The organism is Ferrovibrio sp. (assembly GCF_046297895.1).
GTDB lineage: Bacteria > Pseudomonadota > Alphaproteobacteria > Ferrovibrionales > Ferrovibrionaceae > Ferrovibrio.
In genome coordinates, this window is sequence record NZ_JBKBHC010000009.1 from 1 (window position 1) to 112,084 (window position 112,084).

Below are 112,084 nucleotides of genomic sequence, written 5' to 3' on the forward strand. Positions count from 1 at the left end.
CGCACCTGATACAGGAGCCGGCCTTCCGGTGCAAGGGCTTTCGCCCCGGCGCCGCCCCGGCCGGCCAGCGCGGCGCCGGAAATCCTGCTGCCGGCACAGGGATTTGGCCCCCTCGGCGGGCTAAGCGAAAGCCGGGCTTTTTGTTTTACGAGACGCTTGCATCGGATTCATGGCTGGGTATAGTGCGCGCCTGCAACCGGCACCCCGCCGGTTGATCGACGGGTTTATCGCCCGCCGATGCCGGGTTTCCCCCGGCCTTTTCCGGTTCACCCGGCGCCGAGCGGGCGTAGCTCAGGGGTAGAGCACAACCTTGCCAAGGTTGGGGTCGAGGGTTCGAATCCCTTCGCCCGCTCCATCTTCCTTCTCTTTTTATTTTCCTTCCTTGCCCATCCCGGCCAAACATCGTGGACAGGCCATGCTGAAGCTCGACCATCTCACCGTCATCGCACCCACGCTGGCCGAGGGCGCGGCGCATCTGCGCGCCTGCCTCGACCTCGATATTCCCTTCGGCCAGCGGCATCATTACATGGGCACGCATAACCACCTGCTGCAGCTCGGCGGCCAGGTCTATCTGGAGGTGGTGGCGCTCGATCCCGACGGCGCCGCCCCGCCCTGCCCGCGCTGGTTCGGCCTGGACGACCAGGCATCCGTGCGGGCCGCGTGGGAATCCGGCCGCCGCCTGCGCGGCTGGGTGGCGCGCAGCGACGACATCCATGCCGCGCTGGCCGGCCGCGAAGACATCTTCGGCCGGGCCGTTGCGCTGCCCCCTGCTGCGCCGGCCTTCGATTTCAGCCTGCGCGCGGATGGCGCGCTGCCGCTGGATGGCGCCGCACCCTGCCTGATCGACCGGCGCGGCAAAGCGCGCAACATGGCGACGATTTCCGACCTGGGCGCGCGGCTGGTGGACTTCGCGCTTGAACATCCCGATCCCGCCGCCATCGCCGCGCTGTATGAAAGCCTGCGGATCGACCACCCGCCCGCCATCGTGAAGGGCGATGCCATGCGCTGGCGCGCGCAGATCGAGACGCCGGGTGGGGTGCGGGAGTTGTTTTGAGTGGGGGGGCATGGTGGCCTCGCCGCCACCTAAAAAACGTCATGGCGGGGCATGACGGTGGTTGTTTGACGATGCCTACCCCTTAATCGTCATGCCCGGGCTTGACCCGGGCATCCACGTTTTTCGGGGTGGTGACAAAGACGTGGATGGCCGGAACAAGTCCGGCCATGACAAATGAGGTAATATTGTCGGGTGAACCAGCGGCCCGGCCGGGTCGTATATGAGGCATGACAATGCGCACCGCGCCGGCCGGCCCCTCCTCTCCCGTTCCGCCACCCGCCTTCTCCGCGCCCAGCCTGCTGGTGCTGCTGCTGAGCCTGGCGCTGTGTTTCGGCATTTCGGCCCTGGGCCGCCTGGCCACCGCCGATGCGGTGCGCACCTGGTACCCCACCCTGGCCAAGCCGGCCTTCACGCCGCCCGACATCGCCTTTCCCATCGTGTGGACGATCCTGTTCGTGCTGATGGCCGTGGCGCTGTGGCTGATGTGGCGCGCGGCAGCCGCTTCTGCCGGCGGCTGGCGCGCCGGCCTGATCGCCGCCTGGCCGGCCTTTGCCCTGTTCGGCCTGCAACTGGCGCTCAATCTGGGCTGGTCGGTGCTGTTCTTCGGGATGCAGATGATCGGTGCGGCGCTGATCGAGATAGTCGTGCTGCTGGCCGTGCTGGCCGCCACCGCACTCGCCTTCGCGCGCCATTCGCGGCTGGCCGCCCTGCTGCTGGTGCCGTACATGGCCTGGGGGGCCTTTGCCACGGTTCTCACCTTTACGATCTGGCGGATGAACTAGCGGGATTGCCCGACTTAGCAGGATTGACGGGGGCCGCGCGGCTTCTTAATTCTGGAGGCATGGGCGCGATGATCCAGGAGATGAGCCAGCGCAGCCGCGAAATCCTGCGGCTGGTGGTGGAGACCTACATGACCACCGGCGAGCCGGTCGGTTCGCGCTTCATCTCCAAACGGCTGGAACACCGCCTCTCGCCCGCCAGCATCCGCAACACCATGGCCGACCTGGAAGAGGCCGGCCTGCTCTATGCCCCGCATACCTCGGCCGGCCGCCTGCCGACCGAAAGCGGCCTGCGGCTGTTCGTCGACGGCCTGCTGCAGGTGGGCGACCTGACCCAGGACGAGCGCAGCTCGATCGAGGGCAGCTGCGCCGGTTCGGGCCGCGGCTTCCAGGAGGTGCTGACCGAGGCGACCACGGTGCTGTCGGGCCTCTCTGGCCATGCCGGCCTCGTCGTGGCGCCCAAGATCGACGCGCCGCTGCGCCATGTGGAATTCGTGCCGCTGGGGCCGGGCAAGGCGCTGGTGGTGATGGTGTCGGAATCGGGCCAGGTGGAAAACCGCATGCTCGACATGCCGATGGGCCTGACCACGGCAGCGCTGGCCGAGGCCGGCGAGTTCCTGTCGCGCCGGCTGAAGGGCCGCACCATGGGCGAGGCGCGCAGCGAAATCCTGACCGAACTGGCCGTGCGCCGCGCCGAGCTGGACCAGCTTGCCGCCCGCGTGGTGGAGGCGGGCCTTGCGGTGTGGAGCGGCGAGGCCGAGCGCGGCACGCTGATCGTGCGCGGCAGCGCCAACCTGCTGGACGACGTGGCCGCCATCGCGGATCTGGAGCGCATCCGCAACCTGATGGAAGAGCTGGAGAATACCGAGGAGATGCTGCGCCTGATCGAACTCGCCCAGGGCGGCGAGGGCGTGCGCATCTTCATCGGTTCGGAAAACACCCTGTTCCGCCGCGCCGGCTGCTCGCTGATCGTGGCGCCGCTGCAGAACCAGCAGCAGCGCATCGTCGGCGCCATCGGGGTGATCGGCCCAACCCGGATGAATTACGCCCGGGTGGTGCCGATGGTGGATTTCACCGCCCAGGTGGTGGGCCGCCTGCTCGGCTGACCGGCCGCTTCTCCCCTGCCCCCGCTGCGCCCCGGCGGCGATCCTGCGTCGAAAAGCCCCGTTTTCCGCCTCCCCCCTTTCAATTCCGGCCAGCCATCCGTATATGCAGGGCCTCGACGAGGACAACGATGACCCAGACCGACAACCAGACCCCTGAACAGACGACCGAACAGCAGACCGCGGCCGCGCAGGCCGATGTCGGGACGGATGCCCTGACGAAGGCGCAGGCCGAGATCGCCGAGTTGAAGGACCGCCTGCTGCGCACTGCCGCCGAGGGCGAGAACCTGCGCAAGCGGCTGGAGCGCGAGAAGGAAGACGCGGCCAAATACGCCGCCGGCAAATTCGCGAAAGACATCCTGAGCGTGGCCGACAACCTGCGCCGCGCGCTGGAGACGGCACCGAAGGATGCGGCGGAAGCCGATCCCGTGCATGGTCTGATCGCCGGCGTGGAAGCCACCGAGCGCGAACTGATCGGCGTGTTCGAGCGTCACGGCATCCAGCGCATCGACCCCAAGGGCCAGCGCTTCGATCCCAACCTGCACCAGGCGATGTTCGAGATCGAGGATCCGACCCAGCCCAGCGGCACCGTGCTGCAGGTGGTGGCGGCCGGCTATGTGCAGCATGGCCGCCTGCTGCGCGCCGCCATGGTGGGCGTGTCGAAGGGCGGGCCGCAGCCGGAAATCCAGCCGGGCAACACGGTGAATACGCAGGCCTGATTCTCCCCGAGGGAGAATTGTGAGCGGCATCACTCGCCCCGACAATTCGGCGAAACATCCGGCTTTGTCAAAAATCGGCAACACGCGCCGCCGATAGTCGCCCCGCAAAGTGGCGGGGAAGACCGGTGGACATGATCAGTGGCGAGGCGCTCGAGACCATCGGCACCGTGGCGGTACCGCTGCCGCCGGTGCCGGTGACGATGCGCTGCGAGGAGGTCGACCTCAAATTCCAGGCCGATCCCGATCTCGGCGCCCTGGCCGTGGTGGACGGCGACCGGCCGGTGGGCCTGGTCAACCGCTACGACCTGATCACCCAGCTCTCGCGCGATTACGGCCGCGCGCTGTGGGCCAAGAAGCCGGTGCACAGCCTGATGGACGAGGCGCCGCTGATCGTGGATGCCAGCATCAGCGTCGACACGCTGGAAAGCCTGATCGCCGACGAGCACCAGAGCGCGCTGCTGCGCGGCTTCATCGTCACCCGCAACGACCGCTATTACGGCGTGGGCACCGCCCTGTCGCTGCTGCAGCTTGGCATGGCGCGCAGCGAGCGGCGCAACCGCGCGCTGGAGCGCGCGCGCCAGCAGGCCGAGGAAGCCAGTCTCAGCAAGTCGCGTTTCCTGGCCAACATGAGCCACGAACTGCGCACGCCGCTAAACGCCATCATCGGCTTCGCCGAGATCATCCACAAGGAGATGATGGGGCCGCTGGGCAATCCGCGCTATGGCGAATACGTCACCGACATCCTCTCCAGCGGCCAGCATCTGCTCAGCCTGATCAACAACATCCTCGACATGTCGAAGATCGAGAGCGGCAGTTGGCGCATCCAGCCGGAGATGACCGATCCGGTGGAGATCATGGAGGCCAGCATCCGCACCTTCCGCGAACGCGCCGAAGGCCGCGGCGTGTTCATGACCATGGCAGTGGATGCGCGGCTGTTCGAGGGTTACGTCGACCGCCAGGCGCTGCGGCAGATCCTGTTGAACCTGATTTCCAACGCGGTGAAATTCACCCCGCCGCGCGGCCGCATCGAGGTTGGCGCCAAGCCGACCGAGGATGGCGGCTTCCGCATCTGGGTCAGCGATACCGGCATCGGCATCGCGCCCGAGCATATCCCGGTGGTGCTGGCGCCGTTCGGCCAGGTGGAAAACGACCTGACCCGGCAATACGAGGGCACCGGCCTGGGCCTGCCGCTGGTGAAATCGCTGGTCGAGATGCATGGCGGCCAGTTCGAGATCGACAGCACGCCCGGCGAGGGCACCACCATGCGCGCCAGCTTTCCGCCGCCGCCGCATGGCATCACGCCGGGCAGCGCGGTCGCGCTCAGGGACGCGTCACCCGCCGCAGTGTCAGATTGATCCGGCCGCCGCCGGGGATCAGCCGGCTGGTGCCCGGCAGCACCCGGTCGATGCCGTGATAGGCCAGCCGCGCCGCACCGCCCAGCACCAGCACATCGCCGGAAGCCAGCTTGAACGAGCGCGTCGGATCGCGCCGCGCCGTGCCGCCCAGACGGAACAGCGCGTCGTCGCCCAGCGAGATGGAGACGACGGGGGCGGAAAAATCCGCCTCGTCGCGATCCTGATGCAGGCCCATCTTCGCCCCGTCGCGATACAGGTTGATCAGGCAGCATTCCGGTAAATGGTCGTAGCCCGCCACGCTCCACCAGACCGACAGCACCGAATCCGGAATGGCCGGCCAGGGCCGGTCGGTGACGGGATGGCGCTCGATGTAGCGATAGCCCTGCTCCCGGTCGGAATACCAGCCGAAGCGGCCGGCATTGCTCATGGCCACGCTCATCGGCCGGCCGGTCTTGGGCATGGCGGCGTGATAGTCCGGCGCTGCCTCCAGCACGGCCAGGATGTCGGCGGCAATACGGCGCTGCCGCGCGGCATCGAGCAGGCCGGGAAACAGCCGGAATCCGTCGAGGGAGGAATAGGCGTCCATATCTTCGATCTGGTTCCGCGCCGCGTTTCGTCCAGCCCCCGATCCGGCCCCTCAGGCGCCGCGCCGCGCCGCCAGCCAGGAATTCCAGCTATAGACGATCAGCGCGCCCCAGATGCAGGCAAAGGCGAAGGCATGCAGGCCGGTGAAGGCCTCGTTCCACAGCAGCACGGCGAGCAGGAACTGCAGGCTGGGCGAGAGATACTGCAGCAGGCTCATGGTCGCCATGCGCAGACGGCGCCAGCCGGCGGCGAACAGCACCAGCGGCGCCGCCGTCACCGGCCCCGCCAGCAGCAGCAGGACATGCGTCGATTCGCCAGCCACGCCAAAGGCGCCCACACCAGCCATGCCGAGCCAGACCAGATAGCCCAGCGCGACGGGCAGCAGAACCATGGTCTCGACGGTGAGGCCGACCAGGCTGTCGACCGGGTGGCGCTTGCGCAGCAGGCCATAGAAGCCCCAGGTGACGGCGATGATCAGCGACAGGTAGATGCCCGACTCGGCCTGCAGCAGCAGCGCGGCCACGCCGATCCCGGCCAGGGCGAAGGCCGCCCACTGCACCGGGCTGACGCGTTCCTTCTGCACCAGCCAGCCCAGAAACACGGCAAACAGCGGGTTGATGTAATAGCCCAGGCTGCAGGCCATCACCTGATTGCGGTCTATGGCCCAGACGAAGGTGAGCCAGTTGATGAGCAGGAAAACCGCCGTGCCGGCCAGCACCCGGCGCAGGCCGCGGTCGGCCAGCACGCGGCGCCACTCGGCCCATTTGCCCAGCATGAGCACCAGGCCCAGGCAGAGCAGGCAGGACCACAGGATGCGATGGGCGGTCAATTCCAGGGTCGGCACCCCGGCCTGACCCACCGCCTTGAAATAGATCGGGGAAATTCCCCAAAGAAAATAACCCCCTAGCCCGAAGGCGATGCCGCCCCAGGGCGTTCGGGGCGAAGGGGCCGGGGCGGCCGGCTCGGACATGGTTTCCTCGTTGCATGGCGGTCGCCGGGGTCGGGCCGGGCAAACCGGGCCGCAACCGGGGAGCGGACGCCGCCATGTCGGTAATCGGACATTTTTTCCACCCACCCGTTGCGGGACGGGGGACGCCCTCTTACATACCCGCCGAGACCTCGAACCGGAAGGGGTCCGCGGCGGCGCTTCCCCGCAAGGCTGCCCCGGATTGCCGCAAAAAGGAGTGAAATCATGGCCAAAGTCATTGGCATCGACCTGGGTACCACCAATTCCTGCATCGCCATCATGGATGGCAAGAATCCGAAGGTTGTCGAGAATGCCGAAGGCGCGCGCACCACGCCCTCGATGGTCGCCTTCACCAAGGACGGCGAACGCCTGATCGGCCAGCCGGCCAAGCGCCAGGCCGTCACCAATCCCGAAAACACGCTCTTCGCCGTCAAGCGCCTGATCGGCCGCCAGTACAGCGACGACGCGACCCGCCGCTTCACCGAGATGGTCCCCTACAAGGTGGCCAAGGGCGACAACGGCGATGCCTGGGTGGAAGTCCAGGACAAGAAATACAGCCCGAGCCAGGTTTCGGCCTTCATCCTGCAGAAGATGAAGGAAACCGCCGAGAGCTTCCTCGGCGAGAAGGTGACGCAGGCCGTCATCACCGTGCCGGCCTATTTCAACGACGCCCAGCGCCAGGCCACCAAGGATGCCGGCCGGATCGCCGGCCTTGAGGTGCTGCGCATCATCAACGAGCCGACCGCCGCGGCGCTGGCCTATGGCCTCGACAAGCAGGGCGACGGCAAGAAGATCGCCGTGTACGACCTTGGCGGCGGCACCTTCGACGTCTCGATCCTGGAGATCGGCGACGGCGTGTTCGAAGTGCGCTCAACCAACGGCGACACCTTCCTGGGCGGCGAAGACTTCGACCTGCGCATCGTCGATTACCTCGCCACCGAGTTCAAAAAGGAGCAGGGCATCGACCTGCGCAGCGACCGCCTGGCGCTGCAGCGCCTGAAGGAAGCCGCCGAAAAGGCCAAGATCGAGTTGTCGTCCTCGACGCAGACCGAGATCAACCTGCCCTTCATCACTGCCGATGCCTCGGGCCCGAAGCATCTGGTGATGAAGCTGACCCGCGCCAAGCTTGAGGCGCTGGTCGACGACCTGATCCAGCGCACCATCGAGCCCTGCAAGAAGGCGCTCAAGGATGCGGACCTGTCGGCCGGCGACATCGACGAGGTGGTGCTGGTGGGTGGCATGACCCGCATGCCCAAGGTGATCGAGACGGTGAAGACCTTGTTCGGCCGCGAGCCGCACAAGGGCGTGAACCCGGACGAGGTGGTCGCCATCGGCGCCGCCATCCAGGCCGGCGTGCTGCAGGGCGACGTCAAGGACGTGCTGCTGCTCGACGTGACCCCGCTGAGCCTCGGTATCGAGACGCTGGGCGGCGTGTTCACCAAGCTGATCGAGCGCAACACCACCATCCCGACCAAGAAGAGCCAGGTCTTCTCCACCGCCGAGGACAACCAGGGCGCGGTGACGATCCGGGTGTTCCAGGGCGAACGCGAAATGGCGGCCGACAACAAGCTGCTGGGCCAGTTCGACCTGGTCGGCATCCCGGCCGCGCCGCGCGGCGTGCCGCAGATCGAGGTGACCTTCGACATCGACGCCAACGGCATCGTGCATGTCTCGGCCAAGGACAAGGGCACCGGCAAGGAGCAGCAGATCCGCATCCAGGCCTCGGGCGGCCTCTCGGAAGACGACATCAAGAAGATGGTCAAGGACGCCGAGGAGCATGCCGCCGAGGACAAGAAGCGCCGCGAGGCGGCCGAGGCGAAGAACCAGGCCGAAGCCCTGATCCACGCCACCGAGAAGACCATCGCCGATCTGGGCGACAAGGCTCCGGCGGCCGAGAAGGCCGAAGCCGAGGCGGCGATCGCCGACCTGAAGAAGGCGATCGAGACCAACGAACCGGAAGCGATCAAGGCCAAGGCGCAGTCCTTAAGCCAGATCGCCATGAAGCTGGGCGAGGCGCTGTACAAGGCGCAGGGCGATGCCGGCGCAGCCGGCGCCGAGCAGCCGGGCGCCGAGGCGGCGGCTGGTGCCTCCAAACCCGATGACGGCATCGTCGATGCCGACTTCGAGGAAGTCAAAGACGACAAGAAGAAGAAGTAAGTCGGAAAAGCCGACGGACCGGGCGCCAGCGGCGCCCGGTTTCGCGTCTGCCCCGGCATGGGGCGGATGCTGGAAACCAGGAAGCTTTTTGCGATGGCTGCCAAACGCGACTTTTACGAAATTCTCGGCGTCTCCCGCAGCGCCACGCCGGAAGAGCTGAAGAAGGCCTTCCGCAAGCTGGCGATGCAGCATCATCCGGACCGCAATCCGGACGACAAGGACGCGGAGCAGAAGTTCAAGGAGATCAACGAGGCCTATGACGTCCTGAAGGACGAGCAGAAGCGCGCGGCCTACGACCAGTATGGCCACGCCGCCTTCGATGGCGGCATGGGCGGCCGCGGCGGCCCGGGCGGCCAGGGTTTCGACTTCACCTCGTTTTCCGACATCTTCGACGACCTGTTCGGCGAGTTCATGGGCGGCACGCGCGGCGGCGCGCGCGGCAGCGCCAACCGCGGTTCGGACCTGCGCTACAATCTCGAGATCACGCTGGAGGACTGCTATCGCGGCAAGACCGCGACGATCCGCGTGCCCACGTCGATCGCCTGCGAGGCCTGCGACGGATCGGGCGCCGAGGCCGGCGCGCAGCCGATCGCCTGCCCCACCTGCAAGGGCCATCGCAAGGTGCGCGCACAGCAGGGCTTCTTCACCATCGAGCGCACCTGCCCCACCTGCGGCGGTGCCGGCCGTGTGATCGAGAAGCCCTGCAAGGTTTGCGGCGGCGCCGGTCGCGTGCACAAGGAAAAGACCCTGCAGGTGGACATCCCGCCCGGCGTGGACGAGGGCAATCGCATCCGCCTGGCCGGCGAGGGCGAGGCCGGCCTGCGCGGTGGCGGCGCCGGCGACCTTTACGTGTTCCTGAGCGTGAAGCCGCACCGCCTGTTCCGCCGCGAGGGACAGAACCTGCATTGCCGCGTGCCGGTCTCGATGACCACGGCGGCGCTGGGCGGCAGCGTGGAGGTGCCGACGCTGGATGGCGGCAAGGCACGCATCGCCATCCCCGAAGGCACCCAGACCGGCAAGCAGTTCCGCCTGCGCGGCAAGGGCATGCCCTCGCTGCAGCAGTCGGGCTTCGGGTCCGGCCATGGCGATCTCTACATCCAGGTGATGGTGGAGACGCCGGTGAAGCTCTCCAAGAAGCAGCGCGAACTGCTGGAGGAATTCGCCGAACTGGGCGGCGAGGAAACCAGCCCGGAAAGCTCGGGCTTCTTTGCCAAGGTGAAGGAAATCCTCGGCGGCAAGGCCGAGTAAGAAAAAGGCGCAGGCATTGCCTGCGCCTTTGGTTTTCCGATCTCAGAACGACAGCCGATTCAGAACGACAGCGTCGCGGCGCCGGCCTTGATCTCGGCATGCATGGCGGAAGCGCCCTGGATGATCACGCCATCCAGCAGGTCCTTCTGCTCATAGCCGCGCGACTTGACGCAAGGCGGGCAGGCCCAGATCACGCCGCCGCGCTTCTGGAAATCGGCGATCATCGCCGCCAGCGGCTCCAGCGGCTGCACATGCGTCATGGTCTGGCCGTTTTTGCGCACCAGGTCGATGGCCGTGCTGGTCAGGAACATGGAAACCTTCAGGCCCGCGGTCAAACCACCGTTGGCGATTGTGAAAGCGACGGAAGAAAGCTCCGAATCAATACCCCTGGTCACCAGGATCACAAGCTTGTCAGTACCGGCTGCCATTGTAGTATTCTCCCTCTGTGGCTAGCGTTTGCGCCGCCCCCATTACAGGGCAGCCGGAGACACGTCTTTGGCCGGATCACCGGAAGATTTGACCGAAAATCCGAATCGCACGACCACGCAGGATGCAGCGGCGCATGACGCGGCCATGCGCGACGTGCTGTCGGACGTGCTGCGTTGCATCCGCCTGTCGGGGTCGCTGCAATTCTGCTTCATGCCGGCCGGCGACTGGGAAACCGACGATACCCCGGCGCTCAGCCGCTGCCTGGCGCTGATCCATGAAGACCCGCAGCGCGACTGGAACGTGCAGGCGCTGTCCGGCGCCTGCGGCCTGTCGCGCAGCAGCCTGGCCGAACGCTTCGAGGCGATGCTGCAGACCTCGCCGATGCGCTATGTGCGCGACTGGCGGCTGTGCCAGGCCAGCGTGGCGCTCAGCACCACCAGCAAGCCGGTGGCCGCCGTGGCCTTCGATGCCGGCTATGGCACGGAAGCGGCCTTCAGCCGCGCCTTCGCGCGCGCCTATGGCCTGCCGCCGGCGGCCTGGCGGCAGCATGCGCGGCGTGGCCTGAGCGCCTGATCCCAGAGCTTCCCCTGGCCCGCCGCGTGGCGCGACAGCGGCCCGCCTGCTAGACTGCCCGCCGGTTTCGATCAGCAGTCCGCGAGGAAAAACATGTCTGCCATCCGCATCGGTATCGTCGGCATCGCCGGCCGCATGGGCCAGACGCTGGTGCGCGAGGTGGCGCAGACCAAGGGCTGCGTGCTGGCCGGCGGCACCGAGCTGCCCGGCTCGCCCGTTCTGGGCAGGGATCCCGGCGAAATGGCGGGTATCGGGCCGACCGGCGTGAAGATCATCGACGATGCCGCGCAGATGTTCGGCAATGTCGACGTGGTGCTGGATTTCACCGTGCCGGCCGCCCTGCCCCGGCATGCGGCGCTGGCCGCCCAGGGCAAGACCGCCTACGTGGTCGGCACCACCGGGCTGGAGCCGCAGCATTTCGAGGCGCTGGACAAGGCCGCCCATCACTGCGCCATCGTGCAGGGCTACAACATGAGCCTGGGCGTGAACCTGCTGGCCGGGCTGACCCGCCAGCTCGCGGCATCTTTGGGCGACGACTGGGATATCGAGATCGTGGAGATGCATCACCGCATGAAGGTGGATGCACCGAGCGGCACCGCCATCCTGCTGGGCGAGATGGCGGCTTTGGGCCGCGGCATTCCGCTGGACAAGAATGCCGAACGCGGCCGCGACGGCATCACCGGCGCACGCAGGAAGGGCGCCATCGGCTTCGCGGCCCTGCGCGGCGGCAACGTGGCCGGCGAGCATACCGTGATCTTCGCCGCCGACAACGAGCGCATCGAACTGAGCCACAAGGCCACCGACCGCGGCATCTTCACCCGCGGCGCCCTGCGCGCCGCCCAGTGGGTGCATGGCAAGCCGCCGGGACTGTATCGCATGGCCGACGTGCTCGGCATGGCCGGTTGATCGGGGCCGGCTGATCGGGGCCGGCTGATCGGGGCCGGCTGAACGCTTCGGCCGCCGGCGAAGCTTTTCCGCAAGACATTCCGGACACGGCGCGGCATCTTCCGCCTGAGAGGAGACGCCCCATGATCGCCGTGATTTTCGAAGTCTGGCCCGATGGCGAGGACGGCCGGACGGAATACCTGGATATCGCCGCCGGCCTGCGGCCCGAACTGGCCAAGGTGGACGGCTTCATCAGCGTAGAGCGGTTCAGCTCGCTGACCGAGCCGGGCAAGATGCTTTCGCTGTCGTTCTGGCGCGACGAGGATGCGGTGAAGGCCTGGCGCAGCCAGGAGAACCACCGCATCGCGCAGACCAGGGGACGCGGCGGCGTGTTCCGCACCTATCGCCTGCGCGTGGCCCATGTGCTGCGCGATTACGGGCTGGACGAACGCCGCGACCAGGCGCCGGAGGAATTCCGCAACCGGTAAGCAAGATGGCGCTAGGTCAGATGCTGTCGAGCGGACGCAGGCCGGCGCCGGGCGGAATGCGCCAGCGCACCAGCGCCTCGCGCAGGGCATCGGCCAGCACGCGGCGCTCGTCGGGACTTAAGAAAGCCCCCAGGGTGAGCGCACGGCCATGGCTCCAGACGCGCAGCGGCGCGGCATCGTCCTCGGCATCGCATTCTACCCGCAGCCAGTAGGGCTGCAGCCGCCAGGCCTTTTCGTTGCCCCTGGCATCGATGCGGCGCACCTCAAGGGCGTCCTGGTCGAGCCGGATGATCTCGCGCGCCCGCGCCTGGGCGTAGCTGAAGCGGAAGGCGAGCCAGACCAGCAGCACATCCAGGCCGAAGAAGCCGAAGACCGGCCAGGCCCCCAGCATCCAGAAGGCGATGCCGGCGGCAAAATTCACCAGGCCGAATAGGATCATCAGGATGGCGAAGCCGCGCGGGCCCAGCGAGCGGTAGGGTTTCAGCTCGATCTCGAAAACCGGCGGGAGAGCGTTGGCGGCCATGCGCCTAAGCTAGACCGGACGGCCGGGTCCGCCAAGGCCGGCTGCGCCATGGCCAGGCCCTCAGGCCGTGACCCCGGCGGCGGGGTCGATTATAGTCCTGTTATCAATCTGTTGTGCCGGATGGAGCCTATGACCTCGCTTGCCCCGATGATCGGCCTGGCCGATGTGCGCGCCGCCGCCGACCGCATCCGCGGCGCCGTGGCCGAGACGCCCTGCCTGCATTCGCGCACGCTGTCCAGCCTGACCGGCGCCGAGGTGTGGCTGAAATTCGAGAACCACCAGTTCACCGCCAGCTTCAAGGAGCGCGGCGCGCTCAACAAGCTGCTGCAGCTCTCGGATGCGGAGCGCAAGCGCGGCGTGATTGCCATGTCAGCCGGCAACCATGCGCAGGGTGTGGCCTATCATGCCGGGCGTCTGGGCATTCCCGCCACCATCGTGATGCCGACCATCACGCCGTTCGTGAAGGTGCGCCATGTGCGCGCGTTCGGCGCCCGCGTGGTGATCGAGGGCGATACGTTGGTGGAGGCCGCCGCCAAGGCCCGCGCGCTGGCCGAAGCCGAGGGCCTGGTCTTCGTGCATCCCTATGACGATCCCGCCATCATGGCCGGCCAGGGCACGCTGGGGCTGGAGATGCTGGCGCAGGCGCCGGCCCTGCAGGACCTGATCGTGCCGGTGGGCGGCGGCGGCCTGATCGCCGGCATGGCGGTGGCGGCCAGGGCGCTGAAACCCGACCTGCGCGTCTTCGGCGTGGAATCCGAGCTCTACACCGCGATGTATCAGGAGATGCATGGCCTGCCGGTGAGCGTGGGCGGCGTGTCGATCGCGGAAGGCATTTCCGTGCGCGATATCGGCCGCGCGCCCATCGAGGTGGCGCGCAAGCTGGTGGAGGACGTGCTGATCGCCCGCGAGGCCGATATCGAACGCGCCATCGTGGCGCTGGTGGAAATCGAGAAGACCGTGACCGAAGGCGCCGGCGCGGCCGGGCTGGCCGCCCTGCTCGCCCATCCCGAACGCTTCCGGGGCCGCCATGTGGGCATCGTGCTCTCGGGCGGCAATATCGATACCCGCCTGCTCGCCTCCGTGCTGATGCGCGGACTGGTGCGTGACGGCCGGCTGGCCCGCATCATCGTGATGAGCGACGACGCGCCGGGCCGGCTGGCCAAGGCGGCCGGCGTGATCGGCGCGGCCGGCGTGAACATCGTGGAGGTGGCGCACCAGCGCCTGTTCACCCTGGCCTCGGCCAAAGCCACCGAAATCGAATTCGTGGTGGAGGCGCGCGACCGCGCTCATCTGGAAGAGCTGCTGCTGGCCCTGGCCGCCGCCGGCCTGCCGGCCAAGATCGAAGAACCGGATTAACGTAGCGTCATGGCCGCGTCATGTTTGCCGCGCCCCTGAAAAGCCGGCTATCCTTCCCCCATAATCACGGGAGGACATCATGGGCCGCGTTGCCAACAAAGTCGCGCTGATCACCGGCGGAGCCTCAGGCTTAGGCCGCGCCACCGCCATCATGATGGCGAAAGAAGGCGCCAAGGTCGCCATCGCCGACCGCAACCTGGACGGCGCGCGCGCCGTGGCCGACGAGATCGGCAAGGCCGCCATTGCCATCAACCTGGACGTGACCAGCGAGCAGCAGTGGATCGCAGCGCTGGACGTGGTGGATGCCGCCTTCGGCAGGCTGAACGTGATGGTGCATTCCGCCGGCGTGGGCGTGCTGAAAAGCGTGGAGGATATCAGCGTCGAGGAATGGCATTTCGTGCATAACGTGAACCTGCACGGCCCTTTCCTGGGCATCAAGCACGGCCTGCCGCGCATGAAGGCGCATGCGCCGGGCTCGATCGTGATCATCTCGTCGGTGTCGGGCATCATCGCCGGCCACAACATGTCGGCCTACAACACCTCGAAGGCCGGGGCGCGCATGCTGGCCAAGACCACGGCCCTGCATTGCGCCAAGCGCAAATACGACATCCGCTGCAACTCGGTGCATCCCACCTTCATCGACACCCCGATGGTGCAGAGCATGATCTATGGCGGCGGCGATCCCGCCGTGGTGCGCCAGAAGCTGGAATCGCAGGTGCCGCTGGGCAAGCTGGGCGAACCCGACGACGTGGCGAGCTGCATCCTCTATCTCGCCTCGGATGAATCGAAATTCGTCACCGGCGCCGAATTCGTGATCGACGGCGGCATCACTGCGCAATAGGGAGCAGGCCATGCCCGAGATCGACGTCAACGGCACGCGGCTTTATTACGAGGATACCGGCCAGGGCGGTAATGGCGGGGGTTCGACCGGCCAGACCATCGTGTTCAGCCATGGCCTGTTGTGGGATGCCGAACTGTTCGCGCCGCAGCTGGCGCATCTGAAAAGCCGCTACCGCGTGATCGCCTACGATCATCGCGGCCAGGGCCGCAGCGCCGACGACACGGCCAGCAGCATCGGCATGGAAACCGTGTACCAGGATGCCGTGGCGCTGATCGAAAAGCTGGGCGTCGGCCCGGTGCATTTCGCCGGGCTGTCCATGGGCGGCTTTGTCGCCATGCGGCTGGGCGCGCGGCGGCCCGACCTGGTACGCTCGCTGATCCTGATGGAAACCTCGGCCGATCCCGAGCCGCCCGAGAATGTACCGAAATACCGCAAGCTGAATTTCATCGCGCGCTGGTTCGGCCTGGGGCTGGTGGCCGACAAGGTGATGCCGATCATGTTCAGCCAGGACTTCCTGACCGATCCGGCGCGGGCGGCGGAAAAGGCGCATTGGCGCGCCAGGCTGGTGGCCAACCGGCGCAGCATCTGGCGCGCGGTGAACGGCGTGATCGACCGCGCCGGCATTTACGACGAGCTGGGCCGCATCCGCTGCCCCGTGCTGGTGGTGGTGGGCGAACAGGATGTCGCCACCGTGCCGGCCAAGGCCGAGCGCATCCATGCCGCCATCCCGCATTCCCGGCTGGTCAGGATCGCCAAAGCCGGGCATAGTTCCTCGGTCGAACAGCCGGCCGCGGTGAATGCCGCGCTGGACGGTTTTCTGAAGGATCTCTGAAGCAAAGATGCACAACGGACCGGGACAGGACGACGGGACTCCCCAGCCCGCGATCCTGATGATCGTCCACCAGGAAAGTTCCGATCCGGGCCGGATCGGCACCCTGCTGCGCGAGCGCGGCTATCACCTGGATATCCGCCGCCCCTGCCTGGGGCAGGAGCTGCCGGCGACGATGGATCACCATGTCGGCTGCGTGGTGTTCGGCGGGCCGATGAGCGCCAATGACGACCATCTGGATTTCATCCGCAGCGAACTGGATTTCATCCCGCGCGCGGTGGCGAGCGGCAAACCCTATCTGGGCGTCTGCCTCGGCGCGCAGCTGCTGGCGCGGGCCGGCGGCGCGAAAGTCTCGCCCCATGCGCAAGGCTGGCACGAGATCGGCTATTACGCGGTGAAGGCCACGCCGCGCGGGCGCGCCTTCTTCCCCGAGCAGATCCACATGTTCCAGTGGCATGGCGAGGGTTTCGAGCTGCCGCGCGGCGCCGTGCGACTGGCTTCCACCAACTGGTTTCCCAACCAGGCGATGAAAATCGGCGAGACCGCTTTCGGCCTGCAATTCCACCCGGAAGTGACTGAAGCGGTGATGCAGCGCTGGACGCAGTTTGCCGGCCACCGGCTGGTGCTGCCCGGCGCGCAGGCGCGCGACCTGCAGCGCGCCTATTGCCAGCGCTACGATGCCGGCATCGCCACCTGGCTGGACGGTTTCCTGGATCGCTGGCTAACCCTTGCGGACCAGGATGGCGGCGAAGAAGCCGTCCGTGCCGTGGCGGGCGGGCGTCAGGTTTAAATACGGCCCCGGCACCGGGCAGGCGCCGCCCACCGTTTTCTCCCACACCTCCGTCACCGGCAGGACGCGGAAATCGGCATGCCGCTTGAGGAAAGCGGCGACCTGGTCCTCGTTTTCCTCTTTCAGCACCGAGCAGGTGACGTAGACCAGCCGGCCGCCGGGGCGCAGCAGTTTCGCCGCGCGGTCGAGAATCTCGGCCTGCCGTTCGGTCAGTTCGGCGATGTCCTGCGGCGTGAGGCGCCATTTCGCATCGGGCTTGCGCCGCCAGGTGCCGCTGCCGCTGCAGGGCGCATCGACCAGCACGCGCTCGGCCTTCTCGGCCTGCCGCTTGAGCCATTTCGCCTCCAGCGGCCGGCATTCGGCATTGTGCACGCCGGCGCGACGCAGCCGCAGCTTGGCCTGGGCCAGCCGGCCCGCACTGACATCCATCGCCACCAGCCGGCCGGCATTCTTCATCGCGGCGCCCAGCACCAGCGTCTTGCCGCCAGCACCGGCGCAGAAATCGGCAACGAACTTGCAGCCCGCGGCATCCACCAGCTGGGCCGCGATCTGCGAGCCCTCGTCCTGCGGCTCGATCAGGCCATCGGCATAGGCCTGCGTGTTGTTGACATAGGCCTGTGGCGACAGCCGCAGGCCGATCGGCGAAAACGGCGTGGGCTGGCAACGCAGATCTTCGGCGGCCAGCGCCGCCATGGCGGCATCGCGCGTGGTCTTCAGCGTGTTGAACCGCACATCCAGCGGCGCCGGACGCAGCATGGCGGCCAGCTCCATGTCGAAATCGCCGCCGAAGCGTTTCTTCAGGGCCGGCAGCAACCATTCGGGCACGCTGTGGCGCGCCGCGGCCGGCATGTCGGGATGGTCCAGCGTATGGCCTTCCAGCCGGCGCAGCAGCGCCTCGGCAGCTTTGTCCTCACCGAACAGCGGCAGCAGGCCGTTGGCCTTGGCGCCGGCATTGAGGATGCGGTAGGCGGCAACGCGCAGGCGGTTATCCGGCGGCAGGCCATCCCTGCCTTCCGAAATCCACCAGTCGAGCCGGCCGCGCAGGCGCATCACGTCGTCGCTGATCTGGATGATCGCCTCGCGCTCGGCGGCATCGTACTGACGGTGATGCTGCTTCATCCAGGCATGGCGCACGCGGTCGGCGGTGTCGCGGTTGGGAAACATGGCATCCAGCAGGGCGATGGCGGCCTCGGCCACCTTGCGGCTGCCGGCCGGGCGCAGGCCCTGCTTGTGGCCCTGCTTCTGATCCGGTTTCCGCTCCCGGTCGGGATCATTCCTGCGCCGCTGCTCGGGCCGGGGCCGGCGCGTCTGCTTCCATTCCTGGGGCTGTTCGTCGCGCCGGCTGCGACCGGCGCCGGGTTTGCCCCCCGCCGCCTTGCCGCCGGTCGCCTTGCCGGAATGGCGCGACGGGGAAGCGCCGGATTTCGCACGCTCGCCCGCGGGCCGGTCCGTCCGGGGGCGACCGGAAGATGGGCCTCGGGAAGACGGGCCATGGGAAGACGGGCGACCGGAGGGCGGCCGGCGGCCGGAGGGAGCTTTGGACACGGCGAAAACCGATCTGCGGGGTTGCGGGATTGGCCCACTCATAGGCCGCATGGGCCCTCGCCACAAGCATCTGCCGCCACTGAAGGCCCCATGCTAAGCTGTGCCGGTGACGACTCCCGCCCGGCCGCGCAGCGGCTTCCGACTGGCCGATCTGACCTGGATCGAGGCCGCCGACCTGATCGGCGACGGCCTGCCGGTGGTGCTGCCCATCGGGGCGGCGGCCCGCGCCCATGGCCCGCATCTGCCGTTGGGCACCGACCGCCTGGTGGTGGAGGCCGTGGCCGAGCGCCTGCTGGCCCAGATGCCCCTGCTGGTCGCGCCCAGCATCGGTGCCGGCTATCACCCGGCCTTCATGGATTACCCCGGCAGCCAGCATCTGGAGGCCGCCACCTTCGAGGCGATGGTGGTGGAACTGATCGAAGGCTACCTGCGCCACGGCGCCGAGCGCATCCTGCTGCTCAACAACGGCATCTCGACCGAGGCGCCGTTGCGGCTGGCCGCGCAGACCATCCTGCAGCGCCATGGCATCCGCATCGCCAGCGCCGACCTGCCGCGCCTGCATGACGATGCCGCGTCCGACGACGAGCGCGACACCTCGCTGCTGCTGGCCATCGCGCCGGCGCTGGTGCGGATGGACCGGCTGGGCGCAACCGGCGATGTTTCGACGGATGACGAGCCGGCCCTGCGGTTCCTGCGCCAGCCCCTGCGCCTGACGCCGGAGGAGCGGCCGGGCGGATCGCTGAACCGCAGCGGCGCCATGGCCGATGCCTCGGCCGCCACAGCCGAAAAAGGCGAGCGCCTGCTGGCCGACATGGTGGAGGCCATCGCCGCCGACCTGCGGCAGCTCTGGCCCGATCTGTAGACGATTTCAGACGATGCGCAGGTTGCGCGGATTGCTGCGCAGCTTGAGGTCGTTGACCGCCACTTCCATCACGTTGATGGCGCGCTTGGTCTCGTCGAGCTGCTGTTTCAGTTCGGCAAGCTCGTTCTTGAGGTCGGTCAGCTCGCTGTAGGTAAGCTGCGCGGCACGTTCGTTCTCTGCGAAGTACTTGTTATAGGCAGCGAACTGCTTCTCGATGCCGCCCATGCGGGTTTCCAGCGTGATGCGCATCTGGCTGATGCGCTGCTCGAAATTGCCGAGATGCAGCAGAAGCCATGCGCCCAGCCACAGCAGGACGATGGCACCACCCATGACATACAGCCAGTCGCTCATCCGTCACCCGGGGTCATGAGCCGCGCCGGAACGCGACTCGCGCATCTGCTTATAAACAGGATATAGCGCCCGCCGCCGGCGGCGCAATCGTGGCCTGTGGTTAACGCATGCAGGTTCAGCGCGGCAGGGGGCGGCCGGAAAACACCACCTGACGAACGGGATTCAGGCCGACCTGATAGGCCAGAGCCGCCGGCCGGTCGATATCCCAGACCACGAAATCGGCGGTTTTCCCGGCTTCCAGCGTGCCGGTTTCGGCCAGCAATCCCAGGGCACGGGCGGCCTGGCGGGTGATTCCGGCCAAGGCCTCGGCCGGGGTGAGCCGAAACAGGGTGCAGGCCATGTTCAGCATCAGCAGGAGGGAGGTGACCGGCGAGGTGCCGGGATTACAGTCGGTGGAGATCGCCATCGCCACGCCATGGCGGCGCAGCAGGTCGATGGGCGGCAGCTTCGTTTCGCGCAGGATGTAGAAGGCGCCGGGCAGCAGCACCGCCACCGTGCCGGCTTTTGCCATCGCCATCACACCGGCCTCGTCCAGATATTCCAGATGGTCGGCCGAGAGCGCGCCGAATTCGGCCGCCAGTGCCGCACCGCCCAGATTGCTGAGCTGTTCGGCATGCAGCTTGACCGGCAGGTTATGCCGGCGCGCCGCCTCGAACACACGGCGCGTCTGCGCCGGGCTGAAGCCGATGCCCTCGCAGAAGGCGTCCACCGCATCGGCGAGGCCGGCCTGCGCAGCGGCCGGAATGATGCGATCGCAGACCAGATCGATATAGCCATCGGCATCATTGGCATATTCCGGCGGCAGCGCATGGGCCGCCAGCAGCGTGCCGCGGATACGCACGGGATATGTATCGCCCAACCGGCGTGCCACGCGCAGGCATTTCAGTTCATTTTCGAGATCGAGGCCGTAACCCGACTTGATCTCCAGCGTGGTGACGCCTTCGGCCAGCAGGGCATGCAGGCGCAGCAAACTCTGGCGCAGCAGTTCTTCCTCATTGGCGGCGCGTGTAGCCGTCACGGTGGAGCGGATGCCACCGCCGGCGCGCGCGATCTCTTCATAGCTGGCGCCATTCAGCCGCAATTCGAATTCATGGGCCCGGTTGCCGCCATAGACCAGATGCGTGTGACAGTCGATCAGGCCCGGCGTGATCCAGCCGCCGCCCAGATCATGCACCGCGGTATGCGGCCCGATGCCGTCTTTCGGCAAGACAGCAGCCGGGCCGATCCAGGCGATGCGGCCATTTTGGATGGCAATGGCACCGTCGCGGATGGCACCGAAGCCGTCCTCGCCGCCATTCGCCATGGTGGCGATATCGGCATGGCGCCAGACGCTGTCCCAGAATTCAGTCATCTCAGATCCTGTCCGCCACCAGATGCACGGCCTGTGCGCCCGCCTCGTAGACTATCTGTTTGGGCAGCCGGAAGGGAGCGGCCGCGACCGGCGTGATGGGCAGCGGCAGGTCGGCATCGTCGATCTCGCCCCGCACATAGGAAGCCAGCACGCGGCCAAAAACCGTGCCCGGCGCGATGCCGCGCCCGTTATAGCCGCTGAATCCGATCATGCGCGGTCCATAGCGGTGGAACCGCGGCAGGTTGTCGGCCGTCATGCCGATGGTGCCATACCATTCGGCCTCGAAGTCCACGTCGTTGATCTCCGGGCCCAGACCGGGGAACAGCTTGCGCAGAGCGCGTTTTGCCCAGGCGCGATGCACAGCCGCGCCGCTGCCGCGCAGGGCGCCGATGCTGCCGAAAACCAGGCGGCCGGCCCGGTCCATGCGGAAGGAATTCATCACCATCTGTGTGTCCCAGGCGCCCTGTCCCTCGGGCAGGATCATGGCCCGCATCTCGGCCGATAACGGGCGCGTGGCGAAGTTGAAATAGGGCAGCGGGACCTGTTCCCGCCGCGCCGGATTGCCCGGGCCCGAGCCATAGGCATCGGTGGAGAGGATCACCCAGTCTGCCGTCACCCGGCCATGCGCCGTGCGGATCTGCCACTGATCGCCCTGGCGCTCGATCGCCGTGACGGGCGACTGCGTGAACAGTCGCGCGCCGGCCTTCTGCGCCGCCGTTGCCAGTCCGCGCACATAGGCCAGCGGCTGGATCGTGCCGGCGCGACGATCCAGCAGCGCGCCGGCATATCTGCGCGTGCCCAGCAGCCGGGCGGCCCTGTCGGCATCCAGCAGTTCCACATCGGCGCCGCGTGCCTGCCATTGCCTGGCACGCGCCGTAATCTCGGCAAACCCGGACTGGCCATGGGCACAATGCAGCGTGCCGGCATGGACGGCCTCGCACAGGATGCCGTGGTCCCGCACGATATCGAAGACCAGCTTAGGGCCATCGCCCAGCAGATTCAGCAGGCGCTCGCCATAGGGCGCGGGCAGCGTTCTGAGCAGGACCTCGGGCATCACCCACATGCCGGCATTGACCAGCCCGACATTGCGCCCGGCCCCGCCGAAGCCGATTTCGACCGCCTCGATCACCGCCACCCGCATGCCGGCCCGCGCCAGATGCAGGGCGGCCGACATGCCGGTGAAACCGCCGCCGATCACCGCGACCGCGACACTGTGATCTCCTGACAGCTTTTCGGTTGCCGGGGCGGCCGGCGCGGTCTGCTCCCACAGTCCGTGGGATCGCGGATCATTCAGCATGGTCTGTCTCTTCGGTCCTGATGAATCGCGGATCCGCAGCACTGAAACCCGATGGCCGGCCTTTCGGAACACGGCCGTTTCTGCCAACTTATATATACAAGTTGGGAGACCCCGTCATGCCTCGCTTCCTGCTGCGCCATGCCCTGCTGCCAGACGGCTGGCACGATGACGTGCTGGTGACGGTGGATGCGGCCGGCCGGATCGCCTCCGTCGCGCCAGACCAGAGCGCCGGCGATGCCATCCTGCTGGATGGTCCGGTGCTGCCGGGCCTGGCCAACCTGCACAGCCATGCCTTCCAGCGCGCCATGGCCGGTCTGGCCGAACGCTCGGGGCCGACAGCAGACAGCTTCTGGACCTGGCGCGAAACGATGTATCGCTTCGCAGCCCGGCTGGCGCCGGCCGATATCGAAGCCATCGCCAGCCAGCTTTATGCCGAGATGCTGGAGGCCGGCTTCACCGCCGTGGCCGAATTCCATTACGTGCATCACCAGGCCGATGGCACGCGCTATGATGACCCGGCCGAACTGAGCTGGCGCATCCTGGCCGCGGCCGAGGCCAGCGGCATCGGCCTGACCCATCTGCCGGTGCTGTACCGCTATGGCGGTTTCGGCCGGCGCGAACCGCAGCCGCGCCAGCGCCGCTTCCTGCATGACAGCGATGCCTTCGCCGCGCTGCTGCACAAGCTGGCCCCTGCTTTCCGCAATCGCCACGATCGCCGGCTGGGCATCGCGCCGCACAGCTTGCGCGCCGTCTCGCCCGAGATGCTGCAGGCGGCCATCGCCGCGCTGGACGGCATCGATGCCGCAGCGCCGGTTCATATCCATATCGCCGAACAGCTCGCCGAGGTGGATGAAAGCCTGGCCTGGAGCGGGCGGCGGCCGGTGGAGTGGCTGCTGGATCAGGGTGTGGTGAACGGACGCTGGTGCCTGGTGCATGCCACGCATCTCACATCAGGCGAGACGCTGCGGCTGGCGCAGAGCGGCGCGGTGGCCGGGCTGTGCCCCACCACCGAAGCCAATCTGGGCGACGGCCTGTTTCCGGCCATGGACTACATGGCGGCCGGCGGCGCCATCGGCATCGGCTCGGACAGCCACATCAGCGTGGATGCGGCGGAAGACCTGCGCCTGCTGGAATACGGCCAGCGCCTGTTCCAGCGCAGCCGCAACCTGCTGGCCGGCGGGCCGGACCGTTCGACCGGCCGGCGGCTGTTCGAAGCCGCAGCCGCAGGCGGTGCGCAGGCCGTGGGCCAGCCGATGGGCGCCATCGCGGCGGAACGGCGTGCCGATTTTGTGCTGCTGGACGGCGAGGCGCCGGCGCTGGCGGCGCGCCGTGGGGATGCCGTGCTGGATAGCTGGATCTTCTGCGGCCAGCGCCGGCCGATGATCCGCGAGGTGTGGGTCGGCGGCCAGCGCGTGGTGGAACAGGGCCGGCATCTGCGCGCCGGCGAATTCGCCGCGCGCTACCGCCAGACCTTACGCCGCCTGCTCGAGGAATGAGCGGCTGCCGCCATCGCGGCAGAAGGCGATCAGCCGGTGCAGGAACGCCTCGCCCTCGGCCACTTGGCTGAGTTCGATATATTCGTCGGGCTTGTGCGCCTCGCGGATATTGCCCGGGCCGCAGACCACGGCCGGAATGCCGCCGACATGGAAGATGCCGGCTTCCGTGCCGTAGGCCACCGCCTGGGTGCTGTTCTGGCCGGCCAGTTTGAGTGCCAGGCTCTCGGCCGGATTGTCGCCAACGGGCAGGAACGGCGGCACGTAAGCCACCATCTGCGTCTCGATGCCGGCCTGGGCATGGATGCGTTTCATGGCGGGTTCTAGCTGCTCGGCGCCGTAGCGCTTCACCGCCTCGAGAATCGCCTGATCATGCTCGGGCTTCACCGCACGCACATCCCAGACCAAGCGGCATTCGCGGGCCAGGATGTTGCGCGCCGTGCCGCCATGGATCTCGCCCACCGTGATGGTGGTATAGGGCGGCTCGAAGCGCGGGTCGCAATATTCGGGCTTCTGGTATTCGCGCTGGATGCGGTTCATCTCGGCGATCAGTTCGCCGGCCACCTGGATGGCATTGACGCCCTGGTGGGTGGCCGAGGAATGCGCCTCGAAGCCATGCACGGTGGTGTTGCAGGCGCAAACGCTTTTATGCGCGTTCACCACCTGCATCTCGGTCGGCTCGCCGATGATGGCCAGCCTGGGCGCCGGGCCGCCCTGCTTCACGAAATCGATGATGCCATGCACGCCCAGGCAGCCGACCTCCTCGTCATAGGAAAAGGCGAAATGCAGCGGCACGCTGAGCGGCTGCTTGAGCATTTCGGGCAGCAGCGCCAGGCAGAGCGCGATGAAGCTTTTCATGTCCGACGTACCGCGGCCATAGAGCCGGCCACCGCGCTGCACCACCTTGAAAGGATCGCTGGTCCAGGGCTGGCCGTCGACCGGCACCACGTCGGTATGGCCGGACAGCACGATGCCGCCCACGTCGCGCGGACCGATCGTGGCGTAGAGATTGGCCTTCTTGCCCGTTGGATCGTAGATCTTGTCGCTGGCGACGCCATGCTGCGCCAGATAGGCGGCGATGTCGTCGATCAGCGCGAGATTGGACAGCCGGCTGGTGGTATCGAAAGCGATCAGGCGTTCGATCCAGTCGAGGGCGGCTTGGCTGGGATTTTTCGTCTGGGCGGTTTTGGTCTGGATATCCGTCATCCAGCCGGTTTAGGGCCGGATGACGGTGCGGTCAATGGCGCGGCCGATGGCGCGATCAGTCGTCCCCGCCGCTACGGCGCTGGCCGGCGCCGCCGATCATGGCCAGGAATTCGGCCCGGGTGCGCGGGTCGTCGCGGAAGGCGCCCAGCATGCGGCTGGTGACCATGGTGACGCCCGGCTTGCGGATGCCGCGGGTGGTCATGCACTGGTGCGCGGCCTCGATCACCACGGCCACGCCGCGCGGCTGCAGCACGGTCTGCAGCGTGTTGGCGACCTGGGCGGTGAGCTTTTCCTGGATCTGCAGCCGCTTGGCATAGACCTCGATCACGCGGGCCAGCTTGGAGATGCCGACCACGCGCTTGCCCGGCAGATAGGCGACATGGGCCTTGCCGATGATCGGCACCATGTGGTGTTCGCAATGGCTTTCCAGCCGGATGTCGCGCAGCACCACCATTTCGTCGTAGCCGTCGGTTTCCTCAAAGGTCCGCTCCAGCATACCGACCGGATCCTCGTCGTAGCCGGCGAAGAATTCCTCGTAGGAGCGCACCACCCGGTCAGGCGTGCCGACCAGCCCCTCGCGTTCAGGGTCGTCGCCGGCCCAGCGGATCAGGGTGCGCACCGCGGCTTCCGCCTCTTCGCGGCTCGGGCGCTGGGTCTTGATCTCGTCATTCGCCTTCACGAAGGACGGCAGGCTTCCGGTCTTGGCCACACTGCTCACGGCGATGCTCCTGTTTGTGTCGTCTGCCGTCTTTTACGCATGTCGGGGTGCGGCGGACCAATCCGCGGCGCACTAAATTTCAGTTCACCCGCCGGGCCTCGTAGGGGCTGTCCAGCGAGAAGGCCGGGATCGCGACGTCGAACTGCTCGCCGGACTCGCTGACCATCTGATAGGTGCCAACCATGAAGCCGGACGACGTGGGCAGCGGCGTGCCGCTGGTATATTCGAAACTGTCGCCCGGCCCCAGCACCGGCTGCTCGCCCACCACGCCGGGCCCGCGCACCTCCTGCACCCGGCCACGCGCATCGGTGATCTTCCAGTAACGGCTGCGCAGTTGCACGGTATTGCTGCCGCCGTTCTCGATCTTCACGTTGTAGGCCCACACGAAATAGTTCTCTTCGGGCGAGGACTGCTCGTCCAGATAAATCGGCTGCACCGTGACCGAAATGTTATGCGTGGTCTTGTGATACATGATTGCACTCCGGGCCGGCCGGCACAAAACCCGGCAGGGCCGATTGCTAAAATATTAGGAGTGATAGCCGGAATGTCCAGCCGGGTGCGGCGGCGAGCCCGGAAAACCGGGATATCGCCGCCCCGCGACGACGCCTGAAACGGCAACGGCCGCCCCTTTCGGGGCGGCCGCCATATAGCCGTAAGCGCGGGAATTACTTGCGCAGGAAGATCTGCGCGTTGCGGTTCTCGTCGTTGCGCACGCCATCGGCGGTCGGCACACGCGGCTTATTCTCGCCGTTGGCCACCGTCTGGATCGCACCCTGCGCAATGCCCTTCGAGCGGAGATAGTTCGCCACGGCATCGGCACGGCGCTGCGACAGGCGCTGGTTGTAGGCATCCGAACCCGAGCGGTCGGCGTTGCCTTCGATGCGCACATTTGTCATGCCGGTCGCACGGTAGTCGGCGATGGCGCGATCAAGCACCTGCGTCGCCACGGGGCTGAGGTCCGACTTGTCGAAGGCGAAGAACACGATGTAGGTCTCCGGCAGGCGCGGCGCCGGGGCGGGAGCGGCGGCAGGCGCCGGGGCCGGCGGCGGGGGCGGCGGCGGAGCGGCGACGGCCGGCTGCGGCTTCGGAGCCGGAGCGCCGAAGCGATAGGTCACGCCCAGCATGATCGCATGGTTCGCCCAGTCGGCATCCACCGAGGTACCCGTGGTGGTGTTCAGGCTGAGATCGCCAAAGCTGGCGGTGTAGCGGTAATCGGCGCTCAGCAGCCAGTTCTCGGTGAGCGCGTAGGACGCGCCGACGATGCCCTGGTAGGCAAAGACATTGTCGCTGTCGTCGAGGACGCGGGTGGCGTTCACGCGGGCATCGTTGACGCTGACGCGGGCGCCGCCAAGACCGACGCCGATGAAGGGATTGAACTTCTCCTTCGGCATGAAGTCGTAATAGACGTTGGCGAACAACGACCAGGCCTTCACGTCGCCGGTGGCGGTGACGCCAGTGGCGTTCGTGCCGTCGACTTCGTTGCTGCGGTAGCCCAGCTCCAGTTCGGAGCGGAAATTGTTCATGAAGCTGAAGCCGGCCTTGCCGAGCAGGCCGTAGCCGAGGTCGAAATCGACGTCGTTGCTGGTCCCGCCGCCGGAGACCGAGCTTTCGGTCAGCCAGTTCGGGCCGGCCGACACGCCGAGATACCAGTTCTCCTGCGCGGATGCCGGAGCCGACGCCATGGCCGCAAGAGCGGCACCCGCCAGCAGAGCGACACGAATCTTCATGAGAATCTCCTCAAAAATTGGATAGGCGCCGCAACCGCGGCCCCTGACGTCTCAACCCCACGGCGACTATAGCAGCAGCTTTCGGGATTCGCATAACCCAGGGCCGCGAGTCTGCTGGAAAATAGCCCGCTGTGGCAGATCGGCAACAGATCAGGCCGCTTTTTCAAGGGCCTGCCGCAAATCCTCCAGCAGGTCCCGCCAGTCTTCCAGCCCCACCGAGAGCCGCAGCAGGTCCTCGCCGATGCCCAGACGGGCACGTTCCTCCGGACTCAACCTCTGGTGTGTGGTGGTGGCCGGGTGGGTGATCAGACTCTTGGAATCGCCCAAATTATTCGAGATATCCACCAATTCCAGGGCATTCAGCATACGGAAGGCTCCCGCCTTGCCGCCCCTGACGCGTAGGGCAAGCATGTTCCCGCCGGCACTCATCTGCCGCATGGCCAGGGCATGCTGCGGATGGTCGGCCCGGCCGGGATACAGCAGGGCCGGTGCATTGGCCGGCGCCGCCAGCCCCGGATGGCCGGCCAGGGCATCGGCCAGCCGGGACGCGTTTTCGACCTGGCGCGATACCCGCAGTTCCAGGGTTTCCAGGCCCTTGAGCATGACCCAGGCATTGAAGGGGCTGAGCGCGGGGCCGGTATGGCGCAGATAGGGGGTCAGTTCATTGGTGACGAAATCCTGGCTGCCCAGGACCACGCCGCCCAGGCAGCGCCCCTGCCCGTCGATATGCTTGGTGGCGGAATAAACCACGATGTCGGCGCCGAGTTGCAGCGGCTTTTGCAGCAGCGGCGTGGCGAAGACATTGTCGACCACCACGCGGGCGCCGACCCGATGCGCCAGTTCGGCCACCGCAGGCAGGTCGATCACCTCCAGCGTCGGATTGGATGGCGTCTCGAGGAAAACCGCGCGGGTGCGCGGGTTGATCGCCTGTTCCCAGGCCGAAAGATCGGTGCCGTCGATCAGGTGCGTCCTGATGCCGAAACGGGGCAGCAGTTCCTCGACGATGTAGCGGCAGGAGCCGAACACGGCGCGGGCCGATACGACCTCGTCGCCGGCCTTCAACTGGCACATCAGCGCGGCGTTCACCGCCGCCATGCCGCTGGCGGTGGCGCGCGCGGCCTGCGCCCCTTCCAGCAGGGCCATGCGCTGCTCGAACATTTCCACGGTGGGATTGCCGAAGCGGCTGTAGACGAAACCCGGCTGCTCGTTCCTGAAACGCGCCTCTGCCGACTCGGCGCTGTCGTAGCAGAAGCCCGAAGTCATGAAGATCGCTTCCGAGGTTTCGCCGAAGCCGCTGCGCACCGTGCCGCCGCGCACCAGCCGGGTCGCCGGCCGCCAGGTGGAACTCTTCTTGCTGTCGCTCATCGCGTGTCGTCCTCTGGTCCGATATCAACGAAACCGGGGGCGAAAAAACAAAAAACCCCGGCGCCGCAGGCCCGGGGTTTTGGGATAAAACCGCCCGACCTTTTAGCGGTTTGTTTTACGTGGTCCGCAAGCCGGTCGGCTCAAATCACCACGAATGGTCCAGCGTGATACGGCGCGGCGGGGAAGCCGTCAAGCCTGATTCGCGGCTGCCGCGCCTATCCCAGGCTCCGCAGCGCCTCGGTTGCCGCCATCCGGCCAGACAGCCAGGCCCCGGCGGCCGACCCCGCCCATTCGGGGGAAGCGAAGGCCTCGCCGGCAAACAAGACCCGGCTGCGTCCGGCCGCAGAGGCGAGCGGCCGGCCGGCGTTGCGGCGCGCCACGGCAAAGCCGGGCCGGGCCGCGGCGATAGCGCCGCGACTGTATGAATCCTGTCCCCAGGCCGAGGCAATGCCGCGCTGGAACCGCCGATCGACGGCATCGCCGAATATCAGCCTGATCTGCGCGCGGGCCGCGGCGATCATCGCCGCCTCGCCCTGCCGTTCCAATTCACGGGCATGCTCGCCGCCGACCGACGCGACCACCACGGGCGTGTTGTGGACATTCAGCCTGAAGCCAAACGCCCGGCTGCCGCCGCCATTGGCCCAGAGCTGGGTGTTCGGCGGCGCATTGAAACTGGCCGGTTCGTACAACAGGGCAATACGGTTGATCAGCCCCATATTCATGCGGCCCAGGGCCTCGCGCTGCGCCGCCGGCAGCTCAGGCTGGAACAGGATGCCGTCGCGCGCGGCCAGCACGCCCAGCGGCACGGTGACGATGCAGGCCTCGGCCTGCACCTGGCCTTCCGCGGTCACGAGCGTCACGCCGGAATTGCCCCAGTCGATGCGCACCACCGGCTTGCCGGTGAAGACCGGCAAGCCGGCGGCATATTCGGCCGCCCAGGCACCGAAGCCGCCCGGCAGCCACGCATCGTTGCCGGTGCCCGAGAGGCGCGGCGCGTCAAGCGCGGATACCTGACCATATTCGACGCCGACATGCAGCGGCCCGGCCATGGCGCGCGCCAGATCGGCCCAGCGCTGGCCGCCATTCACATCGAGTTTGGCGCGGCTGGCCAGGGTGGCATCGACGCGCAGGGTCTTGGCATCGAGCAACGCGTCGTCGAGGCGGTCGTACAGCAGGCCAAGCAGATCGTAGTCTTCCGTCGCCGCGTCGCGCAGGGCGCCGTCGCGGTCGCGGTCGAACAGCCAGAAATCGCCATCGTCGCTCTGCAGGTTGCCTTCGCGCCGACGCATCTCGCCAGCCAGCGGATTGATATCGGCCGATTTCAGAAAGGCGGCGCCGAGATCGACCGGATGCCCGAGGCGGGCCGTATCGGTGAAGGCCCGGCCGCCGATGCGATTGCGCGCCTCCACGACGGCGACCGTGCGGCCACGTTCCTGCAGCAGGCGCGCCGCCGACAGACCGGCAATGCCGGCGCCGACGACGGCCACATCGACCTCGCCTGGCAAGGCGGCCTGGGCAGGCGCGGCAGCCGGCAATCCCAGCAGCGGCAGCGCGGCCATGGTTGCCGCGCCCTGGATCGCTTCTCGACGGCTGACGCGCTTCATGCCGGCATTATGCCGCGAGAGCGGCGCAAAGATCAAAATTAAAGCCGGGCCGCAAGGCGGCCCGGCTTGGTCGTGTCCGTCGAGTGTCAGCGCCGAACGGAGTATGACACAGCGATTACTTCACCTGCAGCGCCCGACGCAGGGCGGCGTTCGCCTGCGCGATCGCGGCAACCGTGGCCGGGCTTTCGGCCAGACCGTTCAGCATGACGAAGTCGTGGATGGCGCCGTTATACCGCGTCGAGGTAACGCTGACTCCGGCTTCGATCAGTTTGCGGGCATAGGCCTCGCCCTCGTCACGCAGCAGATCGTTCTCGGCAACAATCACCGTCGCCTCGGGCAGGCCGCGCAACTGATCGACCGATGCCTTCAGCGGGAAGGCCAGAACCTCGTTGCGCGCCGTCTTGGGCAGGTAGGCGTCGAGGAAGAAGTGCATCGCGTTCGTCGTCAGCCAGGGACCGTTGCCGAAGGCGGCATAGGAAGCGTTCAGCGAGATGTCGTCGGTGACCGGATAGAACAGCACCTGATGGCTGATCTTGGGGCCGCCGCGCTGCTTGGCCAGCAGCGTCACCGCCGCCGCCATGTTGCCGCCCGCGGAGTCGCCGGCCACCGCCAGGCGGCTGGCATCGACATTGAGAACCCTGGCATTCTCGACGACGTATTTCGTCGCCGCGTAGGCCTCCTCGTTGGGCACCGGATACTGCACGTCCGGCGTGTTGCGGTAGTCGACGAAGATCACGGCGACGCGGGCGCCGACGGCGATCTCGCGGATCAGGCGGTCATGGGTATCCTTGCCGCCGAGCATCCAGCCGCCGCCGTGGAAATACATCACCACCGGCAAGGCCTCGGCGACGCCTTCGGGACGCACGATCCGCACATTGACGCTGCCCAGCGGGCCGGTCGGCAGGCTCAGATCCCGGATCTCGGCCGGCAGTCTGGCGACGGGGCCGGCCTGCGCGCCGGACAGGACCTGCCGGGCGGCCTGGGGCGACAGGGTATAGATCGGCGGGCCGCCAGCCGCCGTGACGGCATTCACGAAGCCTTGGGTGACGGCATCGAGATGGGCAGGCTGCGCCTGGGCCGGAAGCGGGGCGGCAAGAGCCAGAAGGCCGGCAGCGAGCGCGGTGGAGGCCAGGATACGGCGGGAATTCTGCAACAGAGACATTGTTTTAGCTCCTTCAAGTATGGCCGGGCGGCCATCTGGCGGCCCGGATCCGTGCTCCGGATGGCTAATATTTATCGTGATAAATTATAGTTTGATAATTGATTATTCGGCATGGCCGTTATGCATATATCGCATACGATAAATTATTATGCGATATATAATCGCAATCGAAGATCCCCGGAGCCACGCACCATGCCCGACACCGTCGCCTCGACCGGCAGCAGCGCCCTCGCCTTGGACAACCAGCTATGCTTCGCCATCTATTCCACTGGCCTGGCCTTCAACCGCCTGTACAAGCCCTTGCTCGACGCCATGGGCCTGACCTATCCGCAATACCTGGTCATGCTGGCTTTGTGGGAAACCGACGGCCTGATGGTGGGTGAGCTGGGCGAGCGGCTGTTCCTGGAATCCAGCACGCTGACGCCGCTGCTCAAGCGGCTGGAAAGCGCGGGCTTTGTCACGCGCCGGCGCAATCCCGCCGACGAACGCCAGGTGCATATCCATCTGACCGAGGCGGGCCGGGCATTGAAGCAGCAGGCCATGGTCTGTCCGGCCACGATCCTGAAGGCCTCGGGCCAGAGCATGGAGCAACTGATGCAGATGAAGGATGCGGCGGTGAAGCTGCGCGACGCCTTCAATGGCTTCAACGCGGCACGCTGAAGCCCCTGGCCGATTCAGCGGCCGGAGCGGAAGGGATGCGCGGCGAAGACGCCGATCACCTTCAGTGAGCGGCTGAAATATTCCAGCTCCTGCAGCGCCAGATCGACATTGCGCTGGGCCGGGTGGCCCTCGATCTCGGCATAAAACTCCGCCACCTGGAAACCATCCGAGAGATAGCTTTCCAGCTTCACCACGTTGACGCCGTTGGTGGCGAAGCCGCCCAGCGCCTTATACAAAGCCGCCGGCACGCTGCGCACGCGGAACATGATGGCGGTGAGGCTGTTGCCAAGCTGCGGATCGGGATCGCGGCGCTGGCGCTCAAGCTTGATGAAGCGCGTGGTGTTGGTGTGGTTGTCCTCGATATCGGCGCGCAGCACCTGCAGGCCGTAAAGCTCGCCGGCGATGGATGAGGCTATCGCCGCCTCCTCCGGATTGCCACGCTCGGCCACGTCCTTGGCCGAACCGGCGGTATCGGTGGAGACGATCGGCTCGAGTCCCAGATCCTTGATCACGCGCCGGCATTGCGACAGCGCCTGCACATGGCTGTAGACGCGCTTGATGCTTTTCAGGCTGGCCGATTTCGGGGCCAGAAGCTGATGCCGCACGCGCAGGAAATGCTCGGCGGTGATGTAGAGTCCGCCCTCGGGCAGAAGCTGATGGATATCGGCGACGCGACCGGCGGTGGAATTCTCGATCGGGATCAGGCCGCAGGCGGCGCGCCCCTCGCGCACGGCGGCAAAGGCATCCTCGAAGGTGGCGCAGGGCAGCGGCACCATGTCGGGCAGCGCCTCGCGGCAGGCCAGATGCGAATAGGCGCCGGGCGCGCCCTGGAAGGCGACGATGCGCGCAGGATCGGTGGCGGCGGTGGCGATCTGGGCAGGCATGGGGATCTCTTCAGCGGAAAGGGGCTTATCGCTGCGCGGCCATCACCTGGCGGATGCGCTCAAGGTCGGCGGGAGTATCGACACCGAGCGGCAGGGTGTCAACGACGGCTGCCGCGATGCGCATGCCGTTCTCCAGCGCGCGCAGCTGCTCCAGTTTCTCGCGCTGCTCCAGCGGCGACGGCGGCAGCGCCACGAAGCGCTGCAGGGCGGCACGGCGATAGGCATAGATGCCGATGTGATGCCACAGCGGCCCCTCGCCGCCCGGCACCGGCCGGCGGCTGAAATACAGCGCCGGGCCGATGCGCTCTCCCGGCCGCAGGCTGAGCACCGCCTTCACCACATTGGGATCGTCGATCTCGTGCCGATCGATGATCGGCGTCGCCAGCGTGGCAATGTCGATGCGCGGATCGGCGAGCGGCTTCAGCGCGGCGGCGACAACCGCCGGGTCGATGGCGGGCAGGTCGCCCTGCAGATTGATCACCGCATCATGCCGGCCCTCGGGGTCGAGTTTGACCAGCGCTTCATGGATGCGGTCGGAGCCCGAGGGATGGTTCGGATCGGTCATCACCGCCTCGCCGCCGGCGGCGCGCACCGCGCCGGCAATCGCCTCGTCGCCGCAGGCCACCGCCACGCGGGCAAAGCCGGCTTCCTGCGCGCGGCGCAGGCAATGCACGATCATCGGCTGGCCGTGGATGTCGGCCAGCGGCTTGTCGGGCAGCCGCGTCGAGGCCAGCCGCGAGGGAATCAGCACAATCGGATTGCTGGGTGGACTCGATTGGCTAAGTGTCTGGTCGACGGTCATTTGCGGTCCTGATCGCGAGGCGGCGAGGTGCGGCAATCCGCCGCAGCCCGGGCAGGCGGATGCCCTCTCCGGCGGGATATATACGGGTTGCGAACGGACCGGGGAAGCCGCTAATGTCACGGCGATTTTTGGGCCGTTTCGGCCCGTTTTAGACCGGTTTCGCTGCCGCCGCCCCAAGCACCGGCGCAGCGTCGATGGCAGGAGTGTCGCGAGATGGATAGTTTCGAACTGAACAAGATGATCGGCGCCGTGCTGTTCTGCCTGCTGATCATCATGGGCGTGAATCAGTTCGGCAACATCCTGGTTTCGCCCAAGAAGCTGGCCGAGCCGGCCTACAAGATCGAGGTGGCCGAGGAGGCCCCGAAGGGCGGCGCCGGCGCGGCCGCCAAGCAGGAAGAAGCCGATCCGCCGATCGCCACCCTGCTTGCATCGGCCAATGTCGATGCCGGCAAGAAGGCCTTCAGCAAGTGCGTCGCCTGCCATACCCCCGACAAGGGCGGTGCAGCCAAGGTGGGTCCGAATCTCTACGACATCGTCGGCGCCGCGAAGGGCCACATGGCCGGCTTCGCCTATTCCGACGGCCTGAAGAAGACCGGCGGCGAGTGGAGCTACGACAGCCTGAATGCCTTCCTGAAGAATCCGAAGGCCTATGCTCCGGGCACCAAGATGGCCTATGCCGGCTCGAAGAGCGCCAAGGAGCGCGCCGATCTCATCGCCTATCTGCGGTCGCTGTCGGACAACCCGAAGCCGCTGCCGTAAGCAGACCATCATTGCGCCAGACCACGGGCCGGGATCGTCATCATGCCTGACGCCCCGGCCCTTTTCTTGTCCAAAGCAGACGATCTGGTGGCTTTCGCCCACCGGCTCGCCGACCTGGCCCGCGCCGAGATCAGGCCGCATTTCCGCCAGCGCATCGACATCGTCAGCAAGGCCGACGACTCGCCGGTCACCGTCGCAGACCGCAATGCCGAGGCGGCCATGCGCAAGGCCATCGAGGCGACCTATCCCGATCACGGCATCTTCGGCGAGGAATACGGGCCCGTCCGCACCGATGCGGCCTGGCAGTGGATTCTGGATCCCATCGACGGCACCAAGAGCTTTGTCGCCGGCCTGCCGATCTTCGGCACGCTGATCGCACTGACCTTTGAAAACCAGCCGGTGCTGGGCGTGATCGACCAGCCGATCATGGCCGACCGCTGGCTCGGCGCCAGCGGCCGTCCCACCATGTTCAACGGCAAGCCGACCCGGACCAATGCCGAACGCGTATTGAAGGACGCGGTGGTGATGACCACCTATGTCGACAGCTTCACCGAGAGCGAACATGCCGCATTTGTGAAGCTGCGCAGGGACTGCCGCATCAATCGGATGTCCGGCGACTGCATCGCCTATGGTATGCTGGCCTCTGGATTTGCCGATCTGGCGCTGGATGGCCGGATGCAGCCATACGATTACGCCGCGCTCGGCCCGGTGGTGGCCGGGGCCGGCGGCGTGATCACCGACTGGGAGGGAAATCCGCTGGATCCCCGCGGCCGGTCCAGGGTGCTGGCGGCGGCCAATCCGGCCCTGCATGCCGCGGCTATGCAGTATCTGTCTGGAGCTTGATCTTCTTGGGAGCGACCCGAATGCGAACCGTCCTGTTGTCCGCCCTGCTCGCCCTCTCGTTGACCAATCCGACCCTCGCCCAGAGCGGCAAGACCAGCCATGCGCTGTCGCTGATTGGCGCGCCGAAATACGGCCCGGATTTCAAGCAGCTCGATTACGTCAATCCGAACGCGCCAAAAGGCGGCGAGGTCAAGCTGTTTGCCATCGGCGGTTTCGACAGCCTCAACCCCTTCATCCCGAAGGGCGACGAGGCGCCGGGCCTGGGGCTGATCTATGAGACCCTGATGGTCTCGCCGATGGACGACGACACCAGCGAATACGGCCTGATCGCCGAAAGCGTGGAGGTGCCCGAAGACCTGAGCTGGGTGGCGTTCAATCTGCGCGCGGAGGCGAAATGGGCCGACGGCAAGCCGATCACCGCCGAGGATGTGGCATGGAGCTTCGAGCAGATCCAGAAACATGGCGATCCGCAGATGCAGCTCTATTATGCCAATGTTCAAAAAGCGGAAGTTCTCTCGCCCCGAAAGGTGAAGTTCAGCTTCTCGGGGCCGAGGAACCGCGAACTGCCGCAGATCATGGGGCAGCTGCCGGTGGTGCAGAAGGCGCAATGGGAAAAGCGCGGCTTCGACAGGACCACCCTGGAACCCTGGACCGGCTCGGGCCCCTATCGCATCGCCGGCCTGGAGGCCAACCGCTTCATCGTCTATGAGCGCCGCAGCGACTGGTGGGCGAAAGACCTGCCGGTCAACAAGGGGCGCTACAATTTCGATCGCATCCGCTACGACCTCTACCGCGACACCACGGTGACTCTGGAAGCCTTCAAGTCCGGACAATACGATTTCCGGCGCGAGAATATCGCCCGCGTCTGGGCCACCGGCTACGACTTCCCCGCCGCGCAGCAGGGACTGGTCAGGAAGGAGGAGCTGGCGCACGAGCGGCCCTCGGGCCTGAGCGGCTTCGTGTTCAACATCCGGCGCGCCAAGTTCCAGGATGTGCGCGTGCGCCGCGCGCTGACGCTGGCCTTCGACTACGAATGGACCAACAAGACCTTCTTCTTCGGCGGCTACAGCCGATCGAACAGCTATTTCGAGAATTCCGATTTCGCCGCCCGCGGCGAGCCATCGGCGGCCGAACTGAAACTGCTGGAGCCCTTCCGCGACAGGTTGCCGAAGGAGGTTTTCGGGCCGGCCTATCAGGCGCCCGTGTCGGACGGCTCCGGGCAGGATCGCAGAAACCTGCGCGAGGCGGCGCGGCTGCTGAAGGAAGCCGGCTGGGACGTGAAGGACGGCAAGCTGCGCAACGCCAGGGGCGAGGCGCTGGATATCGAATTCCTGCTGTCCGACCCCACTTACGAGCGCATCGTGGCGCCCTGGGCGCAGAATCTGCAGCGGCTGGGCGTGACGCTCACCATGCGCACGGTGGATTCGGCGCAATACATCGCCCGCATCCGCAGCTTCGATTACGACATGATCTTCTCGGGCTGGGGGCAATCCAATTCGCCGGGCAACGAGCAGCGCAGCTTCTTTTCATCGGCCGCCGCGGACAACACCTCCAGCAGCAACTGGATCGGCCTGAAGGATCCGGTGGTCGACAAGCTGATCGACGCGGTGATCTACGCACCGGACCGCGACAGCCTGATCACCGCCACCCGCGCGCTCGACCGCGTGCTGACCTGGGGACAGTATCTGGTGCCGGGCTGGAGCCTGCGCGCCGACCGCATCGCCTATTGGGACAAGTTCGGCCGGCCCAACAAGACCCCGAAGAACGGCGTCGACTTCATGGCCTGGTGGGTCGATCCGGCCAAGGCGGCGAAACTGGCCGGCGCGAAGCCGTGATGCGGCGCGAGCTGCTGGCCTCGTTTTTCTGCCTTCTTGCCATCGCGGCGCAGGCCGAGCCGCGCCACGGCCTGTCGGCCTTCGGCGACCTGAAATACCCGGCGAACTTCCGGCATTTCGACTATGTCAATCCGGCCGCGCCCAAGGGCGGCGAATTGCGCGGCTGGCAGCTCGACAGTTTCGACAACCTGCATCCGCTGATCCTGAAAGGCGTGATGGCACGCAATCTGGGCCTGACCTTCCAGAGCCTGATGGTGCGCGCCACGGACGAACCCGATGCGGTCTACGCCGATCTGGCCGAAAGCGCGGATCTGGCATCCGACCGATCGTCGGTCAGCTTCCAGATCAATGCGCGCGCCCGCTGGCATGACGGCAGCCCGGTGACCGCCGAGGACGTGGTTTTCACCGTGGAGGCGGCAAAGCAGGACGGCCATCCGCTGTACCAGCTCATCCTGCGCGACGTGGAGAGCGTGACGGCCGAAGGGCCGCGCCGCGTGACCTTCCGCTTCGCTGAGACGGAAAGCCGCCGCGACCTGCCGCTGATCGTCGCCACGCTGCCGATCCTGCCCAAGGCCTGGTTCAGGGGGCGGGATTTCGCTGCGCCGACCATCGAGCCGATCACCGGTTCCGGCCCCTACCGCATCGCCCGCGTGGATGCCGGCCGCAGCATCGTGTTCCAGCGCGTGCCCGACTGGTGGGCGAAGGACCTGCCGGTGAACCGCGGGCGCCACAACTTCGCGCAGATCCGCGAGGATTATTACCGCGACCGCGACATCGCCGTCGAAGCCTTCTTCGCCGGCGAATACGATTACCGCGAGGAGGTGATCGCCCGCGTCTGGGCCACCGGCTATCGCGGCAAGCCGGCCTTCGACCAGGGCCGTATCAAGCGCGAGGTACTGAAGGATGAAACGCCATCGGGCGTGCAGGCCTGGTTCCTCAACAGCCGCAAGCCGCACCTGAGCGATCCCCGCGTGCGTCAGGCGCTGAACCTGGCCTATGATTACGAATGGGCCAACAAGACGCTGTTCTACGACCTGTACAAGCGCACGCGCTCGATGTTCGAGAATTCCGATCTGGCCGCCACCGGCCTGCCCTCTGCGGCCGAGCTGAAGCTGCTGGAGCCGTTCCGTACCCAGCTGCCGCCGCAGGTCTTCACCACCGAGTTCCAGCCGCCGCGCACCGACGGCTCGGGCAACAACCGCGCCAACCTGAAGCAGGCGCAGGACCTGCTGCTACAGGCCGGCTGGCGCATCGAAAACGGCAAGCTGGTCGATGCGAAAGGCCAGCCCTTCGTGCTGGAATTCATGCTGTTCGAACCCAGCTTCCAGCGCATCATCAATCCCTTCGCCCGCAACCTGGAGCGCATCGGGATCACCGTCTCGATACGGGTTGTCGATGTCTCGGCCTTTGAGAACCGCCTGCGCAGTTTCGATTTCGACGTGATGGGGCGGCGTTTCGCCCAGCCGCTGACCCCCGGCGTCGAACAGCGCAACTACTGGTCCTCGCGCGCCGCGGCGACGGTGGGCAGCTTCAACTTCTCGGGCGTGCGCGACCCGGCGGTGGACGACCTGGTGGAGCATATCGTCTCGGCCAGGAACCGCGACGAACTGCGCGCCGCCACCCGGGCGCTAGACCGCGTGCTGATGTGGGGCTGGTATGTGATCCCGCACTGGTACAGCGGCACGGTCAAGCTGGGCTACTGGGACCGGTTCAGCCGGCCGGCGACCAAACCCGCCTACGATGTCGGCCTGATCGACACCTGGTGGATCGATCCGGAAAAAGACAAGGCATTGAATTTGCCGCGGCAGAGATGAGAGAGTAGCGCCATGCTTGCCTATATCATCCGTCGCCTGGCCCTGATCGTGCCGACCCTGCTGGGCATCATGATCATCAATTTCGCCGTGGTGCAGTTTGCGCCCGGCGGCCCGGTCGAACAGGTGATCGCCCAAGTGACCGGCACGGCGGCCGATGTCACCGCCCGCGTTTCGGGCGCCACCGGCGGCGAAACCGGCCCGGGCGCGGGATCCTTCGCCCAGGCCGCCGAAGGCAGCGCCAAATACCGCGGCGCCCAGGGTCTGGACCCAGAATTCATCAAGCGGATCGAGAAGCAGTTCGGCTTCGACAAGCCGGCGCACGAACGTTTCCTGCTCATGCTGGGCCAGTATGTCCGTTTCGATTTCGGGGTCAGCTATTTCAAGGACCGCCCGGTGGTCGACCTGATCATCGAGAAGCTGCCGGTTTCGATCTCGCTGGGGCTGTGGACCACGCTGATCGTCTATCTGATTTCGATCCCGCTGGGCATCGCCAAGGCGGTGCGCGACGGCAGCCGCTTCGACATCTGGACCTCGGCCGCCATCGTGGTGGGCTATGCCATTCCCGGCTTCCTGTTCGCCGTGCTGCTGGTGGTTCTGTTCGCGGGTGGCAGCTTCGTGCAATGGTTTCCGCTGCGCGGCCTGACCTCGGACAACTGGGACCAGCTCAGCCTGCTGGGCAAGATCGCGGATTATTTCTGGCACCTGGCCCTGCCGGTGATCGCCATGGTGATCGGCGGCTTCGCCGGCCTGGTGATGCTGACCAAGAACTCCTTCCTGGAAGAGATCAACAAGCTGTATGTGCTGACCGCGCGGGCCAAGGGCCTGTCGGAACGACGCGTGCTCTATGGCCATGTTTTCCGCAACGCCATGCTGATCGTGATCGCCGGCTTCCCGTCTGCCTTCATCGGCATACTGTTCACCTCGTCGTTGCTGATCGAGGTGATCTTCTCGCTGGACGGCCTTGGTCTGCTCGGCTTCGAGGCGGCGCTGAAGCGCGACTATCCGATCATGTTCGGCTCGCTGTTCATCTTCACCCTGCTGGGCCTGGTGGTGAATCTGATTTCCGACCTGATGTATGTGGTGGTCGATCCGCGCATCGATTTCGAGAGCCGGGAGGCCTGAAGCGATGCAGCTTTCGCCCATCAATGCCCGACGCTGGCGCAATTTCCGCGCCAATGGCCGCGGCTACTGGTCGCTGTGGATTTTTGCGCTGCTGTTCGTGGTCAGCCTGTTCGCCGAACTGGTCGCCAACGATGCGCCGCTGATCGTGAAATACGACGGCAGCTATTATTTTCCCGTGCTCAAGGCTTATCCCGAGACCACCTTCGGCGGCGATTTCGAGACGGAGGCGAAATACCGCGATGCCTTCGTGCAGGAGCTGATCGCCGAAAAGGACGGCTGGATGATCTGGCCGCCGATCCGCTACAGCTATCGCACCATCAACTACGATCTCGGCCGGCCGGCGCCGGCGCCGCCTTCGCCAGAGAACTGGCTCGGCACCGACGACCAGGGCCGCGATGTGCTGGCACGGCTGATCTACGGCTTCCGCATCAGCGTGCTGTTCGGCCTGGTGCTCACCCTGCTCAGTTCGGTGATCGGCGTGATCGCCGGCGCGGTGCAGGGCTATTTCGGCGGCAAGACCGACCTGATCTTCCAGCGCTTCATCGAAATCTGGTCCGGCCTGCCGACCCTGTACCTGCTGATCATCCTGGCCAGCATCGTGCAGCCGAATTTCTGGTGGCTGCTGGGGATCATGCTGTTGTTCTCTTGGATGGCGCTGGTGGGCGTGGTGCGGGCAGAGTTCCTGCGCGCCCGCAATTTCGGCTATGTGCGCGCCGCCCGCGCACTGGGCGTTTCCGACAGCGCGATCATGCTGCGCCACCTGCTGCCCAACGCCATGGTGGCGACACTGACCTTCATGCCGTTCATCCTCAACGGCTCGATCACCACGCTGACGGCGCTGGACTTCCTCGGCTTCGGCCTGCCGCCCGGCTCGCCCTCGCTGGGCGAATTGCTCGGCCAGGGCAAGACCAACATCCAGGCGCCGTGGCTTGGCATCACCGCCTTTGCCGTTCTGGCCGTGATGCTCAGCCTGCTCATCTTCATCGGCGAAGCGGTGCGCGACGCCTTCGATCCGCGCAAGACCTTCCGGTGACCCGCATGAGCGAACAGCCCCTGCTGCGGGTGAAAGACCTGAGTGTGCGCTTCGGCGGCGATGCCGATGCGGTCAGACATGTGTCCTTCGACATCCATCGCGGCGAGACCATGGCCCTGGTGGGCGAGAGCGGTTCGGGCAAGTCCGTTACCGCATTGTCGGTGCTGCAGCTTCTGCCCTATCCGCTGGCCAGCCATCCATCCGGCTCGATCACCTATCGCGGCGGCGAGGAACTGGTCGGCGCGCCGGAACTGGTGCTGCGCAGCATCCGCGGCAACCGCATCGCCATGGTGTTCCAGGAACCCATGACCTCGCTCAATCCGCTGCATACCATCGAGCGGCAGATCAACGAGGTGCTGTTCCTGCACAAGGGCCTGGGCAAGGCCGCGGCGCGGGCCCGCACGCTGGAACTGCTGCGGCTGGTCGGCCTGCCCGAAGCCGAAAAGCGCCTGGACGCCTATCCGCACCAGCTTTCGGGCGGGCAGCGCCAGCGCGTGATGATCGCCATGGCGCTGGCCAACGAACCTGATCTGCTGATCGCCGACGAGCCGACCACAGCGCTGGACGTCACCATCCAGGCGCAGATCCTGAAACTGCTGAAGGATCTGCAGGCCCGGCTGGGCATGGCGATCCTGCTGATCACCCATGACCTGAATATTGTGCGCAAAGTGGCCGATACCGTCTGCGTGATGACGCAGGGCGAGATCGTCGAGGCCGGTCCGGTAGCCGAAATCTTTGCGGCCCCGAAGCATGCCTATACCAGGAAGCTGCTCGCCGCCGAACCCAAGGGCAAGCCGCATGCCGCCGTCGCCGGTGCCCCGGTGGTGACCGAGGCGAAAGACGTGAAGGTTTGGTTCCCGATCACCGCCGGTCTGCTGCGGCGTACCGTCGGCCATATCAAGGCGGTGGACGGCATCAGCTTAAGCATCCGCGCCGGCGAAACGCTGGGCGTGGTGGGCGAAAGCGGCTCGGGCAAGTCGACACTCGCCTATGCCCTGCTGCGGCTGCAGAAAAGCGAGGGCAGCATCCGCTTCGACGGGCAGGAGTTGCAGGGCCGCAGCTGGACCGAGATGCGGCCGCTGCGGCGCGCGATGCAGATCGTGTTCCAGGACCCGTTCGACTCCCTGTCGCCGCGCCTGAGCGTGTTCCACATCGTGGAAGAGGGCCTGCGCGTGCATGGCATCGGCCAGAGCGAGGCGGAACGCCGCGCGATGGTGGCGGAAGCCCTGACCGAAGTGGGCCTCGATCCCGCCACCATGGACCGCTATCCGCATGAATTCTCCGGCGGCCAGCGCCAGCGCATCGCGATTGCCCGCGCCATGGTACTGAAGCCGCGCTTCGTGGTACTGGACGAACCGACCTCGGCACTGGACATGAGCGTGCAGGCCCAGATCGTCGACCTGCTGCGCGACCTGCAGCAGAAGCACCGGTTGGCCTATCTGTTCATCAGCCACGATCTGCGGGTCGTGCGCGCGCTGGCCGACCGGGTGATGGTGATGAAGGACGGCCGCGTGGTGGAACAGGGCGATGCGACGCAGATATTCCAGGACCCGCAGACCGACTATACCCGCGCGCTGATCGCCGCCGCCTTCGACGTGGCGGTGAGCCACGGCCATGCCGTGCGCACCTGATCCGCCGCAGCCCCCATGGCCGTTCTGATCTATTCGAAAAACCATCCGGTGGACGACTGGGCCGCCGCCCTGAAGGCGGAAGCGCCGGATCTGGACATCCGGCTGCATCCGCAGACCGGCAACCCGAACGAGATCGACGTCGCTCTGGTGTGGAAGCCGCCGCCGGGCCTGCTGCAGAGCTTCCCCAATCTGCGGCTGATCCAGAGTTTCGGCGCCGGGGTGGACGGCATCCTGGCCGATCCGAATATCCCCAAACATGTGCCGCTGGCCCGCGTGGTGGATGGCCGCCTGACCCAGGGCATGAGCGAATACGTTCTGCTGCATGTGCTGCGCTTCCACCGACAGGCCGACACCATGGCTGCCAACCAGCGCAACCGCACCTGGCGCTGGCTGCCGCCCGTGGATGCCTCCGAGCGTGTGGTCGGGATCATGGGCATGGGCACGCTGGGCAGCCACGTCGCGAAGAAACTGGCCGATTTCGGCTTCCAGGTGGCAAGCTGGAGCCGCAGCCTGAAGGCCGTGGACGGCGTCACCAGTTTCCATGGCGACGATCACCTGGACGGCTTCCTGCGCATCTGCAACATACTGGTCTGCCTGCTGCCGCTCACGCCGCAGACAAGGGGCATCGTCAACCGCCGCACGCTGTCGCTGCTGCCGCGCGGCGCCTATGTGATCAATGCCGGCCGCGGCGGCCATGTGGTGGAGGCCGACCTGCTGCATGCGCTGGACAGCGAATGGCTGTCAGGCGCCACCCTGGATGTGTTCAACGAGGAGCCGCTGCGGCCCGATCATCCGTTCTGGACCCACCCGAAAGTGACGGTAACGCCGCATAACGCGGCCGACAGCATCCCGGCCCATGTGGCACCACAGATCGTCGACAACATCCGACGCCTGCACCAGGGCCTGCCCATCCTGCGGCTGGTGGATTACGCCCGCGGCTACTGAGCGCGGAATTCCGCCGAATCCGGCTGCGGCAATCTGCCCTGCGGCATTGCGTCCTGCGGCAATCTGACGGGTGGTTTTCCAATGCTGCGGCTGCCATTTTCCGCTTCGCCTCCCTGTCGAGACGATACAAAAAAGAGCCTGCCATGACCGATATTGCCGCCGACGACCTGCTGGTCGCCGCCCAGGAAGAAACCACAGCCGCACCTGAGGGTTTTGCCGCCCACGAGCGCCAGCCTCAGGCCATGAAAGCCACGCTGTTTTTCGTCAATATCCTGCTTCTGATCGGCGTGCTGGCCTTTGCCTGGACGCCGGCGGTGATCTTCTGGGTCGCGCTGGCGCTGGCCCCGATCGCGCTCGCGGCGATCCTCGCCATCACGCTTGGCTGGTGGATGTGAGCGGCGTGCCGCTCACTCCCACTTGCGGAAAACGTCGACGAATTTTTCCTCGCCGCAAGCGATGAAATAGCCGCGCAACATGCAGTTCTCGGTCTCGCCGAGCCGCTGGCGCACCGCCTTCAGCGCCGGCAGCATTTCCTTGGCCAGCTGCTTGTCGCGGAAGCGCATCACCTCGCCCTGGGTCCGCGCACCGTCATAGATCACGCCCAGGCTTTCCTCCGAATTGATCTCGGGACGGCGCTTCTGGAAGGTGTTCAGGCTCTTCAGGCCACCGGTCTTCTGGATGAACTGCTGGAAGTTGCTGAGAGAGGTATGGCGCTGATCCGGTGCGGTTTCCTTTTCCTGGCACCCGACCAGGGCAATGGCAACAACCGACACCGCAAGAATGGCTGACAGGCTTGCGCGGCGCATGGACTTCTTCCCCTCACATTTTCCGGGACCCCTTTGCAGGGTCCGGACCGACCTTGGCATTCCTTAAAAACCGGACTTCTAAAGAAAGCTATAAGGATCAACATCAACCGCACGTTTTACAGCCGATGGTAGTCTAAACTTCGAAAGCCATTCTCGTAGAACGGCTGGCACATCGACCTCCCGGGCTGCCTTGAGCAGCAGCCTCTCGCGGAACCGGCCGCGCAGGTAATGCAGAGGGGCAGGAGCGGGTCCCAGCACCGTCAGGCCCGGTGCGCGCGGCGCAACGCGGGCCAGATCGCGGGCCGCCTGCTGCACCTGGGCCTGGTCGGTGCCGCTGAGGATGATGGCCGCCAGCCGGCCAAAGGGCGGCATGCCGGCGCGCTGGCGTTCGGCCATCTCGGCGGCGATGAAACCGGCATTGTCGTGCCGGCTGAGCGCCGCGATCACCGGATGCTCCGGCAGGAAACTCTGCAGCAGCACCCGGCCAGGATGGTCGGCACGACCGGCGCGGCCGGAAACCTGGGTGAGCAGTTGATGCGTGCGCTCGGCGGCACGCGGGTCGCCGCCGGCCAGGCCAAGATCGGCGTCGATCACCCCCACCAGGGTGAGCAGCGGAAAATGGTGCCCCTTGGCCACGATCTGGGTACCCACCAGGATATCGATTTCGCGGTTTTCCATGCGCGTCAGCATCTCGCCGATCTGCTGCGGCGAGTTGGCGGTATCGGATGCCATCACGGCCAGCCGCGCCTCGGGGAACAGCATGGCCGCCTCCTCGGCCAGCCGCTCCACGCCCGGGCCACAGGCCTTGAAACGGTCCTCGGCGCCGCAGGACGGGCAGGCATCGGGCAGGCGCTGCTGGTGCCCGCAATGATGGCATTGTAAACGGCCATGGCGTTTGTGCTCCACCAGCCAGGCGGCGCAGTTCGGGCATTGCAGACGATGGCCGCAGGCGCCGCAGAGCGTGAGCGGCGCATAGCCGCGGCGATTGAGGAACAGCATAGCCTGCTCGCCATTCCCTACGGTTTCGCGGATCGCGGTCTGCAGCGGCGCGCTGATGAAGCGCTGGGCCGGCAGGCGTTCCTTGCGCAGATCGACGATATCGATGCGCGGCAGCGTGGCGGCGCCATGGCGCTCGGGCAAAACGGCATGGGCGTAGCGCCGACGCGAGACATTGTGCAGGCTTTCCAGCGACGGCGTCGCCGAGGCGAGGACAACGGCGATGCCTTCCTGCTTGGCGCGCACCACCGCCATGTCGCGCGCATTGTAGATCACGCCTTCCTCCTGCTTGTAGGAGGCATCGTGTTCCTCGTCGACGACGATCAGACCGAGATCGGCATAGGGCAGGAACAGGGCCGACCGCGCGCCGATCACCACTTTCGCCTCGCCATGGCCGATGGCGCGCAACGTTGCGGCACGCCGGCCTTCCGCCATTTCGGAATGCCAGGCCCAGGCCGGTGCGCCGAAACGCTGCTCGAAACGATCCAGCGATTGCTGCGTCAGCGCGATCTCGGGCAGCAGCACGAGAACCTGCCGGCCGGTTTTCAGGGCCTCGGCCACGGCCTCGTAATAAACCTCCGTCTTGCCGGCGCCGGTCACGCCTTCGAGCAGCGTGACCGAGAAATCCCGTGCTGCCACGGCCGCCCGCAGACCGGCCGCCGCCTCGGCCTGAGACGTATTCAGCGCACGACCCTGGCGGCGCCAGTCGGGCGGTGGTGGTGGGCGGAAGGCCGGCGTGCTGTCGGCCTGCAACGCGCCAAGCTCGATAAGCTTGCGCACCACCGCCACCGATACGGCGGCGGCCTCGGCCAGTTCGCCGGGACTCAAACCCGGCCGTTCGGCCGCGACCTGCAAGACGCGTTCGCGCTGGGCGCTGGCGCGCATCTCGATGGCCTCGCCCGGCCGCAGCACCTGCCGCATCGGCGGCGGCTCGACCAGGGCGCGCGGCTCGGGCAGGCACATCTTCAGCACCGCGCCCGAAGGATTGAGCGTGTAGCCCGCCACCCAGTCGACCAGCCTGCGCAGCGCGGACGATAGCGGCGGCGCATCGCAGCGGCGCAGCACGGCTTTCAGCTTGGCCGGCGGCAGCCCCTCCGGCGGACCATCCCAGACCACACCGAGCGAAACGCGGTTGCCGATCGGTACTTCCACAATGTCGCCCGGCGAAAGCGGCCCCACCTCGCCCGCACGATAGGTGAAAGGCTCGGCCAGCGGCAGCGGCAGCAGAACGCGGATCTGATCGGGCGTGAGCAAGCGGCGGGTTCCGGTAGACCGGCCCGGCCGGGCTGGAAGCACTTGGCCGGGTCGGGTATTGTTAACCAAACGACTTATACCATCGGTGCCGATTCGGGCAGGCCGGCGCCGCCCATGGAGTTTAGGACATGAAATTTTTCGTCGATACCGCCGACGTGGCCGAGATTGCCGACCTGAACGACAGCGGCCTTCTGGATGGCGTGACGACCAACCCCTCGCTGGTGGCCAAGACCGGCCGGGACTTCGTCGCCACGGTGAAGGAAATCTGCAAGATCGTGAAAGGCCCGGTTTCGGCCGAGGTGGCCGCCACCGATCACGCCACCATGCTGGCCGAGGGCCGCAAGCTGGCGGCGCTGGCTACCAACGTGGCCGTGAAGGTGCCCCTGACGCTGGACGGCCTGAAGACCTGCAAGGCGCTGTCGGACGATGGCATCATGGTCAATGTCACGCTGTGCTTTTCGCCGGCGCAGGCGATCCTGGCCGCCAAGGCGGGCGCGGCTTTCGTGTCGCCCTTCGTCGGCCGGCTGGACGATGTGGGCCACGACGGCATGGCGCTGATCGCCGACATCGTGCAGATCTACAACAACTACCCCGATTTCCAGACCGAGGTGCTGGTCGCCTCGATCCGGCACCCCATGCATGTGGTGGAGGCCGCCAAGCTGGGCGCCGATGTGTGCACCGTGCCGCCGGCCGTGCTGCGCTCGCTGGTCAAGCACCCGCTGACCGACAAGGGCCTGGATGCCTTCCTCGCCGACTGGAAGAAGACCGGCCAGTCGATCCTGGGCAACGAGAAGTAAGCGGAGAGGCAGCCGATGGCCGATGGCATCACCGCACCTGTTTCCGCTCCCATCGGCCTCGACGAGGCCGAGGTGATCGCGTGGCTGAAGCAGCACCCCGATCTGCTGACGCGTCACCCCGATCTGTGCGAAGTGCTGTTGCCCCCGGCGCAGCCGCATAGCGGCAACAATGTGGTCGATCTGCAGCGCTTCATGGTGCAGAAGCTGCAGGGCGAACTCACCCGCATGTCCCATGTCGGCACGGAATTGCTGGATGCCAGCCGGCAGAATCTCTCGGCCACCCAGCGCGTGCATGCCGCCGTGCTGATGCTGCTGGAGGCCGGCAGCTTCGAGCATATGGTGCATATGGCGACCCAGGACTGGACCGACCTGCTGGAGGTCGATGTGATCAGCCTCTGCGTCGAAGGCGATCCCGAACGCATGAAGGATATCGCCACCGGCGGCGTCTTCGTGCTGCCCAATGGCGCCATCGACGCCCTGCTGGGCGCCCTGCCCGCCGTCGCCCGCGACAAATGCGAGGCCGCCGACTGGATTTACGGGCCCGCCGCCAGCCTGGTGCGTTCGGATGCCCTGGCGCGGCTGGATTTCGGCCCCACCTCGCCGGCTGCCATGCTGGCCCTGGGCTCGCGCGAGGCCGACAAGTTCCAGCCCAGCCAGGGCACGGAACTGCTGCAATTCCTCGCCGGCGTGCTCGGCCGCTCGGTGCGCTCATGGCTCGACCTGCCGCAGCCGTAACCGACGACGACGAGCGGCTGCCGTTCTTTCTGGCGGCCGATGACGCCAAGGCCGCGGCCGAGGCCTGGTATCGCTGGCTGGCCAAGGAAAAACGCTTCTCTCGCCATACCCTGCGCGCCTACGGCCAGGATCTGGCCGGCTTCTTTGCATTCTTGAGCGAGCATCTGGGCGGCGCGGCTTCGCTGGACGACCTGCGTGGCCTGCGCCTGAGCGATTTCCGCGCCTATTCCAGCCATCGCCGCAAGGACGGGCTGGAAGCCACGTCGCTGGCCAGGAACCTGAGCGCCGTGCGCAGCTTCTTCCGCCGTCTGCAGCGCGACGGCCAGGTGGACACCGCTGCCATCAGTCTGCTGCGCAGCCCCAAGCGGCCGCACAGCGTGCCCAAGCCGTTGAGCGTGCCGGCGGCACAGGAGATGATCGACACGGCAGAGGATTTCGCCGCCGAGCCCTGGCTGCAGGCGCGCGACGCGGCGATCCTGACGCTGCTGTGGGGTGCCGGTCTGCGCCTGGGCGAGGCGCTGGGCCTGAACGGCGACCAGATTCCGAAAGGCGACAGCCTGACGGTGACCGGCAAGGGCAACAAGCAGCGCCTGGTGCCGATCCTGCCGGTGGTGCGACAGGCGATTGCCGAATACGCGAAACTCTGCCCCTGGCCGATTGCCTCCGGCACGCCACTGTTCTACGGCGCGCGCGGCAAACGGCTGGACCCGGCCATCGTGCAGAAGGCCATGCGCAACGCCCGCCGCGCTCTGAACCTGCCCGAAACCGCGACGCCCCATGCCCTGCGGCATTCGTTTGCCACGCATCTTCTGGCGGCCGGCGGCGACCTGCGCACCATCCAAGAACTGCTGGGCCATGCCTCGCTGGCCACCACCCAGCGCTATACCGAGGTCGACGCCGAGGCCCTGCTGCGGGTGTATGGCAGCGCCCATCCCCGGGCCAGGGCCGGGGCCTGATCGCCCGCCTCTCTCATCGCCCTGCCCCACTGCCCTGCCCCACTGCCCTGCCCCACTGCCCTGCCATTGCCACAATCGCCAGCCAGCCTATGCTTACTGGCAGGCAGACATGAAATCCCGACGCATATTCCGCTTCATCCTGGCCGGCTTCCTGGCCCTGATCGCAATGCCGCTGATGGCCAGCGGCGTCAGCGTCGCCACGGCCGAACGCAAGCACTGGTCCACCAGCCGCTGGGACTCCACCGGCCTGGCGCCCGATCCGGCCACCACGCCCGAGGCCGTGGTGCAGGTCTATGCCGCCCGGGTCTGGGGCTGGCGCGGAGCCTTCGCGGTCCACACCTGGCTGGTCATGAAGCCGGCCGACGCCCCGGCCTTCACGCGCTATGAGGTTGTGGGCTGGGGTGGTTCGGCGCTGCGGATCAGCCAGCGCACCCCTGACGGCTACTGGGCCGGCAACCCGCCCGAGCTGCTGCATGACCTGCGCGGACCCGAGGCGCAGGCGCTGATCCCGCAACTGATGGCGGCTGCCGAACGCTATCCCCACCGCGACGGCTATGTGATGTGGCCGGGCCCGAATTCGAACAGCTTCATCGCCTGGCTGGCCCGCGAGGTACCCGACCTGGGCCTGGAACTGCCGCCCACCGCCATCGGCAAGGACTGGATCGGCAGCGACCGGCTGGTGGCGCCTGCGCCCAGCGGCACCGGCTGGCAGGTGTCGCTGTTCGGCCTGGCCGGGATCACGGCAGCCGCCCGCGAAGGCCTGGAACTCAATCTGCTGGGCCTGACCATCGGCATCGATCTGCTGCGGCCGGCCCTCAAGCTGCCGGGCCTGGGCCGGATTGGTCTTCCCTCTGCCGAGACGCCGCCCGCGGAAGAAACCGCTGGTTGATCTGGCCTTCCGCTGATCTAAGGCGTTTTTTCCTCCGCCGGAATGATACACTTGCAGGACCGTGCCGGTGACCCGCTGGCAGCGGGCGGCTATTCTTGCGGAACCCTCTCGTGATCAGCATCGCGCCATGACCGATCTGAAGCCGATTGCCGAACGGAATCCGGCCTTTCAGGGGCCGGCCATCCTGGCGCCGGAACGAGCGGGCATTGGCCTGCGGCCGCCGCATCATCGCGATCTGCTGGAAACCCGCCCACCGGTCGGCTGGCTGGATATCCATGCCGAAACCTACATGGGCGGCGGCGCCGCCCGCCATTACCTAGAACAGGCGCGGGCCTTGTGGCCCGTGACGGTCCAGGGCACCGGGCTTGGGCTCGGCGGCAGCGAACTGCCCGACCAGGACCACCTGGAGCGACTGGCGCGCCTGGTGGCCTGGCTGGAACCGGCACAGGTTTCCGAGCATCTGGCCTGGACCGGGGTGGACGGCCGCTACTACAACGACCGCCTGCCCCTGCCCTACACGCTGGAAAGCCTGGAAACCTGCCGGCGCAATGTCGATATCGTGCAGAGCCGGCTGCAACGGCCGATCCTGATGGCCAATCCGGCCACCTATCTGCGGTTCCGCGACAACCAGATCGCCGAGGCCGATTTTCTCACCCGCCTGAGCCAGCAGAGCGGCTGCGGCATATTGTGCGACGTGAACAACCTCTATGTCTCCAGCGTCAATCATGTCGGGCGGGAAGCGGCGCCGGCTGTCGCAGAGGCCTATCTTGACAGCCTGCCGGCCACGGCCGTGCACCAGATCCGTCTGGCCGGCCACAGCGAAATGCAGGCCGACGACCGGCCGCTGCTGATCGACGATCACGGCGCGCTGGTGGCCGAGCCGGTCTGGCGCCTTTACGCCAGCGCCGTGCAGCGCTTTCCTCATGCCGCCACCCTGCTGGAATGGGACTGCAACCTGCCGCCGCTGGATCATCTGGTCGCCGAGGCCCGTCACGCCGAGCGGCAGCGGGCCGCGGCCTTGAGCCCGAGCAGCACACCCGACGCCGATCCCATCGAGACGGACGATGAGCGCGCAGCTTGACCTGCAGCGGGAATTCGCCGAGGCGCTGACCGGTTCACTCTACGGCATTGCCGAGAAGGTGATCGGGGATGCGATCCCCGCCGAAGGCCGCCTGCAGATTTATGCCGATCGCTTCCGCGCCGGATTGCTGGATGCCATTGCAGCCACCTTTCCGGTTACACGCGCCCTGGTGGGAGAGGCGTTTTTCGCCCAGACGGCGCGCGACTACCTGATCTACGACCCGCCGCGCTCGCCGATCCTGCATCTCTACGGTGCGGGCTTTCCCACTTTCCTCGCCGCCCTGCCCGATCTGGCAGGCCACCCCTATCTGCCCGACATCGCTGCTTTCGAATGGGCGCTCAATATCGCCGAGCATGCGGAAGACGCGCCGCTGCTGCGGCCGGAAGACCTGCCCGATACCGAAGCCTCGGCGCAACTGGTGCTGCCCCTGCATCCCTCGGCGCAGCGGCTGTCCACGCCGTTTCCGGTCAGCGAGATCTGGCAGGTGCACCAGCCGGAATCGCCCTTTGTGGACCGTATCCAGCTTATCGGCAGCGGCGAACGGCTGCTGGTCTGGCGCCAGGGCATCGCCGTGCGCTGGCATAAACTGGATCACGGCGAGGACCGCTTCCTGGCCGAGATCGCAGCGGGTGAATCGCTCGGCCTCGCCGCGCTGGCGGCCGCAAGCGGCAGCGACTTCAACTTCCCCGCCAGTTTCAGCTGGATGCTGGATGGTGGCGTGTTTGCGCGCCCCGAGAGTCTCTAGCTAATCCAGCCAGGTATAGGCCGCCGCCAGCATCGCCTCCACGCCGGTCCGCAGCGTGGGATGCAGCACCGGGGCATAGAAGGGCGAGTGGTTGACCGGCATGGCGCCGGGATCGTCGCCGTTCATGGCTTTCGCGAAAACATCCGGATCTGTGCCGCCGATCACCCAGAAGACCGACGGCACGTTCCAGGCCGTGCCGAACAGGCCGAAATCCTCGCTGCCCGAAGCGGGCTCCACCGCCATCACGCGGTCGGCGCCGAACCAGCCCTTCATGCCATCGACCGTGCGCGCCGTGGCGGCCTCGTCGTTGAAGGTGAGCGGGAACTGGCTGATCACCGAGAATTCCGGCGGCTTGGGCGCGCCGGAGGCCTCGGCCTCTGCCTCGATGATGCGCCTGACCGAAGCCAGCACGCGCTGACGCACATTCTCCTTGAAGGTGCGGATATTGAGGCGCAGCAGCGCCTCGTCAGGAATGACGTTCTCGTTGAAGCCGGACTGGATGGTGCCAACGGTGACCACCGCGCTGTCGGCCATCGCCACCTCGCGCGACACCACGGTCTGCAGGCGCATCACCGTGGCCGAGGCCATCACCACGGGATCGATGCTGTTCTGCGGCTTGGAGCCATGCGCGCCGCGGCCGAACAGCTTCACCTCCCAGCTATCGGCGGCCGACATCGCCACGCCTGCCTTGTAGCCGATGCGGCCAGCCGGCAGAGGAACCACATGCTGGCCCAGCGAAACCGTCGGCTTGGGGAAGCGCTTCACCATGCCGTCCTCCAGCATGGCGCGGGCGCCCTGGGCGGTTTCCTCCGCCGGCTGAAACACCGCCATCACCGTGCCCTTCCAGGTGTCGCGCGCTTCCGACAACAGCTTACATACCGCCATCAGCCAGGTGACGTGAAAGTCATGCCCGCAGGCATGCATGATCGACACCGACTGGCCGAAACGGTCGGTGCCGGTCTGCTCACTGGCGAAAGGCAGGCCGGTCTTTTCCTTCACCGGCAGGCCATCCATGTCGGCGCGCAGCAGGATCACCGGGCCATCGCCGTTCTTCAGCAGGCCGACCACGCCGGTCTTGCCCACGCCCGGATGCACCTCGAAGCCGTGCTTGTCCAGCCAGGCCGCAGCGATGCCGGCGGTGCGGATTTCCTGCATCGACAGCTCGGGATGCTTGTGCAGGTCGATGTAGATTTTCTCCAGTTCCGGCATCAGCGCGTCGATTCTGGCGAAGACGGCGGCTTTCTGGGGCGCGAGGCTGGTGCGGGCGGGAGCGTTCATGAATCAGGTCCGGTGTTGAGCAGGTGGGTTCAGTTGAATTCCCGGAAAGCCGGCGTGGCTCCGGCGCGCAGGCGCGGCAGGCCCGACAGCAATGCCTCGGCTTCGTCGCCGTCACCGATCTCGTCGAGCAGCACGAGAATTTCCTGGCCGATCCGCAGCGCATCGCCGCGCGGCAGGGCTTCTGGATGCTCGATCAGCGCGAGCAGATCGAGAATGCGCTGCTGCTTGATCTGCTGCCGCCAGTCCGGCGTGCCGATCTGACCCGACAGTTCCATCAGGTCGGCTGCAGACTGCATCTGGCAACGCTGGCACATGCCACGCTCGCGGTTGAACGACGATCAGCGGATTAGACCGGATCGTCCCGATACGGTCAATGCAGGTATTGGCGTTACACTATCCGCGAACTCAGACTGCGCGGCGGCCGGCCCAGTACAAAGCGAGCGGACCAATCAGCGCACCAATTCCCATCACAGCCAGGCCGATGCCCCAGCTTGCCACGCCCTGACCACCCAGCACACGCTCGGCCTGGTCGAGGGCAAAGCCGACGCAAAGCGGACCCAGCACCGAGATGCCGAAACCCAGCGCGGAATGCAGCGCCATGGTGGAACCGCGATGCTCGGGCTCGGCGGCCGCCATCATCCCTGAGGTGAGCGCGCCGGAATCGCCGCAGATGAAAACGAAATAGACCGCGCAGTAGAGCAGCGCGACCCAGGCCGGCAGCACCGCCGTGAAGCCCATCAGCACGCCCATGATGCCCGAGATGCCCATGATCAGGATCAGGGCGCGGCGGCGGCCGATCTTCAGCGCCAGTTCGTTGCCCAGCAGGCTGGCCGGCAGGCCGATCAGGGTGACGATGGCGGCCAGCACGGTGGGGCTGGGCAGGCTGGCTGCAAAGGCGGCATCGCGCGCCAGCACAAAAACGAAGAATGCCGTGACCCAGGCGCGCATGGCTGTGAGTTCAAAGCCATGGGCGGCATAGCCGATGATGTAGCCCATGGCATCGCGGTTGCGCAGCACCGGCCGCAGCGCGAAACCCGTGCTGGCCTTGGCGCCAGGAGGCGTCTGCGGCTTGAGCAGCGCCCAGGCCAGAATGGCGGCGATCAGGCTGCCCATACCGATGCCGGCAAAGCTCCAGCGCCAGCCATGCCATTCCGCCAGCAGGCCGGTGACGGTGAAGCTGAGCGAGATGGCGATGGAATAGCTGGCGGTATAGAAGGTGACGGCGCGACTCTGCTCGCCGCCCTTCAGCCGGTCGGTCAGCGCACGCAGGCCGGGCATGTAGACGGCCGCCTGCCCGGCGCCGCCGATGGCGCGCAGCAGCAGGCCGGACCAGAAACCGTCGGCAAAGGCGGCGAAGGCGAGCGTGCTGATGCCGGTCACCGCGCTGCCGACGATGAAAATCAGCCGGGCATCGATACGATCAGTCAGCATCACCGCCGGCGTCACCAGCAGCATATAGCCCAGGTAATACACGCCGGCGATCCAGCCGGCCTCGGTGTTGGTGAGGCCCCAGACGCCGATGAAGTCGGTGAGCAGGGCCGGGAAGCTGGCGATGGGCAGGATCGCCAGCACTTCCAGCGCCGAGAGCAGCAGGATCAGTTGACGCGAGGACATGACTGGCGGGCGGGGAGGAACATGATATCGTTGTCACACAGTATTCACCGATCTCGCCTAAACCGCCAGAGGCAACCGCTTGCCGGCCCAAGTCTCGGCACATGATCAGGGAAACGCCATGTCGATCCGCCAGCCCATCCTCACCCGCCGCCATTTCCTCGCCGGCTCTGCCGCCCTGGGACTCTCGACCGCCCTGCCCGGCTGTGCCACGCGCTACGACCAGGCAGCGCCCATCGTGTTCGTTCATGGCAACGGTGATACAGCCGCGCTCTGGCACACCACCTTCTGGCGCTGGGAAAGCAACGGCTTTGATACCGACCGCCTGTTCGCCATCGACTTCCCCTATCCGCTGGCGCGCAGCGTGGATGCCACCTACCAGGCCTATCGCTCGTCCTCGACGGACCAGCGCGAACAGCTCGCCGCCTTCGTTGCCGAAGCCAAACGGCGCACCGGCGCGCCGAAGGTGGTGCTGGTCGGCTCCTCACGCGGTGGCAACGCCATCCGCAACTACATCAAGAATGGCGGCGGCGCGGCCCATGTGAGCCATGCGATCCTGTGCGGCACGCCCAATCACGGCGTGCTGGTCTCCGACAAGGCGCTGGTGGGCAGCGAGTTCAACGGCGCCTCGCCTTTCCTGCGCCAGCTCAACGATGGCCCCACGGAAGTGGTGCCCGGCCTGGCCTGGATGACCACGCGCAGCGACAACGCCGACAAGTTCGCCCAGCCCGACGGCGCGGCCCTGGGCATGCCTGGGCAGCCGACCGGCGTGACGGCCGAGGGCCCGGCCCTGAAAGGCGCCAAGGACGTGGTGCTGGCGGGGCTTGACCATCGCGAGGTGGCCTTCCATCCGAAGGCTTTCGCCGCGATCTGGGAATTCGTGATGGGCAGCGCACCGGCCACCACCGGCATCAGCGCTGAAAGCAGCCCGCTGCTGAACGGCAAGGTAAACGACATCGTGCGCGGCGCGGGCACCAACATGCCGGTGGCGGGCGCCGTGGTGGAGGTATACGAAACCGACCCCAAGACCGGCGCGCGGCGCGTGATGGTGCATAAACAGACCACGGGCGAGGATGGCTACTGGGGCCCGTTCCGCGCTTCCAGTCGGGCCACCTACGAATTCGTGGTGATCACACCCGACCATCCGACCACGCATATCTATCGCTCGCCCTTTGCGCGCTCGTCGCAGATCCTACATCTGCGCCCGGGCGTGCTGACCGACAAGGACAAGGCGGCGGCCTCCAGCGTGACAATCAGCCGGCCGCGCGGCTATTTCGGCGCCGCCCGCGGCGACATCGTCACCTTCGATGGCCAGCCCGGCCCTGGCATCCCGCCGGGCATTCCGGTGAATTCCACCTCCACCCTGCTGCTGCCGGCCGGCACGGCCCAGCGCAGCGTTGTCTGCCGCTTCAACGACGAGGTGATCGCCGTGCAGTCCTGGCCGGTGGCCGACAACCGCGTGGTGATCGCGGAATTGCATTACTGACCTCGGTTCAACGCCGGATCAGCAGCAGGCCGCCGGCCACGATCAAGCCCGCGCCCAGCAGGGTGGCGAGCGTGGGCAGGTCGCCGAAGCCGATCCAGCCGATCAGCGCGGCGAAAACCAGCGAACTGTAGCCGAAGGGCGCCAGCCAGGCGGCATCGGCCAGGCGATAGGCCTGCACGTTGCACATCTGGCCGGCGATGGCCATCGGTCCGAGCAGGCAGAGTGCGGCCAGTTCCCAGGCCGGCGCCGGCTGCCACAGCGCCAGCATCGGCAGGACCAGCAGCAGGGCCGCGAAACCATTCACATGCAGCAGCATGGAGAGCGCGCTTTCATGGCGCGACAGCACCTTGATCAGGATCACCTCGCAGGCGGTGAGAAAGGCGCCGGCAATCATCGCCACTGGCGCGATGCCGATGGAAAACGAAAACCCCGCCGCCGCCTCTGGCGCATTGCCACGTACGATCACGAATGCACCGGCCAGACACAGCGCTGCGGCCAGCATCTGCATCAGGCTGACCCGCTCGCGCAGCAGCAGCACGGCCAGCGCCATGACGAATACACCCTGCAGCAAAGCCAGCGCCGAGGCATCGGCCAGCGGCATATGGGTGGCGCCATAGATCGAGCAGGCACCGCCGCCCACGCCGCAAAGCGCGCGAATGAAATGCAAATGGCGGCGGCCGGTATTGAGGATGCTGCGTGGCGGGATGCGACGGGCGGCCGCGATGCCGCCGACCGTGACGAACCCGCTGACATAGCGGATGAATACGATCTGGATCGCCGGCACCAGGCCGCCGGTCAGCTTGCCCGAAGCATAAAGCAGCGAAAAGGCCAGCGCCGCACCCAGAACCCAGAGGGCGGCGCGGATCTTTGCATCGAGGAGTGGCATGCGAGTCGGAGTCTAAAACGGAAAGGGCGGCTTTGCAGCCGCCCTTTGTCGATCCTTGTTACCGTCAATCAGATGTTGCCGATCAGATGTTGATCGTGCGGCCGTCCACGGCCAGGGCAGCTTCCTTCACCGCCTCGGTCAGCGCCGGATGGGCGTGCACGGTGCGGTAGACATCCTCGGCCGAGGCGCCGAATTCCAGCGCCATCACCAGTTCCTGGATCAGATGGCCGGCATCGGGGCCGATGATGTGGGCACCCAGCACCTTCTTGGTCTTTTCGTCTTCCAGGATCTTCACGAAACCATCGGTCATGGTCATGGCGCGCGCGCGCGCATTGGCCGTGAAGGGGAACTTGCCCGCCTTGTAGGCGATGCCGGCTGCCTTCAGTTCTTCCTCGGTCTTGCCCACGCTGGCCACTTCCGGCCAGGTGTAGACCACGCCCGGAATGGCGTCGTAGTTGATATGCGGCTTCTGGCCGGCCAGCAACTCGGCCAGCACCACGCCCTCTTCCTCGGCCTTGTGCGCCAGCATCGCGCCCTGGATGGCATCGCCGATGGCATAAACGCCCTTGGCCGTGGTCTGGAAATGATCGTCCACCTTCACGCGGCCGCGTTCGTCGAGCTGCACGCCGGCGGCTTCCAGGCCCAGGCCCTTAGTGTAGGGGCGACGGCCGATCGAGACCAGCACGATATCGGCCTTCACCTCTTCGGTGGCGCCGCCAGCTGCCGGTTCCATGGTCAGCGTCACGCCGCCCTTGCCGGCCTTGGCGGCGGTGACCTTGGTGCCGAGCTTGAACTTCATGCCCTGCTTGGCCAGCACGCGCTGCATCTGCTTCGACACTTCGCCATCGTTGGTCGGCAGGATGCGGTCGAGGAATTCCACCACGGTGACCTCGGCGCCGAGGCGGTTCCACACCGAACCCAGCTCCAGGCCGATCACGCCGCCGCCGATCACCACCATGGTCTTCGGCACGGCGCCGAGCTTGAGCGCGCCGGTGGAGGACACGACCTGCTTCTCGTCGATCTCAATGCCCTTGAGCGGCATGACCTCGGAGCCGGTGGCGATCACGATATGCTTGGCAGTGTATGTGCCGGCGCTTTCGCCCTTCACGGCGACCTTGCCGCCGCCCAGCAGGCTGCCCTCGCCCTTCAGCCAGGTGACCTTGTTCTTCTTGAACAGGAATTCGATGCCCTTGTTCGAGGAACTGACCACGCTCTGCTTCTGCGCCATCATCGCCGGCAGATCGACCTCGATCTTGCCGACCTTGATGCCGTGCTGGGCGAAGCCGTGGGTGGCCTCGTGATAGAGTTCGGAGGAATGCAGCAGCGCCTTGGACGGAATGCAGCCGACATTGGTGCAGGTACCGCCCAGGCCGGGATCCTTCTCGACGCAGGCGACACTCATGCCGAGTTGGGCGCAGCGGATCGCCATGGTGTAACCGCCGGGGCCGGCGCCGATGATGATGATGTCGAAAGCCTGTTCGCTCATTCGTGAATCTCCCAAACCCTAGAAAGCCAGCGGACCGAAAACACCGCCGCCAGCGGCTTTGAACACGCGTGTCGTCTGGCTGCCCTGCAGAATACCGCTGCCGACCAGATCGGCCAGCATGGCGCGATAATCGGCGGAGTCCTTCACCGCATCGACGGCGGCCTGGTCGCGCCACAGACTGATGGTGCGCCACTCGTCGGAATCATAGGTGAAAAAACAGCCTAGACAGCCATCCTGGTTGCGGAAAAACGGCTCCAGCCGGCTGCGGGCGAAAGCGACCAGATCGTCCAGGCGGGCGAGGGTAAACCCCGTGCTCCAGACCCGGACGATCATGATCCCCTACCTCAGACCTCAAACAGCAGGCGCTGCGGGTCCTCGATCGATTCCTTGACGCGCACCAGGAAGCTGACCGCCTCGCGGCCGTCGATGATGCGGTGGTCGTAGGACAGCGCCAGATACATCATCGGCCGGATCACGACCTGGCCGTTGATGGCCATCGGACGTTCCTGGATCTTGTGCATGCCCAGAATGGCCGATTGCGGCGGGTTGATGATCGGGGTCGACATCAGCGAACCGAACACGCCGCCGTTGGAGATGCTGAAGGTGCCGCCCTGCAGCTCGTCGATCCCGAGCTTGCCGTCGCGGGCGCGCTTGCCGAAATCGGCGATGGTCTTTTCGATGCCGGCGAACGACATCTGGTCGGCATCGCGGATCACCGGCACGACCAGGCCGGTCGGGGTCGACACGGCACAGCCGATGTTGAAGTAGTTCTTGAAGACGATGTCATCACCCTCGATCTCGGCGTTCACCGCCGGGAATTCCTTCAGGGCCTGCACGCAGGCCTTGACGAAGAACGACATGAAGCCCAGTCGCACGCCGTGCTTCTTCTCGAAGCCATCAACGTAGGTCTTGCGGGCGGCCATCAGGGCCGACATGTCCACCTCGTTGAAGGTGGTGAGCATGGCGGCGGTATTCTGCGCCTCCTTCAGGCGGCGGGCGATCACCTGCCGCAGCTTGGACATGCGCTGGCGTTCCTCGCGGTCGGCATTGGCGCGCGGGCCGGCCGGCACCGCGGGGCGGGCAGACGGAGCGGCAGCGCCGCCGGCGAGCAGGTCCATCACGTCGCCCTTGGTGACGCGGCCGCCCTTGCCCGAACCGGCAACGCCCGATACGTCGACATTCTTTTCAGCGGCGAGCTTGGCGGCGGCCGGCAGGGCCTGGCCGGCGGCCGGGGCGGCGGCAGGCGCCGCCGGGGCCTTCGGCGCAGCAGGCGCCGCGGCGGGTTTGGCGGCTTCGGCGGGCTTGGCGGCCGGCTTCGCGGCAGCACCCGCGCCGGCAGCCAGAGTGGCGAGCAGATCGCCAACCTGCACCGTCGCGCCTTCGGCGGCCAGAACTTCGCCCAGCGTGCCGGCTTCCGGCGCATTGACCTCCACGGTCACCTTGTCGGTCTCCAGTTCGACCAGCAGCTGGTCACGGGCCACTGCGTCGCCGGCCTTGACGGCCCAGCGGCCAACGGTGGCCTCAGAGATCGATTCCGCCAGCTGCGGGACGCGAATTTCGACTGCCATGTTTTACTTCCCTCTTTAAGAACGCCCCTCGGATGCCCCCGTCCCGGGTCACGCCGTCAGCGCGTCATCGACCAGTTTGGCCTGCTGCTGGTTATGCTTGCTCATCAGGCCGGTGGCCGGCGAGGCCGCCTCGACGCGGCCGGCATAAAGCGGCCGCTTCATCTTGATGTCGAGTTCGGCCAGCACGCCCTCGATATGGGGCTCGGCGAAGCTCCAGGCGCCCATGTTCTTCGGTTCTTCCTGGCACCACACCACCGTCTTGGCGTTCTTGTAACGCTTCATCTCGGTCAGCAGGGCCTTGTGCGGGAACGGATAGAGCTGTTCCACGCGCAGGATAACCGTGTCCTTCATCTCGCGCTTCTGGCGTTCCTCGAAAAGGTCGTAGTAGACCTTGCCCGTGCACAGGATGATGCGCTTGATCTTGGCATCGTCATGCGGGGCATCATCCCACAGTACGCGGTGGAAGGACGAACCCGGGCCCATGTCGGTGAGCTTGGAAACCGCCAGCTTGTGACGCAGCAGCGATTTCGGCGTCATCAGGATCAGCGGTTTGCGGAACTTGCGGTGCATCTGCCGGCGCAGGATGTGGAAGTAGTTCGCCGGCGTGGTGCAGTTCGCCACCTGCATGTTGTCTTCGGCGCAGAGCTGCAGATACCGCTCCAGGCGGGCCGAGCTGTGCTCGGGGCCCTGGCCTTCATAGCCATGGGGCAGCAGCACGGCGAGGCCGGACATGCGCATCCACTTCACCTCGCCCGAGGAGATGAACTGGTCGAACACCACCTGGGCGCCGTTGGCAAAGTCGCCGAACTGGCCTTCCCACATGACCAGCGCGTTCGGCTCGGCCAGACTGTAGCCGTATTCGTAGCCCAGCACGGCGGCTTCCGACAGCAGGCTGTCGATCACCTCGTAATGGGCGGCCTTGTCATCGATGTGATTGAGCGGCACGTAGCGCTCTTCGGTCTGCTGGTCGTGCCAGACGCTGTGCCGCTGGCTGAAGGTGCCGCGGCCGCAATCCTGGCCCGACAGGCGCACGCCGAACCCTTCGAGCTGCAGCGAGCCGAAGGCCAGCGCTTCGGCCGTTGCCCAGTCCAGGCCCTCGCCCGCCTCTATGGCGGCGCGGCGGTTCTGGGTATTGCGCGCCAGCGTCTTGTGGATGTTGAAGCCGTCCGGCACGGTCGTGATGGCGCGGCCGATCTTCTTCAGCGTCTCGATCTCGACGGCGGTTGTGCCGCGGCGGTCGTCGCCCGAAGCGATTTCCAGGCCGGTCCACTTGCCTTCTAGCCAGTCGGCCTTGTTCGGCTTGAACGACTTCGAGGCTTCCAGTTCCTCTTCCAGGCGGTTCTGGAAGGTGGTGACCATGCCCTCGGCATCAGCCTCGCTGATCACCCCTTCCTCGATCAGGCGCTTGGCGTAGATCTGGCGCGTGGTCGGATGCGTCGCGATCGCGCGGTACATGATCGGCTGGGTGAAGGAAGGATCGTCGGTCTCGTTATGGCCGTGACGGCGATAACAGAACAGGTCGATCACCACGTCCTTCTTGAACTGCTGGCGGAATTCGGTGGCGATCTTGGCCACATGCGTCACGGCTTCCGGATCGTCGCCGTTGACGTGGAAGATCGGCGCCTGCACCACCTTGGCCAGGTCGGACGGATACGGCGACGAGCGCGAATAGGACGGGTTCGTCGTGAAGCCGATCTGATTGTTGACGATGATGTGGATGGTGCCGCCGGTGCGATAGCCGCGCAGTTCCGAAAGCGCGAAGCATTCCGCCACCACGCCCTGGCCGGCAAAGGCCGCGTCGCCGTGCAGCAGCACGGTCATCACCTGGCCGCGCTCGGTGTCGCCCATCTGGGTCTGCTTGGCGCGCGACTTGCCCAGGCAGACCGGATTGATGATTTCCAGATGCGACGGATTCGCCGCCAGCGACAGATGCACCTTGTTGCCGTCGAACTCGCGGTCCGAAGAAACGCCAAGGTGATACTTCACGTCGCCCGAACCCTGGAAGTCGTCCGGGTGATAGGCCATGCCCTTGAATTCGGAAAAGATGGCGCGATAGGGCTTGGCCATCACATTGGCCAGGATGTTGAGGCGGCCGCGATGCGGCATGCCCAGTTCGATATCCTTCAGGCCAAGCTGGCCGCCGCGCTTGATGATGGCTTCCATCGCCGGGATCAGCGCCTCGCCGCCTTCCAGGCCGAAACGCTTGGTGCCGGTGAACTTCATGTGGCAGAAGCGCTCGAAAATCTCGCCTTCCACCAGCTTGTTGAGGATCGCCTTCTTGCCCTCGTTGGTGAAGTGGACGTCCTTGTCGCGGCCTTCGATGCGCTCCTGGATCCAGGCCTTCTGCTCCGGATGGTAGATGTGCATGAACTCGACGCCGATGGTCGAGCAGTAGGTGCGGCGCAGGATCTGCAGGATCTCGCGCAGGGTCGCCGTCTCCAGACCCAGCATGTTGTCGATGAAGATCGGCCGGTCCATGTCGGCTTCCGAGAAGCCGTAGGATTGCGGTTCCAGCTCAGGATGAGCGCCGGATGCCTGGATGCCGAGCGGATCCAGGTTGGCCATCAGATGGCCGCGGATGCGGTAGTTGCGGATCAGCATGGCCGCGCGGATCGTGTCCAGCGCTGCGGCGCGGGCATCGGCCGCCGAAGCACCGGCCTTGGCGGCGCGGTCGGCTGCCTTGGCCGCCTTGCCCTGGGCACCGAGCAGGCCCTCGTCCTCAAGCTGGATCAGCGCCGAGGCCGGCGCCCAGCTCGGACGGCTCAGGGCCTGTTTCGGCTGGCTGAAATCCTCGCCGAGGGCCTCGAAGAACTGCTTCCAGGACGGATCAACGCTGTCAGGATTGGCAACGTACTTGGCATACAGCTCCTCCACGAAGGTGCTGTTGCCACCATAGAGGAACTGCGTGCGTTCAAGCTGCGCCGTCATCGATGTCGTGGCGCCGCTTGTTGGCCGGCGCCGCCCTCTTGTGAGTCCTGTTACTTCCCGTTCAACAGATCAACCAGGGTGGTGCCGAGCGCGGCAGGGCTATCCGATACGCGGATGCCGGCCGATCGCATGGCCTCCAGCTTGGTGTTCGCGTCGCCCTTGCCGCCCGAGATGATCGCGCCGGCATGGCCCATGCGGCGGCCCGGAGGGGCAGTGCGCCCGGCGATGAAGCCAACGGTCGGCTTCTTCACCTTCGACTTCTTGAGGAACTCGGCGGCTTCTTCCTCTGCGCTGCCGCCGATCTCGCCGATCATGATGATGCACTCGGTTTCCTTGTCCCCGAGGAACAGGTCGAGCGCGTCGATGAAGTTGGTGCCGTTGACCGGATCGCCGCCGATGCCGATGCAGGTGGTCTGGCCCAGGCCGGCCGCCGTGGTCTGCGCCACCGCCTCATAGGTCAGCGTGCCGGAGCGCGACACGATGCCGACCTTGCCGCGGCGGTGGATATGGCCCGGCATGATGCCGATCTTGCATTCGCCCGGCGTGATGATGCCGGGGCAGTTCGGACCGATCAGGCGGGTCTTGGAACCGCCCAGGGCGCGCTTGACCTTCACCATGTCGAGCACCGGAATGCCTTCGGTGATGCAGACCACCAGAGGGATTTCGGCATCAATGGCTTCCAGGATCGAGTCGGCCGCGAACGGCGGCGGCACATAGATCACGCTGGCATTGGCGCCGGTCTTGGAAACGGCCTCGGCGACAGTGTTGAAGACCGGCAGGCCGATATGCTGCGTGCCGCCCTTGCCGGGGGTAACGCCACCGACCATCTTGGTGCCGTAGGCGATCGCCTGTTCGGTATGGAAAGTGCCCTGGCTGCCGGTAATGCCCTGGCAGATGACCTTGGTATCCTTGTTGACCAGAACAGCCATTTCACTTGGCTCCCTTCACGGCCTTGACCACCTTCTCGGCGGCATCGGCAAGATTGTCGGCAGAGATGATCGGCAGGCCGCTCTCGGCCATGATCTTCTTGCCCAGATCGACGTTGGTGCCTTCCAAGCGAACCACCAGCGGCACGGCCAGTTTCACCTCGCGGGCCGCCGCCACCACGCCCTCGGCGATGATGTCGCAGCGCATGATGCCGCCGAAGATATTGACCAGGATACCCTTCACGTTCTTGTCGCCAAGAATGATCTTGAACGCAGCCGTGACACGCTCCTTGGTGGCGCCGCCGCCGACATCGAGGAAGTTGGCCGGCTCGGAGCCGTACAGCTTGATGATGTCCATGGTCGCCATGGCCAGGCCGGCGCCGTTGACCATGCAGCCGATCTCGCCGTCCAGCTTGACGTAGTTGAGCGACCACTTCGCGGCTTCCAGTTCGGAGGCATCCTCCTCGTCCGGATCGCGCATGTCCTCGACATCCTTGTGCCGGTACAGCGCATTGTCGTCGAAATTCATCTTGGCATCGAGCGCGATCAGGTCGCCCGCGCCGGTCACGACCAGCGGATTGATCTCGACGATGGAGGCATCGAGGCCGACGAAGGCCTCGTACATCGCGGTCATGAACTTCACCGCCGACTGCACCTGCTTGCCTTCCAGGCCGAGGCCGAAGGCGATCTTGCGGGCATGGTAGGGCTGCAGGCCGGTGGCCGGGTCGATGGCGACCTTGAGAATCTTCTCGGGATGCTTGGCGGCAACCTCCTCGATCTCCATGCCGCCCTCGGTCGAGGCCATCACGGTGATGCGCGAGGTGGCGCGGTCGACCAGGAAGCTCAGGTAAAGCTCACGCTTGATGTCGCAGCCTTCCTCGACATAGAGGCGCTTGACCAGCTTGCCTTCCGGGCCGGTCTGGTGAGTCACCAGGGTCATGCCGAGCATGGCCTTGGACTTCTCGGCCACCTCATCGATGGATTTCACGACCTTGACGCCGCCGCCCTTGCCGCGGCCGCCGGCATGGATCTGGGCCTTCACCACCCAGACCGGACCGCCGAGCTGCTTGGCCACGGTAACGGCCTCGTCGGGCGAGAACGCCACACCGCCGCGCGGCACGGCGACACCGTATTTCGCGAGCAGGCTTTTCGCCTGGTATTCATGGATATTCATGCTGACCTACGGGTTTTCGGACCGGTAGCGGATGCCACGGTATTGGTGATTGCCGTTCGGGGCCGAGGTTATAGCAGCCTTCCGAAGGGCTGCAACCTTCGCCCCGCGCCTAATCCTGATTTTACGACGAAAGTTCACGGACTTGCGCGTTACGAGTCGATAATTACCGGTTAAAAATGTGATTTCCCGGACATCAGCCCGCTTTAGCGCCGCTGCTGCAGCACGCGCTCCGATGCCGGGCGGTCGCCGTAGGTGAACAGGCGGGTGCTGAGCTGGGGATTGAAATCGATCTGGCTGAGCGTGATGGACGTGACCTTGCCCTGGGCATCCGCGACCGTCCAGCCGGCGAATTCCAGCGGCTTGTCGCCAAAGACCAGGGTCAGCGAGCCCTCCTTCGGCCGGTCGGGTGCAAACAGCGTGACGCGCAGGATGGCGGCGCCGCGCTCGACCTTTGCAATGCCGACGCCATCGTCGAATTTCACCTGCTCGCGCAGCAGCAGGTCGAGCGGCGTGGCCCCGAGCGGGATGCGCTCCACCGATTTCAGCTCGCGATCTTCCATGATGATGTAGGCGCCGTCGGACACGATCAGCATGGGCACCGGCGGATCGAACTCGAAGCGGAAGCGGCCCGGCCGGCTGAGATAGATCTTGCCCTCGGCCGCATCGCCTTCCGGCCCGACCTGCAGGAAGCGGCCCTGCATGGTGCGCACCTGGTTGAAATAGCCGGCAACCCGCTCCAGATCGGCGCGATCCTGCTGCGTCAGGCGCGCATTCGTGGCCGGGGCCGCGGCATAGGCCGTGGCCAGCGGCACTTTCGCGGCAGCGGCGGCGACGGCCATGGCGAGCAGGAAGCGGCGGCGGCTGGTGGGTGTGGTATCCATGGCTGTCAGGCGTAGCCGCGGGCGATGGCGAAATCAAGGCAAGCCGCATAATCTTGCCGTGACCAATCAGGGAGCGAACCATGATCCTGACCAGCACCGACAGCGTGGACGGCAAAAAGATCACCGCCTATCTCGGCATTGTCGCGGGCGAGGCCGTGATGGGCACCAACGTGTTCCGCGATTTCTTCGCCGGCATCACCGACATCCTGGGCGGCCGCTCGGGTTCATACGAAAAGGAACTGCGCAAGGCCAAGGCGCTGGCCCTGGAAAGCCTGGTCGAGGAGGCCAAGGCGCTGGGGGCCGATGCCGTGGTGGGCATGGACCTGGATTACCAGCAGATCGGCGGCAACGACCGCCAGATGCTGATGGTGGCGGCCAGCGGCACGGCGGTGAAGCTGGGCTAGGCGCAAAAATCCACTTGAAAAAGAACGATCGTTCGATATTTTAGCTGGGCCTCCCGGAAAGGAAACGACATGGCTCAGAAGCAACCATCCAGATCCAAAAATAGCACGAACATTCGAACTATTGTTGGTTTTCTAACCGAACGTGCCTTGATCCGGGCCGGATTCGCCATCGCCCCGGGCTGGGCCGCCCGCCGCGCTGCCACCCTGTTCCTAGCTTCCCTGCGCCGCCCGGCCGGGCCCCGGTCCGTGCCGGCCAGCCATGGCACGCCCTTTGCCGTCGATGGCCCGGTCGGCCCGGTGGCGGCCTGGAGCCATGGCCGCCCCGGGGATCCCGCCATACTGCTGGTGCATGGCTGGGAGGACGACCATCTGAGCTGGGCCACGCTGGTCGACCGGCTGGTGGCCGACGGCTACCGCGTGCTGACGCTCGACCTGCCGGGTCACGGCCGCTCGCCGGCGCGCTCGCGCCATGGCCGCGCCACCCCGATCCCGGTGCTGGCGGCCGGCGTCGCCGCCGTCGCCCGCGAGGCGGTCGCCATCGGCGCTGTGCCCCGGGGCGGCAAATTCCAGGCGGTGATCGCCCATTCGCTGGGTGGCACCGCCACGCTGATTGCCGCCACCGAAATGGGCCTGATGGCCGAACGTTTCGCCATTCTGGCCGCACCCAACCACCCGCGCCTGTTCGCCGGAGCGATGATGCAGATGCTGAAGCTGAACCCGGCGCAGGTCGAACAGGCCTATGCCGCCATCGAGGCCATCGTCGGCCGCAGCATGGACTCGCTTTACCTGCCGCCAAAGCTGCGCGATCTGGATGCCGCCGGTCTGATCCTGCATAGCCGCGACGACCGCACCGTGCCGCTGAAGCACAGCCAGGAGAATGCCGCCGGCTGGCCCCGCGCGGAACTGCGAATCCTGGACGGCCTGGGCCATCGCAAACTGGTCAGCGATCCGGATGTGCAGGCCATGCTGTTGCATTTCGTGAAGTCCGAGGCCCCGGCCGATGCCTATGGCCTGCGGCCCGATGCGGCGTGAACGAAGACAACAGGCATGAAAAAGCCCGGCATCACTGCCGGGCTTTTTTTGCGACCGATGCCTTCGCGGCGATTATTCCGCCGCCTCGATGTTGCGGGCCAGTACTTCGCGCTTGCCGACATGGTTGGCGGGGCCGACCACGCCTTCCTTTTCCATGCGCTCCATGATGCGGGCGGCGCGGTTATAGCCGATCTGCAGATGGCGCTGGATGAAGGACGTGCTGGCCTTGCGCTCGCGGCAGACCAGGGCCACGGCCTGGTCATAGAGCGTGTCTTCCTCGCCGCCCTCGCCACCGCCCGAGCCGGGCATGCCGAACTTGCCGCCATCGAGATCGGCGGTCACCGCCTCGACATAGACCGGCTCGGCCTGGTCCTTCAGCATCTTCACCACGCGCTCGACCTCTTCATCCGATACGAACGGGCCGTGCACGCGGCTGATGCGGCCGGCACCCGGCATGAACAGCATGTCGCCCATGCCCAGCAGCTGCTCGGCGCCCTGCTCGCCCAAGATGGTGCGGCTGTCGATCTTCGACGTCACCTGGAAGGAGATGCGGGTCGGGAAATTGGCCTTGATCGTGCCGGTGATGACATCGACCGACGGGCGCTGCGTGGCCATGATCAGGTGGATGCCGGCAGCGCGCGCCATCTGGGCCAGGCGCTGGATCGCCGCCTCGATATCCTTGCCGGCCACCAGCATCAGGTCGGCCAGCTCGTCCACGATCACCACGATGAAGGGCAGCGGATTGAGGTCGATCGGCCGTTCCTCGTAGATCGGCTTGCCGGCCTCGTCGAAACCGGTCTGCACCGTGCGGCCCAGCTTCTCGTCCTTGGCGCGGGCCTGGGCGAGGCGTTCGTTGTAGCTGGCGATGTTGCGCACACCGAGTTCCGACATCTTGCGATAGCGGTCCTCCATCTCGCGCACGGTCCATTTCAGTGCCACTACCGCCTTGCCCGGCTCGGTCACCACCGGCGCCAGCAGATGCGGGATGCCGTCATAGACCGAAAGCTCCAGCATCTTGGGATCGACCATGATGAAGCGGCACTGGTCAGGCGTAAGCTTGTAGAGCAGCGACAGGATCATGGTGTTGATCGCCACCGACTTGCCCGAACCGGTGGTGCCGGCCACCAGCAGATGCGGCATCTTGGCCAGGTCGGCGATGATCGCCGCGCCACCGATATCCTTGCCCAGCGCCAGCGCCAGCTTGTTCGACGGCGCCTCGAATTCCGCCGAGGCCAGCAATTCGCGCAGGTAAACCGTCTCGCGCTTGGCGTTCGGCAGTTCGATGCCGATGGCGTTGCGGCCGGGAATGACGGCAACGCGGGCCGACAGCGCGCTCATCGAGCGGGCAATGTCGTCGGACAGGCCGATCACGCGGCTGGACTTGGTGCCGGGCGCGGGTTCGAGCTCGTACAGCGTCACCACCGGACCGGGGCGCACCTTGGTGATCTCGCCCTGCACGCCGAATTCGTTCAGCACCGATTCAAGCATGCGCGCGTTCTGCTCCAGCGCATCCTCGTTGATCTTCTCGCGCGCGCTGTCGGCCGGCGGCGGCTTCAGCAGCGACAGTTCCGGCAGTTCGAAATCACCGGCATCGCCGAGGTTGAGCGAAGTCTGCGCCTCGCGCGCCATGCGGCTGCCGGTTTTGGGCTTTTCGATGCGGCGCGTGACGCGGCCCTCGTCGACCTTCCTGGCCGCGGGCAGACGCGGCATGTCCTCGTCGTCATCGGCGTCGATATCGTCGTCCAGATCATCGGGGTCGATGTAATCGTCATCCTCGGCGGCGGCGCGCGCCTTGGCCTTGCCAAAGCTGGGCTCTGCCTTGCGCAGCATGGGCCTGTCGTCCTCGTCGCCGCGGCTGAAAAAACCCTTCAGGCGGCCGAAGACGCCGCCAACCACTTCCGGCGCTTCCTGGCCGGTGCGCATGGCGGCCTTGCCGCCGCGATAGAGACCCTGGGCTGCCAGGCCGGTGGCCGCGGCAGCGCCGAAGCCGAGGCCGGCACCCATGCGGCGCCATTCGCTGGAACTGAGGCCAGAGGCGAAATAGAAGCAGAGCACCGCGAAGGCAAAGCACAGGATCGCCGGCAGTACGGCCGAGATCGGCAGGCCGAAGGACACGCCCAGCGGCACGAGCTGGTGATACAGGATGTAATCGCCCACCACGCCGCCGAGGCCGGCGCGCAGGCTCCAGCTTGCCGGCACCGGCAGGGCCGCGGCGAAACAGGCGAACAGGACCAGCGTGAGCGGTACCAGGGCAACATTCAGCCACCAGCGCGGCAGGCCGCGATGCGACACCACGCGGAACCCCCAGGAGGCGAGCAGCAGCACGAACAGCCAGGCCGAAAGGCCCAGCGTCTGCAGCAGCACATCGGAGGCATAGGCGCCGGGCAGGCCGAGCCAGTTCCTGGGCGCCAGCGGGGTGGCATGGTTGAAATTCGGATCGGCCGGATCGAAGGTGGCCAGCGCCAGCGCCAGCAGGAAGCCGACGCCCAGGATCAGCACGCCGCCGCCTTCCCGCGCCCGCAGGCGCAGGAATTCATCGAAACCTTCCGGGAAGAAAGACCGCTTCTTCTTCGACCTGGCAGCCATACCGTTCCTCGCACTCTGTAATCAGACGGACCGATGCCTGTTAACCATACCGGCAGGAAAAACGTCGCCGGTCCGGGCCGATTCGCCCCAGCCTGGGGATTTAACCCCCCAGAACGTTACCGATTCGTTGAAGTGCGCTGCGGGTGGTCTCGAGGTCAGCCACCAGGGCGATCCTTAAATAGGATTTTCCGGCCTTTTCGCCGCCGTTCTCGGGGCGGGTCAGGTAATTGCCGGGCAGGGTGCGGATGCCGGCCTCGCGCCACAGCCTCAGCGCCATGGCCTCCGGGTCGCCCACATCGAGCCAGAGATAGAAGCCGCCCGCCGGACGGAAAAAACCGAAGCGGTTGCCCAGCACGTTCTGCGCCATGTCGAACTTCTGGCGGTAGAGCGCCCGGTTCTGCTCCACATGGGCCTCGTCGCGCCACAAAGCGGCGGAGGCGGCGGCCACCGGCATCATCATGCCGGTGCAGCCATAGTTGCGCAGCTTGATGAAGGCCTTGGTGATCTCGGGGTCGCCGGTGCAGAAGCCCGAGCGCAGGCCCGGCGCGCTGGAGCGTTTGGACAGCGAATGGAAGACGACCACGTTCTTCAGCGCGTCCGGACCGGCCTTGCCGCCGGCCAGGTGCATGGCGGCATCCAGGCCGCCGGGCGGCGGCACCTGATCGTAGATCTCGGCATAGCATTCATCGAAGGCAACGACGAAATCGTGCCGGCGCGACAACTCGATCAGGTTCGCCAGATACTCGACGCTGGCCACCGCGCCCTGCGGATTGGCCGGCGAGCAGATATAGACCAGGGCAGTGCGGTCCAGAATATCGGCATCGATCGTGTTGAAATCGGGCAGAAAGCCGTTCTCGGCCAGAGCCGGCATGAAATAAGGCTCGGCACCGGCCGCGACCGCCGCGCCGACATAGGTCTGGTAGAAGGGATTGGGCATCAGCACGACGGGCCGCTCGCCCTTCCTGCCCTTCTTCTCCGGCACCACCACGCCGGCAATCATGTACAGGCCCTCGCGCGTGCCGGTCAGCGCCACGATCTGCGTCTCGGGATCGATCAGGCCGGCCGGCAGGTTGTAGCGGCGCATGATCCAGTCGGCGCAGGCGGACCGGAATTCCGGCGTGCCGTTGATGGTGGGATAGCGGCTCAGCACGCTCAGATCCGCGGTCATGTGCTCGACCACCATGGCGGGCAGCGGATGCTGCGGCTCGCCGATCGACAGGTTGATCGGCGCAACGCCGGCCGGCAGCGGCTCGGAATCGAGCAGGTTGCGCAGGCGGGCAAAGGGATAGTCGCTGAGGGCGTCGATACGGGGATTGAGCATGCGGGTCACGAACCGGGACAGCCAGGCCCGACAACGGCGAATCGGGCGAAATGGGATATCCGGCAATCTACGGGGCCCGCTGCCGGGCGGCAAGGCCGCAGCCCGGAGCACAACCAAGTCCAGGTGGCCGGCAATGCCGGCCACCGGGCAGGCCGACTTACTTCGCGGCCAGGAATTCCGGCACGCGCAGGAGGATCAGCTCGTTGTCATCGTTCTTGCCGATGGTGCGGCCGGTCGAGAAAGGCAGGTTGTTGTCGTTCCCGACCACAATATGCTGGGCATCAACCACGTCGACATCCTCGATGGTGACGAAGGGGAAGCTGAACTTGCCGCTGGCATGGCCCTGCTTTGCCTTCTTGTCGGGATCGGCAATGTCCATCAGGTCGATATAGCCGACCTTCTTGACAAAGCCGCCCTCGTCGACCTGGCTCAGATCGATCTTGTAAATGCGCTTGAATTTGGCAGGCACATTGAAGCAATCCGTCCGCGCCGGGCCGTTGCAGGCCTGGGCCTCGACGCCCTCGCCGTTATCGCGCTCGATGATCAGGCCGGTATTGGCATCGATCATGTTGAAGTCGCCGATATTGTTGCCGTTGACCTCAAGGCGGTATTTCCACGACCGGCCGGTCCATTCGGCCTTCTGCACGTCGAATTCAAGTACGCGCAGATATTCCCTGCCACCGGCCGTTTCCCAGGCCTTGGCCTCGGCATCCCAGAGTGGGCCTTCCATCAGCGGGTAGAGGAACTTGCCGTCCTTGGCTGCGGCCATACCCTCGTAGCCGCGGCTGCGGCGGGCCTCGAAAACGACCGCGCCTGGCACGGCGGGCATGCGGACAGTGTGGTGGTCTGGCGAGCGCACAACCTTACCGCCCAGTTTGGTGTCATGCACGGCCTTGACCCGCCCCTGCAGGTCGGTGGCGATGAGATAGGGTCCGAATTCGTCCCCGAACCACAGCGTATCGCCGATTTGCTGGATTGACTCGATGTCGAAATCGGCGCCGGTGAGATAGCGCCTGTCGCTGCCTTCCAGTGCGATGGGAAACGGCACCTTGCGGTCAGGATCGCTGAGGAACACCGTCTGGCTGCGCTCGATCTTGCCGCCGGTCCAGTCCACCTTCAGGCGATGGAACTTCAGCAGCGCGTCGGAAGAATCAGCCTTGGAGCCGAAGCCATTGTCGGTCAGCACCAGAAACTCGCCGTTGCCCAGCGACTTGATGCCCGAGAAGCCCTGCACCGGCTGCCCCTCGAAAGGCAGGCTGATGCCGGTCTTGCGTGGAGCCGCCTTGTCGGAGATGAATGAGGTACCCTCAACGCTGCCGACCTTGTCGTTGCGGCCGGCGCCGGTGAACTTGCCCGAGATTTTCACCGCCGACGGCGCATCGCCAGGCGCGGGAACGAAGCTTGCTGCCGGCAGCAGGGCATGCCCGGCCAGCGTGGCCGGAAACTGTCTGGCATCCTGGGCCTGCGTGGCAGGCACCCATACCAGGCCAAGCATCAGGATAGCGGTGGATGTGACTGTGGATTTCATACCCGATTCCCCCTTCGCGGTTGCGGGACAGAGTCGGTAACCGGCTGTTGTGACAGGCCCATGCCAGCGCGATGACATGCCGGTGACGACAGGCCGCAACGCCTGCGCTAGACTGTCCGAATGGACAAGCCCCGCACTTCCGCATCTTCCGTCTGCAGCCTGGACGAGGCGCCGGACTGCTATCGCGGCTATCTCACGCCGGCCGAGATCGTGGCCGAGCTTGACCGATTGCTGCCGCGCATCCGTGACGACGGGCTTCATGCGGCGCTGAAGGCGATCCGCGACGGGCTGAAGGATACGAAGGCCTAAGCCTTCTGGGGCCTAAGCCTTCTGGCTGTCGGTTTCGCGCGCCAGACGCAAGGGCGGCGCCCTGCCCTGCTTGTCGGCGCCGAAATAGATCGTCTGGTGCGGGAAGGGGATTTCGATTCCCAGTTCGTCGAACCGCTGCTTGATGCGCTTGGTGAATTCGCGGCGCACGCTCCATTGTTGCGCCGGCAGCGTCTTGATGCGGAAGCGCAGCACCACGGCGGAATCGGCAAGCCGGTCCACGCCCCACATTTCCAGATCGTCGAGGATGCGGGCATTCCACTCCGGCTCGGCGCGGAACTCCGCCGCCAGGGCCTTGATCGCCTCGATCGCCTCGTCGACATTCTCACGATAGGAAATCCCCAGATCGAACAAGGCCTGGGCGTAGCCGCGCGTCATGTTCTTGATCTTGGTCACCTCGCTGAACGGGATCACATGCACGACCCCCTCGGTATCGCGCAGGCGGATGGTGCGGATCGAGATATCCTCCACCACGCCGCCATTGCCACCCAGATCGACGATATCGCCGACAGCGATGGTATCTTCAGTCAGGATGAAGATGCCGGTGATCACATCCTTCACCAGTGTCTGCGCGCCGAAGCCGATGGCGAGGCCGACCACGCCGGCGCCGGCCAGCAGCGGCGCGATGTTGATCCCGAGCTCGGACAGCACGATCAGCGCCGCGATCAGGCCCAGTACGATGGAAACCGTGCGGCGCAGCAGCGGCAGCAGGGTACGCGCCCGCGCCGAGCGCGCCGCCGGCTGGCCGGCCGCGCCACCGGTCAGGTAGTATTCGATGCCGGCCGCGACCGCTTCCCACAGCGCGATGGTGACCAGCACCACCAGCAGGATGGTGATGACCCGTGCAATGATGCCGCGTCCGCTTTCGCTGGCAATCCAGGCCAGGGAGTCGATGCCCCAAGCCTGCAGGATCATGATTGTCGCAACCGCATAGAGCAGGACACGGACAACACCAAGCAGCAGCGGCAGGTAGCGGTTGGCCCGATCCTCCAATCCCGGAAACCGCTGTCGCGTTTCCTGGCTGATCGCGAACAGGCGCGCGAAGCCCTTTTCGATCGCGAATTGCAGCAGCCGCCCCCCGGTCAGCACGGCGACAGTCAAGAGCGTGCCCCGCAGGATCAGGCGAAAGCCGCCATCGACCTCGAAAGCCCAGACGCCGTAGGTTGCCACGATATAAAGCAGCGCCAGCACGTGCCAGACATCGCCGATCCGCTGGCGCAGGATCCGCCAGGGCCGCCCGCCCGGCGTTGCCGGTGCGGTATCGGGCGAAGGCCGGCGTCCGCGAATCCATGTTGCCACGGGCTGCCGCAATTGCAGGACCAGCACTGCCAGCAGGGCCGCAAAGGCAAATGCCGCCAGTTTGGCGAGGGTATCGATGGCGTCAGGCGGAATCCGCACCCGCGCGGCCAACAGCACCGTCGCATATCCAATGGCCCCCAGGATCGCCAGCCGGCGCAGCCAGAGCTGGGCATAGGCAGCGCTTTCCTCATCCAGCCGCAGCGGCGCGGTTCCATGCGCCAGCAGCACGTCGCCGAGTATGCCCAGCGCATAAACCGCCACGAAAGCCAGCACCACGATCTGCGCCATGTCGCGCGCGAGGCTGTTGGGCGCCAGCAGGGCGAGGATGCCATAAGCCGCACCGGCGAATACCGCGATCGGAATCAGCGAGATCAATGCCCGCAGCAGAATGAAAAGGATTTGCAGCCACAATGCGGGGGGCGGGGCCTGCGCCGGGCCGTTGCCCGCGAGTTGCAGCGCCGCCAGCGGCCGCCGGATCAGCAGATGCGCCAGAGCCTGCAGCAGCAGCGCAGCAGCCAGGGTCGCGCCCAGCTTCAGCAGGACATCGCTCCACAACGCGCGCCGGCGCGGATCCTCCACCTGCAGCCGCGCCCAGTCTGCCAGGGCGGGCAGATCGGAGAACAGCGCGCCGAAAGCGGCAAAAGCGGAACCGGCGCGCCGCATCTGCGCCATTACGCCATCCACGATGGCCGCGCCGGGATCGTCGCCATCCGCAGACGTGCCGGCTGCATCCTGCACAGCCCCTTCCCGTGCCGCCGCAAGCGCGCGCAGGGCGGCAATCAGTTCCTTGCGTCTGGTTTCATCCTCAAGCTGGCGGGCCAGCACTTCGAAATCGGCCGCGTGCATTTGCCGCTCGGTCTGCCCCGCCGGCGGATCGACCAAGGGGATTCCTGCCTGCGCAAGGACCGGCCCGGACAAACCGGCGGTCAGCAAAAAGAGAAGCGTGAGGATCGTGCGGGCGCGGAGCCGCGATTGCAAAGCCGTCATCCGCCGGATTGTCGCCGGAAATGTGGCATCAGCATGTCGATAACGGCGGCAAATCGCGATAAACGCGCCGCATTTCCGGAACATGACTGGAATATGGGGGAAATGGTGCCCAGGGACGGAATTGAACCGCCGACACGGGGATTTTCAGTCCCCTGCTCTACCAACTGAGCTACCTGGGCCCATCGCGACCGTTGCGGCCCGTCTGGTGTAACAGGGTGGCAACGGCGCGCGGTTATAGACAAAATCCCCCGGCCTGTCCATATCAAGGCGGGACAAATTTGTCCTGTCCGGAAAACGCCTTAAGCCATGCATCCGCCCCCTGTCTCACCGCCTGCCATCCTCGTGGCCGGCCTGACCAAAACATATGGCCATGTCGAGGCCGTAGCCGGGATCGGATTCTCCGTGCCGCAGGGCAGCGTGACCGCGCTGCTGGGCGGCAACGGCGCCGGCAAGACCACCACGCTGGCCATGTTGCTGGGCCTGCTCAAGCCCAGCGCCGGCAGCATTACCGTGCTGGGCACCGACATGCTGCGCAACCGGCATGCCGTGTTGCCGCGGCTGAATTTCTCCTCGCCCTATGTCGACCTGCCGCATCGTCTGACCGTAAGACAGAACCTGCGCGTCTTCGCCCAGCTCTATGATGTGCCGGAGCCCAAGCACAGGATCGCGCAACTGGCCGAGGAACTGGATTTCGCCGCCCTGCTTGACCGTCCGGCCGGAGCGCTCTCGGCGGGGCAGAAGACCCGCGTGGCTCTGGCCAAGGCGCTGATCAACCGCCCCGAGCTGCTGCTGCTCGATGAACCGACCGCCTCGCTGGACCCCGATACCGCCGACTGGGTGCGCGGCCTGCTGGAACGCTATCGCGCCGAGCGCGGCGCCACCATCCTGCTGGCCTCGCACAACATGGCCGAGGTGGAACGGCTTTGCGATCAGGTGCTGATGATGAAGCAGGGCCGGATCGTCGATCGCGGCACGCCGGCCGAACTGGTGGAACGCTATGGCCGCGACAATCTGGAGGAAGTGTTCCTCGACATCGCCCGCGGCCGCGGCAAGGCCTGCGAACCGGTACAGGCGGAGACGGCGGCATGAGCGGCGAGATTTTCGGCTTCAGTCCCAACCGCATCGGCGCCATGCTGAGGCGCCATGCCTATCTGCTGAGCGGCTCGTGGATGCGGATCATCGACATCATCTACTGGCCTGCCGTGCAGATGATCATGTGGGGCTTCCTGACCCAGTTCCTGGCCGGCAAGACCTCCTACGTGGCACAGGCCATCGGCATCCTGCTTGCCGGCCTGATGCTCTGGGATTCGCTGTTCCGCGTGCAACTCAGCGTCGCCATATCCTTTCTGGAGGAAATGTGGTCACGCAATCTGGGCAACCTGTTCGTAAGCCCGCTGCGGCCCAGCGAATTTGCCGCCTCGGTGCTGCTGATGGGCGTGATCCGCACGCTGCTGGGCATGATCCCGGTCAGCCTGATGGCCTGGCTGTTCTTCGACTTTTCGATCTACTCGATGGGTTTCGCGCTGGCCGGCTTTTTCGCCAACCTCACGCTGTTTGGCTGGGCCATCGGCATCGCCGTCTGCGGCCTGGTGATGCGCTATGGGCTGGGCGCGGAGAACATCGCCTGGGCAGCCGCTTTCCTGTTCCTGCCGGTGGCCGCGGTTTATTATCCGGTGACGGTGCTGCCCGGCTGGCTGCAGGCAGTGGCCTGGTCACTGCCGCCGGCCTATGTGTTCGAGGGCATGCGCGCCGTGCTAATCGACGGCACCTTCCGCACCGATCTCATGCTTGGCGCACTGGCGCTCAACCTGGTTTATCTCGGTCTCGGCTTTGCCGCTTTCCTGGGCTGGTTCGAGGCCTCGCGCCGGCGCGGGCAACTGCTGGGACAGGGTGAATAGACGGCACCGGATCAGCTTTCAATTTCCGGTATATGCCCTTGCTGGAGCATGCCGTTGAGGCTGTCATTTCGGTTGATCTGAATCACAGCCTAAACAATTTGTAATGACTAGGAAAAAGCAGTTCTGCGGTATGTGTACCGCGCCCTTCGTCATTTCTCGTCATGCCCAGCCCCAGAAATCCTTCCCGTCAGACCATCAACTCGACCATCATTGGCCTCGTCATCACGGCAGCCTTGGTCGGGTTCATCCTGTTTGGCAGCAAAAGCAGCGCCAGTGCCTACTGGGACCCGGGGAGCCTCGCCATTGTGCTGGGCGGTACGGTAGCCGCGGCCTTCTTGTCCTTTCGTTCGGCGCAACTAGCCAGTATCGGGCGCTCCCTGCTCGCCATATTCCGCGAGGAGCCGCCGCTTGGCCGCGAAGTCGATATATTGGAACAGGTCGCGCTGGCGTTGCAGCGGCATCAGTTGCCCCAGGCTGAAAAAATCGCCAACAGCCTCAACAATCCCTTCCTGCGCCTGGGCCTGCAGCTGGTCATCGACCGGGTTTCCATCGAAGACGTGCATCACCTGCTGAGCTGGCGCATCCAGAAAATGGTCGAACGCGAAACCGCAGAAGCCAAGCTGTTCCGCACCATGGCCGAGTTTGCTCCCGCCTTTGGCATGCTTGGCACCCTGGTGGGATTGGTGGCGATGCTGGGAGAGCTTGGCGGTGGCAACCTGAATGCCATCGGCGAAGGCATGGCTTTGGCGCTGATCACCACGGTATACGGGGTGATACTCGCCAACCTGGTCTTCCGCCCGATCGCCATCAAGCTGGAGCAGCGCACCGCCCAACGCGTGGCGAAGCTGAACATGCTGCTTGAGGGCGTCTCGCTGCTTGCGCTGGGCCGCGGCCCAACCATGGTGCGTGAAGCCATGAACAGTTTCATGCGCGACTACCGGGACGAGATTCATGGCTGATCCCGCGCGCGATCCGGCCACGCCGGCCCGCCGACCGAACTGGCGCAGCATCCCCCATGCGCCGCCCGGCGATGCCGATGGCGGCCATTGGCTTGTCACCTACAGCGATACCGTGACCCTGCTGCTGACCATCTTCGTCGTACTGGTTTCCATGATGACCTTTGTGAAGGCCACTTCCGAGCCGTCGCAACCGGTCCTGCTGCGTCCGGTTTTCGTGCCGGTTCTGACCGCGGATGGAGAATTGCCGACCGATACGGACCCGGACCGCGGTTCCCCAGTTTCACGTCCAACGCTTGCGCCGCCACCGCCGCCCGATTCCGCCGTTGAATCCCGGCTGGTGCCGGGTATTGGCTCGGGTCACGGTGTATTGGAAGAGCCGGCTCTGCCAGAAACGCCGCAGACCTGGGCCAGCCGCACATCGCGTGAACTGGCTGCGCTGCTGGCGCGGGAGGGGCTGGGGCGCAATGCGGTGGTCGAACGCGTCGACCGTCATGTGGTGGTGCGGCTGGGCGACAATATCCTGTTCACCCTCGGCCAGGCGGATCTGCGGCCCGAGGGCGCGGCATTGATGACCCGTCTGGCGCCCAGTCTGGCCCGGCTGAACAGTTTCATCCGCGTCGAAGGCCATACCGATGACCTGCCGATCGCCAACCTCCGTTTTCCCAGCAACTGGGAATTGTCGGCCGGGCGCGCCGCCACCGTGGTGCGCCACCTGATCGCCAGCGGCATGCCGGCCGGACAGCTTGAAGCCGTCGGCTTTGCCGACACCCGGCCGGTGGTGCGCGGCCGCAGCGAAGCCGCGCGGGCCCGCAACCGCCGCGTCAGCCTCGTGATCCTGCCGCCCGACGGACTGCCCTGACGGCCGTCCCTACTGGCCGAATACCAAACCGCCCAGCAGCCTCGCCGGCAGCAGCGTAAACAGGCCCGGGATGATCAGCGCGCCTATAAACAGGCTGATCATCGCCTTGCGATGGGTCGCCACTTTGCCGCGGCGGATAGCGATGACGGCCGCGGGCACCAGGATCAGCACCAACAGGCTCAGGGCGTGTATCGGGCTGAAACTGCCCGATACACCGGTGATCCAGAAGGAACTCACGGCCGCCGTCAGCATCAGCAGAACCCAGAGCCATCCCAGCCGTTTATGCCAGGCCGTGCCCTTGCGGCGGACCAGCATGGCCATGCCCAGCGCCAGCGCCGCCAAGGTGGCGGCGAGGTGGACGTGAATGGCAGGCGGGGCTGCCAGCAAAGGGGCGAAATTCATGGCCCCGAGCATGGCCGCCCCCCTGCAAATCAGCCAGCGGCTTGCTATATAGGTGTGACTCCGATCACCGGATTTCCGGGACTTTTCAACCTTCTCTGAGGGATTCAGGACTTAACCGTGAGCGCCACGATCGCCCTGGTCGACGACGACCGCAATATCCTCACATCGGTTTCCATCGCCCTGGAGGCGGAAGGCTACAAGGTCCGCACCTATAATGACGGTGCCGAGGCCCTGCGCCACCTGACCCAGCAGATGCCCGATCTGGTCATCCTGGATATCAAGATGCCGCGACTGGACGGCATGGAAACCCTGAGCCGGCTGCGTCGCGTCAGTCAGGTGCCGGTGATCTTCCTTACCTCCAAGGATGAGGAGATCGACGAGGTGCTCGGCCTCAAGATGGGCGCCGACGATTACATCACCAAACCGTTCAGCCAGCGCCTGCTGATCGAGCGCATCAAGGCGGTGCTGCGCCGTGCCGAGGGCAGCAAGCCCGGTGCCGAGCAGACATCCGCCGACAAGATGATCGTGCGCGGGCCGCTGTCGCTCGACCCCGCCCGTCACCGCTGCACCTGGAAGGGCGAGGATGTCACGCTGACCGTCACCGAGTTCCTGTTGCTGGAGGCCCTGGCCCAGCGGCCCGGCCACGTGAAGAACCGGGACCAGTTGATGGATGCCGCTTACGACGACAATGTCTACGTGGATGACCGCACCATCGACAGCCACATCAAACGGCTGCGCAAGAAGTTCAAGTCGGTGGACGATAGCTTCGATGCCATCGAGACCCTGTATGGCGTGGGATACCGCTTCAAGGAACAGGCGGCCTGATGCGCGATTGCCGGCGGCGGGAGCGGGACCGTGAGTGAGACCCGCCCGAGGCGGCGGCTGATGTCGCCGCTCACCCGCCGCATTCTGCTGATCAATCTGGCGGCGCCGATCTCGCTGGTGCTCGCGTTTTTCTATCTGGACCAGTTTCGCCTCAGCCTGATCGACAGCCGGCTGACCGCCCTGCGCTACGAAGCCAGCCTGATCGCCGGCGCACTGGGCGAATCCGCCATCAGCCCGTCGGAACTCTCGCCGGCCCTCGAGCCGGAACTGGCGCGCCAGTTGCTGCGCCGCCTGTCGGCGCAATCCAGCGCCCGCGCCCGGTTGTTCGACGCCGAGGGCGAGATGATCGCCGACAGCCGCCTGCTGCTGGCGGCCGGCCGCGGCGTGGTGACGCGCCAATTGCCGCCGCCCAACATAGACACGCCATGGGAAAGGGCGCTGATCGGCATATACGACCAGGTCAACGCCCTGTTCATGACCGCGCTGCATCTGCCGAAATACGTTGAATTGCCTTTCACGCATGCCAACGACTACGGCGAGACGCGCAACGCCCTTGCCGGCGACCAGGACGAGCGGCTGCGCGACCTGGGCGACGGCCGCATCATGCTGTCCGTCGCAGTGCCGGTGCAGGGCCTGCGCAAGGTGGTCGGCGCCCTGATGATGAATGTGGACAGCGCCGAGATCGATGCCCGGGTACGCGAGGAGCGTCTTGGAGTGCTGAAGATTTTCGCCGCGGTGCTGGGGTTCACCGTGCTGGCTTCGCTGTACCTGGCCGGCGCCATCGTACGACCGATCCATCGCCTGGCGGAGGCAGCCGAACGCATCCGTGCCGCCAAGGGCCGCATCGCCCATCTATCGATCCCTGACTTCTCCCGCAGACAAGACGAAATCGGCGATCTGTCTGCGGTGCTGCGCGCCATGACCGCGGCCCTGTCGCAGCGGCTGGACGCCATCGAGCGCTTTGCCGCCGATGTCTCGCACGAGATCAAGAACCCCCTCACCTCGCTGCGCAGCGCAATGGAAACCTTCCGTCGCACCGAAAAGCCGGAGCTGCGCGAGCGCTTGCTGCAGGTGATGCAGGACGACGTGCGCCGCATGGACCGCTTGATCACCGACATTTCCGGTGCATCCAGGCTGGATGCAGAGCTGGCCCGCATCGAGGCCGCGCCGATCGACATCGCCCAGATGCTGCATTCGGTGGTCGAGACCTACGCCGACCGCGCCAAGGGGGATATGCCCAGGATCGATCTGAAGGTGATCGAGCCCGGCCCATACATGGCACCGGGCTTCGAGGGCCGCCTCGGCCAGGTGGCACGCAACCTGATCGACAATGCGATTTCCTTCAGCCCGCCCGGCGGCGTGATCACCGTTGCCGTGCGGCGCGAACCGCGCCATGTGGTGTTCAGCGTCACCGATCAGGGACCGGGCATTCCCGAAGAGAACAGGGAATCGATCTTCGAACGCTTTTACAGCGAACGGCCATCATCCGAGGCCTTCGGCCTGCATTCCGGGCTCGGCCTTTCGATCGCGCGGCAGATCGTGCAGTCGCTGGGCGGCGAGATCTATGCCGATAACCGCGACGACGGGCAGAGCGGCGCGCGCTTTACCGTACGGCTGCCCCTGTAGCCACTCCTGCAATAATCCGCATTAACCAACACCGGATTACCGCTACCCTGTATTGACTCTGCCCGGCGGCCGGCGGCAGTCTGCGCGGCGATGATCAGATTGCATGCAACCTGTGTGGCGATTGCAGGAGAAGCCGTGCTGCTGCGCGGCCCCTCCGGTGCCGGCAAATCGGATCTTGCCCTGCGCCTGATCGATGCCGGAGCGCGGCTGGTCGCCGATGACCAGACCGTGCTGGCCATGCAGGGGGGCCGCCTGATCGCCTCGGCGCCGCCAGCCATTCGCGGCCTGATCGAAATCCGGGGCCTTGGGCCGGTCGCCATGATTCCCGCACCACCCACGCCCGTCGCGCTGGTGGTCGAGCTGGTCGATCCGGCTGAGGTGCCGCGCCTGCCCGAACCGCGTTTCGAAACCCTGCTCGACATTGCCCTGCCGGTACTGGCGCTTGACGCCATCTCGGCCAGCGCGGCCATCAAGGTGAAATGGGCCTTGGCACGGGCCGCGGCCGGGCGACTATTCGAGCCGGCCGAGGCGGAGAATGCCGATCGCGCCAGGACGCGCTGCGAAGGATGAGCGACGCAGCCGTAGAGCCGATCCGCGTCGTCGTTGTCAGCGGATTGTCGGGTGCGGGCAAGACCACCGCACTCAAGCTGCTGGAGGATTTCGGCTACGAAGCGGTCGACAACCTGCCGATCTCGCTGCTGCGCCGGCTCGCCATGGCGGAAGAAAGCGAGGCCGGCGACGTACCGGCCCGCCGCGCCATCGCTGTCGGCGTCGACAGCCGCACGCGTGATTTCCAGCCCGACCGCCTGATCGCCCTGATCGGCGAACTCAAGCAGCGCGCCGATCTGGCCGTGCAGCTCGTGTATTTCGACTGCGAAGACGAAATCCTGCTCAAGCGCTTCACGGCGACGCGCCGGCGCCATCCTCTGGCCGCCGACCGGCCCGTGGCCGATGGCATTGCCGCAGAACGGCATCTGATGAAACCCCTGCAAGCGGAAGCCGATCAGGTGTTCGACACCTCGACTGTCACATTGCCCGAATTGCGACAGCTTCTGGCGGCGCAATTCGCGCTGGACGCCCTGCCCGGCCTCAGTATCATGGTGCTATCGTTCTCCTACAAACTTGGCCTGCCGCGCGAGGCGGATTTGGTGTTCGACGTGCGCTTCCTGCGCAACCCCCATTATGACGAGCAGCTTCGCCCCCAGACCGGGACCGACCCGGCCGTGGAGGCCTATGTCGCCGCCGATCCCGGCTACGTCGATTTTTTCACCAGACTGAACGGCATGATCTCCAGCCTGCTGCCGCGCTACGCTGCCGAGGGCAAGCGCTACCTGACCATTGCCATCGGTTGTACCGGCGGCCGTCACCGCTCGGTGGTGGTTGCAGAGGCGCTGGGCCGGCACTTGCGCGAGGCCGGACAACGTGTCGATATCCGGCACCGCGACCGCGATCTGGCGAACGCCTGAGCGGCATATACGAGGATCCCCAATGACCGGTATCGTCCCAGGATCGGCTGCATGATTGGCATCGTCGTCGTCACGCATGGCCGGCTGGCCGAGGAATTCATCCATGCCACGGAACACGTGGTTGGCCCGCAGAAGAACATGCGGGCCGTCTGCATCGGGCCGGATGACGACATGGAGCAACGCCGCAAGGATATCCTGGCCGCCGTGGCGGCCGTCGAAACCGGCCGCGGCGTGATCGTGCTGACCGACATGTTCGGCGGCACGCCTTCGAACCTTGCCATCTCGATCATGGATCAGGCCAAGGTCGAGGTAATCGCCGGCGTCAACCTGCCGATGCTGATCAAGCTGGCCAGCGTGCGCGCCAAGGCCGATCTGTCGACCGCGGTGAATGCCGGCCAGGAAGCCGGCCGCAAATACATCAACGTGGCTTCCAAGCTGCTCGCCGGGGAATCTGCCTGATGGATGGGGCGATCGCCACCGGAGCGCCGCTGCGGCAGAGCGTGGTGATCCCCAACCAGCGGGGGCTGCATGCCCGCGCAGCGGCCAAGTTCGTCCAGGTCGTCGCCCGTTTCCCCCAGGCCAGGATACAGGTTTCCAAGGATGGCCAGACGGTTAACGGGGAATCCATCATGGGCCTGATGATGCTGGCCGGGACGCAGGGCTCCAGCATCGAAATCACCGTCAGCGGCCCGGAGGCGCCCGCCGCCATGGCCGCCCTGGTCGAACTGGTGGAAGGCAAGTTCGGGGAGTCGGAATAACAGTCCCGTAATCCTATATTCCTATATAAAGATTTATTTATATAACGCTGGACAGGGCCTTCCCGGCCCTGCTATACCGCCGCGCAGTTGTGAAACCGACGTAAGCTGGAGCTGCGGAATGAGCGCGGATTACAAAATCAAGGATATCGGTCTCGCCGATTGGGGCCGCAAGGAACTGGACATGGCTGAGACCGAGATGCCCGGTCTGATGGCCATCCGCGAGGAATTCGGCCAGAAACAGCCGCTGAAGGGGGCCCGCATCGCCGGCTCTCTGCACATGACGATCCAGACCGCCGTGCTGATCGAAACCCTCAAGGCTCTCGGCGCCGACATCCGCTGGGCCTCGTGCAACATCTATTCGACCCAGGACCATGCCGCTGCCGCCATCGCCAAGGCCGGCATCCCGGTCTTCGCCGTGAAGGGCGAGACGCTGGAGGAATACTGGGACTACACCCACAGGATCTTCGAATGGGCCGATGGCGGCACGCCGAACATGATCCTGGACGACGGCGGCGACGCCACCCTGCTGATCCATCTGGGCATCCAGGCCGAGAAGGACGCCTCGGTCATCTCCAAGCCGACCAATGAGGAGGAAACCGTCCTCTTCGCCGCGATCGCCAAGAAGCTGAAGGAGGCGCCGGGCTGGTATTCCAAGATGGGCGCCGCCATCAAGGGCGTGACCGAGGAGACCACCACGGGCGTGCATCGCCTGTACGTGATGGCCAAGGAAGGCCGCCTGCTGTTCCCGGCGATCAACGTGAACGACAGCGTGACCAAGTCGAAATTCGACAACCTGTATGGCTGCCGCGAAAGCCTCGTCGACGGCATCCGCCGTGGCACCGACGTGATGATGGCCGGCAAGGTTGCCGTGGTGGCCGGCTTCGGCGACGTGGGCAAGGGCTCGGCCGCATCCCTGCGCAATGCCGGCTGCCGCGTCATGGTCACCGAGATCGACCCGATCTGCGCCCTGCAGGCGGCGATGGAAGGCTATGAAGTCGTCACCATGGAAGAGGCCGCCCCGAAAGGCGACATCTTCGTCACCGCAACCGGCAATGTTGACGTCATCACGCTGGATCACATGCGCCAGATGAAACACCGCGCGATCGTGTGCAACATCGGTCACTTCGACAGCGAGATCCAGATCGGCGCGCTGAAGAATTACAAATGGCACAACGTCAAGCCGCAGGTGGACGAGATCGAGTTCCCTGACGGCAAGCGCCTGATCGTGCTGTCGGAAGGCCGCCTGGTCAATCTGGGCAATGCGACGGGCCATCCCAGCTTCGTGATGAGCGCCTCCTTCTCCAACCAGGTGCTGGCGCAGATCGAACTGTGGACCAATCCGGGCAAATACCAGAAGCAGGTCTATACCCTGCCCAAGCACCTGGACGAAAAGGTCGCCAGCCTGCATCTGGAGAAGGTCGGCGCCAAACTGACCAAGCTGACCAACCAGCAGGCCAAGTATCTCGGCATCTCGGAAGCCGGCCCGTTCAAGCCGGATCACTACCGCTACTGACGCCCCGCACCCGCGGCGGCGCCTGGCCGTCTGTCGCACAAAGGCCGGATCGCAGCCCGATCCGGCCTTTGCCGTTTTTAACGCCTTGTCATCGGTGGCCGGCCTGCCGATAGTGGCCCGATGGAGGGGATGGCGGACCGATGCCGCTGAACGAATCAATCTGGCTTGGCGTCGTTGCCGGGGCTGCCATAGGCGTGGCCGGCTGGCAGATCCTGCGCGTCCGTCGCCTGTCGGAACAGTTGCAGGCAGCGCTGACGGCCTTCGATATCCGCACCTCCGAGCGCGACAAGGAACGCAAGGCCAGGGCTGCCCTGCAGGATCAGCTGGCCGCCCTGCAGGCCGAGCATGATCGCCAGGGCATCGAGACATCCACCCTGCGCCGCACCGAAGGCGAAGCCAAAGCCCTGCTCGATGCCGCCCCCTTCCCGATCTGGCGCCGAGACGCCAATGGCCGTCTGGTCTGGGTCAATGCCCGCTATGCCCAGTTGGCCGAAACCGACGCCGAAGACGCGGTGAAACGCGGCCTGGAACTGGCATCGGCGCATGACCTGGACCAGCCGCGGGAACTGGCAAAAGCCGCGCTGGCGGCCAACGCCCTGCAGATGCAGGAACGCCGTTTCGTGGCCGAGGGCGACCGGCGCAATTATCGGATCTTTGAACTGCCGGCCGGCCCCGGCACGCTGGGTTTCGGACAGGACATCACGCCCGAGGCCGATGCGCGCGGCCAGTTGCGCCGCCATATGGAAGCCCATATGGAGGTGCTGCGCACCATCTCCACTGCTACCGCGATCTACGGCCCCGACCGGAAGCTGCTGATCTGGAATCGCGCCTATGCCCGGCTGTGGCAGCTCGACGAGGCTTGGCTGGAAACCCGGCCGACCTTCGGCGAGGTGCTGGAGCAGTTGCGGGCCGAGCGCCGCCTGCCGGAGCAGATCGACTGGCAGGCCTACAAGCGCAACCAGCTTGCTCTGTTCACCACCGTGATCGAGCGCCAGGAGGAGCTGATCCACCTGCCGGACGGCTCCACGCTCAGGCTGGTGATCAGTGCCTATCCCTCCGGCGGCCTGCTGTTCGCCTATGACGACGTCACCCGGCAGCTCACGCTGGAACGCGCCACCAATACGATGATCGCGGTGCAGCGTGCCACGCTGGACAATCTCTACGAAGCCGTCGTGGTCTACGGCTCGGATGGCCGGCTGTCGCTCTACAACCGCGCCTTTGCCCAGCTCTGGCAGATCGACCCCGACCTGCTCAATCGCCAGCCGCACATCACCGAAGTGCTGGAAGCGGCCCGGCCGCTCATGCAGCGCGGGCCGGACTGGAACCAGATGCGCGAACGCCTGGTCGACAGCTTCGCCAGCCGCAAGGCCAGCCGCGGCCGGCTGGAACGCGGCGACGGCGCCGTGATCGACTATGCCTCGGTGCCGCTGCCCGACGGTGCGGTGCTTTACACCTACCTCGATGTCAGCGCCAGCATCCGCATCGAACGCGCCCTGCGAGAACGCAACGAGGCGCTGGAACGCACCGACCGCATGAATGCAGCCTTCATCAGCAACATCACGCACGACCTGCGCTCGCCGCTCGGCACGCTGATCAGCATGACGGAGGTTCTGGCGCAGGGCATCCTGGGTCCGATGAATGCGCGGCAGGAGGAGTATTGCAGCGACATCATGCGCACCTCGCGCGATCTGCTGCGCCTGCTGGATGACATCATCGCCATCGCGACAATCGAGGTCGGCCAGATGGCGCTGGAGCCGGCCGCGCTGAAACTGGACGTCCTGTGGCGAGAGGATGCCGCCCAGTGGCAGGAGCTGGCCGAGCGCCGCGCCATCGCCGTCGACCTACCCGATCTGGTGCCCGACAGCGTCGTAACCGGCGACAGCCAGCGCCTGCGCCAGGCGCTCGACAGCGTGATGGCGGCCGCGTTGGACGGCACGCCGCAAGGCGGGCGCGTCACGATCCAGGTGGCGCGCGATGGCGATGCCCTGCTGGGGCTGCGCATCGAATGCCATAGCGGCGGGCTCAGCCCGGTCCAGCCGCGCGAGGTCTTTGCCGATCTGGTCGATGCATCCGAACCGCGGCATGCCCGCGCCAATCTCTCGCTGGTAGTTGCCCGCGGCCTGTTCGACCTGCATGGCGCCAGACTCCGGCAGGATGTCGCCGGAGATGGCAGGCAGGCGGTGGAAATTCTGCTGCCCTGCCGGGCGCCAGAGGCCGAGCGCCAGATTGCGGCGCTGTCCGCCCGTCAGTAGAGTGCCGACATGCCCGTGATTCGCAGTCTGACGCTGCCTGACGAGGCGGCCACCGCCGCGTTGGCCGCAGGCCTGGCGCCGCTACTGCGCCCGGGCGACGCGCTGCTGCTAGAAGGGCCGCTGGGCGCAGGCAAGACCAGTTTCGCCCGCGCCCTGATCCGCAGCCTCTGCGGCCAGGGCATGGAAGTTCCAAGCCCAAGCTTCAACATCGTGCTGACCTATGACGCTCCGCAGGCGACCCTGTGGCATTTCGACCTTTACCGCATCGCCGATCCGCGCGAACTGGACGAGCTTGGCCTCGACGAGGCCCTGCAGGATGGCATCGTGCTGATCGAATGGCCCGAGCGGCTCGGCCAGCACCCGCCGGCCGGCGCCCTCACCCTGCGGCTCGCACCGCTCGATTCAACCCCGGCCGCCCGCCGCGCCGACCTGATCGGTGATGCGTCATGGACGGCCCGCCTTGCCCCGCTGCCGGTTTCCGCCCATGTCTGACTCTTCCGTGCCGACCCGCGATGTCCTGGCCCGTGATTTCTTGGCCCGTACCGGCTGGAGCGCGGCCAGCCGGGCGAAGCTGGCCGGCGACGCCTCCTTCCGCAAATACGAGCGCCTGCATCTGGATGGTCGCGCGGCCGTGCTTATGGACGCGCCGCCGCCGCAGGAAGATGTGCGCCCCTTCCTCAGGATCGCCCGACTGCTACTACAGCACGGCTACAGCGCGCCGCGCATCATGGCCGAAGATCCCGAGCATGGCTTTCTGCTACTGGAGGATCTGGGCGACGACCTCTATGCCAGCCTGATCCGTCAGGGCCACGCCGAATTGCCGCTGTATGAAGCTGCGATCGACTTCCTGCTCGACCTGCACCGCCATGCCGCGCCCGCCGATCTGGCACCCTACGATGAGGCGCGGCTGATCGACGAGCTTGGCCTGTTCACCGACTGGTACCTGCCGGCGCTGACCGGCGGCGAGACGCCCGAGGCGCTGCGGCGCGAGTTCCTGGCCCTGTGGCGGGCATTGGCCCCGGAGGTCTGCCTGCCGCCGCGCATTCTGGTGCTGCGCGATTTTCATGCCGAGAACCTGATCTGGCTGCCGCAGCGCGCCGGCGCCGCCTGCGTCGGCCTGCTCGATTTTCAGGATGCCGTGGCCGGCCACCCGGCCTACGATCTTGTCTCGCTGATCGAGGATGCCCGCCGCGATGTAGCTCCCAAACTGGCCGAGGCCATGCTGCGGCGCTATATAGCCGGCAGCGGCAGCGATGATGCCGGCTTCCGTCGCGCCTGCGCCATCCTGGGCGCACAACGCAACCTGCGCATCATCGGCATCTTCACGCGGCTGTGGAAACGCGATGGCAAGCCGCATTACCAGGCCTTCATGCCGCGGATGTGGCGCCTGGTCGAACGCGATCTGGCCCATCCCGCGCTTGGCGACCTGCGGCGATGGGTCGACGCGACCGTACCGGCCGCGCTGCGCGCCAGTCCCCTGCCCGGCCTACCGGCCCTCAGCCGCGCCTCATGATCGCCGTGCCGGAAACCGCGATGGTTCTGGCCGCCGGTTTCGGCACCCGGCTGCGGCCGCTGACCGATCGCATGCCCAAGCCCCTGATCCCGGTGGCAGGCCGCAGCCTGCTCGACCGCTGCCTCGACAGACTGGTCGAAGCCGGCGTACGGCGCGCCGTGGTCAACATCCACTGGCTGGGCGGACAGATCCGCGACCACCTGGCGCAGCGCCACGACATCGCCATCGCGATCTCGGATGAGAGCGATCTGCTGCTGGAAACCGGCGGTGGCATCGCCAAGGCCTTGCCCCTGCTGGATGGGAAACCGTTCTTCGCCGTCAATGCGGACCTGATCTGGCGGGACCAAGCCGAACCGGCCCTGCTGCGCCTGGCGCAGGCTTTCGATCCGGCACGGATGGATGCCCTGCTGCTGCTGCAGCCACGCGAGCAGGCCATCGGCCATGCCGGACCCGGCGATTTCGTGATGGGCGCCGATGGCCGGCTGGCACGCCGCCGTGAGCAGCCAACCGCGCCCTATGTTTTTACCGGCGTCCAGATTCTTCTGCCGCATCTGTTCCGCGACACGCCGGTCGGACCGTTTTCGCTCAACCTGATCTATGATCGTGCCATCGCCGCCGGCCGCCTCTACGGCCTGGCGCATCGCGGGCTGTGGTTGGATGTCGGCAACCATGAAGGTCTGGCGGCGGCCCAGGCTCAGCTTGACGGTCATGGCGACTGAGCCCGCCGTCTTCACCATCGCGCCAGGCCGGCCGTTTCTCGACCTGATCGCGGCCGGCGTGCTGCAGCGCTGGGGCAAAGAACCTGTCGCCCTCTCCCGCATCACCATCCTGCTGCCGACGCGGCGCGCCTGCCGTGCCTTGAGCGAGGCGTTTCTGCGCCTGGGCGACGGCGCCGCCCTGCTGCTGCCACGCATCCGGCCGCTCGGCGACATCGACGAGGATGAACTGGAACTGCGCGGCATTGGCGGCGACGGGGATGCCCTGCCTTTCTCGACGCTGGACCGCAATCTGCTGCTGGCCCGACTGGTGCTGGCCTCTCCGCTCGCCGGGAGCGACCCCGCCACCGCCCTGCGGCTGGCGCAGGAACTCGGACACCTGCTCGATGCGGTCGCCACCGAGGAAACCACCCTCGACAGACTGCCCGAACTGGTGCCGCTGGAACTCGCAGGCCACTGGCAGCAGACACTCGATTTCCTGCAGGTGATCCGGCATGCCTGGCCGGCCATCAAGGCCGAACAGGGCCGACTGGATGCGGCCGAATATCGTCAGCGGCTGACCCAGCGCTGGATCGAACATTGGCAGAGCGATCCGCCCGCCGATCCGGTTATCGCCGCCGGATCTACCGGCACCATCCCGGCTACCGCCCGGTTGCTGAAACTGGTGGCCAGACTGCCGCAGGGTGCCGTGGTGCTGCCCGGGCTGGATGCCGGCCTGGACGATGCGGCCTGGCAGGGCGCGCGCGACGAACCGACCCACCCCCAGCATGCCCTGGCGCATCTACTCGATGCCATGGGCGTGCTGCGCAGCGAGGTCAAACCATGGCCTGCGGATGATGGGGCCGCCGCCACGGAGAATGCGCGCGCCGCCCTGCTGTCTTGCGCCCTGCTGCCGCCGGGCGAAACCCATCGCTGGCGCGGCCTATCGGATGCGATACCCGAAGATGCCTTCCGCGATTTCCAGCGCATCGAGGCGCCTGGGCCGCGCGAGGAGGCCCAGGCCATCGCATTGGCGATGCGCGAGACCCTGGAGCAGCCCGGCCGCACTGCAGCCCTGATCACCCCAGATCGCATGCTGGCCCGCCGCGTGACGTCTGAACTGGCCCGCTATGGCATCGCGGTGGATGATTCCGCCGGCCGTCCCCTGGCCCAGACGCCAGCGGCCGTGTTCATGCGCCTGATCGCCGAGGCGGTGGCGCATGATTTCGACGACGTGGCCTTGCTCGCCCTGCTCAAGCATCCCTTCTGCCGCCTGGGACTGCCGCGCCAGAAGGTGCTGCGCTGGACACGAGGGATCGAGCGCAAGGTTCTCCGCCGCAGCCAGCCAAGGCAGGGGCTGGCCGGATTGGCCGCACTGCTGGCCGAACATGCCGAACTGCTAATGCCGCTGGCACGGCTGCAGGCGGCCGTCGCGCCGCTGGTTGCCGCGATGCAGCAGGATGAAGCCGCGCTGCGCGACCTGCTGGAGGCGCAGTTGAGTGCCGCCGAGGCGCTGGCGCAGGCAAGTGAGGATGAACCGCTGTCGCTGTGGCAGCACGAGGATGGCGAGTGCCTGCATAACCTGATCGACAGCCTGCTGAATGCCGCTTCGCTATTCGGCTCGCTGACGACGGCGGCATGGCCGCGGCTGCTTGAGGCGCTGCTGGAAGGCCAGATGGTGCGCCCGCGTTACGGACGGCACCCGCGCCTGTTCATCTGGGGCCTGCTGGAAGCACGGCTGCAGCATGCCGACCGCATCATCCTGGGTGGCCTGAACGAAGGCACCTGGCCGCCCCAGGCCAGGGAAGACCCCTGGCTAAGCCGCCCCATGCGGCAGCATCTGGGCCTCAGCGCGCCGGAACGCCGGCTGGGGCAGACCGCACAGGATTTCGTACAGGCCGCCTGCAACCGCGACGTGATCGTCACCCGTGCTGCCAAGGTGGATGGCACGCCCACCGTGCCGGCGCGCTGGCTGCTGCGGCTGGATGCCATGCTGAAGGACGACCCGCGCTGGCCGGCAACGCAGTCTCCGCAATATCTGTCCTGGGCCGAATGGCTCGACCGGCCGGCGGCCATGATCAGCATCGAACGGCCCAAGCCCGCTCCGCCGCTGGAGGCCCGGCCGCGCGAATTGTATGTCACGGCCATCGAAAAATGGGTCCGCGACCCCTACGCCGTCTATGCCCGCTATATCCTCGGCCTGCGTCGGCTTGATCCGCCAGGCCAGCCGCCCGATGCCAGGCTGCGCGGCGACGTCATCCACGCCGTGCTGGAAACATTCCTGGCCCGTCATGGCGAGACCCTGCCGGATGACGCGACGGCATTGCCGGAACTGCTCGAACTCGGTCGCACGAAATTCGGCGCATGGCTGGAACGCCCCGAAATCGCCGCGCTGTGGTGGCCCCGTTTCGAGCGCGCCATGCGCTGGTTCCTGACCAATGAGCGCGAGCGCCGCGCCGCCGGATTCCATCCCGCATTGCTGGAGCGCGAGGGCAGTTATGCTTTTGACGCACCCGGCGGCCCCTTCACGTTGAAGGCCAAGGCCGACCGCATCGACCGCAATGCGGCCGATGGCCGCCTGGCGATCCTGGATTACAAGACCGGCCGTCCGCCCTCGCCCAAACAGGTGCAGACCGGCCTGTCGCCGCAGCTCGCGCTGGAAGCGGCCATCGCCACACATGGCGGTTTCGAAGGGCTCGATCCGGCGGGGATTGCCGAACTGGTCTATATCCGGCTCGGCGGCGGCGATCCGCCGGGTGAGGCCAAACCCGTCGAAGGCGGCCGCCCGCCGGTTTCGCCGCCCGACGCCCTCGCGGATGAGGCCCTGGCCCGCCTGCAGGCCTGGGTGGCGGAATTCGACGACCCAACCAAGCCATACCTGTCGCGGCCGCGGCCGCAATTCGTCGATTATGCCGGCGACTACGACCACCTCGCCCGCACAGCCGAGCACGCCGAAGGCGGCGGAGAAGACGCATGAGCGAAAACTCCGAGAACGACCTGCTCGCACATGAAATGGGGCAGCGTGTCGCGGCCGACCCCTCTCTCTCTGCATGGGTTGCAGCAAATGCTGGGGCAGGAAAAACCACTGTCTTGGTCGATCGTGTCACTCGACTGCTGCTGATGGGCACACGGCCAAGCGGCATCCTCTGCCTCACCTTCACCAAGGCCGCCGCCGCCGAGATGCAGATTCGCCTGACAAAACGGTTAGGGAAATGGAGCACGCAAGACGATTTAACCTTGAAGACTGAGCTGTTTAAACTCTTGGGGCGACCAGTAGAAGATTCCGATATTGAAGCGGCGCGCAAGCTGTTTGCCCGCACGCTGGAATCGCCGGGCGGTCTACGGCTGCAGACCGTGCATGCCTTCTGCGAGGCTTTGCTGAAACGTTTCCCAGTCGAAGCCGGCGTGCCGCCGGGCTTCGCCGTCGCCGATGAGGCCGTGACCCGGGAACTCTTCGCGGTGGCGCGCGACCGCGTGCTGGCCGATGGCCTGAAGGATCCGGATTTCCAGGCGGTGATCCGCTTTTTCGCCGAGCGGGTGGACGACACTCGTTTCGGCAACCTGATCAGGGTGCTGCTCGGCAAACGACGCGACCTCGGCCTGCTGCTGCAGGCGCATGGCGGTTCCGCGGCGGCTTCCGGCGCGCTCTATGCCCAGCTTGGCCTGCCGCCTGATGCCACGCGTGAGGCCATGATCGTTGTCCATATCGCCGGCATGGCTATGGCCGATCTGCGCCGCGCGGCGGGCGCGCTGGTTCAGGGTGGCACGAATGACCGCAAACTGGGCGAACCGCTGGCCGGCTGGCTGGCCGCCGATACCCCCACCGAACGCTTCGAGGCGGAATGGCTGGCGCCCTTCTTCACCAAGGATGGCGGGCCGCGCAGCAACCTTGCCAGCAAGGCAGCGCTGAAAGCCGATCCCTCCTGCGCCGATACCCTGAAACAGGAACAGGATCGGCTGATCGCCCTGCAGCAGCAGCTCAACGCCGTGGCCATCGCCGAGGCCACATCGATGCTGCTGCGGCTGGGCGAACGGCTGCTGGAAGCCTATGGCGCGCTTAAAACCGCCCATGGCCTGCTGGATTACGATGACCTGATTCTGAAAAGCCGCGACCTGCTGGTGGAACCCAGCCAGGTGCCGTGGGTAATGTTCAAGCTGGATCAGGGCATCGACCATATCCTGGTCGACGAGGCCCAGGATACCAGCCCCGATCAATGGTCGGTGGTGGCGGCCCTGGCTGAGGAATTCTTCAGCGGTGCCGGCGCGCATGACGGCCCACGCCGCACCATCTTCGCCGTCGGCGACGTCAAGCAATCGATCTACAGCTTCCAGGGCGCACGGCCGCAGGCCTTTCTCGACATGCTGCAGGATTTCCGCCGTCGCGCCGAGGCCGCGAATGAGCAGTTGCGGCGGGTTGAACTGGAAATGTCGTTCCGCTCGACGCCTGCCGTGCTGCAACTCGTGGATGCGGTCTTCGCGCAGGACAAGGCAAAGCCCGGGGTCTTGGAAGACAATCGCCCGCTGCATCACAAGGCAAAACGCGCCGGCGAGGCCGGCCGCATCGAGATCTGGCCGCCGTTCAAACCGGATCCGAAGCCACAGAAAGAGCCCTGGGATGTACCGCTGGATTATGTCGGCCAGAAGGATCCGCGCGTCAGGCTGGCCGAGACCATCGCGGCGCAGATTCGAGGCTGGATCGACGATGAGGATCTGCCCGCCCTTGGCCGGCGCATCCAGCCCGGCGACGTGATGATCCTGGTGCGGCGCCGCGATGTGTTCTTCGAGGCCATGGTGCAGGCACTGAAGAACGTCAACGTACCGGTGGCCGGCGCCGATCGCATGATTCTGGCCGAGCAGGTAGCGGTGCAGGATCTACTGGCCCTGGGGGCATTCTGCCTGCTGCCCGAGGACGATCTCGCCCTGGCAACGGTGCTGAAGGGGCCGCTTTTCAATTTTACCGAGGACGATCTTTTCGCACTATGCTGGCGCCGCCAGCAGCAACGCCTGTGGCACGAATTGCAGCGCCGCGCCCATGAGCGGGTGCACTGGCAGGCCGCCTGCGACGAACTGCGGCAATGGCTCAACCGCGCCGACCTGACGCCGCCCTTCGCATTCTACGGTACTATACTGGGCGCCGATGGCGGGCGGCGCCGGCTGATCGCGCGGTTGGGCAGCCAGGCCAACGAACCCATCGACGAATTCCTCAGTGCCGCGCTGGCCTATGAACGCGAGGCAGCCCCCAGCCTGCAGGGTTTTCTGGACTGGTTCCCGCGCCATGCCGGCGAGATAAAGCGCGATCTCGACCAGGGCCGCAACGAGGTGCGTGTGCTGACCGTGCATGGCGCCAAAGGCCTGGAAGCGCCGGTGGTGATCCTGCCTGATTGCTGCGACCTACCGCAGGACAAGGAGGGCGAGGGCCTGCTCTGGGGCGAGGCGCCGCAGCCGCCTCGCCGGCCGGTGATGGGCGGCCCACGCGCTGCCCAGGCCGTGCCGCAGCTCTATTGGCCCATGCGCAAGGACAGCGACATCGCACTGACCGCCGCCCTGCGCGAGGCCCGCCGCGCCGAGCAGATGGAGGAATACCGCCGCCTGCTGTATGTGGCTCTGACGCGGGCCCGCGACCGGCTTTATGTCTGCGGCTACCTGAATGGCAATACCGTCGACAGCGGCCCACCCAAGGGAAGCTGGTACGATCTGATCGCGGCCGGTTTCGCCACACTGCAGCCGCAGCAATCCATTGCGCTGCCCTGGGGCGATGAAGGCCTGCGCTATGAGACCTTCCCCGACCAGCGGGCAGAGACGCCGCCGTCCCCTGCCGCTGCCGAGCGTTTCATACAGCCGGGCTGGCTGCATCGCCCGCCGCCGCCGGAACCGAGCCCGCCACGGCCGCTCAGCCCCTCGCGTCCGAGCAAGGCCGAACCGCCGCCGCTCAGTCCCGCCGCGCCGGATCGCCACGCCGGCCTGGCACGGGGCAGGCTGATCCATCGCCTGCTGCAGACCCTGCCCGATCTGCCCGAAACGCAGCGCGTGGAGTCCGCGGCGCGTTACCTTGCCCACCCCATGCATGACCTGTCTCGTCAGGCGCAGGCCGAGATCGCCCGTGAGGTTCTTGCCGTTCTGGCCGATCCGGCATTTGCCCCGGTCTTCGCACCCGGCGCACAGGTGGAAGCACCGCTGGTCGGCCGACTGGGCGAACATCTGGTGACGGGCCAGATCGACCGGCTGCTGGTGACCGATACGGCCGTGCTGGTGGTGGATTTCAAGACCAACCGGCCGCCCCCGAAGGATCCCGAGGCAGTCGATCCCGCCTATCTGGACCAGATGGCGCTGTATCGCGGTTTGCTGCAGGCGGTTTTCCCCGACCGTCCGGTGGACGCCGCCCTGCTATGGACCTATGCCCCGCGCCTGATGCCACTGCCCGCGGCCCTGCTGGACCGTCGGCTGGCGAATTTCACCGCAACGTGACTGGTCGGGGCGTGGCCGAATGCCTAGTTTGACCAGCATGATCTTTGGCCGAACCTATTGGCTGCCGGCCGTGCTGGCCGTGCTGCTTTCGTTTACTGCCGTGCCTGCGCGAGCGCAGACGCAGCTTGTGGTGCTCGAACTGTTCACCAGTCAGGGCTGCAACTCCTGTCCACCCGCTGATGCGCTGATGAGCGAATGGCTGAAGCAGCCTGGCGTGCTGCCGATTTCCCTACATGTCGATTACTGGGATTACCTGGGCTGGAAAGACACGCTGAGCCGTAAGGGGCATAATGTCCGGCAAAAGGATTATGCCCGCGGAATCGGCAATCGCCAGATCTATACCCCGCAGGTCGTGGTCGACGGCCAGTTCCAGGCCGTGGGTTCAAACCGCGAAGCCATCGAGATGGCCTTGGCCAAGGCCCGCAAGCAGCAGCATGTTCCGCTTCGCGTCGAACGCACAAAAAATAAGGGCTGGCAAGTCGTGGTGCCGGAGATGCCGAACTGGCAGGGCGAGGCCAAATTGCTGCTCTGCCGCTACGACCGCAAGCACGACGTGACCATCGAGCGCGGCGAGAATCACGGCCGCACCCTCAGCTATCTGAATGTGGCGCGTGCGTGGAACGATTTCGGCCGCTGGAAGGGCGAGGCCGGACGCTATGACGTGCCGGATCTGGAGGCCACCGACTGGAATCGGCAGGGCGCCGTTGTCATGCTGCAGATGCTCAAAGACAACTCCAACGGCCCCATCATCGGCGCCATCGACCTGAAGCCCTAGGCCGATCCGGCCTGCCGCGACGATCATTGACAGGATCGCCCCCTCGCCCGAAGCTTGGCCGCTGATGGAAGGGAGGGTTCGACTTGGCGGTGATCCAGCGGATCGAACATCGCATGCGGCTGGCCGATCGCAATGATCTGCCGCGGCTGCTTGAAATAGCGCAGGCCGCTTTGCCCGATGCGGCAAAGCTGGATTTTCTTGCCCTCCAGGTTGAACAATCCCTGTTCCTGGCGGAATGGCGCACCGCCATTGACGGATTTGCCGTGTTTCTGCCCCTGCAGGACAGCCTGCTGATCCATCGCCTCGCGGTGGCGGAGGAGGCCCGCGGGCGCGGCCTGGGCGGCTGGATGCTGGATGTCGCCGGCCATCATGCCCGCCAGCTTGGCTTGCAGGCTGTGGAGGTGCAGCGCGGCGCCGAGGATCATGACACCATCGCCTGGCTGCGACGGCGCGGTTTCAGTGCCCTGCCCCATGGCGGGAACCGACTCTATCTGCGCCGCCCCGCCTGAAGACCGGAAATGCGAAGGAATCCCCGATGACCGAAACGAAAACCGCCCTGCTGCCGTCCAGCACCATTCTGATGTTGCGCGATGGCGCGGCCGGCCTTGAGGTATTCATGGTCAAGCGTCATCACGCCATCGATTTCGCTTCTGGCGCCATGGTGTTCCCCGGCGGCAAGCTGGCGCGGGGCGACAGCGATCCGGTGCTGCAAGGCCGCCACGCCCGGCCGGGCGCTTTCGAGCCCGCGCTGACCCCGTTCGCCTTCGGCGCGATCCGCGAGGCCTTCGAGGAATCCGGCCTGCTGCTCGCCCGTCCCAAGGGGGATGGCCGGCTGCTATCGGCCGATCGCGCCGCCGCTCTGAAATCCTGGCGCGAACCGCTCAACCGCGGCGACAAGTCGCTGCGTGATCTGGCCGAGACGGAAAACCTGGATTATGCCCTCGACTGCATGGTGCCGTTCGCACACTGGATCACGCCCGAGGTGATGCCCAAGCGTTTCGACACCTGGTTCTTCCTGGCGCGCGCACCGGAAGGCCAGATCGGCGCCCATGACGGCAGCGAGTCGGTGGATTCGGAGTGGATCGCGCCGCAGGACGCGCTGGACGCCTGGGAGGCCAAGACCCGCACCATCGTTTTCGCCACTCGCATGCAGCTTGTTAAACTGGCCCGCGCCCGCAGCGTGGACGAAGCGTTGGCGCAGGCCGGGCAGACGCCGATCGTCGACGTCATGCCGGTGCTGGACAAGGAAAGCTTCTCCGAGCCGCATCTGCGCATTCCGGCCGAGGCCGGCTATGGCGTGACGGAAGTGCCGCTCAGCCGGGTTGGGATGTAGCCCCCAAGCCTACAGGGATTTTTCCAGCATTCGCGCCAGCCGCTGGGCGAAACCGACCGGATCGACAAGCGGTTCGCCTTCCGCCAGCCGTGCTTGGTCGAGCAGCAGCAGGGCCGCATCGGCCAGCGCATCCACCGCGCCTGGCTGCTGTGCGCGGGCCGCCAGCGCCCTGATCAGGGCATGGCCGGGGTTAATCTCGAGGATGCGCGGGCTGGCCCGGTCGAGTTTCTGATGCAGGCGCAGCAGGCGCTCCAGATGCATGTCCAGATCACCATCGGCTGCCACCAGGCAGACGGCGCTGTCGGTCAGGCGCCTGGATTCGCGCACATCCTTCACTGCATCGCCCAAAACCTGCTTCAGTGCCGCGATCAGCGTGCCCAGTGCGGCACCCTCGACCTTCTCGCCATCCTCCGGCTTCATCTCGCCGGCATGCTGCACGGTATCCAGGTCGGCGCCGGCACGAGTCGCCGATTTCACCGGCTTGCCGGCATAGTCCTGCACCACCGACAGCCAGAAATCGTCCACCGGGTCGGTCAGCAAGAGCACTTCCACACCCTTGGCACGAAAGCCTTCAAGCTGCGGGCTGCGCTTGAGCTGCTCGAGCTGGTCGCCGTTGATCACGTAAATTGCATTCTGGCCGTCTTTCATGGCCGCGACATAATCGTCCAGCGATACCCAGCCCTCGCGCGCCGACGAGCGGAATCGCGCCAGCTTGAGAAGCTGAGCGCGATGCTCGACATCCTCATAGATGCCTTCCTTCAGCACGGCGCCGAAATTCTCCCAGAAACCGGCATAGGCGGCCTCATCCGCTCCGGCCTTCTTCTCCAGCTCACTCAGGACCCGCCGGGTAATCGCCTGGCGGATCCTGGCCACCACCGGATTATGCTGCAGCATCTCGCGACTGACGTTCAGCGGCAGGTCGGCGGAGTCGACCACGCCGCGCAGAAAGCGCAGCCAGGCCGGCACCAGTTCGTCGCAGCGGTCGGTGATGAAGACGCGGCGGACATAGAGCTTCAGCGCCGACTTCCGCGCGGGATCGAATAAATCGTGCGGCCGCATGCCCGGCACGAACAGCAGCAGCGTGTAGTCCAGCTTGCCCTCGGCACGGGCATGCAGCGTCAGCCAGGGATCGTCGAAGGCATGCGCGACGTGGTGATAGAAATCCTTGTACTGCTGTTCGCTGATTTCCGATTTCTGGCGCGACCACAGTGCGCTGGCGGCATTCAGCGTCTCCGTCCCGTCACTGTCCTTCAGCAGCACCGGCAGCGCGATATGGTCGGAATAGGCCTTGACGACCTGACGCAGGCGAGCGGGATCGAGGAACTCGTCTTCTCCGTCGCGCAGATGCAGCACGATGGTGGTGCCACGGCCCTCGCGTTCAGCCTCGCCGATGCTGAATTCGCCCGAGCCGTCGGAGACCCAGCGCCACGCCTTCGTCTCGCCGGCCTTGCGCGAGATCACCTCCACCTTCGCCGCCACCATGAAGGCGGAATAGAAGCCGACGCCGAACTGACCGATCAGCGCCATATCCCTAGCCGCATCACCGCTGAGCGACGAGACGAATTCGCCGGTACCCGAGCGGGCGATGGTGCCTAGATTGGCGATCAGCTCGTCGCGGTCCATGCCGATGCCGTTATCGGCAACGCTCAAGCTACGACCGGCCTTGTCAGGGGCGATGACGACCTTCAGCTCGGCATCGCCTGCCCACAGATCCGCATCGGTCTGGGCGGCAAAGCGCAGCTTGTCGCAGGCATCGGATGCATTGGAGATCAGCTCGCGAAGGAATATCTCCTTCTGGCTGTATAGGGCATGGGTGACGATATGGAGAAGCCGCGTCACCTCGGCCTGGAAATGCATGGTCTGGTCGGTCATCGCTGCGCCTCCCGTCTGATGCGTTACCCCTTTTTTTCGTCCTTCTTTTCCGGCTCGATCAGGTCGGCCAGCTTGCGGGTCAGGTCGCGCGCCATTGACTCCGAAACCAGATAGGCCCAGCCGGTCACCCGGCGCATGGCGGCATTGACCTGCTTCTCCGCCTCTTCCGGCGCCAGCAGGTCCTTGCTGCCGGCATTTGGCTTGGCCAGGGCGGCATCGAAACTGGCCGCGATGGTGATCCAGGCCTTTTTGCCGTCTTCGGCCGGAGCGGCCCTCACCACCACCTTCACGCCATCCAGCGTAATGATCTCAGTAACTGTGGCCTTGGAGAAATCATGGTCACTTTCCTTGGCGACATCGTCGAAGGTCAGATAGGCCAGCGCGCCGGCGACGGCATTCACGTCGTAGGCCGAGGCGATCTTCATGCCCTTGGGGAGATCGGCCAGCAGGAAATCGACCGACGAACCGTCGGTCTTGTCCGGACCGCGCACCACCCGCAGCACGCTGCCATCGGGATGGGTGACGGTGGCCGAGGCGACACGGGCGCGGTCGATCTTGATCAGGTCCTTCACCAGCCATTGTACCGGATCGGCCGGCAGTTCAAGGATGCCCTGGGCCAGCCAAGCGCGCGCCTCCTCGGGCTTGCGCACATGCACCTGGCCGGGCTTGCCGCCCACCGGATAGCTCTTGGTCTTGCCGACGATCACGGCGGCGATGGATTTCGTGTCGGGATCGACCAACCGCACCAGGATCGGCCCGGGGTCCGACTTGGCGGCCTCATCGGCCGGCTGGTACTTGTCGGGCTCGGAGACCTGCAGCCGGTCGTAATGCGCGGGCTTGTCGGTCCGCGGCTCGATGGTTTCCAGGCCGGCAATACCCAGCACGTTCTTGCGCACCAGATCGGCCCGCACCGGATAATCGTTGCGGCTCGGCATGGTCCAATGCTCGGCATCGGCGCCGCGCTCGATGCGGAACAGCGCCTTGGGTGTCGCGATCTCGAGCGAGGCGACATCGTTTACCTTTGACATCAAGCCGGGAAACAGCGGCTTCGGCGTGAAATCGGCTTCAGTCGCATTGTCGCGCGAGCTGGCCAGCCACCAGCCGGCGCCGCCCAGCACCACGGCGGCGGCAACCAGGATCGCCCAGGTTTTGTTACGCATCTGCATCGCCATGCTCCCTGACTCTCATCAGCCTTCCAGGGCGCGCCGGATGCGCCGGCGGCGCCAGGCAATCGCCAGACCAACCGCCACCAGCGCAGCCAGCAGCGGCATCAGGCCGATATTGATGAACTTCACCAGCAATTGCAGGCTTTCGATGTCGCGGTTCAATTCACGCTGCACGCCGCGCAGCTCGCGCCGCGTATTCAGCAGATCGTCCCGGAACGCATCCATCGCCGCCTGCTGTTCGGCGCTCAGCAGGGCATTGGTCTGTTCCTGCGCCTTCGACTGCAGGTCGGCAAGCTGCTTCTGCGTCGCCTCAAGCTTCTGCTCCAGGGCGCGCTGCTGGGCAAGGAACTGCTGCTCGGCCTGACGGCGCATGTTGTCGATCAGCTCGAAGGGTCGCTGCGACCGGCCGCGGCTGCGCAGGCCGATCAGGTCCCCGGAGCCCGACATGTTGTCGATGGCATTGACCAGAAGATCGGCATTGGCGGCAATCGGCACATACAGGTTCTGGCCGAACATCTGCTGGCTGCGGACCCAGAAGCGGTCATCCAGCAGGTCGGCGTCGGTCACCAGCAGCACATTGATCGGCTGCGCGCTTTCCGTCACCTGCGCTGCCGCCGGTTTCTGCTCGGCCGGCTTGTCGCCCTGCCTGGCCTCCGCGGCCGGGGCGCCGTTCGGGAAGGCGGTTTTGGCCGGGCCGCTGATGCGCGCGGCCAGGATGTAGGTCTCGCCGGTCGGCTTGAATTTTTCGGCCAGCACCTGCGGGTTCGGATCGCCCTGCAGATCGGACGTATCCATCAGCATGGCCTGGTTCGACGAGGTGATCAGCGGCGCAAGCGTGGTGGTGGCACCGTCCAGCTTGCGGATCGCGCCCATCGAGGCGGCATTGATCTGCGTGAGATCGGCGGTGACGACATCATCCTGCTTCAGCCGCTCGCCCGGGATGGCCAGCCACGGGATGTAGTCGACCACGGCGGCCGGTCCGCTGCGCCCGGTCTGCACGCGCTGGGCCAGCGCCAGGTCGGCGACGAATTTGCCCGGAACCACCTCGACACCCCAGGCCTTGAACAGCTCGGGGAGCAGCGACGACTGGTCGCCGCCCGGCATCGGCTGGCCGGTCATCGGATTGGGCATCGCCGCCATCGTCTCCGAATAGGGATCGGCGAAGACGATCAGCCGGCCACCTTTCAGCACGAACTGGTCCACGGCATACTGCGACTGCGGCGAAAGATCCTTGGGATGCGCCAGGATCAGGACCGACAGCTTGTCGTCGATCTCCTCGGGCTTGGAGGCATCCAGCATCTTCACGTCGAAGAACTGCTTGATCTGGTCCAGAATCAGGTAGGGCTGCGACTGGCCACGCATCGCCGCCATCATGCCGCCCGGGCCGTATTCCAGCGGCAGACTGCCGAGGATGCCGATCGTCGGCTTCTTCGGGTTGCTCAGCCCGTAGATCAGCTTGGTCAGATCGTATTCGAGAAACTGCTCTTTTTCGGCCTGAAAGAAGGGGATGGTCTGCTGCTGGTCCAACGTGTTGGAGGCCACCAGGCCGAAATAGAACTGCCCGCCCGGCAGGTTGGCGCCCTGCAGCCCGGCCTGTACGGCGCGGTCCTCGGCTTCGGTGAAGGGCTCGGGGTCGATTACCTCCAGCCGCAGCATGCCGTTCGACAGCGCTACGTAGCGTTCCAGCAGCTCGCGCACGCGGGTGCCATACTGCTTGAGCTGGGGCGCATTGGTGGCCAGCTTGTCGGAGAAGAACAGGCGCAGCGTGATCGGCTCGGGAATCGCCTTCAGCACATTCCGCGTGCCATCCGACAGGGTGTACAGGCGCGCCTCGGTCAGGTCGATGCGCGTATCCCGCAGGCCCTGATTGACGATGATGTTGACGGCGAAGAACACCGCGAAGGCGGCGATCAGGCCGGTGCCGGTGAGAAGGGCTTTGCTGCCGGTTTTCATGATGCGATCTCAGCCCGCTTTCTTGAAATCGACGACGACGGCGGTGGCATAGAGCCAGACCACGATCAGGGAGATGAAGAACACCAGGTCGCGCAGGTCGATCACGCCCTCGGTGATGGCATTGAAATGCCCGAGGAAGCTGAAGGAGGCGATGGTGTCGACCACCAGCGCCGGGGCCCAGCCCTGGAAGAAGCTGAGCACCATCGGCGCGCCGGAAACGGTGAAGATGAAGCAGACCAGCACGGCGACGACGAAGGCGATCACCTGGTTCTTGGTAACGGCCGACATGCAGCTTCCAATCGCTAGATAGGCACCCGCCATCAGCAGGCTGCCGATATAGCCGGCCAGGATCACGCCGTTGTCGGGCGAACCCAGCCAGTTGACCGTGAGCCAGAGCGGGAAGGTCAGCGCGAGCGCGATGCCGGCAAAGGCCCAGGCGGCGAGAAACTTGCCGGCCACCGCGGCCCAGAGCGGAATCGGCAGGGTCAGCAGCAGTTCGATGGTGCCGGCCTTGCGCTCCTCGGCCCATAGCCGCATGGCGATGGCCGGCAGGAAGAACAGATAGAGCCAGGGGTGGAACAGGAAGAAGGCCTTGAGGTCGGCCTGGCCGCGCTCGAAGAACTGGCCGAGATAAAAGGTGAAGATGCCGGCGGTGAACAGGAATACCACGATGAAGACATAGGCCACCGGGGTGGCGAAATAGCCGGCGATTTCGCGGCGGAAGACAGCGAGCATGGGCTTCATAGCGAGTATCCTGATCAGGCCGCGCGGGCTTGCGTTACTTGGCGGAAGGCGGCGTCGAGCTTGCCGGGCGCAGCAAGGATGTCGCCGATGCGCCAGCCAGCGCTGCCCTCGGGCCGCCCCTCGGCGACGATGCGGCCACGGGCGATCACGATGGCACGGCTGCACACCGCCTCCACCTCTTCGAGGATATGGGTGGAAATGATAATGGCCTTGTCGCGGGCCATGGCCTGGATCAGGCCGCGTACCTCGTGCTTCTGGTTCGGATCGAGGCCGTCGGTCGGCTCGTCCAGCACCAGCACGGGCGGATCGTGCAGGATGGCCTGGGCCAGGCCGACACGGCGCTTGTAGCCCTTGGAAAGGGTGTCGATCGGCTGGTCCAGCACATCCTTGATGTTGACTTGGTCGATCACCTTGTCCAGCCGCCAGTCACGGTCCTTGCCGTTCATGCCACGCACATCGGCGATGAAATCCAGAAAGCCGCGCGCCGTCATGTCGGCATAACTGGGCGCGCCTTCGGGCAGGTAGCCGATGTTGGCCTTGGCCGCCAGCGGTGCGGCCTCCACGTCATGGCCACAGACCAAGATGCTGCCCGCGGTTGGGCTCAGGAAACCGCACAGCATCTTCATGGTGGTGGATTTGCCGGCGCCATTGGGCCCGAGGAAGCCGAGCACCTCGCCCTTGGCGAGGCTGAAACTGATATGGTCTACGGCGGTGAAGGGACCGAATTGCTTGACCAGATTTTTTATGTCGATCATCGTTTTACTTCATCCCCTGCCAGCCCGGGACGGCCCCCGCCCCGCGGCGCCCGCTAGATAAGTGTTTCCATGCCCCCGGTTCAAGTCCCCCATGACATTTTGCGACCGTCCAAGCCCCTCACAGGCCTGTGAAATCGGTTTCCGGATGCCATAATTCCGCCATGATCGACGACCCGCCCTCACCCGCTCCCCCTTCGCCCTGTACGAAGGTCTGCAGCATCGACCGCCATACCGGCTGGTGCCTGGGCTGTTTCCGCACCGGCGAAGAGATCGGGGCCTGGCCCATGCTGGATGCCGCCGGCAAATGGGCCCTGCTGGAGCGGCTGGCCGAGCGGCGGCAGCGGGCGGGCGCAGGCTGATGCCCGCCTTCCTGCTCAAGCGCCTCGCCACCCTGCTCGCTACCCTGCTGGCCACCTCGGTGATCGTCTTTCTGGTGCTGGAGATCCTGCCCGGCGACCCCGCCCTCCTGGTGCTGGGCATCGACGCCACCGACGAGCAGCTTGCCGTCTTCCGCCAGGAATACGGACTCGACCGGCCGGCGCTGGAGCGTTACCTGCACTGGATCGGCAACCTGCTGGCCGGCGATTTCGGCATCTCCTACGCTTACAAGACGCCGGTCTGGCCGCTGATCGCCGAACGTCTGGCCCTGACATACCCGCTCGCTCTCTTCGCCATGCTGCTCACCGTCGTGCTTGCGCTGGGCCTCGGCGTGTTTGCCGCCGCCAATCACAACAAGCCAGGCGATGTGGTGATCATGGGCATCAGCCAGCTCGGCATCTCGATCCCGAATTTCTGGTTCGGCCTGCTGCTGATCCTGCTGTTCGCCGTCAACCTCGGCTGGCTGGCAGCCGGCGGCTTCCCGGGCTGGCGGGCCGGCTTCGGCCCGGCGATGCTCAGCCTGATCCTGCCCGGCATCTCGCTGGCCGTGGTGCAGGCCGCCATCCTGGCGCGCATCACCCGCTCGGCCGTTCTGGAGGTGCTGCGCGAGGATTTCGTGCGCACGGCCCGGGCGAAGGGCCTCAGCCGCAGCCAGGCCCTGTGGCGCCATGTGCTGCGTAACGCCCTGATCCCGGTGGCCACCGTGATCGGGCTGCAATTCGGAAATCTGCTGACCGGCACCATCGTGGTGGAACAGGTATTCTCCCTGCCCGGCCTGGGCCGGCTGGTCTTCCAGGCCATCAGCAACCGCGATATTGAGGTGGTGAAGGCCGCCGTGATCCTTCTGGCCTTCACCGTTGTGGCGGTGAATTTCGTGGTCGACGTGCTGTATGCGGTGATCGACCCGCGCCTGAAGGTGCGCGATGTCTAAGGCCGGCACCATCATGCGTCATGCCCTGCGCCACCGCAGCTTTGCAGTCGGCGTGCTGCTCTCGGGTCTTGTTGTGGGCATGGCGCTGCTGTCGATGGTGTGGACGCCTTATGCGCCCACCGCAATGAACATCCGCAAGCGCCTGGCCCTGCCCTCGGCCGAGCACTGGCTCGGGACCGACAGTTTCGGCCGCGACGTGCTCTCGCTGGTCCTCGCCGGCGCACAGAATTCCCTGCTGGTCGGCCTGGTTGCCGTCGGCATAGGCCTTACGCTCGGCAGCATGCTGGGACTGCTTGCGGCCGCGCGACGCGGCTGGATCGAGGAAGTGGTGATGCGGTTCGCCGATTTCACCTTTGCCTTTCCGGCCATCCTTTCGGCCATTCTGCTTGCGGCCGTGTTCGGGCCCAGCACGATGAACTCCATCGTCGCCATCGCCATCTTCAATATCCCCGTGTTTGCCCGCGTGGTGCGCGGCTCGGCCAACGCGATCTGGGCTCGCGACTTCATCCTGGCCGCCCGCAGCGCCGGCAAGGGCGGTTTTCGCATCACGCTGGAACATGTGCTGCCCAACATCATGGCCGTGATCGTGGTGCAGGCCACCATCCAGTTCGCGCTTGCCATTCTGGCCGAGGCAGCGCTGTCGTATCTCGGGCTGGGCACGCAGCCGCCGACGCCGTCCTGGGGTCGCATGCTGAACGAGGCGCAGACCATGGTTTTCCGCGCGCCCTATCTCGCCGTGTTCCCCGGCCTGGCAATCGCGATTGCCGTTCTTGGCTTCAATCTGCTGGGCGATGGCCTGCGCGATCTGACCGATCCGCGACTGTCGCGGCAGCGGTGACGCAATGGATCGAGATACGATGACCGAAACCCTGCTCGCCGTGCGTGACCTGCGCGTGACGCTGGCCACCGCACGCGGCCCGGCCGAAGCCGTGCGCGGCCTGGACTTCACCCTGCGGCGCGGCGAGACGCTGGGTATCGTGGGTGAATCGGGCTGCGGCAAGTCGCTCACCGCCTTGGCCCTGATGGGCCTGCTGCCAGACAATGGCCATGCCGACGGCAGCGTGCTGTTCCGTGGCGACGATATCCTGCGATACGACGAACGCCGTCTGTGCGACCTGCGCGGCAATCGCCTGGCGATGATCTTCCAGGAGCCGATGACCTCGCTCAACCCGCTGCATCGCATCGGCGATCAGATCGCCGAGCCGCTGCAGCAGCATCTCGGCCTCGGTCGCCGGCAGGCTTACGAGCGCGCGGTGGAACTGTTGGACCGCGTCGGCATCCCCAATCCGCGCGCACGACTGGAATCCTATCCGCACCAAATGTCGGGCGGGCAGCGTCAGCGCGTGATGATCGCCATGGCGCTGGCCTGCAACCCTGACATCCTGATCGCCGACGAGCCGACCACCGCGCTGGACGTCACCATCCAGGGCCAGATTCTCGACCTGATCCGCAAGCTGGTGGACGACAGCGGCATGGCGCTGATCCTGATCAGCCACGATCTGGGTGTGATTGCCGAAACGGTCGACCGCGTGCTGGTGATGTATGCCGGACGCGCCGTCGAGACCGGGCCGGTGCGCGAGGTCTTCGCCGGCCTGCGCCATCCTTACGCGCGTGGCCTGTTCGCTGCCATGCCGCGGCTGGCAGCGGGCCAGTCCCATCCCCGCCCCCGCCTGCCCACCATCCCCGGCGTGGTGCCCGACCTGCGCGACCTGGGCGCGGCCTGCGCCTTCGCCCCGCGCTGCACGCTGGCCGAACCGCGCTGCAGCAACGACTTCCCGCCTCTGGTGCCGGTGGGACCGCAGCATGAGGCGGAATGCTGGCGCACCGACATGACGCGGGAACGGCCATGACCGCCCTAGTCCAAATTCACGACACCCATAAGGCATATCCCCTGCCTGGCAGCCTGCCGTTTTCGCCGGCGCACAAAGTCCATGCTGTCAATGGCGTTTCCCTGGAAATCAGGGCCGGCGAGAATCTCGGCGTGGTGGGTGAGTCGGGCTGCGGCAAATCCACGCTGGCGCGGCTCGTCATGGCCCTGGAACGCCCCGACCGGGGCAGCATCCGCGTCGCCGGCCGCGATCTGAACAGCCTCAGTGCTGCCGACCTGCGCGCGGCACGGCGCGATTTCCAGATGGTGTTCCAGGATCCCTACGGCTCGCTCGACCCGCGCCTGACCGTGGCCCGCATCGTCGCCGAGCCGCTGGACGCGCTGGAACGGCTGGAAAGAGCCGAACGACACGCACGCATCGCCGAGGCCCTGGAAACCGTCGGCCTGCGGCCGGCCGACATGGACAAGTACCCGCACGAATTTTCCGGCGGCCAGCGCCAGCGCATCGCCATCGCGCGCGCGCTCATCACGCGGCCGAAACTGATCGTGGCAGACGAGGCCGTCTCGGCGCTGGATGTTTCGGTGCAAGCCCAGGTGCTCAACCTGATGGCCGAACTGCAGGAGCGTCATGGCGTAACCTACCTGTTCATCAGCCATAACCTGGCCGTGATCGATCAGCTCTGCCCGAAAGTGGCAGTGATGTATCTCGGTCGCGTGGTGGAACACGGCGATACCGCAGCGATCTTCAGCCGTCCGGCACATCCCTATACTGAGGCGCTACTGGCCGCCTTGCCACAACCTGCACCGCCGGCACCCGGCACCCGCCGCCGGCACGCCCTGCTGCAAGGCAATCCGCCCAGCCCGACCCAGCTGCCAAGTGGCTGCGCGCTGGCCGAACGGTGTCGTTACGCCGACGCGCGATGCCGCAGCGAAACGCCTCTTCTGCGGCGCATGCCCGATGGCCGCGAAGCCGCCTGCCACAAGGCCGAAGCGCTTATTTCCGTGCCGGCGTGATGTTCTGCAACGTATAGCCGCGCTGGCGCATGCAGTAATCGGCCAATTCGTATTGCCGCGGACCGCGGTCGAAATATGACGGCGATTCATGGCCCCGATAGAAGGGGGACCAGGGCGGGGCGCCGCGGTTGAAGCCTGTGCCGGTCCAGGGCGGGTAAAGCGGTTTTGACGACATACTTTCGTCAAAGGCCTGCCGCGAGGCGATCTCGGTGCATTCCTTCTCATCCCTGTCGCGCTGGGCTGGCGGCGTGTCGCTGCGTACCCATTCAGTCTGTGCCGTGGCGCAGGCTGCGAGCAGCAGGGGCAGAAGCAGCATTCGCCTCATGGCTTATTGATCGGCACCAGGACATAGCCGCGCTGGCGCATGCAGTATTCAGCCAGCTCATACTGCCGCGCGCCCCGAAGGGCGTATGACACGTTGCGGCCGCCACCTTCCGGTCCACCCTCGGTGATAAACTGGGTTTCGTTGTAAGGCGGATAGATCGGCTTTGAGGCAAAGCTTTCGTCGAAGGCCTGGTAGGAGGCGATCGCCTCGCAATCCTTCTCGTCGGCCAGGCGCTGTTCGCGGCTGGTATCCGGCCGCGACCATTCCGTCGTGGCAGCGCAGCCGACCAGCAGCAGGACAGGGACTAGCGCGGTCATCACGGCTCTCATGGCCCTATCCTACTGCATGACCGGCAGGAGACGGTAGCCGCGGGCGCGCAGACAGAAACCCTGCAATTCGCTTTCGCGCTGGCTGCGCCAGAAGAAGGACTCCGAATAGCCGTTTCGCCAACCCCGATACCCCGAGGGATATGGCCCAAAGGCATAAGAGCCATAAGGATAGCCGTAATATCCATAAGGCGGGCCGAAAAAGCTCTCTCGGACAGCCTGGTCGCGCGCCAGTCCGGCGCATTCGCGGCTATCGAGATCGGCATCGGCCAGCGAGGTGTTGGGCCGCTGCCAGGCCAGCGGCGGGCCGCAGCCGGCCAGTGAGCCGGACAACAAGACCAGGCAGAAAAGTACGAAACGGGTGCTGCGCATGGCAAAAATCCGAAGCCGGTACAGCCGCCAGACGATTATAGCGCGAATATACTGGCCAGCGATTGCGGCATAATCGGGGCCATGCCGCGCTCCCAGGCTTAGTTTGCCTGGTTTAGTCTCCCTGGCAGGGATAGGAGTCCGACAGGGCCAGCTTGACAGCCTGTACGGCGTCATTGCCCATCTGGTCGGCATTCTCACGCGCCCATTCTACGAATTGCTGCCGCAGCATGGCGGGCGGGGCTTCGCGCGGGGCGCAAAACCATGTCAGCTCCTTGCCTTCGGCCACCACCAGTTCATACAGGGCCACCGCGCCCTGCAGGTAACGCAGGCAGCCGGAAAGCCGCGCGCTGCCCTCGGCCCCCTCGCACATGGCCTGCAGGTCGCGTGCCAGAAAACGCGGCGGCGGCTGCAAAGCCACCCCCACCTGCGGCTGGGGCTGGGATTGCGCCAGCACAGGGCCGGACAGCGCCGAAAGCAGGAGCGCGACATGCGGAAAGTGGCGCATCAGACGATCTCGTTCTCGAACGGCTCGCCGCCCATGCGGCGGAAAATCGCATACATCGCTTCCGAGGCCGCATCCAGTCGAGTCCTGTCGGTGGAGCGCAACACGATGGCCGTGGAGGCCTTGCCCGAGCGAAAGGCAGGATAGGAGCCCATATCCACATCGGGATATTCGGCCTGCAGTTTGCCCAGGTCTTCGGCCACCGCACCCTCCGGCACCAGCGCCAGCACGGTGCGCGAGAGCAGCCTGTCGCCACCGACCAGCGTCGGTGCCAAGCTCGCCACCATGGCCTCGAAGATCTTAGGCACGCCGGCCATCACCATGACGTTACCGATGCGGAAGCCCGGCGCTGCCGAGACCGGATTGTCGATCAGCGTGGCGGTGTCGGGAATGCGCGCCATGCGCAGGCGGGCGGCATTCAGCATGCCGGCCTCGTAATGCGCCTCCAGCCGGCGACGCGCCTCCGGATGGATATCGATGCCCACGCCGAAGGCCTTGGCGATGCAATCCGCGGTGATGTCGTCATGGGTCGGGCCAATGCCACCCGAGGTGAAGACATAGTCGTAGCGCGTGCGCAGGTCGTTCACGGCTGCGATGATCGTGTCCTCGATATCGGGCACCACGCGGGCCTCGCGCAGCCGGATACCCAGTTCGGTCAGCTTGCCGGCCAGGAAATGCATGTTGGCGTCGCGGGTGCGGCCCGAGAGAATCTCGTTGCCGATCACCAGCATGGCTGCTGTCACGATCTTGGGCGTTTCCGTCATGGCGCACAGGACATAGCACGCGCTGGACGGGCAGACCAGCCGCCGCTATAGCCGGAGGGATGGAGTTTCCCGAAGCCCTGACCCCGGCCATCCTGCTGCGGCGCTACAAGCGCTTCCTTGCGGATGTGCGTTTCCCGGACGGCAGCGAAGCCACCGTG

The 112,084-nt window shown here is 66.1% G+C and carries 107 protein-coding genes, 2 tRNA genes and 1 riboswitch (1 of these 110 cut by a window edge); of the genes, 63 read left to right on the forward strand and 46 right to left on the reverse strand.

Translation table 11 applies throughout. The annotated features are described in order from the left end of the window. Positions 1–280: 280 nt before the first annotated feature. From ACK4FK_RS15535 to ACK4FK_RS15560, 6 genes are all read left to right on the forward strand, one after another. Positions 281–355 (forward strand) — tRNA-Gly (locus tag ACK4FK_RS15535). Between the two features lie 60 nt (positions 356–415). Beyond that, positions 416–1,054: a VOC family protein gene (locus tag ACK4FK_RS15540; RefSeq protein WP_409746087.1), complete on the forward strand. Its 639-nt coding sequence runs from the start codon at positions 416–418 to the stop codon at positions 1,052–1,054. 227 nt (positions 1,055–1,281) lie between these two features. Next, a complete protein-coding gene (locus ACK4FK_RS15545; RefSeq protein WP_409746088.1) occupies positions 1,282–1,836 on the forward strand; it encodes a TspO/MBR family protein in 555 nt (184 codons plus the stop codon). Positions 1,837–1,904: 68 nt separating this feature from the next. Continuing rightward, the gene (hrcA, locus tag ACK4FK_RS15550; protein ID WP_409746294.1) at positions 1,905–2,939 is read left to right on the forward strand and encodes a heat-inducible transcriptional repressor HrcA; all 1,035 of its coding nucleotides are present in this window, start codon (positions 1,905–1,907) and stop codon (positions 2,937–2,939) included. Between the two features lie 128 nt (positions 2,940–3,067). Further along, positions 3,068–3,655 carry a nucleotide exchange factor GrpE gene (gene grpE, locus ACK4FK_RS15555; protein WP_409746089.1) on the forward strand — a complete coding sequence of 196 codons (588 nt, stop codon included), beginning with the start codon at positions 3,068–3,070 and terminating at the stop codon, positions 3,653–3,655. Between the two features lie 131 nt (positions 3,656–3,786). After that, entirely contained in the window at positions 3,787–5,010 is a 1,224-nt protein-coding gene (locus ACK4FK_RS15560) for a sensor histidine kinase (RefSeq protein WP_409746295.1), read from the forward strand. Here the strand turns inward: ACK4FK_RS15560 and ACK4FK_RS15565 are convergent. Both ACK4FK_RS15565 and rarD read right to left on the reverse strand, forming a co-directional pair. Then, entirely contained in the window at positions 4,976–5,596 is a 621-nt protein-coding gene (locus tag ACK4FK_RS15565) for an alpha-ketoglutarate-dependent dioxygenase AlkB family protein (protein ID WP_409746090.1), read from the reverse strand. The two genes, ACK4FK_RS15560 and ACK4FK_RS15565, sit on opposite strands and share 35 nt — an antisense overlap. Before the next feature lie 51 nt (positions 5,597–5,647). Further along, the gene (gene rarD / locus ACK4FK_RS15570; RefSeq protein WP_409746091.1) at positions 5,648–6,565 is read right to left on the reverse strand and encodes an EamA family transporter RarD; all 918 of its coding nucleotides are present in this window, start codon (positions 6,563–6,565) and stop codon (positions 5,648–5,650) included. 222 nt (positions 6,566–6,787) lie between these two features. Here rarD and dnaK point away from each other — a divergent pair, with 222 nt between their 5' ends. Both dnaK and dnaJ read left to right on the forward strand, forming a co-directional pair. Next, positions 6,788–8,719, forward strand: a complete 1,932-nt coding sequence (dnaK, locus tag ACK4FK_RS15575; protein ID WP_409746092.1) for a molecular chaperone DnaK — start codon at positions 6,788–6,790, stop codon at positions 8,717–8,719. Positions 8,720–8,812: 93 nt separating this feature from the next. Beyond that, the gene (gene dnaJ, locus ACK4FK_RS15580) at positions 8,813–9,967 is read left to right on the forward strand and encodes a molecular chaperone DnaJ (protein WP_409746093.1); all 1,155 of its coding nucleotides are present in this window, start codon (positions 8,813–8,815) and stop codon (positions 9,965–9,967) included. A gap of 59 nt (positions 9,968–10,026) precedes the next feature. On the opposite strand, the gene ACK4FK_RS15585 is transcribed toward dnaJ, so the two are convergent. After that, positions 10,027–10,395, reverse strand: a complete 369-nt coding sequence (locus ACK4FK_RS15585; RefSeq protein WP_409746094.1) for a DsrE family protein — start codon at positions 10,393–10,395, stop codon at positions 10,027–10,029. An 88-nt stretch (positions 10,396–10,483) separates the two neighbouring features. On the opposite strand from ACK4FK_RS15585, the gene ACK4FK_RS15590 reads away from it, so the two are divergent. From ACK4FK_RS15590 to ACK4FK_RS15600, 3 genes are all read left to right on the forward strand, one after another. After that, positions 10,484–10,969 carry a helix-turn-helix transcriptional regulator gene (locus tag ACK4FK_RS15590; protein ID WP_409746095.1) on the forward strand — a complete coding sequence of 162 codons (486 nt, stop codon included), beginning with the start codon at positions 10,484–10,486 and terminating at the stop codon, positions 10,967–10,969. Positions 10,970–11,071: 102 nt separating this feature from the next. Beyond that, positions 11,072–11,875, forward strand: a complete 804-nt coding sequence (gene dapB / locus ACK4FK_RS15595; protein WP_409746296.1) for a 4-hydroxy-tetrahydrodipicolinate reductase — start codon at positions 11,072–11,074, stop codon at positions 11,873–11,875. 122 nt (positions 11,876–11,997) lie between these two features. Next, positions 11,998–12,342, forward strand: a complete 345-nt coding sequence (locus ACK4FK_RS15600; RefSeq protein WP_409746096.1) for an antibiotic biosynthesis monooxygenase family protein — start codon at positions 11,998–12,000, stop codon at positions 12,340–12,342. 16 nt (positions 12,343–12,358) lie between these two features. On the opposite strand, the gene ACK4FK_RS15605 is transcribed toward ACK4FK_RS15600, so the two are convergent. After that, positions 12,359–12,865 (reverse strand): DUF2244 domain-containing protein, encoded by a 507-nt coding sequence (locus ACK4FK_RS15605; RefSeq protein ID WP_409746097.1) that lies wholly within the window; start codon positions 12,863–12,865, stop codon positions 12,359–12,361. Between the two features lie 129 nt (positions 12,866–12,994). Here ACK4FK_RS15605 and ACK4FK_RS15610 point away from each other — a divergent pair, with 129 nt between their 5' ends. From ACK4FK_RS15610 to ACK4FK_RS15625, 4 genes are all read left to right on the forward strand, one after another. Beyond that, entirely contained in the window at positions 12,995–14,221 is a 1,227-nt protein-coding gene (locus ACK4FK_RS15610) for a threonine ammonia-lyase (RefSeq protein WP_409746098.1), read from the forward strand. 79 nt (positions 14,222–14,300) lie between these two features. Continuing rightward, positions 14,301–15,062 carry an SDR family oxidoreductase gene (locus ACK4FK_RS15615; protein ID WP_409746099.1) on the forward strand — a complete coding sequence of 254 codons (762 nt, stop codon included), beginning with the start codon at positions 14,301–14,303 and terminating at the stop codon, positions 15,060–15,062. A 10-nt stretch (positions 15,063–15,072) separates the two neighbouring features. Next, entirely contained in the window at positions 15,073–15,894 is an 822-nt protein-coding gene (locus tag ACK4FK_RS15620; protein WP_409746100.1) for an alpha/beta fold hydrolase, read from the forward strand. 7 nt (positions 15,895–15,901) lie between these two features. Beyond that, a complete protein-coding gene (locus ACK4FK_RS15625; RefSeq protein WP_409746101.1) occupies positions 15,902–16,681 on the forward strand; it encodes a glutamine amidotransferase-related protein in 780 nt (259 codons plus the stop codon). On the opposite strand, the gene ACK4FK_RS15630 is transcribed toward ACK4FK_RS15625, so the two are convergent. Next, positions 16,613–18,226, reverse strand: a complete 1,614-nt coding sequence (locus ACK4FK_RS15630) for an RsmB/NOP family class I SAM-dependent RNA methyltransferase (protein ID WP_409746102.1) — start codon at positions 18,224–18,226, stop codon at positions 16,613–16,615. The genes ACK4FK_RS15625 and ACK4FK_RS15630 overlap by 69 nt on opposite strands. 106 nt (positions 18,227–18,332) lie before the next feature. Between ACK4FK_RS15630 and ACK4FK_RS15635 the strand changes: the two genes are divergently transcribed. Beyond that, positions 18,333–19,088, forward strand: a complete 756-nt coding sequence (locus tag ACK4FK_RS15635) for a creatininase family protein (RefSeq protein ID WP_409746103.1) — start codon at positions 18,333–18,335, stop codon at positions 19,086–19,088. 6 nt (positions 19,089–19,094) lie between these two features. On the opposite strand, the gene ACK4FK_RS15640 is transcribed toward ACK4FK_RS15635, so the two are convergent. From ACK4FK_RS15640 to ACK4FK_RS15650, 3 genes are all read right to left on the reverse strand, one after another. Then, a complete protein-coding gene (locus ACK4FK_RS15640; RefSeq protein WP_409746104.1) occupies positions 19,095–19,439 on the reverse strand; it encodes a hypothetical protein in 345 nt (114 codons plus the stop codon). Positions 19,440–19,554: 115 nt separating this feature from the next. Further along, the gene (gene hutI / locus ACK4FK_RS15645; RefSeq protein ID WP_409746105.1) at positions 19,555–20,790 is read right to left on the reverse strand and encodes an imidazolonepropionase; all 1,236 of its coding nucleotides are present in this window, start codon (positions 20,788–20,790) and stop codon (positions 19,555–19,557) included. Between the two features lies 1 nt (position 20,791). Continuing rightward, on the reverse strand, positions 20,792–22,087 hold the full coding sequence (locus ACK4FK_RS15650; RefSeq protein ID WP_409746106.1) for an NAD(P)/FAD-dependent oxidoreductase: 1,296 nt from the start codon (positions 22,085–22,087) through the stop codon (positions 20,792–20,794). A 116-nt stretch (positions 22,088–22,203) separates the two neighbouring features. Here ACK4FK_RS15650 and ACK4FK_RS15655 point away from each other — a divergent pair, with 116 nt between their 5' ends. After that, positions 22,204–23,583: a formimidoylglutamate deiminase gene (locus tag ACK4FK_RS15655; protein ID WP_409746107.1), complete on the forward strand. Its 1,380-nt coding sequence runs from the start codon at positions 22,204–22,206 to the stop codon at positions 23,581–23,583. Here the strand turns inward: ACK4FK_RS15655 and argE are convergent. The 7 genes from argE to ACK4FK_RS15690 all read right to left on the reverse strand — a co-directional run bounded on the left by argE (position 23,560) and on the right by ACK4FK_RS15690 (position 31,362). Further along, a complete protein-coding gene (gene argE, locus ACK4FK_RS15660; protein ID WP_409746108.1) occupies positions 23,560–24,786 on the reverse strand; it encodes an acetylornithine deacetylase in 1,227 nt (408 codons plus the stop codon). The two genes, ACK4FK_RS15655 and argE, sit on opposite strands and share 24 nt — an antisense overlap. 55 nt (positions 24,787–24,841) lie before the next feature. After that, entirely contained in the window at positions 24,842–25,495 is a 654-nt protein-coding gene (gene folE / locus ACK4FK_RS15665; protein ID WP_409746297.1) for a GTP cyclohydrolase I FolE, read from the reverse strand. An 88-nt stretch (positions 25,496–25,583) separates the two neighbouring features. Then, positions 25,584–25,976, reverse strand: coding sequence for a Co2+/Mg2+ efflux protein ApaG (apaG, locus tag ACK4FK_RS15670; protein WP_409746109.1), 393 nt, complete (start codon positions 25,974–25,976; stop codon positions 25,584–25,586). A 193-nt stretch (positions 25,977–26,169) separates the two neighbouring features. After that, the gene (locus tag ACK4FK_RS15675; RefSeq protein ID WP_409746110.1) at positions 26,170–27,231 is read right to left on the reverse strand and encodes an OmpA family protein; all 1,062 of its coding nucleotides are present in this window, start codon (positions 27,229–27,231) and stop codon (positions 26,170–26,172) included. A 150-nt stretch (positions 27,232–27,381) separates the two neighbouring features. Continuing rightward, a complete protein-coding gene (gene metZ / locus ACK4FK_RS15680) occupies positions 27,382–28,596 on the reverse strand; it encodes an O-succinylhomoserine sulfhydrylase (RefSeq protein WP_409746111.1) in 1,215 nt (404 codons plus the stop codon). Between the two features lie 82 nt (positions 28,597–28,678). Then, a riboswitch (SAM riboswitch) is annotated at positions 28,679–28,758 on the reverse strand. Between the two features lie 53 nt (positions 28,759–28,811). Then, positions 28,812–30,200, reverse strand: a complete 1,389-nt coding sequence (locus tag ACK4FK_RS15685; RefSeq protein WP_409746112.1) for a flavin monoamine oxidase family protein — start codon at positions 30,198–30,200, stop codon at positions 28,812–28,814. 115 nt (positions 30,201–30,315) lie between these two features. After that, complete coding sequence (locus ACK4FK_RS15690) at positions 30,316–31,362, reverse strand: alpha/beta hydrolase fold domain-containing protein (protein ID WP_409746113.1); 1,047 nt, start codon at positions 31,360–31,362, stop codon at positions 30,316–30,318. A 192-nt stretch (positions 31,363–31,554) separates the two neighbouring features. Here ACK4FK_RS15690 and ACK4FK_RS15695 point away from each other — a divergent pair, with 192 nt between their 5' ends. Further along, complete coding sequence (locus ACK4FK_RS15695) at positions 31,555–32,022, forward strand: MarR family winged helix-turn-helix transcriptional regulator (protein WP_409746114.1); 468 nt, start codon at positions 31,555–31,557, stop codon at positions 32,020–32,022. A 14-nt stretch (positions 32,023–32,036) separates the two neighbouring features. Here ACK4FK_RS15695 and ACK4FK_RS15700 read toward each other — a convergent pair whose 3' ends face one another. Continuing rightward, positions 32,037–32,906 (reverse strand): prephenate dehydratase, encoded by an 870-nt coding sequence (locus ACK4FK_RS15700; protein ID WP_409746115.1) that lies wholly within the window; start codon positions 32,904–32,906, stop codon positions 32,037–32,039. 25 nt (positions 32,907–32,931) lie between these two features. Beyond that, entirely contained in the window at positions 32,932–33,708 is a 777-nt protein-coding gene (locus ACK4FK_RS15705; protein ID WP_409746116.1) for a 3-deoxy-manno-octulosonate cytidylyltransferase, read from the reverse strand. A gap of 213 nt (positions 33,709–33,921) precedes the next feature. Between ACK4FK_RS15705 and ACK4FK_RS15710 the strand changes: the two genes are divergently transcribed. The 9 genes from ACK4FK_RS15710 (at position 33,922) to ACK4FK_RS15750 (ending at position 44,085) form a co-directional block, all read left to right on the forward strand. Beyond that, positions 33,922–34,467, forward strand: coding sequence for a c-type cytochrome (locus tag ACK4FK_RS15710; protein WP_409746117.1), 546 nt, complete (start codon positions 33,922–33,924; stop codon positions 34,465–34,467). A 42-nt stretch (positions 34,468–34,509) separates the two neighbouring features. Then, positions 34,510–35,310: a histidinol-phosphatase gene (gene hisN, locus ACK4FK_RS15715; RefSeq protein ID WP_409746118.1), complete on the forward strand. Its 801-nt coding sequence runs from the start codon at positions 34,510–34,512 to the stop codon at positions 35,308–35,310. Between the two features lie 20 nt (positions 35,311–35,330). Next, positions 35,331–37,145, forward strand: coding sequence for an extracellular solute-binding protein (locus ACK4FK_RS15720; protein ID WP_409746119.1), 1,815 nt, complete (start codon positions 35,331–35,333; stop codon positions 37,143–37,145). Continuing rightward, positions 37,145–38,959 (forward strand): extracellular solute-binding protein, encoded by a 1,815-nt coding sequence (locus ACK4FK_RS15725; RefSeq protein WP_409746120.1) that lies wholly within the window; start codon positions 37,145–37,147, stop codon positions 38,957–38,959. The genes ACK4FK_RS15720 and ACK4FK_RS15725 overlap by 1 nt, the downstream gene beginning before the upstream one ends. Positions 38,960–38,971: 12 nt before the next feature. Continuing rightward, positions 38,972–40,081 (forward strand): microcin C ABC transporter permease YejB, encoded by a 1,110-nt coding sequence (locus ACK4FK_RS15730; RefSeq protein WP_409746121.1) that lies wholly within the window; start codon positions 38,972–38,974, stop codon positions 40,079–40,081. Positions 40,082–40,085: 4 nt separating this feature from the next. Further along, positions 40,086–41,114: an ABC transporter permease gene (locus tag ACK4FK_RS15735; RefSeq protein ID WP_409746122.1), complete on the forward strand. Its 1,029-nt coding sequence runs from the start codon at positions 40,086–40,088 to the stop codon at positions 41,112–41,114. Between the two features lie 5 nt (positions 41,115–41,119). Next, entirely contained in the window at positions 41,120–42,745 is a 1,626-nt protein-coding gene (locus ACK4FK_RS15740) for an ABC transporter ATP-binding protein (RefSeq protein WP_409746123.1), read from the forward strand. Positions 42,746–42,760: 15 nt separating this feature from the next. Next, positions 42,761–43,690 carry a 2-hydroxyacid dehydrogenase gene (locus ACK4FK_RS15745; protein WP_409746124.1) on the forward strand — a complete coding sequence of 310 codons (930 nt, stop codon included), beginning with the start codon at positions 42,761–42,763 and terminating at the stop codon, positions 43,688–43,690. Between the two features lie 143 nt (positions 43,691–43,833). Beyond that, complete coding sequence (locus tag ACK4FK_RS15750) at positions 43,834–44,085, forward strand: hypothetical protein (RefSeq protein ID WP_409746125.1); 252 nt, start codon at positions 43,834–43,836, stop codon at positions 44,083–44,085. 12 nt (positions 44,086–44,097) lie between these two features. Here ACK4FK_RS15750 and ACK4FK_RS15755 read toward each other — a convergent pair whose 3' ends face one another. Together ACK4FK_RS15755 and ACK4FK_RS15760 are read right to left on the reverse strand one after the other, a co-directional pair. Beyond that, positions 44,098–44,496 (reverse strand): hypothetical protein, encoded by a 399-nt coding sequence (locus ACK4FK_RS15755; RefSeq protein WP_409746126.1) that lies wholly within the window; start codon positions 44,494–44,496, stop codon positions 44,098–44,100. Positions 44,497–44,574: 78 nt separating this feature from the next. Beyond that, the gene (locus ACK4FK_RS15760; protein WP_409746127.1) at positions 44,575–46,788 is read right to left on the reverse strand and encodes a primosomal protein N'; all 2,214 of its coding nucleotides are present in this window, start codon (positions 46,786–46,788) and stop codon (positions 44,575–44,577) included. 86 nt (positions 46,789–46,874) lie between these two features. Here ACK4FK_RS15760 and fsa point away from each other — a divergent pair, with 86 nt between their 5' ends. The 6 genes from fsa to ACK4FK_RS15790 all read left to right on the forward strand — a co-directional run bounded on the left by fsa (position 46,875) and on the right by ACK4FK_RS15790 (position 51,949). Then, positions 46,875–47,543, forward strand: a complete 669-nt coding sequence (gene fsa, locus ACK4FK_RS15765) for a fructose-6-phosphate aldolase (RefSeq protein ID WP_409746128.1) — start codon at positions 46,875–46,877, stop codon at positions 47,541–47,543. 15 nt (positions 47,544–47,558) lie between these two features. Further along, a complete protein-coding gene (locus ACK4FK_RS15770; protein ID WP_409746129.1) occupies positions 47,559–48,278 on the forward strand; it encodes a DUF484 family protein in 720 nt (239 codons plus the stop codon). Next, positions 48,254–49,234: a tyrosine recombinase XerC gene (locus ACK4FK_RS15775; RefSeq protein ID WP_409746130.1), complete on the forward strand. Its 981-nt coding sequence runs from the start codon at positions 48,254–48,256 to the stop codon at positions 49,232–49,234. The genes ACK4FK_RS15770 and ACK4FK_RS15775 overlap by 25 nt, the downstream gene beginning before the upstream one ends. A 109-nt stretch (positions 49,235–49,343) precedes the next feature. Continuing rightward, positions 49,344–50,123: a DUF3750 domain-containing protein gene (locus ACK4FK_RS15780; RefSeq protein ID WP_409746131.1), complete on the forward strand. Its 780-nt coding sequence runs from the start codon at positions 49,344–49,346 to the stop codon at positions 50,121–50,123. 127 nt (positions 50,124–50,250) lie between these two features. Next, a complete protein-coding gene (locus ACK4FK_RS15785) occupies positions 50,251–51,204 on the forward strand; it encodes a DUF692 domain-containing protein (RefSeq protein ID WP_409746132.1) in 954 nt (317 codons plus the stop codon). After that, positions 51,188–51,949 (forward strand): putative DNA-binding domain-containing protein, encoded by a 762-nt coding sequence (locus ACK4FK_RS15790; protein ID WP_409746133.1) that lies wholly within the window; start codon positions 51,188–51,190, stop codon positions 51,947–51,949. Before ACK4FK_RS15785 ends, ACK4FK_RS15790 begins: the two co-directional genes overlap by 17 nt. On the opposite strand, the gene ACK4FK_RS15795 is transcribed toward ACK4FK_RS15790, so the two are convergent. The 3 genes from ACK4FK_RS15795 to ACK4FK_RS15805 all read right to left on the reverse strand — a co-directional run bounded on the left by ACK4FK_RS15795 (position 51,950) and on the right by ACK4FK_RS15805 (position 54,841). Continuing rightward, complete coding sequence (locus ACK4FK_RS15795; RefSeq protein ID WP_409746134.1) at positions 51,950–53,227, reverse strand: amidohydrolase; 1,278 nt, start codon at positions 53,225–53,227, stop codon at positions 51,950–51,952. Between the two features lie 29 nt (positions 53,228–53,256). Then, entirely contained in the window at positions 53,257–53,523 is a 267-nt protein-coding gene (locus ACK4FK_RS15800; protein ID WP_409746135.1) for a hypothetical protein, read from the reverse strand. 109 nt (positions 53,524–53,632) lie between these two features. Beyond that, the gene (locus ACK4FK_RS15805) at positions 53,633–54,841 is read right to left on the reverse strand and encodes an MFS transporter (RefSeq protein ID WP_409746136.1); all 1,209 of its coding nucleotides are present in this window, start codon (positions 54,839–54,841) and stop codon (positions 53,633–53,635) included. A gap of 118 nt (positions 54,842–54,959) precedes the next feature. Between ACK4FK_RS15805 and ACK4FK_RS15810 the strand changes: the two genes are divergently transcribed. Beyond that, entirely contained in the window at positions 54,960–56,324 is a 1,365-nt protein-coding gene (locus ACK4FK_RS15810) for an alpha/beta fold hydrolase (protein WP_409746137.1), read from the forward strand. Between the two features lie 7 nt (positions 56,325–56,331). Here ACK4FK_RS15810 and ACK4FK_RS15815 read toward each other — a convergent pair whose 3' ends face one another. The 8 genes from ACK4FK_RS15815 to ACK4FK_RS15850 form a co-directional block, all read right to left on the reverse strand. Further along, positions 56,332–57,210, reverse strand: a complete 879-nt coding sequence (locus ACK4FK_RS15815) for a DMT family transporter (protein ID WP_409746138.1) — start codon at positions 57,208–57,210, stop codon at positions 56,332–56,334. Positions 57,211–57,292: 82 nt separating this feature from the next. Next, positions 57,293–58,696 (reverse strand): dihydrolipoyl dehydrogenase, encoded by a 1,404-nt coding sequence (gene lpdA, locus ACK4FK_RS15820; protein WP_409746139.1) that lies wholly within the window; start codon positions 58,694–58,696, stop codon positions 57,293–57,295. 18 nt (positions 58,697–58,714) lie between these two features. Next, entirely contained in the window at positions 58,715–59,029 is a 315-nt protein-coding gene (locus tag ACK4FK_RS15825) for a putative quinol monooxygenase (RefSeq protein ID WP_409746140.1), read from the reverse strand. Positions 59,030–59,040: 11 nt separating this feature from the next. Then, positions 59,041–60,264: a 2-oxoglutarate dehydrogenase complex dihydrolipoyllysine-residue succinyltransferase gene (gene odhB / locus ACK4FK_RS15830; RefSeq protein ID WP_409746141.1), complete on the reverse strand. Its 1,224-nt coding sequence runs from the start codon at positions 60,262–60,264 to the stop codon at positions 59,041–59,043. Between the two features lie 48 nt (positions 60,265–60,312). Beyond that, positions 60,313–63,192 (reverse strand): 2-oxoglutarate dehydrogenase E1 component, encoded by a 2,880-nt coding sequence (locus ACK4FK_RS15835; protein ID WP_409746142.1) that lies wholly within the window; start codon positions 63,190–63,192, stop codon positions 60,313–60,315. 50 nt (positions 63,193–63,242) lie between these two features. Further along, positions 63,243–64,121 (reverse strand): succinate--CoA ligase subunit alpha, encoded by an 879-nt coding sequence (sucD, locus tag ACK4FK_RS15840; protein WP_409746143.1) that lies wholly within the window; start codon positions 64,119–64,121, stop codon positions 63,243–63,245. 1 nt (position 64,122) lies between these two features. After that, positions 64,123–65,292: an ADP-forming succinate--CoA ligase subunit beta gene (gene sucC, locus ACK4FK_RS15845; protein ID WP_409746144.1), complete on the reverse strand. Its 1,170-nt coding sequence runs from the start codon at positions 65,290–65,292 to the stop codon at positions 64,123–64,125. 203 nt (positions 65,293–65,495) lie between these two features. Further along, entirely contained in the window at positions 65,496–66,173 is a 678-nt protein-coding gene (locus ACK4FK_RS15850) for a LolA family protein (RefSeq protein WP_409746145.1), read from the reverse strand. An 80-nt stretch (positions 66,174–66,253) separates the two neighbouring features. Between ACK4FK_RS15850 and ACK4FK_RS15855 the strand changes: the two genes are divergently transcribed. Then, complete coding sequence (locus ACK4FK_RS15855; RefSeq protein WP_374300289.1) at positions 66,254–66,577, forward strand: heavy metal-binding domain-containing protein; 324 nt, start codon at positions 66,254–66,256, stop codon at positions 66,575–66,577. Positions 66,578–66,724: 147 nt separating this feature from the next. Then, a complete protein-coding gene (locus tag ACK4FK_RS15860; RefSeq protein ID WP_409746146.1) occupies positions 66,725–67,609 on the forward strand; it encodes an alpha/beta hydrolase in 885 nt (294 codons plus the stop codon). Positions 67,610–67,681: 72 nt separating this feature from the next. Here ACK4FK_RS15860 and ACK4FK_RS15865 read toward each other — a convergent pair whose 3' ends face one another. The 3 genes from ACK4FK_RS15865 to ACK4FK_RS15875 all read right to left on the reverse strand — a co-directional run bounded on the left by ACK4FK_RS15865 (position 67,682) and on the right by ACK4FK_RS15875 (position 73,044). Then, complete coding sequence (locus tag ACK4FK_RS15865; RefSeq protein WP_409746147.1) at positions 67,682–70,195, reverse strand: DNA translocase FtsK; 2,514 nt, start codon at positions 70,193–70,195, stop codon at positions 67,682–67,684. A gap of 100 nt (positions 70,196–70,295) precedes the next feature. Beyond that, positions 70,296–71,516 carry an aminotransferase class I/II-fold pyridoxal phosphate-dependent enzyme gene (locus ACK4FK_RS15870; protein ID WP_409746148.1) on the reverse strand — a complete coding sequence of 407 codons (1,221 nt, stop codon included), beginning with the start codon at positions 71,514–71,516 and terminating at the stop codon, positions 70,296–70,298. Between the two features lie 157 nt (positions 71,517–71,673). Continuing rightward, complete coding sequence (locus tag ACK4FK_RS15875) at positions 71,674–73,044, reverse strand: esterase-like activity of phytase family protein (protein ID WP_409746149.1); 1,371 nt, start codon at positions 73,042–73,044, stop codon at positions 71,674–71,676. Between the two features lie 120 nt (positions 73,045–73,164). Here ACK4FK_RS15875 and ACK4FK_RS15880 point away from each other — a divergent pair, with 120 nt between their 5' ends. After that, positions 73,165–73,353 carry a hypothetical protein gene (locus ACK4FK_RS15880; RefSeq protein ID WP_409746150.1) on the forward strand — a complete coding sequence of 63 codons (189 nt, stop codon included), beginning with the start codon at positions 73,165–73,167 and terminating at the stop codon, positions 73,351–73,353. Positions 73,354–73,365: 12 nt separating this feature from the next. Here ACK4FK_RS15880 and ACK4FK_RS15885 read toward each other — a convergent pair whose 3' ends face one another. Both ACK4FK_RS15885 and ACK4FK_RS15890 read right to left on the reverse strand, forming a co-directional pair. After that, the gene (locus ACK4FK_RS15885) at positions 73,366–75,552 is read right to left on the reverse strand and encodes a mechanosensitive ion channel family protein (RefSeq protein ID WP_409746151.1); all 2,187 of its coding nucleotides are present in this window, start codon (positions 75,550–75,552) and stop codon (positions 73,366–73,368) included. Between the two features lie 208 nt (positions 75,553–75,760). Then, positions 75,761–75,836 (reverse strand) — tRNA-Phe (locus tag ACK4FK_RS15890). 127 nt (positions 75,837–75,963) lie between these two features. Between ACK4FK_RS15890 and ACK4FK_RS15895 the strand changes: the two genes are divergently transcribed. The 4 genes from ACK4FK_RS15895 to ACK4FK_RS15910 all read left to right on the forward strand — a co-directional run bounded on the left by ACK4FK_RS15895 (position 75,964) and on the right by ACK4FK_RS15910 (position 79,373). Continuing rightward, positions 75,964–76,746, forward strand: coding sequence for an ABC transporter ATP-binding protein (locus ACK4FK_RS15895; RefSeq protein ID WP_409746152.1), 783 nt, complete (start codon positions 75,964–75,966; stop codon positions 76,744–76,746). Next, positions 76,743–77,555: an ABC transporter permease gene (locus ACK4FK_RS15900; RefSeq protein WP_409746153.1), complete on the forward strand. Its 813-nt coding sequence runs from the start codon at positions 76,743–76,745 to the stop codon at positions 77,553–77,555. The genes ACK4FK_RS15895 and ACK4FK_RS15900 overlap by 4 nt, the downstream gene beginning before the upstream one ends. A gap of 161 nt (positions 77,556–77,716) precedes the next feature. Next, entirely contained in the window at positions 77,717–78,514 is a 798-nt protein-coding gene (locus tag ACK4FK_RS15905) for a motility protein A (protein WP_409746154.1), read from the forward strand. Continuing rightward, on the forward strand, positions 78,507–79,373 hold the full coding sequence (locus ACK4FK_RS15910) for an OmpA family protein (protein WP_409746155.1): 867 nt from the start codon (positions 78,507–78,509) through the stop codon (positions 79,371–79,373). The genes ACK4FK_RS15905 and ACK4FK_RS15910 overlap by 8 nt, the downstream gene beginning before the upstream one ends. A gap of 9 nt (positions 79,374–79,382) precedes the next feature. Here the strand turns inward: ACK4FK_RS15910 and ACK4FK_RS15915 are convergent, their stop codons facing one another. Beyond that, the gene (locus tag ACK4FK_RS15915; RefSeq protein ID WP_409746156.1) at positions 79,383–79,787 is read right to left on the reverse strand and encodes a DUF2306 domain-containing protein; all 405 of its coding nucleotides are present in this window, start codon (positions 79,785–79,787) and stop codon (positions 79,383–79,385) included. Between the two features lie 105 nt (positions 79,788–79,892). On the opposite strand from ACK4FK_RS15915, the gene ACK4FK_RS15920 reads away from it, so the two are divergent. The 16 genes from ACK4FK_RS15920 (at position 79,893) to ACK4FK_RS15995 (ending at position 98,996) form a co-directional block, all read left to right on the forward strand. Next, positions 79,893–80,600, forward strand: a complete 708-nt coding sequence (locus ACK4FK_RS15920) for a response regulator transcription factor (RefSeq protein WP_409746157.1) — start codon at positions 79,893–79,895, stop codon at positions 80,598–80,600. A gap of 30 nt (positions 80,601–80,630) precedes the next feature. Next, entirely contained in the window at positions 80,631–82,226 is a 1,596-nt protein-coding gene (locus tag ACK4FK_RS15925) for a stimulus-sensing domain-containing protein (RefSeq protein ID WP_409746158.1), read from the forward strand. 90 nt (positions 82,227–82,316) lie between these two features. After that, positions 82,317–82,796, forward strand: a complete 480-nt coding sequence (locus ACK4FK_RS15930) for an HPr kinase/phosphorylase (protein WP_409746159.1) — start codon at positions 82,317–82,319, stop codon at positions 82,794–82,796. Beyond that, positions 82,793–83,692 (forward strand): RNase adapter RapZ, encoded by a 900-nt coding sequence (gene rapZ, locus ACK4FK_RS15935; RefSeq protein ID WP_409746160.1) that lies wholly within the window; start codon positions 82,793–82,795, stop codon positions 83,690–83,692. Before ACK4FK_RS15930 ends, rapZ begins: the two co-directional genes overlap by 4 nt. A 51-nt stretch (positions 83,693–83,743) precedes the next feature. Then, positions 83,744–84,151: a PTS sugar transporter subunit IIA gene (locus ACK4FK_RS15940; RefSeq protein WP_409746161.1), complete on the forward strand. Its 408-nt coding sequence runs from the start codon at positions 83,744–83,746 to the stop codon at positions 84,149–84,151. Further along, positions 84,151–84,450, forward strand: a complete 300-nt coding sequence (locus ACK4FK_RS15945; RefSeq protein ID WP_409746162.1) for an HPr family phosphocarrier protein — start codon at positions 84,151–84,153, stop codon at positions 84,448–84,450. The genes ACK4FK_RS15940 and ACK4FK_RS15945 overlap by 1 nt, the downstream gene beginning before the upstream one ends. Positions 84,451–84,568: 118 nt before the next feature. Beyond that, positions 84,569–85,963: an adenosylhomocysteinase gene (gene ahcY, locus ACK4FK_RS15950; RefSeq protein ID WP_409746163.1), complete on the forward strand. Its 1,395-nt coding sequence runs from the start codon at positions 84,569–84,571 to the stop codon at positions 85,961–85,963. Between the two features lie 140 nt (positions 85,964–86,103). Beyond that, entirely contained in the window at positions 86,104–88,215 is a 2,112-nt protein-coding gene (locus ACK4FK_RS15955) for a PAS-domain containing protein (protein ID WP_409746164.1), read from the forward strand. A 9-nt stretch (positions 88,216–88,224) separates the two neighbouring features. After that, positions 88,225–88,707, forward strand: a complete 483-nt coding sequence (gene tsaE / locus ACK4FK_RS15960; RefSeq protein ID WP_409746165.1) for a tRNA (adenosine(37)-N6)-threonylcarbamoyltransferase complex ATPase subunit type 1 TsaE — start codon at positions 88,225–88,227, stop codon at positions 88,705–88,707. Next, positions 88,700–89,728, forward strand: coding sequence for an aminoglycoside phosphotransferase family protein (locus ACK4FK_RS15965; RefSeq protein WP_409746166.1), 1,029 nt, complete (start codon positions 88,700–88,702; stop codon positions 89,726–89,728). Before tsaE ends, ACK4FK_RS15965 begins: the two co-directional genes overlap by 8 nt. Continuing rightward, complete coding sequence (locus tag ACK4FK_RS15970) at positions 89,725–90,447, forward strand: nucleotidyltransferase family protein (RefSeq protein WP_409746167.1); 723 nt, start codon at positions 89,725–89,727, stop codon at positions 90,445–90,447. Before ACK4FK_RS15965 ends, ACK4FK_RS15970 begins: the two co-directional genes overlap by 4 nt. Then, the gene (addB, locus tag ACK4FK_RS15975) at positions 90,437–93,400 is read left to right on the forward strand and encodes a double-strand break repair protein AddB (RefSeq protein ID WP_409746168.1); all 2,964 of its coding nucleotides are present in this window, start codon (positions 90,437–90,439) and stop codon (positions 93,398–93,400) included. The genes ACK4FK_RS15970 and addB overlap by 11 nt, the downstream gene beginning before the upstream one ends. Next, positions 93,397–96,888 (forward strand): double-strand break repair helicase AddA, encoded by a 3,492-nt coding sequence (gene addA, locus ACK4FK_RS15980; RefSeq protein ID WP_409746169.1) that lies wholly within the window; start codon positions 93,397–93,399, stop codon positions 96,886–96,888. Before addB ends, addA begins: the two co-directional genes overlap by 4 nt. A gap of 19 nt (positions 96,889–96,907) precedes the next feature. Continuing rightward, complete coding sequence (locus ACK4FK_RS15985) at positions 96,908–97,663, forward strand: DUF1223 domain-containing protein (protein WP_409746170.1); 756 nt, start codon at positions 96,908–96,910, stop codon at positions 97,661–97,663. Between the two features lie 89 nt (positions 97,664–97,752). Beyond that, entirely contained in the window at positions 97,753–98,172 is a 420-nt protein-coding gene (locus ACK4FK_RS15990; protein WP_409746298.1) for a GNAT family N-acetyltransferase, read from the forward strand. A gap of 26 nt (positions 98,173–98,198) precedes the next feature. Beyond that, a complete protein-coding gene (locus ACK4FK_RS15995) occupies positions 98,199–98,996 on the forward strand; it encodes an NUDIX hydrolase (RefSeq protein ID WP_409746171.1) in 798 nt (265 codons plus the stop codon). Between the two features lie 9 nt (positions 98,997–99,005). On the opposite strand, the gene htpG is transcribed toward ACK4FK_RS15995, so the two are convergent. Genes htpG through ACK4FK_RS16020 form a run of 5 tightly spaced genes read right to left on the reverse strand, consistent with a single transcriptional unit; the run spans position 99,006 to position 105,486 of the window. Further along, complete coding sequence (gene htpG, locus ACK4FK_RS16000) at positions 99,006–100,868, reverse strand: molecular chaperone HtpG (RefSeq protein WP_409746172.1); 1,863 nt, start codon at positions 100,866–100,868, stop codon at positions 99,006–99,008. Between the two features lie 23 nt (positions 100,869–100,891). Beyond that, the gene (locus ACK4FK_RS16005) at positions 100,892–102,034 is read right to left on the reverse strand and encodes a DUF4340 domain-containing protein (protein ID WP_409746173.1); all 1,143 of its coding nucleotides are present in this window, start codon (positions 102,032–102,034) and stop codon (positions 100,892–100,894) included. Between the two features lie 21 nt (positions 102,035–102,055). Next, on the reverse strand, positions 102,056–103,987 hold the full coding sequence (locus ACK4FK_RS16010) for a Gldg family protein (RefSeq protein ID WP_409746174.1): 1,932 nt from the start codon (positions 103,985–103,987) through the stop codon (positions 102,056–102,058). A gap of 9 nt (positions 103,988–103,996) precedes the next feature. After that, positions 103,997–104,731: an ABC transporter permease subunit gene (locus ACK4FK_RS16015; RefSeq protein ID WP_409746175.1), complete on the reverse strand. Its 735-nt coding sequence runs from the start codon at positions 104,729–104,731 to the stop codon at positions 103,997–103,999. Between the two features lie 14 nt (positions 104,732–104,745). Further along, positions 104,746–105,486, reverse strand: coding sequence for an ABC transporter ATP-binding protein (locus tag ACK4FK_RS16020; protein ID WP_409746176.1), 741 nt, complete (start codon positions 105,484–105,486; stop codon positions 104,746–104,748). Between the two features lie 161 nt (positions 105,487–105,647). Between ACK4FK_RS16020 and ACK4FK_RS16025 the strand changes: the two genes are divergently transcribed. From ACK4FK_RS16025 to ACK4FK_RS16045, 5 genes are read left to right on the forward strand one after another with little or no spacing between them, the layout of a single operon-like run. Continuing rightward, entirely contained in the window at positions 105,648–105,845 is a 198-nt protein-coding gene (locus ACK4FK_RS16025; RefSeq protein WP_409746177.1) for a DUF1289 domain-containing protein, read from the forward strand. Beyond that, a complete protein-coding gene (locus tag ACK4FK_RS16030; RefSeq protein ID WP_409746178.1) occupies positions 105,845–106,795 on the forward strand; it encodes an ABC transporter permease in 951 nt (316 codons plus the stop codon). Before ACK4FK_RS16025 ends, ACK4FK_RS16030 begins: the two co-directional genes overlap by 1 nt. Then, positions 106,788–107,633: an ABC transporter permease gene (locus ACK4FK_RS16035; RefSeq protein WP_409746179.1), complete on the forward strand. Its 846-nt coding sequence runs from the start codon at positions 106,788–106,790 to the stop codon at positions 107,631–107,633. Before ACK4FK_RS16030 ends, ACK4FK_RS16035 begins: the two co-directional genes overlap by 8 nt. A gap of 19 nt (positions 107,634–107,652) precedes the next feature. Next, positions 107,653–108,645: an ABC transporter ATP-binding protein gene (locus tag ACK4FK_RS16040; RefSeq protein WP_409746180.1), complete on the forward strand. Its 993-nt coding sequence runs from the start codon at positions 107,653–107,655 to the stop codon at positions 108,643–108,645. Further along, positions 108,642–109,637, forward strand: a complete 996-nt coding sequence (locus tag ACK4FK_RS16045) for an ABC transporter ATP-binding protein (RefSeq protein ID WP_409746181.1) — start codon at positions 108,642–108,644, stop codon at positions 109,635–109,637. The genes ACK4FK_RS16040 and ACK4FK_RS16045 overlap by 4 nt, the downstream gene beginning before the upstream one ends. Here the strand turns inward: ACK4FK_RS16045 and ACK4FK_RS16050 are convergent. From ACK4FK_RS16050 to ACK4FK_RS16070, 5 genes are all read right to left on the reverse strand, one after another. Next, positions 109,618–109,953 carry a hypothetical protein gene (locus tag ACK4FK_RS16050; RefSeq protein WP_409746182.1) on the reverse strand — a complete coding sequence of 112 codons (336 nt, stop codon included), beginning with the start codon at positions 109,951–109,953 and terminating at the stop codon, positions 109,618–109,620. The two genes, ACK4FK_RS16045 and ACK4FK_RS16050, sit on opposite strands and share 20 nt — an antisense overlap. Before the next feature lie 5 nt (positions 109,954–109,958). After that, complete coding sequence (locus ACK4FK_RS16055; protein WP_409746183.1) at positions 109,959–110,291, reverse strand: hypothetical protein; 333 nt, start codon at positions 110,289–110,291, stop codon at positions 109,959–109,961. Between the two features lie 9 nt (positions 110,292–110,300). Beyond that, complete coding sequence (locus ACK4FK_RS16060; RefSeq protein ID WP_409746184.1) at positions 110,301–110,660, reverse strand: hypothetical protein; 360 nt, start codon at positions 110,658–110,660, stop codon at positions 110,301–110,303. 112 nt (positions 110,661–110,772) lie between these two features. Next, positions 110,773–111,165: a Rap1a/Tai family immunity protein gene (locus ACK4FK_RS16065; RefSeq protein WP_409746185.1), complete on the reverse strand. Its 393-nt coding sequence runs from the start codon at positions 111,163–111,165 to the stop codon at positions 110,773–110,775. Further along, positions 111,165–111,926 (reverse strand): competence/damage-inducible protein A, encoded by a 762-nt coding sequence (locus ACK4FK_RS16070; RefSeq protein WP_409746186.1) that lies wholly within the window; start codon positions 111,924–111,926, stop codon positions 111,165–111,167. Before ACK4FK_RS16070 ends, ACK4FK_RS16065 begins: the two co-directional genes overlap by 1 nt. 59 nt (positions 111,927–111,985) lie before the next feature. Here ACK4FK_RS16070 and sfsA point away from each other — a divergent pair, with 59 nt between their 5' ends. Further along, positions 111,986–112,084, forward strand: partial view of a DNA/RNA nuclease SfsA gene (sfsA, locus tag ACK4FK_RS16075; RefSeq protein WP_409746187.1) — the beginning only. The gene runs 594 nt beyond the window's last position; only the first 99 of its 693 coding nucleotides appear in the window; it begins with the start codon at positions 111,986–111,988; the stop codon falls past the right edge of the window.

Bases quoted from the DNA above. Each gene is read 5' to 3' on its own strand.
- ACK4FK_RS15625 (WP_409746101.1), top strand. From the start codon at position 15,902: ATGCACAACGGACCGGGACAGGACGACGGGACTCCCCAGCCCGCGATC.
- ACK4FK_RS15800 (WP_409746135.1), bottom strand. From the start codon at position 53,523: ATGCAGTCTGCAGCCGACCTGATGGAACTGTCGGGTCAGATCGGCACG.
- ACK4FK_RS15730 (WP_409746121.1), top strand. From the start codon at position 38,972: ATGCTTGCCTATATCATCCGTCGCCTGGCCCTGATCGTGCCGACCCTG.
- ACK4FK_RS15605 (WP_409746097.1), bottom strand. From the start codon at position 12,865: ATGGCCGCCAACGCTCTCCCGCCGGTTTTCGAGATCGAGCTGAAACCC.
- ACK4FK_RS15900 (WP_409746153.1), top strand. From the start codon at position 76,743: ATGAGCGGCGAGATTTTCGGCTTCAGTCCCAACCGCATCGGCGCCATG.
- ACK4FK_RS15985 (WP_409746170.1), top strand. From the start codon at position 96,908: ATGCCTAGTTTGACCAGCATGATCTTTGGCCGAACCTATTGGCTGCCG.
- grpE (WP_409746089.1), top strand. From the start codon at position 3,068: ATGACCCAGACCGACAACCAGACCCCTGAACAGACGACCGAACAGCAG.
- ACK4FK_RS15865 (WP_409746147.1), bottom strand. From the start codon at position 70,195: ATGGCTGCCAGGTCGAAGAAGAAGCGGTCTTTCTTCCCGGAAGGTTTC.
- ACK4FK_RS16035 (WP_409746179.1), top strand. From the start codon at position 106,788: ATGTCTAAGGCCGGCACCATCATGCGTCATGCCCTGCGCCACCGCAGC.
- ACK4FK_RS15945 (WP_409746162.1), top strand. From the start codon at position 84,151: ATGGATGGGGCGATCGCCACCGGAGCGCCGCTGCGGCAGAGCGTGGTG.
- lpdA (WP_409746139.1), bottom strand. From the start codon at position 58,696: ATGAGCGAACAGGCTTTCGACATCATCATCATCGGCGCCGGCCCCGGC.
- ACK4FK_RS16060 (WP_409746184.1), bottom strand. From the start codon at position 110,660: ATGCGCAGCACCCGTTTCGTACTTTTCTGCCTGGTCTTGTTGTCCGGC.
- ACK4FK_RS15795 (WP_409746134.1), bottom strand. From the start codon at position 53,227: ATGAACGCTCCCGCCCGCACCAGCCTCGCGCCCCAGAAAGCCGCCGTC.
- ACK4FK_RS15705 (WP_409746116.1), bottom strand. From the start codon at position 33,708: ATGACCGTCGACCAGACACTTAGCCAATCGAGTCCACCCAGCAATCCG.
- odhB (WP_409746141.1), bottom strand. From the start codon at position 60,264: ATGGCAGTCGAAATTCGCGTCCCGCAGCTGGCGGAATCGATCTCTGAG.
- ACK4FK_RS15615 (WP_409746099.1), top strand. From the start codon at position 14,301: ATGGGCCGCGTTGCCAACAAAGTCGCGCTGATCACCGGCGGAGCCTCA.
- ACK4FK_RS16005 (WP_409746173.1), bottom strand. From the start codon at position 102,034: ATGCAGATGCGTAACAAAACCTGGGCGATCCTGGTTGCCGCCGCCGTG.
- ACK4FK_RS15970 (WP_409746167.1), top strand. From the start codon at position 89,725: ATGATCGCCGTGCCGGAAACCGCGATGGTTCTGGCCGCCGGTTTCGGC.
- hisN (WP_409746118.1), top strand. From the start codon at position 34,510: ATGCCTGACGCCCCGGCCCTTTTCTTGTCCAAAGCAGACGATCTGGTG.
- ACK4FK_RS15560 (WP_409746295.1), top strand. From the start codon at position 3,787: ATGATCAGTGGCGAGGCGCTCGAGACCATCGGCACCGTGGCGGTACCG.
- ACK4FK_RS15880 (WP_409746150.1), top strand. From the start codon at position 73,165: ATGGACAAGCCCCGCACTTCCGCATCTTCCGTCTGCAGCCTGGACGAG.
- ACK4FK_RS15825 (WP_409746140.1), bottom strand. From the start codon at position 59,029: ATGATCGTCCGGGTCTGGAGCACGGGGTTTACCCTCGCCCGCCTGGAC.
- sucD (WP_409746143.1), bottom strand. From the start codon at position 64,121: ATGGCTGTTCTGGTCAACAAGGATACCAAGGTCATCTGCCAGGGCATT.
- ACK4FK_RS15685 (WP_409746112.1), bottom strand. From the start codon at position 30,200: ATGAAGCGCGTCAGCCGTCGAGAAGCGATCCAGGGCGCGGCAACCATG.
- ACK4FK_RS15775 (WP_409746130.1), top strand. From the start codon at position 48,254: ATGGCTCGACCTGCCGCAGCCGTAACCGACGACGACGAGCGGCTGCCG.
- rapZ (WP_409746160.1), top strand. From the start codon at position 82,793: ATGAGCGACGCAGCCGTAGAGCCGATCCGCGTCGTCGTTGTCAGCGGA.
- sucC (WP_409746144.1), bottom strand. From the start codon at position 65,292: ATGAATATCCATGAATACCAGGCGAAAAGCCTGCTCGCGAAATACGGT.
- ACK4FK_RS15700 (WP_409746115.1), bottom strand. From the start codon at position 32,906: ATGCCTGCCCAGATCGCCACCGCCGCCACCGATCCTGCGCGCATCGTC.
- metZ (WP_409746111.1), bottom strand. From the start codon at position 28,596: ATGAGCGACAGCAAGAAGAGTTCCACCTGGCGGCCGGCGACCCGGCTG.
- ACK4FK_RS15850 (WP_409746145.1), bottom strand. From the start codon at position 66,173: ATGGATACCACACCCACCAGCCGCCGCCGCTTCCTGCTCGCCATGGCC.
- ACK4FK_RS15735 (WP_409746122.1), top strand. From the start codon at position 40,086: ATGCAGCTTTCGCCCATCAATGCCCGACGCTGGCGCAATTTCCGCGCC.
- ACK4FK_RS15545 (WP_409746088.1), top strand. From the start codon at position 1,282: ATGACAATGCGCACCGCGCCGGCCGGCCCCTCCTCTCCCGTTCCGCCA.
- ACK4FK_RS15855 (WP_374300289.1), top strand. From the start codon at position 66,254: ATGATCCTGACCAGCACCGACAGCGTGGACGGCAAAAAGATCACCGCC.
- ACK4FK_RS15955 (WP_409746164.1), top strand. From the start codon at position 86,104: ATGCCGCTGAACGAATCAATCTGGCTTGGCGTCGTTGCCGGGGCTGCC.
- ACK4FK_RS15740 (WP_409746123.1), top strand. From the start codon at position 41,120: ATGAGCGAACAGCCCCTGCTGCGGGTGAAAGACCTGAGTGTGCGCTTC.
- ahcY (WP_409746163.1), top strand. From the start codon at position 84,569: ATGAGCGCGGATTACAAAATCAAGGATATCGGTCTCGCCGATTGGGGC.
- ACK4FK_RS16025 (WP_409746177.1), top strand. From the start codon at position 105,648: ATGATCGACGACCCGCCCTCACCCGCTCCCCCTTCGCCCTGTACGAAG.
- ACK4FK_RS15770 (WP_409746129.1), top strand. From the start codon at position 47,559: ATGGCCGATGGCATCACCGCACCTGTTTCCGCTCCCATCGGCCTCGAC.
- ACK4FK_RS15780 (WP_409746131.1), top strand. From the start codon at position 49,344: ATGAAATCCCGACGCATATTCCGCTTCATCCTGGCCGGCTTCCTGGCC.
- dnaK (WP_409746092.1), top strand. From the start codon at position 6,788: ATGGCCAAAGTCATTGGCATCGACCTGGGTACCACCAATTCCTGCATC.
- ACK4FK_RS16020 (WP_409746176.1), bottom strand. From the start codon at position 105,486: ATGATCGACATAAAAAATCTGGTCAAGCAATTCGGTCCCTTCACCGCC.
- ACK4FK_RS15620 (WP_409746100.1), top strand. From the start codon at position 15,073: ATGCCCGAGATCGACGTCAACGGCACGCGGCTTTATTACGAGGATACC.
- ACK4FK_RS15790 (WP_409746133.1), top strand. From the start codon at position 51,188: ATGAGCGCGCAGCTTGACCTGCAGCGGGAATTCGCCGAGGCGCTGACC.
- ACK4FK_RS15610 (WP_409746098.1), top strand. From the start codon at position 12,995: ATGACCTCGCTTGCCCCGATGATCGGCCTGGCCGATGTGCGCGCCGCC.
- ACK4FK_RS16030 (WP_409746178.1), top strand. From the start codon at position 105,845: ATGCCCGCCTTCCTGCTCAAGCGCCTCGCCACCCTGCTCGCTACCCTG.
- ACK4FK_RS15810 (WP_409746137.1), top strand. From the start codon at position 54,960: ATGTCGATCCGCCAGCCCATCCTCACCCGCCGCCATTTCCTCGCCGGC.
- addB (WP_409746168.1), top strand. From the start codon at position 90,437: ATGGCGACTGAGCCCGCCGTCTTCACCATCGCGCCAGGCCGGCCGTTT.
- ACK4FK_RS15785 (WP_409746132.1), top strand. From the start codon at position 50,251: ATGACCGATCTGAAGCCGATTGCCGAACGGAATCCGGCCTTTCAGGGG.
- ACK4FK_RS15930 (WP_409746159.1), top strand. From the start codon at position 82,317: ATGATCAGATTGCATGCAACCTGTGTGGCGATTGCAGGAGAAGCCGTG.
- ACK4FK_RS15565 (WP_409746090.1), bottom strand. From the start codon at position 5,596: ATGGACGCCTATTCCTCCCTCGACGGATTCCGGCTGTTTCCCGGCCTG.
- ACK4FK_RS15995 (WP_409746171.1), top strand. From the start codon at position 98,199: ATGACCGAAACGAAAACCGCCCTGCTGCCGTCCAGCACCATTCTGATG.
- ACK4FK_RS15650 (WP_409746106.1), bottom strand. From the start codon at position 22,087: ATGCTGAATGATCCGCGATCCCACGGACTGTGGGAGCAGACCGCGCCG.
- ACK4FK_RS15600 (WP_409746096.1), top strand. From the start codon at position 11,998: ATGATCGCCGTGATTTTCGAAGTCTGGCCCGATGGCGAGGACGGCCGG.
- ACK4FK_RS15910 (WP_409746155.1), top strand. From the start codon at position 78,507: ATGGCTGATCCCGCGCGCGATCCGGCCACGCCGGCCCGCCGACCGAAC.
- ACK4FK_RS15940 (WP_409746161.1), top strand. From the start codon at position 83,744: ATGATTGGCATCGTCGTCGTCACGCATGGCCGGCTGGCCGAGGAATTC.
- ACK4FK_RS15870 (WP_409746148.1), bottom strand. From the start codon at position 71,516: ATGCTCAATCCCCGTATCGACGCCCTCAGCGACTATCCCTTTGCCCGC.
- ACK4FK_RS15710 (WP_409746117.1), top strand. From the start codon at position 33,922: ATGGATAGTTTCGAACTGAACAAGATGATCGGCGCCGTGCTGTTCTGC.
- ACK4FK_RS15965 (WP_409746166.1), top strand. From the start codon at position 88,700: ATGTCTGACTCTTCCGTGCCGACCCGCGATGTCCTGGCCCGTGATTTC.
- ACK4FK_RS16015 (WP_409746175.1), bottom strand. From the start codon at position 104,731: ATGAAGCCCATGCTCGCTGTCTTCCGCCGCGAAATCGCCGGCTATTTC.
- fsa (WP_409746128.1), top strand. From the start codon at position 46,875: ATGAAATTTTTCGTCGATACCGCCGACGTGGCCGAGATTGCCGACCTG.
- ACK4FK_RS15540 (WP_409746087.1), top strand. From the start codon at position 416: ATGCTGAAGCTCGACCATCTCACCGTCATCGCACCCACGCTGGCCGAG.
- ACK4FK_RS15655 (WP_409746107.1), top strand. From the start codon at position 22,204: ATGCCTCGCTTCCTGCTGCGCCATGCCCTGCTGCCAGACGGCTGGCAC.
- ACK4FK_RS16010 (WP_409746174.1), bottom strand. From the start codon at position 103,987: ATGAAAACCGGCAGCAAAGCCCTTCTCACCGGCACCGGCCTGATCGCC.
- tsaE (WP_409746165.1), top strand. From the start codon at position 88,225: ATGCCCGTGATTCGCAGTCTGACGCTGCCTGACGAGGCGGCCACCGCC.
- argE (WP_409746108.1), bottom strand. From the start codon at position 24,786: ATGACGGATATCCAGACCAAAACCGCCCAGACGAAAAATCCCAGCCAA.
- ACK4FK_RS15815 (WP_409746138.1), bottom strand. From the start codon at position 57,210: ATGCCACTCCTCGATGCAAAGATCCGCGCCGCCCTCTGGGTTCTGGGT.
- ACK4FK_RS15875 (WP_409746149.1), bottom strand. From the start codon at position 73,044: ATGAAATCCACAGTCACATCCACCGCTATCCTGATGCTTGGCCTGGTA.
- hutI (WP_409746105.1), bottom strand. From the start codon at position 20,790: ATGACTGAATTCTGGGACAGCGTCTGGCGCCATGCCGATATCGCCACC.
- ACK4FK_RS16045 (WP_409746181.1), top strand. From the start codon at position 108,642: ATGACCGCCCTAGTCCAAATTCACGACACCCATAAGGCATATCCCCTG.
- dnaJ (WP_409746093.1), top strand. From the start codon at position 8,813: ATGGCTGCCAAACGCGACTTTTACGAAATTCTCGGCGTCTCCCGCAGC.
- hrcA (WP_409746294.1), top strand. From the start codon at position 1,905: ATGATCCAGGAGATGAGCCAGCGCAGCCGCGAAATCCTGCGGCTGGTG.
- ACK4FK_RS15690 (WP_409746113.1), bottom strand. From the start codon at position 31,362: ATGTCTCTGTTGCAGAATTCCCGCCGTATCCTGGCCTCCACCGCGCTC.
- ACK4FK_RS15755 (WP_409746126.1), bottom strand. From the start codon at position 44,496: ATGCGCCGCGCAAGCCTGTCAGCCATTCTTGCGGTGTCGGTTGTTGCC.
- ACK4FK_RS15675 (WP_409746110.1), bottom strand. From the start codon at position 27,231: ATGAAGATTCGTGTCGCTCTGCTGGCGGGTGCCGCTCTTGCGGCCATG.
- ACK4FK_RS15750 (WP_409746125.1), top strand. From the start codon at position 43,834: ATGACCGATATTGCCGCCGACGACCTGCTGGTCGCCGCCCAGGAAGAA.
- ACK4FK_RS15695 (WP_409746114.1), top strand. From the start codon at position 31,555: ATGCCCGACACCGTCGCCTCGACCGGCAGCAGCGCCCTCGCCTTGGAC.
- ACK4FK_RS16040 (WP_409746180.1), top strand. From the start codon at position 107,653: ATGACCGAAACCCTGCTCGCCGTGCGTGACCTGCGCGTGACGCTGGCC.
- apaG (WP_409746109.1), bottom strand. From the start codon at position 25,976: ATGTATCACAAGACCACGCATAACATTTCGGTCACGGTGCAGCCGATT.
- ACK4FK_RS16070 (WP_409746186.1), bottom strand. From the start codon at position 111,926: ATGACGGAAACGCCCAAGATCGTGACAGCAGCCATGCTGGTGATCGGC.
- ACK4FK_RS15835 (WP_409746142.1), bottom strand. From the start codon at position 63,192: ATGACGGCGCAGCTTGAACGCACGCAGTTCCTCTATGGTGGCAACAGC.
- addA (WP_409746169.1), top strand. From the start codon at position 93,397: ATGAGCGAAAACTCCGAGAACGACCTGCTCGCACATGAAATGGGGCAG.
- ACK4FK_RS16050 (WP_409746182.1), bottom strand. From the start codon at position 109,953: ATGCTGCTTCTGCCCCTGCTGCTCGCAGCCTGCGCCACGGCACAGACT.
- ACK4FK_RS15725 (WP_409746120.1), top strand. From the start codon at position 37,145: ATGCGGCGCGAGCTGCTGGCCTCGTTTTTCTGCCTTCTTGCCATCGCG.
- ACK4FK_RS15585 (WP_409746094.1), bottom strand. From the start codon at position 10,395: ATGGCAGCCGGTACTGACAAGCTTGTGATCCTGGTGACCAGGGGTATT.
- ACK4FK_RS16055 (WP_409746183.1), bottom strand. From the start codon at position 110,291: ATGAGAGCCGTGATGACCGCGCTAGTCCCTGTCCTGCTGCTGGTCGGC.
- ACK4FK_RS15805 (WP_409746136.1), bottom strand. From the start codon at position 54,841: ATGTCCTCGCGTCAACTGATCCTGCTGCTCTCGGCGCTGGAAGTGCTG.
- ACK4FK_RS15640 (WP_409746104.1), bottom strand. From the start codon at position 19,439: ATGAGCGACTGGCTGTATGTCATGGGTGGTGCCATCGTCCTGCTGTGG.
- ACK4FK_RS15905 (WP_409746154.1), top strand. From the start codon at position 77,717: ATGCCCAGCCCCAGAAATCCTTCCCGTCAGACCATCAACTCGACCATC.
- ACK4FK_RS15720 (WP_409746119.1), top strand. From the start codon at position 35,331: ATGCGAACCGTCCTGTTGTCCGCCCTGCTCGCCCTCTCGTTGACCAAT.
- ACK4FK_RS15895 (WP_409746152.1), top strand. From the start codon at position 75,964: ATGCATCCGCCCCCTGTCTCACCGCCTGCCATCCTCGTGGCCGGCCTG.
- ACK4FK_RS15915 (WP_409746156.1), bottom strand. From the start codon at position 79,787: ATGCTCGGGGCCATGAATTTCGCCCCTTTGCTGGCAGCCCCGCCTGCC.
- ACK4FK_RS15745 (WP_409746124.1), top strand. From the start codon at position 42,761: ATGGCCGTTCTGATCTATTCGAAAAACCATCCGGTGGACGACTGGGCC.
- htpG (WP_409746172.1), bottom strand. From the start codon at position 100,868: ATGACCGACCAGACCATGCATTTCCAGGCCGAGGTGACGCGGCTTCTC.
- rarD (WP_409746091.1), bottom strand. From the start codon at position 6,565: ATGTCCGAGCCGGCCGCCCCGGCCCCTTCGCCCCGAACGCCCTGGGGC.
- ACK4FK_RS16065 (WP_409746185.1), bottom strand. From the start codon at position 111,165: ATGCGCCACTTTCCGCATGTCGCGCTCCTGCTTTCGGCGCTGTCCGGC.